At 65.6% G+C, this 115,343-nt stretch carries 107 protein-coding genes, 1 tRNA gene and 2 pseudogenes (1 of these 110 running past the window's edge); 67 read left to right on the top strand and 43 right to left on the bottom strand.

Annotated elements, in window-relative coordinates:
* The 7 genes from ATM97_RS30415 to ATM97_RS30445 all read left to right on the top strand — a co-directional run.
* Positions 1-1,187 (top strand): S1C family serine protease (locus tag ATM97_RS30415; protein WP_218721716.1); only part of this gene is annotated, 1,187 nt, incomplete at its 5' end.
* On the top strand, positions 1,187-1,729 hold the full coding sequence (locus ATM97_RS30420) for a molybdenum cofactor biosynthesis protein B (protein WP_218721718.1): 543 nt from the start codon (positions 1,187-1,189) through the stop codon (positions 1,727-1,729). The genes ATM97_RS30415 and ATM97_RS30420, both read left to right, overlap by 1 nt.
* 7 nt (positions 1,730-1,736) lie before the next feature.
* On the top strand, positions 1,737-1,919 hold the full coding sequence (locus ATM97_RS30425; RefSeq protein ID WP_218721720.1) for a hypothetical protein: 183 nt from the start codon (positions 1,737-1,739) through the stop codon (positions 1,917-1,919).
* Between the two features lie 520 nt (positions 1,920-2,439).
* Entirely contained in the window at positions 2,440-3,120 is a 681-nt protein-coding gene (locus tag ATM97_RS30430; RefSeq protein ID WP_218721722.1) for an MspA family porin, read from the top strand.
* A 65-nt stretch (positions 3,121-3,185) separates the two neighbouring features.
* Entirely contained in the window at positions 3,186-3,845 is a 660-nt protein-coding gene (locus ATM97_RS30435) for an MspA family porin (protein ID WP_218721724.1), read from the top strand.
* A gap of 305 nt (positions 3,846-4,150) precedes the next feature.
* Positions 4,151-4,819 (top strand): MspA family porin, encoded by a 669-nt coding sequence (locus tag ATM97_RS30440; RefSeq protein WP_218721725.1) that lies wholly within the window; start codon positions 4,151-4,153, stop codon positions 4,817-4,819.
* A gap of 80 nt (positions 4,820-4,899) precedes the next feature.
* Positions 4,900-5,541 carry an MspA family porin gene (locus ATM97_RS30445; protein ID WP_218721792.1) on the top strand — a complete coding sequence of 214 codons (642 nt, stop codon included), beginning with the start codon at positions 4,900-4,902 and terminating at the stop codon, positions 5,539-5,541.
* A 76-nt stretch (positions 5,542-5,617) separates the two neighbouring features.
* On the opposite strand, the gene mscL is transcribed toward ATM97_RS30445, so the two are convergent.
* From mscL to ATM97_RS30465, 4 genes are all read right to left on the bottom strand, one after another.
* Complete coding sequence (mscL, locus tag ATM97_RS30450) at positions 5,618-6,061, bottom strand: large conductance mechanosensitive channel protein MscL (RefSeq protein WP_218721727.1); 444 nt, start codon at positions 6,059-6,061, stop codon at positions 5,618-5,620.
* A 159-nt stretch (positions 6,062-6,220) separates the two neighbouring features.
* Positions 6,221-6,892 (bottom strand): SAF domain-containing protein, encoded by a 672-nt coding sequence (locus ATM97_RS30455; protein WP_218721728.1) that lies wholly within the window; start codon positions 6,890-6,892, stop codon positions 6,221-6,223.
* 89 nt (positions 6,893-6,981) lie between these two features.
* Positions 6,982-7,263 (bottom strand): FmdB family zinc ribbon protein, encoded by a 282-nt coding sequence (locus ATM97_RS30460; RefSeq protein WP_218721730.1) that lies wholly within the window; start codon positions 7,261-7,263, stop codon positions 6,982-6,984.
* A gap of 69 nt (positions 7,264-7,332) precedes the next feature.
* Entirely contained in the window at positions 7,333-7,932 is a 600-nt protein-coding gene (locus tag ATM97_RS30465) for a 5-formyltetrahydrofolate cyclo-ligase (RefSeq protein ID WP_218721794.1), read from the bottom strand.
* 87 nt (positions 7,933-8,019) lie between these two features.
* Between ATM97_RS30465 and ATM97_RS30470 the strand changes: the two genes are divergently transcribed.
* The 5 genes from ATM97_RS30470 (at position 8,020) to ATM97_RS30490 (ending at position 12,257) form a co-directional block, all read left to right on the top strand.
* On the top strand, positions 8,020-8,946 hold the full coding sequence (locus ATM97_RS30470) for a UTP--glucose-1-phosphate uridylyltransferase (RefSeq protein ID WP_218721732.1): 927 nt from the start codon (positions 8,020-8,022) through the stop codon (positions 8,944-8,946).
* A 37-nt stretch (positions 8,947-8,983) separates the two neighbouring features.
* Positions 8,984-10,243: a gephyrin-like molybdotransferase Glp gene (glp, locus tag ATM97_RS30475; RefSeq protein ID WP_218721734.1), complete on the top strand. Its 1,260-nt coding sequence runs from the start codon at positions 8,984-8,986 to the stop codon at positions 10,241-10,243.
* 12 nt (positions 10,244-10,255) lie between these two features.
* The gene (locus ATM97_RS30480; protein ID WP_218721735.1) at positions 10,256-10,906 is read left to right on the top strand and encodes a GNAT family N-acetyltransferase; all 651 of its coding nucleotides are present in this window, start codon (positions 10,256-10,258) and stop codon (positions 10,904-10,906) included.
* 137 nt (positions 10,907-11,043) lie between these two features.
* Positions 11,044-12,087: a gephyrin-like molybdotransferase receptor GlpR gene (glpR, locus tag ATM97_RS30485; protein ID WP_218721737.1), complete on the top strand. Its 1,044-nt coding sequence runs from the start codon at positions 11,044-11,046 to the stop codon at positions 12,085-12,087.
* A gap of 97 nt (positions 12,088-12,184) precedes the next feature.
* Positions 12,185-12,257 (top strand) — tRNA-Ala (locus ATM97_RS30490).
* A gap of 308 nt (positions 12,258-12,565) precedes the next feature.
* Here the strand turns inward: ATM97_RS30490 and ATM97_RS30495 are convergent.
* Positions 12,566-14,071, bottom strand: a complete 1,506-nt coding sequence (locus tag ATM97_RS30495) for a peptide deformylase (RefSeq protein WP_062986969.1) — start codon at positions 14,069-14,071, stop codon at positions 12,566-12,568.
* A gap of 276 nt (positions 14,072-14,347) precedes the next feature.
* On the opposite strand from ATM97_RS30495, the gene ATM97_RS30500 reads away from it, so the two are divergent.
* The 7 genes from ATM97_RS30500 to ATM97_RS30530 are packed head-to-tail and all read left to right on the top strand — an operon-like array spanning position 14,348 to position 20,728.
* Positions 14,348-15,475 (top strand): radical SAM/SPASM domain-containing protein, encoded by a 1,128-nt coding sequence (locus ATM97_RS30500; RefSeq protein ID WP_218721739.1) that lies wholly within the window; start codon positions 14,348-14,350, stop codon positions 15,473-15,475.
* Between the two features lie 11 nt (positions 15,476-15,486).
* Complete coding sequence (locus ATM97_RS30505; protein ID WP_084504819.1) at positions 15,487-16,461, top strand: hypothetical protein; 975 nt, start codon at positions 15,487-15,489, stop codon at positions 16,459-16,461.
* Positions 16,462-16,508: 47 nt separating this feature from the next.
* Complete coding sequence (locus ATM97_RS30510) at positions 16,509-17,276, top strand: creatininase family protein (RefSeq protein WP_101465714.1); 768 nt, start codon at positions 16,509-16,511, stop codon at positions 17,274-17,276.
* 5 nt (positions 17,277-17,281) lie between these two features.
* Entirely contained in the window at positions 17,282-18,481 is a 1,200-nt protein-coding gene (locus tag ATM97_RS30515) for an arylsulfotransferase family protein (protein WP_101468438.1), read from the top strand.
* Positions 18,478-19,407, top strand: a complete 930-nt coding sequence (locus ATM97_RS30520) for a glycosyltransferase family 2 protein (protein ID WP_062992658.1) — start codon at positions 18,478-18,480, stop codon at positions 19,405-19,407. Before ATM97_RS30515 ends, ATM97_RS30520 begins: the two co-directional genes overlap by 4 nt.
* Before the next feature lie 3 nt (positions 19,408-19,410).
* Complete coding sequence (locus ATM97_RS30525; RefSeq protein ID WP_101465715.1) at positions 19,411-20,136, top strand: class I SAM-dependent methyltransferase; 726 nt, start codon at positions 19,411-19,413, stop codon at positions 20,134-20,136.
* Positions 20,129-20,728: an ATP-binding protein gene (locus ATM97_RS30530; protein WP_245914555.1), complete on the top strand. Its 600-nt coding sequence runs from the start codon at positions 20,129-20,131 to the stop codon at positions 20,726-20,728. The genes ATM97_RS30525 and ATM97_RS30530 overlap by 8 nt, the downstream gene beginning before the upstream one ends.
* A gap of 2,016 nt (positions 20,729-22,744) precedes the next feature.
* On the opposite strand, the gene ATM97_RS30535 is transcribed toward ATM97_RS30530, so the two are convergent.
* Together ATM97_RS30535 and ATM97_RS30540 are read right to left on the bottom strand one after the other, a co-directional pair.
* Complete coding sequence (locus tag ATM97_RS30535) at positions 22,745-23,986, bottom strand: tyrosine-type recombinase/integrase (protein ID WP_308248682.1); 1,242 nt, start codon at positions 23,984-23,986, stop codon at positions 22,745-22,747.
* An 822-nt stretch (positions 23,987-24,808) separates the two neighbouring features.
* Positions 24,809-25,561 (bottom strand): helix-turn-helix domain-containing protein, encoded by a 753-nt coding sequence (locus tag ATM97_RS30540; RefSeq protein ID WP_062990433.1) that lies wholly within the window; start codon positions 25,559-25,561, stop codon positions 24,809-24,811.
* Between the two features lie 1,013 nt (positions 25,562-26,574).
* On the opposite strand from ATM97_RS30540, the gene ATM97_RS30545 reads away from it, so the two are divergent.
* The 30 genes from ATM97_RS30545 (at position 26,575) to ATM97_RS30690 (ending at position 58,965) form a co-directional block, all read left to right on the top strand.
* Positions 26,575-27,174: a hypothetical protein gene (locus tag ATM97_RS30545; RefSeq protein ID WP_157125497.1), complete on the top strand. Its 600-nt coding sequence runs from the start codon at positions 26,575-26,577 to the stop codon at positions 27,172-27,174.
* Positions 27,171-28,403: a cutinase family protein gene (locus tag ATM97_RS30550; protein ID WP_245914560.1), complete on the top strand. Its 1,233-nt coding sequence runs from the start codon at positions 27,171-27,173 to the stop codon at positions 28,401-28,403. Before ATM97_RS30545 ends, ATM97_RS30550 begins: the two co-directional genes overlap by 4 nt.
* Positions 28,400-29,521, top strand: coding sequence for a lipase family protein (locus ATM97_RS30555; RefSeq protein ID WP_062990429.1), 1,122 nt, complete (start codon positions 28,400-28,402; stop codon positions 29,519-29,521). The genes ATM97_RS30550 and ATM97_RS30555 overlap by 4 nt, the downstream gene beginning before the upstream one ends.
* 77 nt (positions 29,522-29,598) lie before the next feature.
* The gene (locus ATM97_RS30560) at positions 29,599-31,152 is read left to right on the top strand and encodes a cutinase family protein (protein ID WP_062990427.1); all 1,554 of its coding nucleotides are present in this window, start codon (positions 29,599-29,601) and stop codon (positions 31,150-31,152) included.
* Positions 31,153-31,268: 116 nt separating this feature from the next.
* The gene (locus ATM97_RS30565; RefSeq protein WP_157125496.1) at positions 31,269-31,949 is read left to right on the top strand and encodes a hypothetical protein; all 681 of its coding nucleotides are present in this window, start codon (positions 31,269-31,271) and stop codon (positions 31,947-31,949) included.
* 236 nt (positions 31,950-32,185) lie between these two features.
* Positions 32,186-32,599, top strand: coding sequence for a hypothetical protein (locus ATM97_RS30570; protein WP_157125495.1), 414 nt, complete (start codon positions 32,186-32,188; stop codon positions 32,597-32,599).
* Between the two features lie 2 nt (positions 32,600-32,601).
* A complete protein-coding gene (locus tag ATM97_RS30575; RefSeq protein WP_062990422.1) occupies positions 32,602-32,898 on the top strand; it encodes a hypothetical protein in 297 nt (98 codons plus the stop codon).
* Position 32,899: 1 nt separating this feature from the next.
* Positions 32,900-33,766 carry an alpha/beta fold hydrolase gene (locus tag ATM97_RS30580; protein WP_062990420.1) on the top strand — a complete coding sequence of 289 codons (867 nt, stop codon included), beginning with the start codon at positions 32,900-32,902 and terminating at the stop codon, positions 33,764-33,766.
* Positions 33,763-33,993 (top strand): hypothetical protein, encoded by a 231-nt coding sequence (locus tag ATM97_RS30585; protein WP_062990417.1) that lies wholly within the window; start codon positions 33,763-33,765, stop codon positions 33,991-33,993. Before ATM97_RS30580 ends, ATM97_RS30585 begins: the two co-directional genes overlap by 4 nt.
* A 16-nt stretch (positions 33,994-34,009) precedes the next feature.
* The gene (locus ATM97_RS30590; protein WP_062990415.1) at positions 34,010-34,654 is read left to right on the top strand and encodes a hypothetical protein; all 645 of its coding nucleotides are present in this window, start codon (positions 34,010-34,012) and stop codon (positions 34,652-34,654) included.
* 12 nt (positions 34,655-34,666) lie between these two features.
* Positions 34,667-35,464, top strand: coding sequence for a hypothetical protein (locus ATM97_RS30595; protein ID WP_062990413.1), 798 nt, complete (start codon positions 34,667-34,669; stop codon positions 35,462-35,464).
* A complete protein-coding gene (locus ATM97_RS30600) occupies positions 35,461-36,891 on the top strand; it encodes a hypothetical protein (protein ID WP_062990411.1) in 1,431 nt (476 codons plus the stop codon). The genes ATM97_RS30595 and ATM97_RS30600 overlap by 4 nt, the downstream gene beginning before the upstream one ends.
* On the top strand, positions 36,888-38,360 hold the full coding sequence (locus ATM97_RS30605; protein ID WP_063816326.1) for an SCO6880 family protein: 1,473 nt from the start codon (positions 36,888-36,890) through the stop codon (positions 38,358-38,360). The genes ATM97_RS30600 and ATM97_RS30605 overlap by 4 nt, the downstream gene beginning before the upstream one ends.
* Positions 38,357-40,081: a hypothetical protein gene (locus ATM97_RS30610; protein ID WP_218721741.1), complete on the top strand. Its 1,725-nt coding sequence runs from the start codon at positions 38,357-38,359 to the stop codon at positions 40,079-40,081. The genes ATM97_RS30605 and ATM97_RS30610 overlap by 4 nt, the downstream gene beginning before the upstream one ends.
* A gap of 115 nt (positions 40,082-40,196) precedes the next feature.
* The gene (locus ATM97_RS30615; protein ID WP_062990405.1) at positions 40,197-41,816 is read left to right on the top strand and encodes a M23 family metallopeptidase; all 1,620 of its coding nucleotides are present in this window, start codon (positions 40,197-40,199) and stop codon (positions 41,814-41,816) included.
* A gap of 10 nt (positions 41,817-41,826) precedes the next feature.
* Positions 41,827-42,387 (top strand): hypothetical protein, encoded by a 561-nt coding sequence (locus ATM97_RS30620; RefSeq protein WP_143876009.1) that lies wholly within the window; start codon positions 41,827-41,829, stop codon positions 42,385-42,387.
* 4 nt (positions 42,388-42,391) lie between these two features.
* Positions 42,392-43,267, top strand: a complete 876-nt coding sequence (locus tag ATM97_RS30625; RefSeq protein WP_218721743.1) for a hypothetical protein — start codon at positions 42,392-42,394, stop codon at positions 43,265-43,267.
* Positions 43,268-43,293: 26 nt separating this feature from the next.
* Positions 43,294-43,950, top strand: a complete 657-nt coding sequence (locus ATM97_RS30630) for a hypothetical protein (RefSeq protein WP_062990399.1) — start codon at positions 43,294-43,296, stop codon at positions 43,948-43,950.
* Between the two features lie 80 nt (positions 43,951-44,030).
* Entirely contained in the window at positions 44,031-44,480 is a 450-nt protein-coding gene (locus ATM97_RS30635) for a hypothetical protein (protein WP_218721744.1), read from the top strand.
* Positions 44,480-45,502, top strand: a complete 1,023-nt coding sequence (locus ATM97_RS30640; RefSeq protein ID WP_062990394.1) for a hypothetical protein — start codon at positions 44,480-44,482, stop codon at positions 45,500-45,502. The genes ATM97_RS30635 and ATM97_RS30640 overlap by 1 nt, the downstream gene beginning before the upstream one ends.
* Before the next feature lies 1 nt (position 45,503).
* Positions 45,504-46,373 (top strand): hypothetical protein, encoded by an 870-nt coding sequence (locus ATM97_RS30645; protein WP_143876010.1) that lies wholly within the window; start codon positions 45,504-45,506, stop codon positions 46,371-46,373.
* A gap of 1,054 nt (positions 46,374-47,427) precedes the next feature.
* Positions 47,428-48,198 (top strand): hypothetical protein, encoded by a 771-nt coding sequence (locus ATM97_RS30650; protein ID WP_143876012.1) that lies wholly within the window; start codon positions 47,428-47,430, stop codon positions 48,196-48,198.
* Complete coding sequence (locus tag ATM97_RS30655) at positions 48,198-49,154, top strand: hypothetical protein (RefSeq protein WP_062990385.1); 957 nt, start codon at positions 48,198-48,200, stop codon at positions 49,152-49,154. Before ATM97_RS30650 ends, ATM97_RS30655 begins: the two co-directional genes overlap by 1 nt.
* A gap of 215 nt (positions 49,155-49,369) precedes the next feature.
* Positions 49,370-50,626, top strand: a complete 1,257-nt coding sequence (locus ATM97_RS30660) for a hypothetical protein (RefSeq protein ID WP_062990383.1) — start codon at positions 49,370-49,372, stop codon at positions 50,624-50,626.
* 16 nt (positions 50,627-50,642) lie between these two features.
* The gene (locus tag ATM97_RS30665) at positions 50,643-52,538 is read left to right on the top strand and encodes a type IV secretory system conjugative DNA transfer family protein (RefSeq protein WP_062990381.1); all 1,896 of its coding nucleotides are present in this window, start codon (positions 50,643-50,645) and stop codon (positions 52,536-52,538) included.
* A gap of 41 nt (positions 52,539-52,579) precedes the next feature.
* Positions 52,580-53,386, top strand: coding sequence for a DUF4913 domain-containing protein (locus tag ATM97_RS30670; RefSeq protein ID WP_062990379.1), 807 nt, complete (start codon positions 52,580-52,582; stop codon positions 53,384-53,386).
* A 2-nt stretch (positions 53,387-53,388) separates the two neighbouring features.
* Complete coding sequence (locus ATM97_RS30675) at positions 53,389-54,243, top strand: hypothetical protein (protein WP_062990377.1); 855 nt, start codon at positions 53,389-53,391, stop codon at positions 54,241-54,243.
* On the top strand, positions 54,240-55,151 hold the full coding sequence (locus ATM97_RS30680) for a hypothetical protein (RefSeq protein ID WP_062990375.1): 912 nt from the start codon (positions 54,240-54,242) through the stop codon (positions 55,149-55,151). Before ATM97_RS30675 ends, ATM97_RS30680 begins: the two co-directional genes overlap by 4 nt.
* A gap of 470 nt (positions 55,152-55,621) precedes the next feature.
* Positions 55,622-57,466, top strand: coding sequence for an acyl-CoA dehydrogenase family protein (locus tag ATM97_RS30685; protein ID WP_169812858.1), 1,845 nt, complete (start codon positions 55,622-55,624; stop codon positions 57,464-57,466).
* A 29-nt stretch (positions 57,467-57,495) separates the two neighbouring features.
* Positions 57,496-58,965, top strand: coding sequence for an NAD(P)/FAD-dependent oxidoreductase (locus tag ATM97_RS30690; protein WP_308248683.1), 1,470 nt, complete (start codon positions 57,496-57,498; stop codon positions 58,963-58,965).
* An 853-nt stretch (positions 58,966-59,818) separates the two neighbouring features.
* Here the strand turns inward: ATM97_RS30690 and ATM97_RS30695 are convergent.
* From ATM97_RS30695 to ATM97_RS30720, 6 genes are all read right to left on the bottom strand, one after another.
* Entirely contained in the window at positions 59,819-61,219 is a 1,401-nt protein-coding gene (locus ATM97_RS30695) for a cytochrome P450 (protein WP_084504682.1), read from the bottom strand.
* A gap of 9 nt (positions 61,220-61,228) precedes the next feature.
* Positions 61,229-62,449: an MAB_1171c family putative transporter gene (locus ATM97_RS30700; protein WP_062990371.1), complete on the bottom strand. Its 1,221-nt coding sequence runs from the start codon at positions 62,447-62,449 to the stop codon at positions 61,229-61,231.
* A complete protein-coding gene (locus ATM97_RS30705; protein WP_062990369.1) occupies positions 62,446-62,952 on the bottom strand; it encodes a hypothetical protein in 507 nt (168 codons plus the stop codon). Before ATM97_RS30705 ends, ATM97_RS30700 begins: the two co-directional genes overlap by 4 nt.
* A gap of 35 nt (positions 62,953-62,987) precedes the next feature.
* Entirely contained in the window at positions 62,988-63,362 is a 375-nt protein-coding gene (locus ATM97_RS30710) for a helix-turn-helix domain-containing protein (protein WP_245915102.1), read from the bottom strand.
* Between the two features lie 944 nt (positions 63,363-64,306).
* On the bottom strand, positions 64,307-64,843 hold the full coding sequence (locus tag ATM97_RS30715; protein ID WP_062990365.1) for an NUDIX hydrolase: 537 nt from the start codon (positions 64,841-64,843) through the stop codon (positions 64,307-64,309).
* Complete coding sequence (locus ATM97_RS30720; protein WP_062990363.1) at positions 64,840-66,189, bottom strand: helix-turn-helix transcriptional regulator; 1,350 nt, start codon at positions 66,187-66,189, stop codon at positions 64,840-64,842. The genes ATM97_RS30715 and ATM97_RS30720 overlap by 4 nt, the downstream gene beginning before the upstream one ends.
* A 75-nt stretch (positions 66,190-66,264) precedes the next feature.
* Between ATM97_RS30720 and ATM97_RS30725 the strand changes: the two genes are divergently transcribed.
* Genes ATM97_RS30725 through ATM97_RS30750 form a run of 6 tightly spaced genes read left to right on the top strand, consistent with a single transcriptional unit; the run spans position 66,265 to position 71,519 of the window.
* Positions 66,265-67,158: a PIG-L deacetylase family protein gene (locus ATM97_RS30725; RefSeq protein ID WP_084504681.1), complete on the top strand. Its 894-nt coding sequence runs from the start codon at positions 66,265-66,267 to the stop codon at positions 67,156-67,158.
* A gap of 1 nt (position 67,159) precedes the next feature.
* A complete protein-coding gene (locus ATM97_RS30730; protein WP_062990359.1) occupies positions 67,160-68,419 on the top strand; it encodes a nucleotide sugar dehydrogenase in 1,260 nt (419 codons plus the stop codon).
* A 49-nt stretch (positions 68,420-68,468) separates the two neighbouring features.
* Positions 68,469-69,422: an NAD-dependent epimerase/dehydratase family protein gene (locus ATM97_RS30735; RefSeq protein WP_218019991.1), complete on the top strand. Its 954-nt coding sequence runs from the start codon at positions 68,469-68,471 to the stop codon at positions 69,420-69,422.
* Positions 69,419-69,688, top strand: coding sequence for a MoaD/ThiS family protein (locus tag ATM97_RS30740; RefSeq protein ID WP_157125492.1), 270 nt, complete (start codon positions 69,419-69,421; stop codon positions 69,686-69,688). The genes ATM97_RS30735 and ATM97_RS30740 overlap by 4 nt, the downstream gene beginning before the upstream one ends.
* On the top strand, positions 69,685-70,590 hold the full coding sequence (locus ATM97_RS30745; protein ID WP_062990355.1) for an SUMF1/EgtB/PvdO family nonheme iron enzyme: 906 nt from the start codon (positions 69,685-69,687) through the stop codon (positions 70,588-70,590). The genes ATM97_RS30740 and ATM97_RS30745 overlap by 4 nt, the downstream gene beginning before the upstream one ends.
* Before the next feature lie 11 nt (positions 70,591-70,601).
* Positions 70,602-71,519, top strand: a complete 918-nt coding sequence (locus ATM97_RS30750; protein WP_062990353.1) for an NAD-dependent epimerase/dehydratase family protein — start codon at positions 70,602-70,604, stop codon at positions 71,517-71,519.
* A gap of 152 nt (positions 71,520-71,671) precedes the next feature.
* Here ATM97_RS30750 and ATM97_RS35110 read toward each other — a convergent pair whose 3' ends face one another.
* Positions 71,672-71,956, bottom strand: coding sequence for a hypothetical protein (locus ATM97_RS35110; RefSeq protein ID WP_101465726.1), 285 nt, complete (start codon positions 71,954-71,956; stop codon positions 71,672-71,674).
* Between the two features lie 923 nt (positions 71,957-72,879).
* On the opposite strand from ATM97_RS35110, the gene ATM97_RS30760 reads away from it, so the two are divergent.
* Positions 72,880-73,911 carry a hypothetical protein gene (locus ATM97_RS30760; RefSeq protein ID WP_062990351.1) on the top strand — a complete coding sequence of 344 codons (1,032 nt, stop codon included), beginning with the start codon at positions 72,880-72,882 and terminating at the stop codon, positions 73,909-73,911.
* An 80-nt stretch (positions 73,912-73,991) separates the two neighbouring features.
* Here ATM97_RS30760 and ATM97_RS30765 read toward each other — a convergent pair whose 3' ends face one another.
* From ATM97_RS30765 to ATM97_RS34685, 15 genes and pseudogenes are all read right to left on the bottom strand, one after another.
* Positions 73,992-74,456 carry a hypothetical protein gene (locus tag ATM97_RS30765; RefSeq protein ID WP_143876015.1) on the bottom strand — a complete coding sequence of 155 codons (465 nt, stop codon included), beginning with the start codon at positions 74,454-74,456 and terminating at the stop codon, positions 73,992-73,994.
* Between the two features lie 46 nt (positions 74,457-74,502).
* Entirely contained in the window at positions 74,503-74,889 is a 387-nt protein-coding gene (locus ATM97_RS30770) for a hypothetical protein (RefSeq protein ID WP_143876016.1), read from the bottom strand.
* Positions 74,890-75,007: 118 nt separating this feature from the next.
* Positions 75,008-75,444, bottom strand: a pseudogene (locus ATM97_RS30775) (ribonucleotide-diphosphate reductase subunit beta); the annotation flags it as partial.
* Positions 75,445-75,606: 162 nt separating this feature from the next.
* Positions 75,607-76,482 (bottom strand): SAM-dependent methyltransferase, encoded by an 876-nt coding sequence (locus tag ATM97_RS30780; RefSeq protein WP_062990347.1) that lies wholly within the window; start codon positions 76,480-76,482, stop codon positions 75,607-75,609.
* A gap of 84 nt (positions 76,483-76,566) precedes the next feature.
* Complete coding sequence (locus ATM97_RS30785) at positions 76,567-77,364, bottom strand: hypothetical protein (RefSeq protein WP_062990345.1); 798 nt, start codon at positions 77,362-77,364, stop codon at positions 76,567-76,569.
* Positions 77,361-78,551, bottom strand: coding sequence for a hypothetical protein (locus tag ATM97_RS30790; protein WP_218721746.1), 1,191 nt, complete (start codon positions 78,549-78,551; stop codon positions 77,361-77,363). The genes ATM97_RS30785 and ATM97_RS30790 overlap by 4 nt, the downstream gene beginning before the upstream one ends.
* A gap of 101 nt (positions 78,552-78,652) precedes the next feature.
* Entirely contained in the window at positions 78,653-78,958 is a 306-nt protein-coding gene (locus ATM97_RS30795; RefSeq protein WP_062990341.1) for a hypothetical protein, read from the bottom strand.
* Positions 78,959-79,020: 62 nt separating this feature from the next.
* Entirely contained in the window at positions 79,021-79,569 is a 549-nt protein-coding gene (locus tag ATM97_RS30800; RefSeq protein ID WP_218721748.1) for a hypothetical protein, read from the bottom strand.
* A gap of 149 nt (positions 79,570-79,718) precedes the next feature.
* On the bottom strand, positions 79,719-80,213 hold the full coding sequence (locus ATM97_RS30805; protein ID WP_218721750.1) for a hypothetical protein: 495 nt from the start codon (positions 80,211-80,213) through the stop codon (positions 79,719-79,721).
* Positions 80,214-80,334: 121 nt separating this feature from the next.
* Positions 80,335-82,077 (bottom strand): cutinase family protein, encoded by a 1,743-nt coding sequence (locus ATM97_RS30810; RefSeq protein ID WP_218721752.1) that lies wholly within the window; start codon positions 82,075-82,077, stop codon positions 80,335-80,337.
* The gene (locus tag ATM97_RS30815; RefSeq protein WP_143876018.1) at positions 82,074-82,544 is read right to left on the bottom strand and encodes a DUF4254 domain-containing protein; all 471 of its coding nucleotides are present in this window, start codon (positions 82,542-82,544) and stop codon (positions 82,074-82,076) included. The genes ATM97_RS30810 and ATM97_RS30815 overlap by 4 nt, the downstream gene beginning before the upstream one ends.
* Before the next feature lie 136 nt (positions 82,545-82,680).
* Positions 82,681-83,280 (bottom strand): DUF5753 domain-containing protein, encoded by a 600-nt coding sequence (locus ATM97_RS30820; RefSeq protein WP_062990330.1) that lies wholly within the window; start codon positions 83,278-83,280, stop codon positions 82,681-82,683.
* Positions 83,281-83,365: 85 nt separating this feature from the next.
* On the bottom strand, positions 83,366-83,818 hold the full coding sequence (locus tag ATM97_RS30825) for a hypothetical protein (RefSeq protein WP_062990328.1): 453 nt from the start codon (positions 83,816-83,818) through the stop codon (positions 83,366-83,368).
* A 223-nt stretch (positions 83,819-84,041) separates the two neighbouring features.
* Positions 84,042-84,422 carry a hypothetical protein gene (locus ATM97_RS30830; RefSeq protein ID WP_062990323.1) on the bottom strand — a complete coding sequence of 127 codons (381 nt, stop codon included), beginning with the start codon at positions 84,420-84,422 and terminating at the stop codon, positions 84,042-84,044.
* 1,053 nt (positions 84,423-85,475) lie between these two features.
* Positions 85,476-85,667 (bottom strand): annotated as a pseudogene (locus ATM97_RS34685) (cold shock domain-containing protein); the annotation flags it as partial.
* Positions 85,668-85,988: 321 nt separating this feature from the next.
* Here ATM97_RS34685 and ATM97_RS30840 point away from each other — a divergent pair.
* From ATM97_RS30840 to ATM97_RS34945, 9 genes are all read left to right on the top strand, one after another.
* Entirely contained in the window at positions 85,989-87,284 is a 1,296-nt protein-coding gene (locus ATM97_RS30840) for a helix-turn-helix domain-containing protein (RefSeq protein ID WP_062990321.1), read from the top strand.
* Complete coding sequence (locus tag ATM97_RS30845) at positions 87,275-87,982, top strand: creatininase family protein (RefSeq protein WP_062990319.1); 708 nt, start codon at positions 87,275-87,277, stop codon at positions 87,980-87,982. Before ATM97_RS30840 ends, ATM97_RS30845 begins: the two co-directional genes overlap by 10 nt.
* A 178-nt stretch (positions 87,983-88,160) precedes the next feature.
* Complete coding sequence (locus tag ATM97_RS30850; RefSeq protein WP_062990317.1) at positions 88,161-89,435, top strand: helix-turn-helix domain-containing protein; 1,275 nt, start codon at positions 88,161-88,163, stop codon at positions 89,433-89,435.
* A gap of 10 nt (positions 89,436-89,445) precedes the next feature.
* On the top strand, positions 89,446-89,916 hold the full coding sequence (locus ATM97_RS30855; protein WP_062990315.1) for an SAM-dependent methyltransferase: 471 nt from the start codon (positions 89,446-89,448) through the stop codon (positions 89,914-89,916).
* Between the two features lie 79 nt (positions 89,917-89,995).
* Complete coding sequence (locus ATM97_RS30860) at positions 89,996-90,283, top strand: hypothetical protein (protein ID WP_062990313.1); 288 nt, start codon at positions 89,996-89,998, stop codon at positions 90,281-90,283.
* Positions 90,284-90,521: 238 nt separating this feature from the next.
* Positions 90,522-91,055: an NUDIX domain-containing protein gene (locus ATM97_RS30865; protein WP_218721754.1), complete on the top strand. Its 534-nt coding sequence runs from the start codon at positions 90,522-90,524 to the stop codon at positions 91,053-91,055.
* A gap of 92 nt (positions 91,056-91,147) precedes the next feature.
* On the top strand, positions 91,148-91,561 hold the full coding sequence (locus ATM97_RS30870) for a hypothetical protein (protein WP_218721756.1): 414 nt from the start codon (positions 91,148-91,150) through the stop codon (positions 91,559-91,561).
* 476 nt (positions 91,562-92,037) lie between these two features.
* Positions 92,038-93,408 (top strand): hypothetical protein, encoded by a 1,371-nt coding sequence (locus tag ATM97_RS30875; RefSeq protein WP_143876020.1) that lies wholly within the window; start codon positions 92,038-92,040, stop codon positions 93,406-93,408.
* A 301-nt stretch (positions 93,409-93,709) separates the two neighbouring features.
* Positions 93,710-94,435 carry a DUF4145 domain-containing protein gene (locus tag ATM97_RS34945; RefSeq protein ID WP_084504680.1) on the top strand — a complete coding sequence of 242 codons (726 nt, stop codon included), beginning with the start codon at positions 93,710-93,712 and terminating at the stop codon, positions 94,433-94,435.
* Between the two features lie 170 nt (positions 94,436-94,605).
* Here ATM97_RS34945 and ATM97_RS34950 read toward each other — a convergent pair whose 3' ends face one another.
* Positions 94,606-96,072: a HEPN domain-containing protein gene (locus tag ATM97_RS34950; protein ID WP_062990300.1), complete on the bottom strand. Its 1,467-nt coding sequence runs from the start codon at positions 96,070-96,072 to the stop codon at positions 94,606-94,608.
* Between the two features lie 323 nt (positions 96,073-96,395).
* Here ATM97_RS34950 and ATM97_RS30890 point away from each other — a divergent pair, with 323 nt between their 5' ends.
* Positions 96,396-96,620 (top strand): hypothetical protein, encoded by a 225-nt coding sequence (locus tag ATM97_RS30890; protein WP_143876021.1) that lies wholly within the window; start codon positions 96,396-96,398, stop codon positions 96,618-96,620.
* Positions 96,621-96,899: 279 nt separating this feature from the next.
* Here the strand turns inward: ATM97_RS30890 and mobF are convergent, their stop codons facing one another.
* From mobF to ATM97_RS30950, 12 genes are all read right to left on the bottom strand, one after another.
* The gene (gene mobF, locus ATM97_RS30895; protein ID WP_157125490.1) at positions 96,900-102,803 is read right to left on the bottom strand and encodes a MobF family relaxase; all 5,904 of its coding nucleotides are present in this window, start codon (positions 102,801-102,803) and stop codon (positions 96,900-96,902) included.
* 169 nt (positions 102,804-102,972) lie between these two features.
* Positions 102,973-104,133: a hypothetical protein gene (locus tag ATM97_RS30900; RefSeq protein WP_218721758.1), complete on the bottom strand. Its 1,161-nt coding sequence runs from the start codon at positions 104,131-104,133 to the stop codon at positions 102,973-102,975.
* Between the two features lie 296 nt (positions 104,134-104,429).
* The gene (locus ATM97_RS30905; RefSeq protein WP_218721759.1) at positions 104,430-104,774 is read right to left on the bottom strand and encodes a helix-turn-helix transcriptional regulator; all 345 of its coding nucleotides are present in this window, start codon (positions 104,772-104,774) and stop codon (positions 104,430-104,432) included.
* A 2-nt stretch (positions 104,775-104,776) separates the two neighbouring features.
* Positions 104,777-105,859: a tyrosine-type recombinase/integrase gene (locus tag ATM97_RS30910; RefSeq protein ID WP_308248685.1), complete on the bottom strand. Its 1,083-nt coding sequence runs from the start codon at positions 105,857-105,859 to the stop codon at positions 104,777-104,779.
* 402 nt (positions 105,860-106,261) lie between these two features.
* Positions 106,262-106,690 (bottom strand): hypothetical protein, encoded by a 429-nt coding sequence (locus tag ATM97_RS30915; protein WP_062990297.1) that lies wholly within the window; start codon positions 106,688-106,690, stop codon positions 106,262-106,264.
* A gap of 80 nt (positions 106,691-106,770) precedes the next feature.
* Positions 106,771-107,262, bottom strand: coding sequence for a hypothetical protein (locus tag ATM97_RS30920; RefSeq protein ID WP_062990295.1), 492 nt, complete (start codon positions 107,260-107,262; stop codon positions 106,771-106,773).
* A gap of 50 nt (positions 107,263-107,312) precedes the next feature.
* Entirely contained in the window at positions 107,313-107,729 is a 417-nt protein-coding gene (locus ATM97_RS30925) for a hypothetical protein (RefSeq protein WP_157125489.1), read from the bottom strand.
* Positions 107,730-107,817: 88 nt separating this feature from the next.
* The gene (locus ATM97_RS30930) at positions 107,818-109,434 is read right to left on the bottom strand and encodes a hypothetical protein (protein WP_062990291.1); all 1,617 of its coding nucleotides are present in this window, start codon (positions 109,432-109,434) and stop codon (positions 107,818-107,820) included.
* 386 nt (positions 109,435-109,820) lie between these two features.
* The gene (locus ATM97_RS30935; protein WP_062990289.1) at positions 109,821-110,381 is read right to left on the bottom strand and encodes a single-stranded DNA-binding protein; all 561 of its coding nucleotides are present in this window, start codon (positions 110,379-110,381) and stop codon (positions 109,821-109,823) included.
* 119 nt (positions 110,382-110,500) lie between these two features.
* Positions 110,501-110,935, bottom strand: a complete 435-nt coding sequence (locus tag ATM97_RS30940; protein WP_062990287.1) for a hypothetical protein — start codon at positions 110,933-110,935, stop codon at positions 110,501-110,503.
* Positions 110,919-111,635: a hypothetical protein gene (locus ATM97_RS30945; protein WP_218721761.1), complete on the bottom strand. Its 717-nt coding sequence runs from the start codon at positions 111,633-111,635 to the stop codon at positions 110,919-110,921. The genes ATM97_RS30940 and ATM97_RS30945 overlap by 17 nt, the downstream gene beginning before the upstream one ends.
* An 89-nt stretch (positions 111,636-111,724) precedes the next feature.
* Positions 111,725-112,837: a DUF4192 domain-containing protein gene (locus ATM97_RS30950; RefSeq protein WP_062990280.1), complete on the bottom strand. Its 1,113-nt coding sequence runs from the start codon at positions 112,835-112,837 to the stop codon at positions 111,725-111,727.
* Between the two features lie 249 nt (positions 112,838-113,086).
* Here ATM97_RS30950 and ATM97_RS30955 point away from each other — a divergent pair, with 249 nt between their 5' ends.
* Positions 113,087-113,608: a hypothetical protein gene (locus ATM97_RS30955; RefSeq protein ID WP_062990278.1), complete on the top strand. Its 522-nt coding sequence runs from the start codon at positions 113,087-113,089 to the stop codon at positions 113,606-113,608.
* A 373-nt stretch (positions 113,609-113,981) separates the two neighbouring features.
* Here ATM97_RS30955 and ATM97_RS30960 read toward each other — a convergent pair whose 3' ends face one another.
* Positions 113,982-115,343, bottom strand: the 3' portion of a protein-coding gene (locus ATM97_RS30960; RefSeq protein WP_062990274.1) for a ParB N-terminal domain-containing protein. 372 nt of this gene lie beyond the right edge of the window; only the last 1,362 of its 1,734 coding nucleotides appear in the window; its start codon lies off the right edge, out of view; the stop codon is at positions 113,982-113,984.

Raw genomic sequence — 115,343 nt, forward strand, 5'->3', positions numbered from 1 at the left:
AAGGCCACCAGGCGCCGGGGCAGCCGCCGTTCGGCACGCCGTCCGGCCCGTTCGCCGCCGCGCCTGCGCAGGCGCCGCAGCGCAAGCCGCTGCGGCTCGGACTCGTCGCGGGGGCGACGGCGTTGGCGCTGGTCAGCGGCGGTGTCGGCGGTGTGGTCGGCGTGCTGGCCACCGGCTCGGACCGAGCGCCGGTGACCAACGCGCTCGACGCTCCCAAACCCGCGGTCAACAACGTCGCCAACGCCCCCGCGGGCTCCACCCAGGCGGTAGCTCAGCGAGTGCTGCCCAGCGTCGTGATGATCAAAGTCGCCGGGGCGCGCGCCTCCGGGGAGGGCTCGGGCGTCGTGTTGTCCACCGACGGCCTGATCCTCACCAACAACCACGTCGCCGCCGGCGCGGGCGCCTCGGCGAAGATGGAGGTGGTGTTCAGCGACGGCAGCACCGCGCCCGCCACCATGATCGGCGCCGATCCGGTCTCGGATCTGGCCGTCATCAAGGTCAGCGGCAAGAGCGGGCTGACCCCGATCGAACTGGGCACTTCCGACGGCCTCGCGGTCGGTCAGCCGGTGATCGCGATCGGCTCGCCGCTGGGTCTGGCGGGCACCGTCACCACCGGCATCGTCTCCGCGCTCAACCGCCCGGTCTCGACCAGCGGTGAGGGCACCCCCAGCCAGGTCAACCCGGTGATCGACGCGATCCAGACCGACGCGGCGATCAACCCGGGCAACTCCGGCGGCGCGCTGGTCGACGGTCAGGGCAAGCTGATCGGCATCAACACCGCCATCGCCAGCCTCGGCGGCGAGGCCGCGGGCGGCGCGCAGAGCGGATCGATCGGCCTCGGCTTCGCGATCCCGGTGGATCAGGCCCGCCGGGTCGCCGACGAACTGATCAAGACCGGCCACGCCACCTACGCCCAGATCGGCATCAAGCTGCGGCCGCAGGACACCGCGGCCCGGGTACTCGAGGTCACCCCGGACGGCCCGGCCGCCAAGGCGGGCGTGCCCGCGGGCGCGGTCGTCACCCGGCTCGACGATCGGCCGATCGACTCCGGCGACGCGCTGATCGCGGCGGTGCGCTCGCATCAGCCGGGCGACAAGGTCGAGCTCACCTACACCGACGAGCAGGGTGGCAACGCCAAGACGGTCGAGGTCACCCTCACCGGCGCGGCGGCGGAGGGTGGCCGATGATGCGTTCGAACGCGGCGCTGTCGTGCGTAGGCGCTACGGTGATGAGCATGGACATCGATGCTCCCGTGGCAGGGCGTGCACTGGTTGTTGTCGTCGACGATCGGACGGCGCATGGCGGCGTGGATTCGTTCGGCCCGCTCGTCACCGAACTGCTCAGCGAGGCCGGCTTCCTCGTCGACGCCTCGGTGACGGTGCAGGCGGAAGAGGTCGAGATCCGCAACGCGCTCAATACCGCGGTGATCGGCGGCGTCGACCTGGTGATCTCGGTCGGTGGCACCGGTATGTCGCCGCGCGATGTCACCCCCGAGGCCACCGCGCAGGTGCTCGACCGGGAACTGCCCGGCATCACCGAGGCACTGCGGGCCTCGGGCCGGGTGGCGGGTTCGCTGGACGCTGGGCTGTCGCGCGGTGTCGCGGGCATCTCCGGCAGCACCCTGGTCGTGAACCTGCCGGGTACCCGCTCCGCCATCCGCGACGGCATGGCGACGCTGGGTCCGCTCGCGAGCCGGGTGATCGACGAGCTCTCCGGTTTGGACGAGTGAGGACACGATGACGTCGTCGGACAGCACGTCGCCGCAGGACCAGGAGGCCCTCCGCCGCAAGGCCGCCGAGGCCGCGCGTTTGGCCCGCATCTTCGGTGACGTGCTGCCCGAAACCACCGGCGACGAGCGCGGCGGGCGTTCGGATAACGACGAATGGTTACGTTCGCAGGTGCCACCGCACCACGGGTGACCGTACCGTTATCTACGTAGCCGCTACGTAATAGGCGCTCACCGAAATGTCGTTTTCGGTGTGATTGCGAACAGGTGACAATTCCCCGGGACCACGCGAAAGCGTGGTCCTTTGTCGTATGAGTGTTCGAAACTCGCCAGTAACCACTTCTGGTCCACCCCCGTTGACGCGCGGGATCTCGGATGCATTTATGCACTTCAAAGCATGTGACCATGTGTGGAACTGTGCTGGGTGTCACAATGAAATTTACGAACTCTTTCGTTGCCGGAACGACGGCGCAGCGTTTAATGTTCGCCATCGAGCCATCAACTATTGGTCCCCGCAGTACCCCACTTCTGTGCGTTGAACCACCCGGTGGAACCCTGGCTCGGGTTCGCCACACCGGCCCCGGCCGTATCGTCGAAATAACAGTTGGTTACGTAACGGCAACAAAGGGGCGACACACTGAGCTGGGCCTGTGAGGTCCACCCGTCCGGTCTCGAAAGTCGAGATCGGCTGTTAGACACTGATGAGGGGAAGTATGAGCGAGAACCGCACCACCGGTGTGCGCCGCGGCGCCCGTGCCGCGGGCGTCGGCGCTGCCGCGGCCGCCGTGGCTTTCGGCCTGCTGTCGACCGGTGCCGCCAACGCCGACACCTTCGTGCCGTTGCCGGACGGCCAGAAGGTGAGCCCTGCCGGCGTGACCATCACCCGCACGGGTGAGCACGCTTTGATCTCGCCGTCGCTGGCCGCCAACGGCGCGGGACGCGTCGTCTGGGTCTCCGGCACCGCGCTGGCCGAGGTCGCCGACACCCCCGAGGGCGAGGTCGGCCCCTGGAACGGCCCGTCGGGCCGCCCCGGTTCCAACAACTCCTCCACCCACGGCACCTCCCAGCTGAACACCGGCTACATCGTCGGTTGCCAGGTGAGCATCGCCGACGACGCGATCGGCGCCGGCGTCTCCGGCGGTCTGAGCACCGGTGGCGTGAGCGCCGGCGGCTCGATCGGCGTCAACCTGGGCCCGGGCGAGGTCAAGTTCGTGCAGATCAGCTCGAAGGACATCCAGAAGGCCGGCACCTACGCGATCGATTACCAGGACGCGGAGATCGAGATCCAGGGCTGCGCCGGCTACGCGCAGGCCCGGGCGTACACCGTGGTCGAGATCATCGGTGACAACTACTCGAAGACCACCCTGTACGGCATGCCGTTCAGCATCGGCTGACGTCTTTCGAACCGGCACGAATCTTCTTCTCGCTGCGGCGAACTCAATCCTCGAGGGACATTCCTATGATCAACCGTAAGTTCATGGCGCGGATGGCGGGCGTCAGCGCCGCGGCCACCGTGGCCGTCGGCCTGTTCTCCACGGGCGCGGCCAACGCCGACACCTTCGTTCCCCTGCCGGGCGGCCACATCACCAAGACCCTGTCCGACGGCACCGTCGTCGAGATCAGCCTGGTGGGCGAGTCGGCCAACATCAGCCCGTCGATGGGCTCCACCCCGGTGCACCGCAACGCGTGGGTCTCCGGTAGCGCGCAAGTCACCGTCTCCGACGGCGGCTCGGGCAAGATCTTCCCGGGCTACACCGTGGGTTGCCAGGTGAACATCGCCGGCGGCGGTGTCTCCGGCGACGCGACGGTCGAAAGCGACTGGGAGGGCAACGCTTCCGGTGGCGTCGGCACCGGCGGCGAGCTCTCGCTCGGCCCCGGCCAGTCGAAGTCGTTCTACATTCTCGACATCGAGAAGGCCGACGACTACGGCAGCGAGTCGCACGGCAAGTCGAACAAGTTCAAGGACGGCGCCGGCTCGGTGACCTGGTCGGATTCGACCATCGGCCTGACCGGCTGCGGCGGCTACGCGCAGGCTCGTGCCTTCGTGAGCGTCGAGGTCGAGACCGACAACGTCATCAGCTGGGTGACCCTGTGGGGTCAGCCGTTCAGCCTGGGCTGATCTGTTCGATCACGAACACCACGGGCCGGTCGCGATTGCGACCGGCCCGTTTTGTTGTGCCGTCGATGGCATAGCGCTGGACATTGCGGGGTCCCCTCATTATGTTTGTGGCGAAATGACTGCTGTTGTGGTCGTTATCACCACGAATTTCGTGCTTTTCAGCTTCTCGATACACCTCCCGGCTGGGCGAATCTGCCCTGTTGCCAGCGACGCGGTCCGCGGACCCGTCTGGGCTGGGTCCGGGCGCAGCACAGATATCGACCTCGACGGTCGAGGTCGATTTTGCGTACACCTCGAGGGGAAGTATGAGCGAGAACCGCACCAACCGCGTGCGCCGCGGCGCCGTCGGCGCCGGCGCCGCAGTGGCCGTGACGATCGGCCTGCTGTCGGCCGGTGCAGCCGATGCGGATACCTTCGTTCCGTTGCCGGACGGCGAGAAGCACGGCCCCGGCGTTCATCTCAGCCGGACCGGCGAGCACGCCCTGGTCTCCCCGTCGCTGGCCGCCAACGGCGCGGGCCGCGTCGTCTGGGTGTCGGGCAACGCGCGGGCCGATGTGCAGGAAACGCCGGAGGGCGAGGTCGGCCCGTGGAACGGTCCGTCGAATCGTCCCGGCTCCAACAATTCCTCGACGCACGGTGCATCGAATCTGAACCACGGCTACATCGTCGGTTGCCAGATCAGCATCGGTGACGACGCGGTCGGCGCCGGCCTGTCCGGCGGCCTGTCCACGAGCGGCCCGAGCGCCGGTGGCTCGATCGGTCTCAATCTCGGCCCCGGCGAGGTCGCCTTCGTGCAGATCGATGCCAAGGACATCCTCAAGCCCGGTGTCTACTCGGTGGAATACCAGGACGCGGAGATCCAGATTCAGGGCTGCGCCGGCTACGCCCAGGCACGGTCGTACACCGTGGTCGAGATCATCGGCGACCACTACTCCAAGACCACGCTGTACGGTGCGCCGTTCAGCATCGGCTGATCGCGGCCGAACCCGAAAATCTGGCTACCGCACACGAATTCACCCTCGAGGGGTCAACAGTGACGATCAACCGTAAGAGCATGACGCGCGCCGCCGGGATCACGGCCGCGGCGACTGTGGCGCTGGGCTTGTTCTCCACCGGTGCGGCCGATGCCGACACCTTCGTTCCGCTGCCGGGCGGGCATATCACCAAGACTCTGTCCGATGGCACCGTCGTCGACATCAGCCTGGTCAACGAATCGGCCAATATCAATCCGTCGCTGGGCTCCACACCGGCCCATCGCAATGCCTGGGTCTCCGGCAGCGCGCAGGTGACCGTCTCCGGCGACGGGGGCGGCAAGATCTTCCCCGGCTACACCGTCGGCTGCCAGGTGAACATCGCCGGTGGCGCGGCCGCCGGCGGCGCCGAGGGCGAAAGCGATTGGGAAGGCACTGTCGCCGGCGGCGTGACCTCCGGCGGCGAACTGACCGTCGGCCCCGGTCAGTCCAAGTCCTTCTACGTTCTCGATCTGGAACAGCCCGACGACTACGGCAACGAGTCCCACAAGACCCGCAATGCCTTCAAGGGCGGCAGCGGCTCGGTGACCTGGGCCGACGAGACCATCGGTCTGTCGGGCTGTGGTGGGTACGCCCAGGCGCGCTCGTTCGTGAGCGTCGAGGTGGAGACCGACAACGTGATCAGCTGGGTCACCCTGTGGGGTCAGCCGTTCAGCCTCGGCTGACGCAGGCCACCAGCGCACCCGACGAGGTCGGGGCCGAGTTCCCGGAACCGGCCCCGACCTTCGTCGTCGAGGCAGCTCAGCGGGTGTGTTCGCCGTTGCTGGTCGCCGACTCGGTGGCGATGCCGTGCTTGCCGTTCGAGGTGTTGCCCTGCTCGGCCAGCAGATCCCGGATCTGGATGAGCAGCTCGTTCTCGGAGAGCTTCTCGTCGGCCTTGGAGAAGCGCTTCTTCGCCATGGTCGCGGGCAGCACCAGCACGAAGTACAGGATCACGGCGATCATCAGGAAGTTGATGCCCGCGGTGATGATGGGCCCGATCTCGACGAAGGTGGCCGGTTTGTCGGCCACCAGCTGGATACCCAGCCCCATCTCGTTGGACCCGCCGAAGACCGCGAGCAGCGGATTGACGATCCCGTTGGTGAACGCGGTGACGATGGCCACGAACGCGGTACCCATCACGACGGCGACGGCCAGGTCGATCACATTGCCGCGGAGCAGGAAATCCTTGAAACCTTTGAGCATTGCCGATGTCTCCTTCGTCGAGGAGCCGGCCGGGGGCGCTGTGCTCCTGGTTCGAATGCGCTGAACGGTCGAGCAGGTTCGTGTGTGATGCTAATCAGCATTGCGGCAAATTTCTCGCGAACAGTGCCCAGGTGGCGTCCACGGTGCGGGCCGGCGGGGTCAATGGAAGACGACCGTGAGCGCCGTTCGTAACGAGGCACCGGCCACCGCCGTGGCGTATTCGGCGTCCAGCGCGACCAGGACCACCCGTTCCGCGCCCGAACGTCGCTCGCCCGTCGCGGTGACGAGGACCACGGCGGCGTCGGTGGCCAGCGTGCGGGCGGGCTTGCTCGCACCCGGTCCGCCCGAGTCTTCGACGCCGACGACATCGATCCGGTCGCCCGCGCGCAACACCTCGGCCACCGCGGAATCCGCCAGGCGGATGGGCACGATCCGGGCGTCGGGGGAGCCCGCCGCGGCCGCGGCCAACCGCGGGCCGATGACGCGCAGGTCGGTGAAGGTTTCGCCGGCGTGCATCGCGCCGGTGAGTGTCGCGCCGACCAGGACGGCGGTATCGGTGACCGAACCCGAAGGCAGCGAACGGGATTCGAGCCGGTCGACGCGCAGATCGTCGGCGGTGAGCAGTCGGCCCGGAGCCAGCTCACGGGCGGCGACGACGACGTCGTGCCGGGTGGTGCCGGGATCGCCCCGGACGAACAGCGCGAGGGCGAGCAGCGCGAGCACGGCGGCCCCGATGCGCCGCGCGAGCAGCGCATCGGCCCAGGCCGGGCGGTTACCGAGGGCGAAACGCCAGGAACCGCCACGTCCCAGATCGGCGAGACTGCGAGTCATGCCCGAAGCCTAGGGGCGTGGCAGTGCGGATCAGCCGCCGAAAGTGCTGGTTGTGGACAACTTCGGGGCTGTGGACAAACCGGCGGAGATCAGCTCGCGGCGGCGGGCGTCGAGCTGGTGCTGGTGGAGCTGCTGCCGTTGGTGCTGCCGCTGTCCGCGGAGGACTTCGCGGGCTCGCTCGCGGTGGACGCGCCACCCCGGCTGTCGGTGCGGTAGAAACCGCTGCCCTTGAACACGATGCCGACCGAGTTGAACAGCTTCCGCAGCTTCCCGGAACACTGCGGGCACTCCGTCAGCGTGTCGTCGGAGAAGGACTGAACGATGTCGAAGCGGTTGTCACATTCGGTGCACGCGTATGAATAAGTTGGCACAGGATCCTCCGCAAGTCTCGTCGATCTAGCACTCTACCGCCGACACTGCCAACGTCGGAAATCGCCGTTTCATTCCGGCGGAACGGGCCGGTCACCGCCCAGTTCACGCAGCCCACCGCCGGGCGTCAGCGCCCACCCCATCCGCCGGTCGTGCGGTTCCTCCGGCAGCCGGTCGACGAGTTCATTATCCCGGACGACGGCGATCAGGCGAGTGCTGTTTCCGACGGCGCCCAGCGTGCGGTCGTAGTACCCCGCTCCGCGGCCCAGTCGGACGCCCCGCCGGTCCACCGCGAGCGCGGGCACCAGGATGGTCGCGGCGGTGGTCACGGTGGCGGGCGGCAGCGTCGCCGTGGTCGGTTCGAGCAGACCGAAGCGGGCCCTGCGCAGCGAATCGGGACCCTCGTAGCGGGCCCAGCTCAGCGGTCCCGGCTCGCCGGTCACCGGCAGCAACACCGTGGCGTTGCGCACACGCAGCGCGTCGAGCATGCGCAGATCGCCGGGCTCACCACGGATCGGGACATAGGCGCAGACCACGTCGTCGGCCCCGGCCAGCGGGCCGATCGCGGCGGCCAGCGCCGCGGCCTCGCGTGCGTGATCGGCGGGCCCGACCAGCGCTCGTTCGGCGAGGATGTGGCTGCGCCATGCATATTTGGTGCGCTCACCGGGCATCTCCACAGCGACCACCCTAAGCTCTTGCCGACGCCGGATCGTCGCGACGGGCGATCGGACGGCACGCTGAATGGATAGGGTATGCGCATGACAGACAAGACTTCCGGTTTCCGCACTGCGGTGGTACCCGCGGCCGGACTCGGGACGCGGTTTCTGCCTGCCACCAAGACGGTGCCCAAGGAATTGCTGCCGGTGGTCGACACCCCCGGCATCGAGCTCGTCGCCGCCGAGGCCGCCGATTCCGGCGCCGAGCGGCTGGTGATCGTGACCTCGCCCGGCAAGGACGGCGTCGTCGCCCATTTCGTCGAAGACCTGGTGCTGGAGAGCACCCTGGCCGAGCGCGGCAAGTTCGCCCTGCTGGAAAAGGTCCGCAAGGCCCCCGGTCTGCTCGATGTGACCTCGGTCGTGCAGGAGGAGCCGCTGGGGCTGGGCCACGCGGTCGCCCAGGCCGAGGCGGTGCTCGACGACGACGAGGACGCCATCGCGGTGCTGCTGCCCGACGACCTGGTGCTGCCGTGCGGCGTGCTCGAGACCATGAGCCGGGTGCGCCGGGAGCGCGGCGGCTCGGTGCTGTGCGCGATCGACGTGCCGAAGTCGCAGGTCAGCGCGTACGGCGTCTTCGATGTCGAGGAGCTGACCGAGGGCGCCGAGACCGACGTGCTGCGAGTCAAGGGCATGGTCGAGAAGCCCGAGCTGGCCGACGCGCCGTCGACGCTGGCCGCCGCGGGTCGCTACCTGCTCGACCGCGTGATCTTCGACGCGCTGCGCCGGATCACGCCGGGCGCGGGCGGGGAATTGCAGATCACCGACGCGATCGCCCTGCTGATCGCGGAGGGACACCCGGTCCATGTGGTCGTCCACCGTGGGTCGCGCCACGATTTGGGTAACCCGGGCGGCTATCTTCGAGCTGCCGTCGATTTCGCCCTCGAGCGGGAGGAATACGGCCCGCAATTGCGCGAGTGGCTGAAGTTCCGGCTCAGCCCGGAGTGGGACCCCAACTCCCCGAACGCGTAAGCGCGACAAGCGATGGACACATAGACACAGGAGCTCGATGCGCTCGGTTGAGGATCAGCTGATCAAGGTCACCGCGGCCGCGGTCGCACCCAGGCCGGTCCGGGTCGCGATATCCGAGGCCCAGGGTCTGCTGTGCGCGGAGGACGTCGTCACCGAACGGCCGCTGCCCGGCTTCGATCAGGCCGCCATCGACGGCTACGCGGTGCGCAGCGTCGACGTCTCCGCCGCGGGCACCGACGTGCGCGACGAGGCGGGCGAGCTGATCGACCTCACCCTGCCGGTGGTCGGCGAGGTGGTCGCCGGTTCGCGCCAGCCCATCCGGTTGCAGCCGCGCCAGACCGTGCGCGTCGACACCGGCGCCCCGCTGCCGACCCTGGCCGACGCGGTGCTGCCGCTGGACTTCACCGACGGCGGCCGGGCCAGGATCAAGGTCTTCGAGCCGGTCCGCTCGGGCGACTACGTCCGCCGCATCGGCGACGACGTGCAGCCCGGCGATGTCGCCGTCCGCGCGGGCACCATCATCGGCGCCGCCCAGGTGGGGCTGCTGGCCGCGGTCGGGCAGGACAAGGTGCTGGTGCATCCGCGGCCGCGGCTGTCGGTGATCTCCATCGGCGGCGAGCTAATCGATATCGATCGCACGCCCGGCCCCGGTCAGGTCTACGACGTGAACTCCTACGCGCTGGCCGCGGCCGCGCGGGACGCGGGCGCCGATGTCAACCGGGTCGGCATCGTCAGCGCGGATCCGCGCAGGCTGCGCGATGTGGTCGAGGGTCAGCTGGTGCGCTCGGAGGTCGTGGTGATCGCCGGCGCGGTCGGCGGCTGGGCCTCGGACCAGGTGCGCGAGGCGCTCGACGGGCTCGGCGAGCTCGAGGTGGACCGGGTGGCCATGCACCCGGGCTCGGTGCAGGGCTTCGGCCGGCTCGGCCGCGACGAGGTCCCGACCTTCCTGCTGCCGTCGAATCCGGTGAGCGCGCTGGTGGTGTTCGAGGTGATGGTGCGTCCGTTGATCCGGATCGCGCTGGGCCGTCGGCAGCCGATGCGCCGGATCGTCAACGCCCGCACCATCACTCCGATCACCTCGATGCCCGGTCGCAAGGGCTACCTGCGCGCGCAGCTGCTGCGCGACGAGGCCACCGGTGACTACCTGGTGCAGCCGCTGGGCAACGGCAACGGTGGGTCCTCCCATCTGCTGGCGACGTTGGCCGAGGCGAACAGCCTGATCGTGGTGGAGCCCGACGACACCGATTTCCGCACCGGTGACGAGGTGCGGGTCGCGTTCCTGGCGCAGCGCGGCTGAACAGTGGACTCGATGAACGTATTCCGGGCAGGTCAGCATCCCGGATGGCCGGCCCGGCTCGGTCCGGTGATCGTCGCGGGCGGACAGGTCACGCTGCGCCCGGTGCGCTTCCGTGACGCCGCCGCGTGGAGCCGGATCCGGCTGCGCGATCGCGACCATCTGGAGCGCTGGGAGCCGACCGGACGCGGGAGCTGGGAGGCGCGCAATCACGCGTCGAACTGGCCGTCGCTGTGGACGAGCCTGAAAGCCGAGGCCAGGCGGGGTGCGATGATCCCGTTGGTGATCGAGGTGAACGGCCAGTTCAGCGGACAGCTGACCATCGGCAATATCGTGCGCGGCGCGCTGCGCTCGGCCTGGATCGGTTACTGGGTGGCCAAGGATCTCGGTGGTCAGGGCGTGGCCACCGCCGCGCTCGCGCTGGGACTCGATCACTGCTTCGGGCCGGTCGGGCTGCACCGGGTGGAAGCCACAGTGCGGCCGGAGAACCTGGCCAGCCAGGCGGTGCTGCGCAATGTCGGATTCCGCGAAGAGGGTTTGCTGCGCCGCTATCTCGATGTGGACGGCGAATGGCGCGATCATCTGCTGGTGGGCTTGACGGTCGAAGAAGTCATGGGCACCGTCGTGGATCGCCTGGTCAGAGAGGGTCGAGCGGCACTGCCGTGAAATTTCTGTTACTCATGTGGCAGGTGTGCACGGCGCGCCTGCCGCGAGGGCAGGCGCGCCCGAATTAACCTACGGACGTCGGTAGTGCGTCCAACTATGGATAAACGCGCAGGCGGGGACGGGAGGTGATGACCGCGATGCCGAATTCGATCCTGTGGATCGGACTTGTGGTGCTGTGGGTCTTCGTCCTGTTCCCGATCCTGGCGGACCGGCATCCCCGGATCCGCCGCACCACCGATGCCGCACTCGCCACGCGCGTGCTGCACCGTGGCGGGGCCGAACGACGGATTCGCATCGGGGCGGCAGGCGGTCACGAGAGTGACCCCGACTACCGCCCCCGCGTGCTGACCAAGCGCCCCCACCGTACTGATTCGGAGGATCGGATGACGACATCGGCCGACGAGCCCGTCACCGAAGCTGACGACGAGTTGCTCACTCCCACACCGGAACTGGAAGCCGCGTCGACGGAAGAGGCAGACCTCGACGACGCCGCGGCCGAAGACCGCGCCGCGGCCGCGGATGCCGCGGACGCGCCGATCGATGACGCTGCGGCGGAGCCGGACGCCGACGACGAGTCGGCCGCGGCCGACGACGCGACCGACCCGCCCGTCGCCGCGCGTATCCCACCGGCCCCGCCCGCCCGCCTCGAGGACGTCGCCGAGGAGACCACCGACGCGGCGGCCGACGACGACGAGGACTTCGTGCCGAACCGGCGCGGGCGCGGTGGCTACGACCCCGAGGCCGACGCCATCGCGCGCGCCGCCCGCTACAGCTTCCGGCAGCGGGCGGTGCTCGGCCTCATCATCGCCACCATCCTGTTCGCGGCGTTCGGCCTGCTGCTGAATTCGATGTTCTGGTGGGCGTGCGGGCTGTCCACGGCCGTGCTGGTGGGCTATCTGGCCTACCTGCGCAAGCAGGTCCACGTGGAGGAGGAGATCCGCCGCAGGCGCGCGGCCCGCCTCACCCGGGGCAAGCGCCGCGAGGCCACCGCCACCCCCGAGGCGGCCACGACTCGGCGCACGATGGACCGTGACACCGCGCGCGCCCTGCGCCGCCGTTCCACCCTGCTCGACACCGACGACGAGGACCCGATGTTCGAGCACCTGGAAACCTTCGATCCGGCCACCGCACGCGCGCTCCGCACCCGGGTCGAAGACCTCGGCCGCGCAGTCGGCGAATAACTGGTCGAACCACGCAGAACAGCAGGTCAGAGTACCGATTCGGTATCTGGGCGCAACGCCTGATACAGTGTCACAGCGCGGTTCGCCAGAGCCGCACGGGGCTATAGCGCAGTTGGTAGCGCGTCTCGTTCGCATCGAGAAGGTCAGGGGTTCGATTCCCCTTAGCTCCACAGTATGTGCAGGTCAGGCCGGGTTCCGAGAATTACTTCGGGCTCGGCCTGACCTATTTCTCGTAGTAAGTCCCCACTAATACTCGCGACCGCATCCCCACTTTGCGAACTCTAAAGTCCGGCGTACCGCACCGCACCTGACCAGCACGGCGGTGTCGGTCGGTCGGTCGGTCGTGGCAGCATGCTCGGTGAGGTCGGTGCCGATCCCTCCAGGCATCGGATGGCAAGAACTCAGGTTCCCGGACACTGTCCGGGCACCTGATCCTCAACGACGATGCGTTCCAGTGCCGATTCCTTCGCGCGGCTGGTCAGTAGGCCCAGTTCGCGCCGGTGCCCCGGTACTGCTCAACAGAGATCGGCTCCACACCAGGCTTCAGATGGTCGAGGTAGAGAGTTGCGTGCAGGTGGTCGACTTCGTGTGCGACCAGGCGTGCGACTCCGCGGTCGAACACTGCAATTCGGGTGTTGCCGTCGATGTCGGTGTGCTCGACGTGGATTGTCAACGGGCGCGGCACCCGTCCGCGCAAGTCGAAGAAACTTAGGCATCCCTCGTACTGTTCGTCTTCGCCGCCGCCGGTTTCCACGATGCGTGGATTGAACAGGGTGATGGTGTCCCCGTTGGGAGTTCGGACGATCGCCGCGGCCCTGCTGATGCCGATCTGCGGGGCGGCTATGCCCATCCCCTTGCCGAATACGTGAGCTTGGGCGACACGTTGAGCTGCCGAATTCAATTCAGCGATGACACGGCGTGCGTCTTCGGCCTCGGCGGGCAGATCGAACGGGCGTGCGACCTCACGCAGGATCTCGTCACCTTCCTGCGCGATGCCCAGACCGGCCATCACCCTGCTCGGCGGAGTGCGCTCGTCGTCGCTACGTCCCCGGAAGTCCCACTCGAGGCGGTAGCGGGCATGCAGTGGCGGATGGTCGGTGGACCAGGAGTACATGGCTCGTCCCGGTTCGGCCTGGTGGGTGATGGGTGTGCGGAACGGCTGCCCTTCGGCAGTCATCGAGGTCTCGAGTCCCCAGACCGACGGTTCGAGCTCGGCCGGGAAATCCAGCCGGACCGAGAGGCGATTGGTGGGCAGACGGACCGCGCGCTGGAACCAGTTGCCCCAGTGGGCCGCCGAGACGGTGTATTCGTAGTCGATCCAGCAGGCTTGGCCAGGGTAGAGCGGGAAGTGGCGTCCACTGTCGGGTTCGCTGAACATCAGCCAGACTTCTTTGAACGCGTCGCGGTCGTGGTGGGCAGTCCACGTCATCGGCTCGGTTCTGTTTTCGCCGTACCAGGCGTGCAGGTCGATCTCTTCCCAGGTCAGCGGGTTTTCCTGATAGAGGTGGTTGGACCGTTCAGGGTCGCCCGGGTAACGGTCTACTGAGATCCGGATCAGGTAACGGGTGATGGGTTCGGACCCATCATTGATCAGCCGCCGCCGCTGGCGCAGTCGGTAGTTGAGGCCGTCGAACGACAAACTCGCATCATCGTGATCAACGACGAGCGACCCCGCCGAGTCGCGCGATTCGACAGCTACGGGCGACCGGACAGTGCCGGGTCGAGCGGCGATGAACTCGGCGAACGCAGCCCGCAGCGCACCACCGGCTTGGAGGATCGATTCGGCGCGCGCGGCGAACGCCTCCGAGGGCTTCTCGGTGCCGGACTCGATCTTGGACACATAGGGACGGCTGTAGCCCAATTTGGCCGCCAGCGCACGCAGCGACAGCCCTCGGACATCACGCCACCGGCGCAACTCGAGCGCGAAGACGTTGACCTGCGTGTTCGCGGGTTCATTGGCGGGTGAAGTTCCGGCCGGGGTCACTGTCAGGCGCTCCTGTTCGCGGGGGTGTGCGTGTGCGTGCGTACCCCGTGAGTATGAGCCCACTCTGTCGAAACACCCTGCACCCGTGGCGGAATTGGACGCACTCCGACACTGCGATCACATCCCGCTTCGACGGTCACAGCGGGAGACCGCTGATGCCGGAACGGCCAGCCTCGCGTGGCACGACCAGACAGGTGCGCTCACATGACTCCACTTCCCATCTCGGTACAGACCTCGCCATATCTGACGCGCGTCGATCCCGGTACACCGTCACCGGTGAGGTACTTCTCCGACACGTTCGGCCCTACCACCCCCGTCAACGAGACTCCAACCGAGGGCGCGGTGTTCGGGATCGTCGGCCTGGACCGCCACATCGACTGGCACACCGATCCCCGCATGCTCGAACTGCTGGTCGCCTGCGCGCGCGAACCCCGCGACGCCGCGGAGCTCGTGCAGCGGTTCGGTGCGACCCTGGTGGCCGAAGCCGCAGCGCGCCAATGGCTTCAACCACCAGAGGAGCTGTGCCAGGACTACCGGCTCGTCTCAGGGGAGATCGAAGTCACCGCCCACTGCAACTGGGGGTGCCGCAGCTGCCCGGTAGCGGTCGATCCCAAGCCACGCCGAACGATGCCGATGAAGATGTTCATCGATATCGTGGACAAGCTGGTCGACCACGGCTCGATCGACTACGTGACCTTCCAGTTCTTCAACGAACCCACCCTCGACCGCTACTTCGCTGACCGCATCGACGTGTTGGCCCGACACGGGATGCCGTTGGCGCTCTACACCAATGCCTCCGCGCTAACCCCAGACAAGATCGAGACCCTGCGCCGTTCCGGAGTGCTGCGCACGATGGTGGTCAACCTGCCCAGCGACGATCCGGCCGAGTTCGCCGACCTGACCGGCTCGGCCAGCTACACCCACAGCACACGAAACGTCGAAGCCGCACTGGCGGCCGATCTTCCAGTGCAGATCGGCGTCAACGGCGTCGGCGAGCGGGGCACCCGCAATTTCGACGAGGTGCGCCGCCGCTTCGGGCCGCTCGGCGCGGAGGTGACCGCGAACCTGATGTGCGACCGGGCCGGTGACGTCGGCGGGGAGTTCGCGCAGAACCTGCGCATCGAGGGCCCACTGACCGGCTGCGGCTACCCGATTCATCACGCCAGCTTCAGCGTCGGCGGCGACCTGTTCCTGTGCTGCAACGACTACTACCAGCGCGAACGGTTCGCCAACATCCGCGAGGGTTCGATCCACGAGTTGATGACTAGCGAGGCTGCGGTCACCGCGCGCCGCAAGGTGTTCGGCGTCGCCGTCGCTGAGGACGACTTCGTGTGCAGGCGCTGCCACAACCAGACCCTGGACTTCGCCTGCCGTGACTTCCGACCGATCGCGACATTCGGATGATGGGGCACGCGATGAATTCCCAACGACCGGTGCGGATCTGGTACGTCGCCGCACAACGACTGTGCAACTTCGGCTGCACCTATTGCGTGTCGACCGGCGACTGGGCCAAGAGCAGCCGTGAGGACTGGCGGGCTCCACAAGACCGCAACAACTTCGCCGCCGTCGTCGACTGGATCGGTACCCGCCCCTTTCCGGTCGATGTCCGCCTCGGCACCCTCGGCGAACCCTTCGCCTCCCCGGCATTCCTCGACCGCGCCGCCTGGCTCACCCACCAACCCGGCGTGCGGTTCGTCGAACTGCTGTCCAACGCCTCACTGATCGAACGCCGTCTGCCGAAACTGGAACCCCACGCCAACCTCGGCAAGCTCTCACTCTGGTTGACCTGGCACAGCGGGCAAATGCCGTTGGAGAAGTTCATCGCCGCCGCCGCGTTTGCCCAAGACACCTACGGCTGCTTCGTCGTCGTGAACGCCCTGCTATTCGCCAACCACGACACCACCACCATCGGCCGCGTCAAAGCCGCCGCCGAAGCGGCCGGGCTCCGGTTCAACCTCGACCTCGGCTACGACCCGTCGGTGCCCTCGAACAACTCCACCAGCGCCGATGCCACAGCCGCGGTGCCGGTGCTGCGCGACGGCAGCAACGTCCTTGACGTGGTCGCTGCCTGTGGCGGCGACACCGAACTCACCCGTGTCGCCCTGACCGGGCTGACCTCGCCCCAGCACCGGGCGTGCCGGGCGGGCTCGGACTACGTGTTCCTCGACATCCACGGCGATGTCTACCGGTGCTCGCGCTACGCCACCCTAGGCAAGCACCGCTACGGCAACGTCCTCGACCCCGACTTCGAGCTACACCTGCGCGAGAACACCTGGGCCCCATGCGAAGCCGCCACCGGGTGCGCTAACAAAGAGGACTTCCTCAACCTGCGCCTGGCCGAGCACCTCCGTCCGTCGGTCGTGCCCAGCCTCGGCTGGACCGACGCCTAGCACCCACCGATCACCCGTTATTCGCTCTTACACAAGGAGATTCACCGATGCTGCTCGCCGAGATGACCTGGCCCGACTTCGATGACCGCGCACATCAGGGTCGCGCGATCCTGCCGATCGGGGCAGTCGAACCCCACGGTCCGCACCTGCCGCTGGGCGCGGACACGATGATCAGCGACTACTTCGCCCGCCGCTTGGCCGCCGACATCGACGCACTGATCGTCCCGTCGATCGGCTACGGCGTCGCCACCCCGTCTCAACGCCTCGGCGGAACCTTCCCCGGTGTCATCGCCGTCAGCGGCTCGACGTTCACCTTGCTCGTCACCGAGATCGCGTCCGCGCTGGCCGAACACGGTGTGCGACAACTCGTCATCGTCAACTCCGCCATCGACAACCTCAGCTTCCTGTGCGAAACGGCCCGCATCGTGACCGCCGCACACCCCGGCACCCAGGTCATGATCGTGCAATGGTGGGACGTCGTCGGTGAAGGATTCCGCAACGCCCTCGCCACGGAAACAGGGGTCGCCCGCGGCGATGACCACCACGCGGGAATGGTCGAATCCAGCCTGGTCATGCACGTCGCACCCGACACGACCCGCCCCGAACTCATCGATACCGACTCGACGGGGCTAGGAGCGCGTCGGTTCAGCTACGACGTGTTCCCGCTGCCCGCCGACGCCGCGACACCGTCGGGCATCGTCTACACCGCCCACACTGCCAGCGCCGAGATCGGCGTCCGGGTCGCCGACCAGGTCGCGCTCGAGATGGCGGCCGCGGTGCGGCTCGAATTCGGCATCGATACGGCGGGAGCGTGATCACGATGCTCGCACCCGACACACACTTCCTGTTCTCCCCGTCGGCGACCTATCCGAACCCGGTGGCGTGCCTGATCAACCGCGACGCCGAGATCGTCCACGCGTGGAGCAGCGATCTCGACCAACCCGACCCCTCGACCGCGCCACCGGGGTACCTGCGTGGATGGAACCACGTCGAACTCGGCGCCGACGGCGCCTTATATGCCACGGTGCCGTTGCACTCGCTGTTGAAGCTGGCGCCGGATTCCTCGCTGATCTGGCGGGCCGAGCTACCCGTCCACCACGACCTCGACATCACCCACACCGGTCAGGTCTTTGTCCTCACCGAGCAACCCCGTCTCCTCGGCGGGCCCGGCGATCCGTTCGTCCTGCTCGACAACTCGATCACCGTCCTCGACGACGTCACCGGCGCGACCACCGCGACCCACTCGCTGTTCGACCTGCTGATGAGCGACGCCAATCTGTCGGTGGTGATCGCCAGCCATATCGACCGCCGTCGCCGATCCCCGCACCACCACGCGGCCCGAGCGATCTATCACGACCTCGCCTGCGCCGGTTCGGTCCAACCGGGGCGTGACGCATCCCGGCTGCTGCGTGACGTACCGGGTTCTCCGGCAGATCTTCTGCACGCCAACACCATCGAGGTATTGCGGGCGCATCCGGCCGGGTTGTGGAGCGTGGGCGATGTGCTGGTCTCGATGCGCGAGCTCGACACCATCGTGGTCGTGGACCTGTCCGGCAACCGGGTGCGGTGGTGGTGGGGTCCCGGCGAGCTGTCGGGCCAACACCAGCCGACGATGCTGGCAGACGGGCACCTACTGGTGTTCGACAACGGCCAACGCCGCGGGTTCTCCCGCGTCGTCGAGGTTGATCCAATACGGCATGCGATCAGCTGGCAGCACCTCGCCGACCCGGCACGGAACCTGTTCTGTGCCGTGGCCGGCGGCGCCGAACCGCTCGCGGGCGGCAGCATCCTGATCAGCGACGCCCAAGCAGGTCAGGCGCTCGAAGTGGCCCGCGACGGTTACACCGCGTGGGCAGTGCGGACTCTGACCGCCGCCGGTGAACGCGCCCAGTTCTACCGAATGGCGGCCGTCGCGCCCACGACCGCCGCGTCGGTGCTCGGCCCGACCGATGGCCCTGCCACCCGATCGGCCCGCGATCTGGTGCGCTGCGAACTGCTCGACCTCGCGAGGACACCATGATCAGCGTCATCATCCCCACCCTCAACCGGCCCGGTCCCTTGAACCGTGCTCTGCGCAGCCTCGCACGCCAGGAATTGACCGACTTCGAAGTCATCGTCGTCGACGACGGAGGCACGTCACCCGTGCGCCCGGTCACCGACAGCTGGCGCACGGCGCTGCCGATCCGCTTGATCGAGACAGACCACTGCGGCGTCTCGGCCGCCCGCAACACCGCGATGGCCGCAGCGAACGGCGAATACGTCGCCTTCCTTGACGATGACGACATCGTGTTCCCCCGACACCTGCGCGCCGCCCACACGGTGCTCGACCGCGGCACCGCTGACGTGGTCTATGGCGGCGCGCTCGTCAGCTCCCGATGGATCGAATCCATTCCCCGCAACGTCCGCTGGCTGCCACGCAAGGACTACGAGTTCGACAGCCGATTCCTGCTGTGCGCCAATTTCATTCACACAGGCTCGCTCGTGTGCCGCAACTTCACCGACACCGCCGCCCAGTTCACCGAGTCGATGACCCACTGCGAGGACTGGGACCTGTGGCTGGCCTTGCACACCAGCCTCGGCTACCGGTTCGCCTACCTCGGCGAAACCACCAGCGTCTATCACCAGGTGCCCCAGTGCGGCGGTGCGGTCTCGGCGGCCTACCTGTCGAGCCCGACGCCGTTCACCCTCGCCCGCCGCAACATGTTTCGCACGTGGCCGAGCACCGACCCGCAGATTGTCGACTACCGTGCCTGGTTCACCGAGTTCGACGCACGCCTGGACCGACTCATCGAAGACGGCCGACCGGCCCCGGCCCATATTTACGAGTCAGCGGTGCGCACGCTGCACCACCGCTTCGTCACCGGTCATCGTGCCGATCACGCCGTGCTGGATTCGCTTCTGCCCGAACACCACTCAGCCCACCGTCAACCAGCAAGGGTCAGGTAGCCGATGCGCACCGATGACACTGTCACCACGTCCTATGACCAGCACGCCGCCGCGTTCGCCCAGGAGGCAGCCCACAGCCCCTACAACGCGCACTACGACCGCCCCGCGGTCTTGGACCTGTTGGGCGAGCTCACCGACCGCGTCGTCCTCGACGCCGGGTGCGGCCCCGGCCTCTACGTCACCGACCTGCTCGCTCGCGGCGCCCACGTCATCGCCGTCGATGCCTCCGCGAACATGATCGACCTCGCCCGCCGACACGTCGCCGGGCAGATCACCCTGCGCCAGCACGACCTCACCGATCCCCTGTATTGGCTGTCCAACAACACTGTCGACATCGTCCTACTCGCCCTGGTCATCCACTACATCGACGACCGGATCGCGCTGCTGCGCGAGCTGCACCGCGTCTTGCGTCCCGGCGGGTACCTGATCGTGTCCACCAGCCACCCGACCGCGGACTGGCTCACCGCCGAGGGCAGCTACTTCGACACCGGATGGGTGCAACAACGGTGGTCGTGCGGCATCACGCACCGCTTCTGGCATCAACCGTTGCAGGCATGGTGCGCGGAGTTCACCGCGGCCGGTTTCACCATCGACGCGATCACCGAGCACCAGCCCGCCGCCGAGATGGCTCGAACCCACCCCGCCGAGTTCGAAACCCTCACCCGCCAGCCTGGTTTCATCGCCTACCGGCTCGCCAAACCGACCAGCGGAACCGACGGCGATGCCTGACGTGCCAAAATTCGTCATGGCCAATTCCCCGCATTCTCCAGTGCTCGTCGTCGTCAGCGGGCCCCCGGGATCGGGCAAATCCACCCTCGCTCACGCCCTCGCCGCCGAAATCGGTGTCCCCGCGATCGTCCGCGATGAGATCAAACAGGGCATGGTCCAGGCCGCCACAGACCGAGTCACCGACTACGACGACCTGAATATCCCCGTACTGCACGCCTTCTTCGGCGTCTTGACCCTGCTGGCGCGCGCCGGGGTCAGCGTAGTGGCCGAGGCTGCGTTCCAGGACAAGTTGTGGCGTCCGGGCCTGACCGCGCTGGCTGAATTCGCCGAGATCCGCGTCATTCACTGCACCGCGCCGCAATCGGTCCTGCACGAACGTATCGCCCACCGCGTGGGGAGTGATCCTCACCGGCAAGCGCACAACGACCAGGGTCTCCTCGCGGCGATCGCCGCTGGTGGCCAACCCGTCGGCGCGTTCGTGCCGGTGAATATGGACGTCGCGGAACTGGCGGTCGACACCACCGACGGGTACCAGCCCGGTCTCAAAGCGATCACCCAATTCGCCACCCAACCGGCCCAGGGCAAGGCCTGATCGCGGCGCTGCTCCGGCACCAGAGATCTGGCCACGCGCCGAATTGTCAGTAGTGACGCGTCGCTACTGACATCTCCACGGGGTTCCCGAAGGATTCCGCGCACGCGCGCACGCGCGCAGAACCGGTCCTTGACCTGCGGTTTACTAACGTTCCGTGACGAACGCTACTGACACGAGTGACGAACCCCCAGGTCGCCAACTGACATCCAAATGACGAATCTCACCGCGCGGGATGCCGAAGACGCGTCGTTGACTCAATATGTGATTCGATTCATATATTCAGGCGCTAAATCCTGTCTGAACTGCGACTATCTCAAGGTTCGAAGGGAACGAGGCTTGCGGCTTGTACCGGATCAGTCCATCGTGAAACCTGCGAGGTATGACCCTGATGGACTTCGCTCACAGTGCTTTCGCGGCCATCGTCGTGCTGAAAGCTCCTTGGGCACTTGCAGTGGCAGTCGCTACACTTCACCCCGATCCTGCTAGGCGCGACGCGGCCCGACAGACCTTGCGGATCATCAGGGGAGGACGGTGATGGCCGACAGCTTGGTTAGCTATCTTCGTCGCCAGCCCCATGCGCGGAAGATGCTCGAGATCCTCGGAACGGTAGGTTCCATGTGGGACTACGAGTTACGCGAACGGACGTATGCGGGCGGCAGTTGTCCGTTCGGCATCGCCTTCGGAGGGTTGCTGAATAGAGACATGGTGTGGGTACAGGGGCATCATCTCTACCGACGTCGCGTGGGTATCACTATGCGCGGACGGCGTGAGCTTGTTCGCTGGCGGACGTCGGAGCGGGCGGCGCATTCAAGGTGTTTGCCCGCCGCCGATGCTAAATCCGCGTCTGGAGGCCCGCCTGTGCGATTCGACCAGTTCGAGACCCACCAGTACCAGCGAACACGGCGACCGAAGACGAATTAGTGGCCCGCGAGATCGGCTATTGCGAAGAACGGCCACCGAGCTGAGACACAATGGCCCGTCAGTGCGAAGGGTCGGGATGCGCCGGACTGCGTCCGCGATGGATTAATGGGATCGACGCGATCACCGAGCACCAGCCCGCCGCCGAGATGGCCCGAACCCACCCCGCCGAATATGAAACCCTCACCCGCCAGCCTGGTTTCATCGCCTACCGACTAGCCAAACCGGCCACCAGCGATGGTGGGATCGACGACGATGCCTGACGTGCTAAATCCGTCGTGGCGAACTCCCCGCATTTTCCAGTGCTCGTCGTCAGCGGGCCCCGGGATCGGGCAAGTCCACCCTCGCTCACACCCTGGCCACGGAAATGGGTGTACTGGCGATCATCCGAGATGAGCTCAAACAGGGCATGGTCCAGGCCACCACAGACCGAGTCACCGACTACGACGTCTGTCCGTTGTACATCCCTTCGGAAGTGCTTGGGCGCCCGCTAACGATCCGTGCGTGTCGGGTCACTTCGGTGCAGACGAGCGCTTGCCGCGTTGCGCGTCGCGTCGATTTGGCGATCGTTGGCGCACGCGCGGTACCACAAATCGTGCGCCACCAGATAGGTCGGATCGGCGGTGACCGGGTTCTCGGAAGCCGCACCTGTCGTGCTACCGCACCGAGTGCATGGGAACGCAGACGACGAATCCAGGAATCGAGCCAGTTTCTCCTGGAAATTCGCCGGATGACCCATGCTGTCTACTCCGACATCGAGTGCGTGCCCGCAGGCGAACCGCATGGGTACCCAGAACAGCTCCGTGGGGTCGGTCGTTGGTAGTTGTGCGTCGGACCGAAGTCCTTGCTGCTGACCCCATCGCGCGCGCTGCCGTGCCTGCTCGTCCGGTACTGATCCCGTCACCACTACCTCCCGATATGTCGTATTCGGTCCACCCGCATCATCGACCCATACAGATACGCAGCTGCGACGATAGGCGTTGCGTCTCCCTACAGCGCGCACGAATCCGTTTGCAGCCGAGGGTACGCACTGCCAACTAGCCGCCTACGGTGCGGTGAAGTTGGCCACCGATATGCGATCCCGATACCGGAAGGGCATCAGTCCGGCTGGCCGGTCAGCGCGTTATCGACGATATCGGCGGCCACCTTGTGCGGACGACCTCGCTCCAAGTAGTACTTCTGGGCCGTGGACACATCGGCCTGGCGCAGGACGTCGGCGGTGATGCGGGCCGACAAGCCGGCGTCATCGAGGATGGTGGCCATGGCGTGACGGAAGCTGTGCGCGGTGATGTCCTCGGCAATGCCGAGTGCCTCGCGAACGCGCTGCCATGCGTGTCCAACGTTCTGTGGGTCGCGCAAGGTCCACACCGCGGACGGGAACACCAGATCCAGGTCGTCGGTTCCTGGTCGTGGAGGTGATGTGAGGCGTCGTTCCGCCAGGGCGGCCTTGCGCAGCCTGAGTACTTCCACGGCGAACTCGGGCAGTGCCGTGGTGCCGGGGCGGTTTTTCGGGTCTTCCTCTCTCGTATCGCGGACAAGCCCTTTGCCCGGAACTCGGACGACCTTGCCTGTGAGGCACAGCGTTTGCGCCTCCAGATCGATATCGGACCACAGCATCCCCAACATCTGGGATCGACGTAGTCCGGTGGCGGCGTAGACGGTGATGATGTCGACGAGGTCAGCGCCTTCGCAGTATTCGGCGACAGTGGGCGGGGTGTATGCCTTGACCGGTGTGCCACGCTGACGCTCGGCTTTCGAGAGTTTGCGTGGGCACGGGACCTGAGAGGTTCGCACGGCGCTGAGGATGAAGCGGAGTTGGTCGATGGTCAGGCCACCCGCGCCGCCGGTGCGGCCTTTGGGCGCGATGTTTCGGGCCAACTTGGTCTCGCGGACCGGGTTGGTCTGCATCGGTGTCCGGCGGACGGCGAACCCGAACATTCCGGAGAGCACGATGCGGCCCATCCTCATGGTCGAGGGCCCTTTGGCGTGGCCGACCTTGGTGAGGAAGGCCTCCACGACCGAGGTGGAGACTTCGAACAGTCGCCGCCCACCGAACGCGGTGTCGAACATGTCGGCGACCTCCTTGTAGCGAAGGAGCGTGCCCTCGGTTCTGCCCAGCGAGATGAGGTGTTCGCGATAGTGCTCCCACAGCTCTCGGACGGTCATCGAATCGGACAGTGCCTCGTCGAGTTCAGCACGGATGTCGACCGCGGCGCGCAGTACGGCTTCGAGTGCGCGTTGTCCGGTGCGGTCCGGGACCGCGCGGCCCTGAGCGCTGAGTTTGAGGGGAGACACGCGGGTGACCTCGCGTCGTCTGCCTGAAGTGTCGCGGACGTACACCCGTGCACTCCAGCGACCGGGAGAAATCTCGGTGAGCATGGGCTTGCCGGGGACGCCAAGAGGCCGTGGCGGTCTACCGCGCCTCATCGTTGTCCTCCTGTGGTCGGTCGTTCAGGTCCGCCAGGGCGGTTTCGAGTGCGTCGATGTCCCAACGGAATTCCTTTCCGACTCGGATGGGTTTGGGTAGCCAGGTGTGCTTGCCTGGTTGGCGGGACCACCGGCGCAGCACTTCGGGATGGATGCCGATGTGGGCGGCTGCGGATCGGGTGTTGACCCACCGGCGAAGCGGCGGAGGATGTGGGGTTGGGGGTTCATCGCTCACCGGCGTGCCTCCGGTCGTGGTCGGCACGGATTTCCGTATGCGCTCTGTCGGGCGCCGCGCACTAGAGGCGGGCGGAAATCGCCAAGAAGCGGTCCTGCCTTCGCGCGAGGTCGGCGACGAAGGTGGCGTGAGAAATGGTGTGAATATGGCCCGGCCGAGGTCGAGTCATAGCAAGGGTCAGACTGACTTCGGGCATTGCGAGGCCACCGGCGATCGGCGATGGTGGCGTGCGATGACGCCGCCGGAGAATGGTCGCGCCCACAGGGCGGGACGGGTGTCGAGTGAAATTTCATCGGGCATCATTTCTGCCCGATCAATGGCTCTTCCAACTACAAGGAAACACGACTTTCGCGGAGTTCGCCACCAAGTTCTTGCCGACACCTCGAAATTGCTGAACATTAGCCGTTGATTGTTGGGCGAGGCCGACCTGTGAAGGCTCACAAAGACCCGACCGGCGCGACAGGTCTGTCATCGCTGCGCCGGCCGGGAGTTGTTGGTGATCAGTCGAGTTCGGGTCCGGAGTAGGACTCTGGCGTGGCGGTGATCAGCCGGATGTGCTTGGCGACGATGCTGTCGGTGAGCGACAACTGGTAGGAGATTCCGCTGTGGTTGGTGCCGTGTGCGTGCAACAGGCACCGGGAGTCGCGGCCGCGGGAGACGTTCACGCTCGCTGCCCACAGTCGTTGAGCTTCACTGCTCGGGGCCAGCGCGGCTACGAGTTCTTTTGCCTGCACCGAAGTCCGGTGCCTGCCGAGCGCGGATTTCATCATCGCGACCGCCCAGGACCGTTCGCCGTCGGGATCGACGAGGACGGTCTCGGCGTGCTCGCTGAACATCCACACCGGTGCCGATCCAACGTCATCGATGCCGGTCAGTGCATCGGCGAACAAGTCGTTGCGCGACAACACATTCCACATCGGGTCGATATAGGCGGCCAAGACTCCTCGGGCCTGGAAGCGTTCGAGGTTGACTGCCAACGCGGTCTCGGCTTGGACGTAGGTGCGAAGGTAGTGGGTCGGGGCCAGCGGGATATCGGGGAGGGCGAGATCATGCAGGTGCGCGGCCATCGCCTGGTCAGATCGGTAGCCGAGAATGACCCCTTCGAGGGTACTCAGCGACGGCTCGCGCTCGCCGCGTTCGATGCGCCCGAGGTGGACCGCGCTGAACCCGACCACATCTGCCGCCTCGTCACGAGTAAGGCCCAGATCTTCGCGGATCCACCGGCACGTCGTGCCGAGGTCTGGAATGGACACATCGGGTCGGGTCGGATCGCGTCGACGCCGTCGCCGCGTCCGATCCGAACGCCGAGAAATATCGTCCTTTTTCATAATCTCCCCCCCCGGGAGCTAGTGGTGTAAGTCACAGGCTGAGATGTTTGAGGTGCGGTTTGCCTGTTGGTGATGGGTCCCTGTCTACCAGAAGGGTTTTCATGCGGCAAGTTTGCCGACTGCTTCGTGATTGCGGACGGCGGCGTTCGCCAAATATGCGGCGTCAGTAGAAGTTTCAATGTCGCCGGGACGCTTTCGGGCAGGCAAGTAAACACGGTGTTAATGAACCCGTTTCGGTCCTGTAGATGCGCCGCCAGCGTTGGTTCCTCTTAACTGATCATTTTAGATATATCCAAACTGGATCAGTTAACGACCTAGCGGCCCAGTCGGTTTCATGGCTTGAATGGAAAGCGAAAGAAATTCCCTCCAAGAAAGGAAATCCTGTGGATCCGATCGTGATCGCGAGCTACATCAACGCCGGGCTGTCGCTGCTGGCCAACGGGGCTGCCCTGGCCAACCAGGTCCTCTACCTGGCGCTGACCTTCCTCTGACGTTCTCGCTGTACGACACCGCCGCGCCAGGTCGAACACCGGCCGGCGGTGCCAGGCAGACACCGATTTGAATTCACGCCGCGCGCCATCAAATCCCGCTGCGGCACAAACCCTCTGCTTCACCCTTCGACTAGAAAGGGTCGACCGGTCATGCCCAAAAACACTCCGACCGCACGCACAACAGTCGCTCGCGGGCGAGATCGAATCCCCGGTATTCGTCGAGCCAGCACCCTGCTGTTGGTGGCCGCGGTTCCGGTAGCTGTAGCGGTAGGGAACGCCGCCGCGGCCAGCGCCAACGGACCACTATCCACTGTCGCAGACCAGGGTGGCGTCACCAGCCCAACCCAACCCGGTACCGAAACGCCCACGCCGCCACCAGCTCCCGAACCTGAACCTGAACCTGAGCCCGAACCGGCGCCGGTGGTGTACTACGAACAACCCCAGCAAGTGCGCACCGCACCGACCCGCCCTGCCCCCGAGGTGGACGAGCCGGTGGAGCCGGTGCGGATCGAAGAACTCCACCTGCCCGTTCCGGTGGAGCCGGTCGCGCCGATTACCCCGCCGGAGAACACGATCCGGATAGGGGAGTGGCAGACACCGAGCCCCGACTGGGTTCCGGTGGAAGTGCGCGACACCATCAACAACACCGCAGCAGGCGCCGAAGCGCAGATTGCAACCGCCCTTGACTCCGTCGGTATCCCGGCGGGGCGCTCCGATCGCGTCAGCGGCGCGGTGCTGGGAGGCGCGGGACTGGGCGGTGCGGCTGGTGCGACCGTGCTCGGCGCACCCGCGGCGGCGGTCGGCGCGACGGTGGGCGGGCTGATCGGCGGCACCGTCGGCGGGATCGCCGGTGCCGCACTAGGAATCGTGATCCCTGTCCCCATCATCGGACAAGCCACCAGCGGAGTCGCGGGTACCGCCCTCGGTGCTGCGGCCGGAGCCGCGGCAGGTGCGGCGATCCTCGGCGTACCCGCCGGTGCTGTCGGCGCGGCGGTCGGCGGGACGATCGGTGCCGGGTTCGGCGCGGGCGTCGGAGTCGGTCAATGACCACGAGCGCCGCAGGTCATGTCGCCGCTGTCGTCGCCGCGATGGTGGGGGCGGCGGTACTCACCGCCTCCTCACCTGCGGCCCCTGCGGTCGCGGTGCCGATCAATGGGTGCCCGGCCTTGTTCATCCTCGGTGTCCAGGGCACCGGCCAGTCGTCGCCGACCGCGGATCCGCTCGCTGACACCGGTGTCGTCGGATCGCTGATCGGGCCCGTCGCCAATGCGGTGCCAGCCCTCGTACAGCGGGCCTATATCGGCTACGACGCCGGATTCGGCGGCATCGTCCCCGGTGGCGGCTCTGACCCGTATGTGTCCTCGGTGTCGGGCGCGCGGGCCAATCTCGACTCCGCTGCACGCCACGTCGCGCAGGTGTGCCCGGACACGATGCTCGCCGGGATCGGCTACAGCCAGGGCGCCCAAGCGATGGCGAGCTTCGCACGTGATGTCGGCGCCGGAAACGGGCCCGTTGCGGCGGAGCGCGTCGCGGGGATCGCGTTGTATGCCAACCCCGATCGCGGCGAGCTCGAACCGGTCTTTCCTGGGAGGCCGGGCCAGATCGTGCCCGACCCCGCACCCGGCACGTCGGGAGCTGCGGTTTCGACCGTGCAGGTCCTCGCGGCCCCCGCGGGGGGTGCGGGCATCGCCACCACCGACCAGGGATACGGAGCACTGGTCGGGCGGGTCGCCGATATTTGTAGCGACGGCGACCTCGCCTGCTCCGCTCCAGGTCAGGCCGCGGTCCTGCGGTTGGGGGCGCAGGTCTTCGCCCAAGCGGACCTGACCAACCCCCTCGCAGCTTTGTCCACTCTGGGTGCGTCGCTCTCGGAGGCGCTCGGTGAGGCATGGAACACCGTGATTCTTAACGACTTTCAGGTGGGCGCGGGAGGGGTCGACTATGCGCCGCAAGTTGATCTGGGGCAGCGGCTGGTCGATGCCGGTGACCCCCGCACATCCGTCACGGATCCGGGTGCGGCAGCTGCGCGATGGAATGAGATCAGCGCGACGGTCATGGCGAATCCGCTGGTGCTGTTGCCGAGGTTGCTCGCCCAGCTCGGTGGCGCGTGGGGCCAGCTCGCGGCCGAGAACGCCGAGCTGGTCAACCCCGCGACGTGGTTGCGGTTCGCCGACACGGTCGGGCGCCACAACGGCTATGCCTTGACCGGCCAGTTGAACTCGGGCATCGCCTGGATGATCGCCCTCGCCCACGACATCGCGGGATCGCGCTCATGACCAGCACCGGGGCGGACGAGTTCCGCGCGAACACCACGATCGGGCCCGGCACCCCAGGCAAGATCCTGCGCACCCGCGAGGTCATCGTGCCGCACATCGCCGGTCTGCGGCGGGCATGGCAGGTGATCTACACAACCAAAACCAGTTCTGGCATCCCGGTCCCCGCCTCAGGCATCGTGCTCGAGCCGGCACCGCCGACCGGTGGTGCGGTGATCAAACCCCCCTTGGTGGTGTACTGCCCAACCTTTCACGGCCTCGGTGGTCGGTGCGCTCCCTCTCAGCTGCTGGTCGAGGGCAACGAACCCGACACGAGCAGCATCGCCGCCGCGCTCGTGCAGGGATGGACGGTCGCGGTGCCCGACGGGATCGGCCTGGGCATCCACGGCGCCGGACCCCACCATTTCCTGGCAAAGCAGGCGGGCGCACATGCGGTGCTGGACCTGGCTCGCGCTGTCGGGTCCCAGCCTGCCGACGGCACTATCGAGGGTCCGGTAGCGGTCTGGGGCTACGCCGACGGAGGCCGGGTTGCCGCCGCAGCCGCAGAGTTTCAGCCCGCCTACGCTCCCGAGCTCGATCTTCGCGCAGTCGCGGCCGGTGCGGTAATCCGCGATCCCGGTGCGCTGATAAACAGCCTCGACGGCGGACCATGGTCGGGCCTGGCATTCGCCGGCATGGTCGGACTGGGCCGGGCTTACGCGCACCTTCCGGTCGATCACCTACTCACCGACCTCGGCGTGCGCGCGGTCCGCGCGGCTTCCGAGCTCGACCTGGCGACGTTGCTGGTGGAGTTTCTGCATCCCCTCGCTACATGGTGTGAGCGCCCCGACCCCTGGAACGACCCGGTCTGGAACTACGTCCTCACCCACGAAACCCTGGGCACCTTTACACCCTTGGTGCCGATCCACCTGTACCACGGGCTGCTCGACGGGCTGGTGCCGATCGAGTCCGGACGCGAACTGTTCGCCGAGTACAGCTCCCGCGACGTCGCGGTGTCCTGGTCGGAATTCGACGTCACCCACCTCGGCGCAGCTGACCTCGGAGTCCCTGACGTCCTGACCACCTTCCGGGCGGGATTCGCCAGACCACCACGCCATCAAGGCCCCAACCCGACCAACTGACGCGCCTGCCCGCGCCACCCCCTCCGGCGCGGGCAGGCCGAGCCCACTCGCTCGACACCGAAAGGAAGCCGAATCCGATGAACCACAACACCACTCAGCGCAGAGCCTGCGCGATCGCGGCCGCATGGCTGACAGTGACGGTCATCGGCGCGGCACCAGCCCTGGCCGAGCCCACCACCAGCCCACCTCGCCCGTCGACGACATCGGGCGAACCTGCAACCTCGGCCTGTCCTGCCTTGTACGTGCTGGGCGTGCAGAACGGTGAGGAAGGCGCCGCCACCACCGTCGACACCGGCGATACCGGGGTGCTGGGCCAGGCCTTCGGGCGGATGGCCACCACAGTCGGCGCGGCGATCGCGCGGTCCTACATCGTCTTCGGCGCCGAGGTGAACACGGCGAACTACCCCGCAGCGGTGACCGCAGCGGCCGATCAGATCGAACAACGCGCCAGTGAGGTGATCGACCGGTGCCCATCGACACAGATCGCGGTCGCCGGCTATGCCCAAGGCGCTGCTGCGGCAGCAGTTTTCGCCGAAAAATCCGGGGCGGGTCGATCACGAGTGCCCGCAGAGAAGATCGCAGGGATCGCGTTGCTGGCCAACCCTTCACGACGAGCAGCGACCGGCGCCCTGCCGGGCACCGACAACAGGGAAGCCCCTTCCGCTGCATCCGGCACGGACGGAACCGCGGTGTCGAAGATCAAGCTGACCAACATCGGATTGTCCGGGGCAGGGATCGCCGCCAGCGCTACACCGACCAGCTACGGCTCGCTGGTCGGCCGGGTAGCCGATCTGTGCGTGGCCGGTGATGCCACCTGCGATGTCCAGTCCGCGAGCCCGTTGCTGACCGCGGTCAGCAACATCGCCGGACAAACAGAGGGCAAGGACCCGGTCGCCGCGATCGCCACCGTCGCCCAAGCCCTGGCCTCCACCGCCTTCACCACCGCGGTCGGCGTCGTCAACGACGACATCACCGGCACCAGCTTGGACCAGCTCTCCTACACACCGAACCAAACTCTGGGCCAGCGCGTCGCGGCGGCGTCCTCACCGGCTGCCACCGCAACCACCGAGTCCGATGCTCTGTCAGCGCTGTTCAAGGTCGGCACGATCGGCTTCAACGCCGTGGTGTCGGTGGCGCAGAAGGTTTTCACCGCCACGACCATCGCTGAACTCGCCGCTGTCGGTCTGTCCAACCCCGCCGCCGCCGTCGCGGTGCTCGGCACGAAGGTCGCTGAGGCGGTGGTGGATCTGGTGCCGCCCCAGTCGATCAGTACATGGGTCAACGACGCGTTCGAGGCGATCACGTCCACGATCACCGACCCCCAAGACCTGTACACGACCTCGGCGACTGCCCAATACAGCAACGCCACCGGGCGACGCAGCAGCTACAGCACCGTCTCGGTGACTGCCAGCGGCGATACCCCGCTGGCCGCGACCACTTCGTGGTTCACCGCGATCGCCCACGACCTGGCCGCCCAGGCGACGTCATCGACGAAGCAACCGACGCCCTCGAGCGGCGTGACGTCTTCGACTCATCCACACCCGGCACCCTCGCCCACCGCAGCGAAAACCTCTGCCAAACAGACCAATTCGGAATCGGTCGCCACCAGCCCGCCGGTGGCGCACCCCTAGACCCCTTCGGAGCACGACCAGAGTTACTGGGCTTTCCCCCGCCGGATCAGTGGCTCTTCCAGCGGCGTGCTCCGAAGGGCCCGACCACAACCCAGCTGATCGAGGAGGTGAACAACATGCCCACCGACGACCTGAGCCGCAACCATGGTGCCGCCTGGCTACACAGCCCCGACAGCCCAGAACCACATTCAGACGAACCCCAGCGGGTCGACCAGCACATCGACAGCCAAGCGGGACAGCACGGGCAGTACCGGGGGCGGGCGCACCGCTTCCGGATTGTCGGGATCAGTGCCGCCTTCTTGAGCGTTGTCGCCGGATCGGCTGCGGCCCTCGCGGTGAGCATGTCGGGCGGGAGCGAGGACCGTGCCGACGCCTCCTCGACAACCTCGGCCCCGCAGACGGGCACCACCTCCGTCGTGGTTGCCACAGAGCGGGCCTGTGCAGGGGTGACCGCTCAGATCGTGACGGCCGGTGCCGGTGACACCGCGACTGTCGCGGGCGTGATCGCGGCGTTCGAACACGCCTACTACGTGACCCGCAGTGCTGAACAAGTCCTGCGGTTGACGAGTCCGCAGGCCGGGCTCGCACACGAACCGCTGGCCGCCGCTATCACCGCGCTGCCGATCGGCACCACCCACTGTGTCGGCGTCACCTCGATCGCGGAGAACACCGCCGAGGTCCATCTGGTGGAGCTGCATCCGGATGGCCGCCGCTTCGACTACCTGCAGGTGATCAACGTATCCGCCGTCGGCCCCGCCGGGTTGGTCATCACCAACATTCAGAAGCGAGGCAGCTGATGCATGCCTTGACCTTGCGCGCGCACCCCCTCGCTGGGATCGGCAGCCGCCGTCTGGACCCGGCCACTGTGAGCCCTCCAGATCGCGTCGCCAGTATCCGCACCGAGCCCCTGCCGACGACCCGAGCGCATCCACCGGTGGTCGCGATCGTCGGCGCTCACGGCGGAGCCGGCACCTCGACGCTCGCTCGGTGGTGGGCGCCAGCGGCGGACTGTGGGCAGTCCTGGCCTGGGTCGGTGCAGACGACGCAGCGGGTCGTCGTGGCGGCGCGGCTGTGTCTGCCGGGGTTGGTCGCGTGTGCAGATCGACTACGCGAATGGCATGTCGGTACCGCTCCTGGCGGTGTCGAGGTCGTCGGTGTCGTGCTCAGTGCTGCCCGGCCTGGGCGAGTACCGGCGCCGGTACGCCGTTATCGCGCCGTGGTCGAGGACCTGGCCGAACAGGTGTGGGACATCGGCTGGCATGACGAGCTCATCGAACGCGAACTGGCCGAGCTCGCCGAGTTCAGCCCGTTCGACCCAGTCCCGCAACGGCGCGCCCGCCTGACTCAAGCGGTGCCCCTCGATGTTCATCACGTCGGCAGCGAGCTCATCGACGCTCTCGCGCGCGCCACGAAAAAGCTTATCGAACAACAGGATTCGGAGAGATAACCATGTCCGTTCTATCCGTGGTGGGTGACAGCGTGTCTGTGCTGGCCCAAGAGATCAAGGTCAACCCGACCATCCCGCCGGGCGGAGACAAACTGACCAACCTCGTGGGGTACTTGTCGTGGCTGGTCATCTTGGCCGGGGTCGCAGCCCTGATCTATGCCGGTGGCAAGTTCGGGTGGGAGCGCTGGCACGGCGGCGCGGTCGAATCACCCAAGATCGTGTTCGCGGCCATGGTCGGCGGGATCATCGCCACCTCTGCTGGCGCCATCATGAACGCCGCCGTCACCGGAGGTTCCTGACATGCAGGCACCTCAGTTCAGCCACGAATCCCCCAGCAGCGCACCAGATCCGCGCACCGTGACTATCACCGCGGCCGACGGCACAGCGCTGCCGGCGACCCGCTTCGGGAAACCGGACGCCACCCTGACTGTCGTCTATCTGCCCGGACCGCTGGCCAGCGCAGCGCATTTCTCGCCCATGATCACTGTGGTCGACAGACATTTCAGCGCAGACACCGCGCAATTGGTCTACGACCAGCGCGGTCACGGCAACGACCTTCCGCTGGCGTCGGGCCGGGCGGGGATGGCTCAACTGGTCGAGGACCTGAACACGGTGATTTCCCACGCGGGAGGTCGCGTCGTGTTGGTGGTGCATTCGCTGGCAGCGATCGTGGCGCAGGAATGGCTTTACCATCATCGACGCGACCAGACCCGCCGCGTCGCTGCGATCGTCGCGATCGGACCGGTCACCGAACTACCCGATCACGATGGGGTACTGACCGCGCACCCGACCGGGGTGGCCCGCCAAGCAGGTGCCCGTCTCATCCACGACCTTTCCACGGCATTGGGTGAGCGGGGCCTTCACACCGAGGCCGAGATCGAGTCCGCCCGCCGAACACTGCGTGCGTATAGGCGATGCGGTGCCGATCTGGCAGTGGTCGAGGATCTGTTGCGCGCAACACCGACCTGGATCGTGGCTGGACGAGCGGACCCGGTGGCGGACTACGAGCGCGTCAAGGAACTCGCCGAGACGGTGTGGGCCGAAATGAGCAGCTTGCGCGCCGGAGGCCATGACCTTGCCCGCACCTTTCCCTGGCTGCCCGCCGCCGCGGTGTCCTCCGCGATCCGCGCGGCTCACGACGCCGACAGGTTCGGGGGTGGCTGGTGATTGCCGAACCGCTGCCCGCGCAGGTGCTGGCGCCGCTGACACAGCTGGTGAACTGGCTGGCTTGGTTCGTGCTGCTGCTGTGTGTGGCTCGCGCGACCTTCGTCGGCGGCCAACTCGCCCTCCGGATCTACCGCGAAGAAGCGATCGAAGGCTTCATCGGATCCCTCGCTGCCGCCGCACTTCTCGGCTCGGCCAGTGCCCTGGCCATCGCCATCCTCCCTACCTGAAACGCAGGACACCCCTATGCCACAGAAACTTTCGGTACGCGGTCATCGGACGATCGCCGTCTGGATCGTGCTTGCCGTGGCGGTAATCGCCGCCACCAGTTGTGCGGACATCGACGCGGGCGGAGACCTGCGCACGCCAGCCACCACGGACGTTACGCAGCTGATTCCCCGTGAGTTGAGTTGGCGGGCCTACCGAGGCATCGACCTGCCGGTCGCAGTGCAAGGCCCCCGCGTAGTCGATGGTGCGATCGCCTCGGACTTCGACCGGTCTCCGGTCGGTGCCGCACTGGCAGCGATCCACGCGACCGTGCGCGTGTCGGTCGCAGCGGACGGTCAGTGGGCCTCGGTCGGGCAACGCATGATCGCCCCCGGGCGAGGACGCGACACATGGGCGACAGCTCGCGCCCAGATCTCGATCACTACCCCCGCCACTGACATGGTGCCTCGCATCCTCGGCTACCTCGTCACGGCCTACGCCGACACCGAAGCGCAGGTTCAGACCTACTCCACGTATCCGGACCGCTCGATCACCCGCAACACCGCCACCGTCATCTGGGCCACCGACGGGTGGCGACTGCGACTGCCCGACACGGTGACCGAAAGCCCTGTCGCCGCAGTGGATTCCGTGCCCAACGACATGGTCGCCCTGCCGAAACCGTGAGGACTAGTTCTGATGCGTTCGAATCGAACCCTGCTCATTTTGCTCAGCATCATCGCCGCCGTGGTGATCGCCGTGTTCGTCCTGACCGTCACTGGCGGCGACCAGCCTGACACCGCCCGACCCCCTGCGCAGGGCGGACAGCCCACGACGACCGCCACGCCGCCGCCGACACCTTCATCAGCGCGTCCGCCAACAGTCGACATGTTCGGCAACCGTCTCGAAGTCCCGGTTGAGGAAGCCGGTGCGGTGTTGCCGCAAATTGCCGAGGATCGGATCGAACCGACGCGATCTGATTTCCTGACCGCGGCACCTGCTCGACTGCAGTGGCAGCGGATCTGGAACGGCGCGGCCGTGCCGGTCTCAGGCAGCGACGGCCCTGCCCGCATCGACGCCGGTGTGGCGGCGGGATTCGCCCACACACCACAAGGTGCGGCGCTGGCGGCGATGGACGCGATCGGGAGGGTCTACGGCGCACCGGAACCGATCTGGCGAAACGTAGTGCGCGACCGTTTTTACGGTGGCGGCGACACGTTGATCGACCAGTTCGACCGTTCCCGGGCCAGCGCCCCGGATATGGCCCGCTACGTCACTGTCCCCGAAGGAGTGCGGGTCCAACCCGACTACCGCGAAGACTTAGCCGTGGTTCAGCTCGCGGTCCGTTCTACGACTGGGTACGCGATCGCGACCTGGCCGATGGTCTGGGTCGACGGGGATTGGCGAATCCGCACGCCCGACGACATCGAAACGCTTTGGCGCCCAGCCACACCCACTGCCTCAACGGCTGGATTCGGTCGCTGGAGGCAGTCGTGACCAGCATCCTCGCCGCACCGGTCGCACCGGGAGATGGTGTCCACGCCCAACTGCCCGATATCGCCTGTGTCGCGGTGCCCGGGATAAAGGAGGCGTGCCAACTCGCAGATGCGGCTGGGGGCGTGGCTGAGGCGGCGAGCGACTCGGTGATCGGTGGCATCGCAGACGATCTCATAGAGAGCCTCGTGACGGCGCTGCGGTTGGTGATGGCATGGTGGACGACCTTTCCGTCGCCGGAACTCACGACCTCCCAGGGCCAGCCCGCCCCGGTACTCGCCCAGATCCGCGAATACACCAGCGGTCTACAGGTGGTGCTGTTGACGGCCGGGATCATATTCGCGGCCGCGCGACTGGCATTGGCCAAGCGTGGTGCCGCAGCGGGGGAAGCTCAGGAGAGCTTTCTGATGTTGGCGCGAGCAACGTTCGGCGCGATGACCTTCGGTGTGTTGATCACTGTCGCGACTACGGCTGGCGACGAATTCGCAGACTGGGTCGTCTTCGACGCCGCTCGCGGTGACCTCGATACCGCCGTCGGTCGCATCGCCGATCCGCGGATCACGGGCAACCTCGGCCACGGGATCCTGCTCGTTCTCAGCGTGCTCGGGTTGATCAGTATGTTGGTTCAGCTCGTCATGCTGGTCGTTCGACAGGCCCTGCTGGTTGTGGTTGTCGCGGTGATTCCGATGGCGGCAGCGGCGTCGGGGACCGGGCCGGGTTCGCAAGCCTACAAGCGGTTGGTGGCGTGGTCGCTGGCGTTCGTGCTGTGGAAGCCGGTCGGAGCGTTGGTCTATGCGATCGCGTTCACCGTCACCGGCAGTGGCGACGAGCCAGATCCCCAGATGATCTTGCTGGGAGTGATCTTGATGGTGATGAGCGTGATCGTGCTACCAGCGCTGATCCGCTTGATCGCACCAGCAGTGGCCACGCTCGGCGGCGGAGGCGGAGCGGCATCAGCGTTGGCCGGCGCTGGCGCGGGTATCGCGATGTCGGCGGTCGGCAGCGGCGGATCGCAGGCCAGAAAGATGTCCGAGGCTCAAAACTCTGGTCCATCGGCCGGATCAACGAGCCGGACAGGCTCACCGCCTTCTGGGCCGAATGGTGCTGGCGGGGCGCGGCCGATGGCAGCGAGTTCGGGAACGCCGTCTAGCGGGACAGGCTCCGCGCCGGGTGGCGGCGGGTCTATGTCAGCAGGTCCGGTTGGGGGTGGTTCGCGTGCTGGCGGGGCTTCTGCAGCGGGTGCCGGTGGTTCGGGCAATGCGGCCGCTGCCGGTGCGATGGGCGCGGGTCCTGCGGGTGGGGCGATGTTAGGCGCCCAACTCGCAGGCGGCGCGCTGCGAGGCACTGCTTCGGCCGCTCAAAGCTCTATTCCGGAGTCGTCGCCACAGATGGATCCCGATGCCCTCGGTCCCGGGGAGGTTCGGCGATGAGCACACGGATGTATGGGCGCTGGGAGCAGCCGCGTTCGGCCGGGTTCTTCGGTCTGACTTGGGGGGTTTCGCTTCTCGGGCTCGGCTTGATCATCACGGTGATGGTGTCGTTCATGATCACCCGCTCGCTGGAATTCGCAGGCGCTGTCCTGCTCGGTGCGGCGGTGGTGTTCGTCCCGCTGGCGGTGACGCGCAATGGGCGTACCGGTTGGGAACTGTTGCTGCTGAGGGTTCAGTTCGCCCGCGCTCGTTCTCGCGGCGAGCTGACCTACCGGTCCGGGCGGTTCTCCCGGCTTCCGGGTTTGGCGAAACTTCCTGGGTTGATGGCTGATTCGCGCCTGACCGAGTACGAGACCCCAGGTGGGAAGCGGTTCGCGATGCTGCATATCCGGCGCAGCGATCACTACACGGTGATCGTGCGGGTGATCCCGCGCGGCAAGGAACTCGTCGACCAAGCCCAAATCGATTCCTGGGTCGATGGATTCGGCCAATTCCTGGCCGCGCAAAGCCGTGGCGGAGAAGTCGTCGCGGTGACCGCGGTGCTGGACAACACCGTCGAAACCCGATTGAAGCAAACCCAGGAAGTCACCCGCCTGATCCGCCCGAACGCCCCTGACTTCGCCAAGGCTGTGATGAAGGAAGCCGCCGCTGACAGCGGCGGGGTCGGGGTGCGGATCGAAGCTCGTATCGCGATCACCTACCGGGCGATCGGCAAAGGCCGTATTCGCCGTGACCAGGCCGAGCAGGCCCGCGAGATCGGGCAACGACTGCAATCGGTGCTGTCGCAGCTCGCCCGTGCCGGCCTGCCCGCCACACCCCTGCACGCGTGGGAAGTGCTCGGCTTGGTGCGCAGTCGATTCGACCTCGCTTCGCAGCGCGATGTCGAGGCGGCCGGGGCGCAGATCGTGGAGTCGCAGTCGTGGGATTCGGTCGGCCCGCTCGCCCATCATGATCGGTGGGATCACTACATCCACGACGGCGCCCGCTCGATCACCTGGGAGATGGACGGTGCACCCCGCGGGGCGGTGATGGAAACCGTCCTCGAAGAGCTCCTGCGCCCGCGCCCGGACATGCCTCGCAAACGGGTCGCGATCGTCTACCGCCTGCATTCGGCGGCTGAAGCGACGTCGTTGGTGGACTCGGACTTCCGCGACGCGGTCGCCGCCGAGCAAACCGAACGGGGGATCTCGTCGGCGGCGGCGCGGATTCGGGTCGGTAACACCTCGGCCGCGCGGGAGGAGCAAGCGCGCGGGGCGGGGTTGACCCGGTTCGGGGTGTTGGTGACGGTGACCGATCACCTCGACGCCGACCTGCCCGGAATCGAGGCCTCGGTCAAAGGAATGGCGGCGGCGTCGCGGTTAACGGTGCGCCGCTGCTACGGCTACCAGGCCGCGGGGTTCGCCGCCTCGCTCGGGATCGGGTTGATCTTGCCCGAACACGCTTCTATCTCCAAGCGGGTGTCGGGATGAACGCGCGCGCAGGGAGTTCCCGAACCAGGTCCGCGAAAACCGAGCTGGTCGAGGGTATCAGGATCCTAAGCCGTGCCCGCCGTGGTGAAGTCGAGATGACGGCCTTGACCAGCGGGGGACTGCGGGGCTGGCGGGCACGAATGCTGCTTTCGAGCGATGACCATCGCCGAGCGACTGCCGCGCGCCGCCGCGACGGCACCGCCGGGGACGGGTTCGACCTGAACGCCCCGGCGTTCACTGACCGTGGTTACACCGGTGCAGGCGGTGGCCGCGCGTCGGTGGTGCCGCGCACACCGGAGTGGCGTGCGACGACCGTCCAGGTCGCTGGGTTGTGGCCGTTCTGCGTTGGCGCGAGCGCACCCACTGCGGGGGTGCCGGTCGGCAGCCACTACATCACCGGCGCCCCGGTGCATTTCGACCCGATGTCGTGGTTCCTGCGGGGGTTCATCACCGCACCGATCGCGTTCGTGTTGGCGCTCAACGGATTCGGCAAGTCCTCACTGATCCGACGCATCGTCACGGGTGCGGTCGCGGCGGGGGAGACCGTGCTGTGCATGGGCGACACCAAAGGCGAATACCGCGACCTGGTCGAACGCCTCGGCGGTCAGGTCGTCGACATCGGCTACGGCCACGGAACCATCAACCCCCTCGATGTCGGCGCCCTGGGCGCCACCATCGACCAGCTCCCCGATGCCGACCAACGCCGCCAGGTCGTGGCGCGGGTCGAAGCGGGCCAGATCAACATCGTCGCCGGGCTGATCGAACTCGTGCGCGGCGCCCGGGTCGAAGACTACGAGGAAGTCCTACTCGCGGCCGGTCTGCGCGAACTCTACAGCCCGGCAGGTGGTTTCACCCACCAGAACCCGCCACTGCTGGAGAACCTGCTCGCGGTGATCTCCGCCGGAGGTGAGCGGCTGCGCGCGTTCGCCGAAGAAGACGACGCCATCTCCTACCGCGCCGCGACGAAAACTTTGCGTCGGTCGATGCGTGCCCTGGTCGAAGGACCGTTCGGGGCGATCTTCAACGGGGCGACCACTACCCGGATCGACCTTGCCAGCCCGGCGATCTGCGTTGATATCTCCCATATCCCCGAGGGCGACACCAAACTGCTGGCGGCTGTGCTGATGACGTGCTGGTCCGATGGCTTCGGCGCGGTCGCAGCCGCCCACGCTCTCGCTGACGCCGGCCTTGCTCCGGCGCGGACGTTCGAAGTCGTGATGGACGAGATCTGGCGCGTGCTGGGTGTCGGTGAATTCATGGTCGACCGCGTCGACGCGCTGACCCGACTCAACCGGCCCTTGGCCACCGGGCTGATCATGTGTTCCCACACCATCAAAGACCTCGCCGCGTTCGATTCCCCTGCCGCACAAGCGAAAGCGCTCGGATTCTTCGAACGCTCGAGGGCCAAGATCATTGGCCCCGTCGGTCCAGAAGAAGCCAACCGCATCGCCGCGGTCGCCGGGATGACCGACACCGAGAAATTGTTGGTCACCTCCTGGGCGGCGCCGCGCCCACCCAGCGACGACGACCTCGATACCTCGCGGCGCGAGATCCCGCCGGGCACAGGGTGTTACCTGCTCAAGACCGGTGAAGCCGAAGAGCCCGGCATTCCGTTCCGGATGGTGTTCACCCCCACCGAACGCGACTCCGATATCCACAACACCAACCGCCGCTTCGACAACCTCGGCCAAACCTCCGGTGGGTCGGTGAATCCGCGATGAGCACCGTCGAACCCAGTCGTCAGCGAAACCACAACCCGAGCTCTCACACCCGCGAGACCCGCCCGCACCCGGTGGTGCCGCGATGAGTGCTGCCGCTCGGGTAACGGTCGCGGTCGTGGGCGCGACCCTGATGCTGCTTGGACTGCTGCTCTTCGCGGGCGTTGCCGACAAGGGGGGCTGCGCGCCGTCGGCGGTGCCGAGCGGGGCGGCCTCGGCGACCGGTGACGCGAGGACGATGCCGATGGCCGAGGGCAGCTACACCCTGACCTCGGGTTTCGGGATGCGTTGGGGCACACAGCATCAGGGCCAGGATTTCGCCGCCGCGTCCAAGACTCCCATCTACGCGGTCGCCGACGGACTCGTCGTGCGGGTGGGAGCTGCCAGCGGGTTCGGGATCTGGGTGGTCATCGACCACAACATCGACGGCGAAACCGTGTCCTCGGTCTACGGGCACATGTTCGCCGACGACGTCCGTGTCGAACAAGGCCAGAACGTGCGTATCGGTCAACTGATCGCCGGCGTCGGCTACAACGGTCAAACCGTCCCTGCAGGCCCCGACGGGGCGCACCTGCATCTCGAGATCTGGACCGAAGGAGGGCGATTCGGCGGCGGCACGGCCATCGACCCGATGCCGTGGCTGCTCCAAGGAAATGCGGACCAGTCCACCAGTGTCGCGACATCGAGCGCGGTGTCGCCGCCGACGACATCAGTCAGCGATGCTCCCGTAGCTGGCGCTGGTACGGCGGCAGGCTCCGAGCTGCCCGAAATGCCTGCGTCGATCGGCTTGGAGCGTGGGTTGCAGGTCGACTCGATCCGTCTGGCACGCACGATCGTTCAACGGTTCCCTCAGGTGCAGAAGATCTATGGGCAGCGTGAGGATGATCTGCCCGATCACCCCAGTGGCCGGGCGATCGACATCATGATCCCTGACCCGACATCCGGGGACGGCAAAGCCCTCGGTGACCAGATCGCCGGCTTCGTTCTCACCAACTCCGTTGCACTGCGGATCGACTATTTGATCTGGCGCCAGACCTACCGTGCGGCCAGCGGCGAGTCCAACCTGATGGAAGACCGGGGCGGGGCCACCGCCAATCACATGGACCATGTCCACGTGACCACCCTGGGCGGGGGATACCCAGACGGCTCACCGATCGGCTCCGTCGCGACCAACCCACCCGGCACCAGCACAGCATCGACGTGCGGATCCAGTGGCGGAGAGGCCGATCTCGCGCCAAACACTGTCCCCGCCGACTTGGAACCGTGGTATCGGCTGGGTGGCACCGTATGCCCGCAAATCAGCGCGTCGCTGCTCGCTGCCCAGGGCAAACAAGAATCCGGGTACCGGCGCGGGCTGACATCGTCGGCTGGTGCGCAAGGTCTGGCGCAGTTTCTGCCCGGCACCGCGACCGCTCTCGCCTCCGACGGGCAGCCGTATGTGATCGACGCCGACAGCAGCGGCGTCGCCAGCGTGTGGGACGACGGCGACGCGATCATCGGCCAAGCCCGCTACCTGTGCGACATCGCCGACCACGTCGATGCCTGGATCGAGCAGGGCAAAGTCGTCGCCCCCAACGGTGCCGTCGAGCTCTACCTCGCCGGCTACAACGCGGGCGAATACGCCGTGCTGCGCTCGGGTGGATTCCCCACGGGTTCACCGGATTACGAAGTTCAGACCCGCCCGTATGTGGCCAGCATTCTCGCGATGGCCACCCAGATGTCGACGACGATGAGCTGAGGACACCATGGTGAACCGTCTACCTCTGTGGGCTGTGACCCTCGGTGTCGCGGCCGTCCTGATTGTGCTCGCCACGGTGCTGGTGGTCGGCGCGCAGAACAGTGAGCCCGTGCCCGGTACGCGCACACCGGGTACCGCCCACGTGGAGGGGCCGGATCCCGTGGCTGCCGACGCCCGGACCGTCACCCACATGGGTTTGGCGGCCATGTTCTCCTGGCAACCACGCACCGACCCCGGCCCCGGCACCGGGTTGACCCGCGCCGCACCGTGGCTGACCGGCGAACTGGCTGCCGCAGCGAACAGTGGTCCGGGCAACGGATTGGCACCGTTGCCGGAATGGGCGCGATGGCGCGACAGCAACGACATCGTCACCGCCCTGGTCGACGCCGAGCAGACGAAAACCGACATCGCCGGGGCGACGGTCGCGGCGTCGGTGACCCAGCAGGTACTCCACCGGGACGGCTCCACCACCCTCTACCGGCGGATGCACGTCACCGCCACGGTGACAGAAACGTCGCAGGGGTGGCGGATGTCGAGCTACCGCATCAACTCGGTGACCGGCCATGGCTGACCGGATGCTGGCCGCCTCGCCAGACAACAACCTCCTCGGTACACCTCCGATGCTCGTGCATCGACGGATGGCGGCGGCGATCCAGAACGTCACCGTCGATCTGATGCTGCTGGCGCGGGAACCACACAGCCGCATCCAGACTTTCCGGGATCTCTCGATCGCTGGGCGGGTCCTCCACGAACAGGCTGCGGCGATCGGGGTGCCCGCCAACTGGATCGACTATGCACGCCAAGCTGGTCAGGAAGGTCGAAAAGCGACCGGGACCTCCTCGTTGCCTCCTCGCCGTCCGGTCTCGCGGTCGTTGTTGATCGCTCAGCTACACCACCAGGCCGACACCCTGTGGACCATGGCCGCAGTGGGCCCGGTCCGCCGCGACCGCGGCCAGGTGACCGCACCGGCAGCGCAGAAGCTGGGTGAGCATCTGCGGTTGCAGTGGTTGCGGGTGGCGATGGTCGCCACCGCCATCAATCTCACCGAAGCCGAAACCCGTGGCTGGTGGGCCACCGATCCGACCCACTGGCACTCACGCCAGGCCCAGATTCAGCAACAGTCGGTACCCGATCAGGGGCGTCAATGGCGTGAGCTCACCCATTTTGCGAGCGTGCGTGAAGCACGGGTCCGGGTCGCGGCGATGCGCATGGTCGGCATCGACCTCACAGCCAGTGCCCCACATCAACTACCGCCTGCCCCGCACCTGCTCGCGGTAACCGCCGAGAACGCTTGGCACACAGCATCTCTGGAATCCGAAGGCGGGGCACGCATCGACGCCGCGATCGCCGCGACCGGTATCGACGACGCCCACGGCATCGCCGATAGCGACACCCACGACCTGCCACCCCCGACCGGGTCAGCGCAACTGCACGCCGAACCAGATTTCTGACCCCCAAGTATCTCGAGGAGAATCCCATGACAACCCACCCCGCCACCTCGAAAGACCCGTCGCCCCCGACCACACCCGAAGACTTGGTCCGCGACCGGTTGACCGACTTGTGGACCTTTGCGACTACGGAGGAGTTCGACAGCCTCGCCACCGAATACGGCTTCACGACCGAAGAAATGTCGCTGCGCTACGTCGCGGCGTTGTTGGATGTCGCAGGTATCGACTACCAGGGTCTGCGACAGACCGAAATCCTGTGGGCAAACTCAGGTGCCAACCTCGTGCGCAAGGCCGCGACGGGCCCGGCACTGACAGTGTGGTCGGCGGCGACGCTGCAGGCGTTCACCGTCTGCGCCGCCTCCGGTCGCATGATCTGGCACGAACCTTTCGGTGCCGCCATGGTCGATGGTGTCGACGCGGCGACTGTGTCGGCAGAGAAGGCGATCGAGCTGTCCGCTCACGCTTTGCGTGAGTGGGGCGCCGAAGCCGGTGTCTTGCGGTTGAACCTGGCCCGCAGTCGCGGCCTGGATTTCGAACGGCTGCGCCGCATCGCCGCCACCGAGGGCCTGGTCCTCGATATTGCGACCGTCGCGGTCCGCAACCCGGCCGCCGAACAATGCATCGCGCCCGAACGGGTCGTCTGGCGGACGGTCGACCTGCAAGAGCTCTGGCAGAGCGCGTCATGAAACCCGCTCTGTTGGCGACTATCGCCGCAGTGGTCTTGGCGGCCACGGCAGCGAGTGGGTGCTCGACCGCGGATGCGCCGGTGGTCGAACCGGTCTGCAGCGCGCAGGCTTTCCCGCCACCACACACCGAGGTCTGGCCCTGCTCGGCATCGGATGTTCTGCGGGCCGCAGTGACCACCTTGTATGAACTGGACCCGGTGGTCGGGCTGGATGCGCGGTCGATGTTCGAGGCCGCGCGACCGCTGATGCGGGCCGCGTACTCGACCGACACTCGCGTGGGGGCATCACTCTGGTCGCCGATCACCGTCGACTTGTGGCAGGACTGGGTCGAGTACCAGGTGCCGTTGCGGACCGAGGTTCGTCTTACCGGTGACGAGCATCCGCCTGATACCGCGACCTCGTCGAGCCGGGTCCTGTCGGTCACCCTGACCCCGGCCGAACGGACACCGATTGTCTTTGCGGTGTACGCGAGATCGACGCGCCAAGGCTCGGAACGGGCGTGGCTTCTCGCCGAAATGCAGGTGCTGTGATGAGCGGGGATCCGGTCGAAGAAGGTGGCCAAGCGGTCCGCCAAGGATTCCTGCAGGCGCTGCAGACCGCCCACACCACCAACGCACTGTTCCGCAGCAGGGGCGGGGAATCGCGCTCACGCGCCGAATCCGAGCAGCGATCCGCGATCGAAGCGGCCAAGAATCAACGGTCGTGGATCGAGCACCAGACCAGGCTCGGCAACCTGGGGACAGAGCAAGCGCTGAGCATGGCCAAGATCGACGAGGTCCGCGCACGCATCGCCAACGCAGCACAGATCACCGAGGTCGACCTCCGCCACAAAGAAGGCCAAATCACCCGCGCCGAAACAGATCTCGCACGACGCGAACACGATGGTGCGCTCTCCCGAAGGCAGAGCAAGGAGCTCCATACCGAACGCATCGCCGGCTACACCAACCGCGAAGCCCGCGACGTCGAGCTGCACAAACTCGATGTCGAGCTCAAAGAACTGATGATCGAGATTCGCCGCCGTGCCGCGGGATTCACCGACACCTTGCACCACTCCGATGCACGGACCGGCGCGGGCCAGGCGGCGGCAGCTCAGTTCGCCGCCGCAGATGCCACCCGCGACCTCTCCGCGGACGCCGACGCCGCGGCCCGAGCCTACGAAGAACGGTTCGTCGACGACACCGGGATCGAACCGGACGACTTCTTCTCCGAGAACGGGGCCGATCTATCCGATAGCGGGTCTCGAGGTTTCGGTGACATGGACGGGCTAGCCGCGGATCTCACAATCAACGCGCACCTGAACGACGAATTCAACCACCTTGCTGACCATCTCGATGACAACGCTGACCCGACCGCGCAAACCATTCTCGACGCGGAGGTCGTCGAGGCCGGTGAATGGATCGAGGCCGCCGTATCGGCCGCAGCGGTCCACAACATCGACCCCACCGCCCCCGACCCTGACCTGACCAGCGGGGGAGCTGAACCCTCGCCTACTCGCGCGACAGGCAAGGAAATCGAAGTATGGGGCGATCCCGGTGTGGGACGGGGCCGGTGAGATGTTCGACCCGAACCCGATCCAGGCCAAGCTGCTCAAGGCCGTGCAGAACCTGGCCAGCGACAACGCGCGCCTGATCGACCAATCCCGCACCGGGGACAACCAGCAACTGTCGCCGATGGCGCTGGCTCATCTCGATATCGGGCGCCGTACCCGGGAGAACCTGGAAGCGATCGCGACCGCGGTCGGGGTACCGAAATCGGTGATCGACTACACCCGCGCCTCCGGTGAACGCGGACACCGCTGGCAACCCGGCCAGCCCCTGCTGAGCACCGAATCCATCGACCGCGACACCCTGCTTCGCGGACACCTGCGAGCTGTCGCGCAACTACAGACGATGGCCGGGGTTGGGGCGGCGTTCTCCCAGCAGGGAACCCTGCCGCGCGACGGATTCGCCGCGTTCCGGCGTGTGATGGGTGTGACCTGGCAACGCGTCGGAGCCGTCGGCCACGCCCTGGGCCTGACCACAGTCGAACAACAACACGCGTGGCAACCCACCGACAGCCCGTGGACCGACCACGTCGCCCGAACGATGGCAACGCTGGACCGGACAGCGCTGATGACGCGGTGGCGGGCCGTCGTGGAGACCAACTTCGCCACGGTGTCGATGCCGGTGATGGTGCTCCAAGCCGCCGGAATCACCCCCGACGACATCAACCGCCAACTCCCCGTCCTGCCCGACCGGATGGTCGAGCTCGCCGCAGCCGCCCTCGAACCCGACCCCGTCATGCGTGAGAAGGGTGGCGCTGGCATCGACGCCGCGATCGAGGCCACCGGCGCCGATTCCCAGACCGAATTCGAGCCCACCGATCACCGGCCTGCGTCGCACCCGGATCGATACCGCGGGCCCGACATGGGCCCAGGGCCGTGACAGATCGGATGCCACTGCTATCGCCCCCCCCCGCAACCCGCCATCACAGAAAGTCCAGTGATTCAACAGGATTNCCGCTCTCAGGTGCCGAGGATCTGCCGTCGTGGCAGCTTCGGCTGCTCGAACGAATCCAGAACTCGAGCTATGAGCACTACCGCACGCTGTTTCACGGTTACCCGCAATACTCGACCGCCGCCAGTGGCCCGAGCATCCAACTCGAAAACTGGCGGACCAACCTGCGAGCACTCGAAGCCGAGCGCTCCGAGATCGAACTCCACGCCCACGGACTCGACATCCCCCAACGGATGATCGACTACGCCACCGAGACCGGAGCTAGGGGAGCACGCTGGGGTGATACCCGCGAAACTGCGCTCCTGCCGATGTCCCCGCCTGGGGCGAACCCAACGCGGGTGCACCTGCTCGACCAGATCGCCGATGATGTGTGGCGCCTGGAACACTCGGCCCTGGTCCGCGCGGAGTATCTGCATCGCGTCCACACCGGTGGGTTGGCCGACAACGAACCCGGAGAACGCCAACTCCACGACAACATGGCCGCGCTGTGGCGCCGTGCCGCCGGCACCGCGGCGCTGATCGACCTCGAGCCGGGCGAAGCCCACCAGCTGTGGGGCCGTGGACCCGACTCCTGGCAGCAGTTGGCGGAGCTGACCGCAGCCTCCTACACCGACACCGAGCTGCAGCAACGGTTCGCGGAAATGTCGTGGAAAGGTGTCGAAGCCGAGGTCTCGCGCGGCTTCGACAACCTGGCGACCAGTGCCTCTACCAATCTCGGACCGCCGACCCCGTGGGAGGTCGCCGAGCGCGCCGAACAGGCGCTCGCCGCAGCCAGTTTCGCTGACGAGTTGGCCCCACGCCTGGGTCATGGCATCGGCACGGCGGTAGAAGCTACCAGCACCGGGCTCGGCACCGACTGGGAGCCCGACCCCGATCCACAACACCCGCCCGGACGCGGACCTGGTGTGGGCGTCGATCAAGGGGTGGGGTCATGACCAGCGGGCGCGATCTACACCAAACGCCTCTGCGGTGGAGCTCCTGGATGCACAGGATCCAGAACCTCGCCGCTGATGTGAGCCGATTTCACGGATCGCCAACATTGGTGATCGCCGAGACCGATGTCATTGATCCCCCACGACAGAGGTGGCAGGAGCAGGCCGATCGGCTCCACGGCGCCCTCACCGCGGCCGAGGAACAGGCACGGGCTGCAGGAGTGGATCCGACGTGGATCGACGACGCGCGCACGGTGGGCTCGCACCAAGGCACGAACCCGCAAACAGGCGCGGTGCGGCAGCTTCCCCAGCGCAAGTCGGGTATCGAGCAGTTCTTCCTGGATCTACTCGACGTGGATCTGTGGCAGCTCGAGCGGATGGCAGCCCTCGACATGGCGCTCCCGGTCCGAGCTGCGGCAGGCCACGGAGTTATCACGGGCGACTCGGCGCGCGACTTAGCCTTGTTCGAGCGCATGCACGTGCGTTGTTCGCGGGCCTCGTCCCTCGTGGCCGCCGTGCAGCTCACCCCGGAGGAAGGCGATCGGATGTGGGGCGCGGGCGCTGAACCGATGCGCCGAATGCACGCCGCAGCGATCGACCAGATGAGCGACGTGCAACTGCTCGGGCAGTGGCACGAGTATGCCGACGCCGACGCGAGACTGCGGATGCCCCCCAATTGCAGCCAGGACCCCGACACCGGAAAGGTGTCCTTGGCAGACAGCCTCACCGACCCACCGTCGCCACGGCAGATGATCGCGCGCGCCGCCCTGACGCTCTTTTCCCGTGATCCCGAGGGCGCCGACAACCCCGGGGTGTCGTGATGACCAGCGCACACGAACCCTCCATGAGTCAGCGCCACGGCGAGCTCCTGCGTCGGGTCCAGAACATGGCTGCCCAGCTCCGCGAGGTGACCGACGCCGGACCAGCCATGTTCGACGACGGCGTCTCCGCAGACAGCCAACTGGTGTGGACCGAGCGACTCGAAACTCTCCGCATCGAAAGCGAGCATGCCGAGTTCGAGGCGATGCTGGAAGGTGTCGATCCGGGCTGGGTCCTCGATGCCCGCGAACTCGGCAAGCGCGGCGCGAGCTCACCCTCGCCTCACGTGGTGCGCTCCCACCCCGCGCGTGCCAACGAAGCGCAGGAGTTCTACCTCGACATGCTCGAGGTCGACCTGTGGAATCTGGAACGGATGGCTGGCCTGGAGGCCGCGCGGGTGGACCGGGTCGTGACTGGGCGATGGGGTTTCGACCACGACCCGATCGCGGTGGCCCAGTTCTCCGACAACATGGCTGCCCTGCACAACCGGGTGGCGGTGCTCGCGGCCGCGGCGCAACTGACACCGGCCGAAGGCGACAGTCTGTGGGGTTCGAGCGTGGAAGGGATCCGCCGCGTGCACGCGGTCACCTTCGCCGCCTACGACGAGCAAGCCCTGGCACAGGAGTGGAACGGCTATGCCCGCGCGGATCCGGCGTTGGCGGTGCCACCGTATGTTCCGCGAGATCCCGAGACCGGCACGCCCACCGAGACCGCCACGGTGGGCCCGCCGACGCCGCGCCAGATGCTCGCCGACGCGACGAGTGCGTTGCGGGTCCAGTTCGTCGACACCGCCATCCGTAACTCCGAATCAACCGATCTCGCCGCCGAGAGCACCGCGATCACCGCCGTGGTCGACGCGGCCCTGGGCGAGGACCGGGAGTGGACCTGGGAGCCCGACCACGACCCGGCCGCCGGGCGCGGTCGAGAGATCAGCACCGACCGCGGACCAGAACTGTAGGGCCGCAACCGCAAATCTGTGCCTTGTCGGCGCATCGGCTAGGGGGAACTGGACCGAGGCGACCGAACCTGAACCGCTGGGACCTCACACACCCGACAAGGGTGTGACGTTTTCTCGATCCGAGGAAGCACGATGCCCATCCATACCCGTGAAAGACCACCTTCTGCCTCGAACCCCGCACCGCTGCACCGCGATCGCTCCTCCGGGAGCATGCGATGAGCTGGGAGACCCGAGGAACGAGCTTCACCAGCCCTGACTACTACCGCGAAGCCGCTGACCGCGTCGAAGCTGAATTGCGCGCTGACTTTGCCACCTACCACCAAACACGCGAGATCGCCGCTTACGGCGAAACCCCGGCCCAGGTCGTCGAACTGAATGCTCGCGCGCACGCCATAGCACGCCAGTGGCAACAGGGTGGCACACCCGAGCATCAGCAGTTGTGGCAGCAATTGACCACCGCGGTCGAGTCCTGGACTGCCAACCCCGAAACCGCACGGGTTGAGTTCGGTCGCCTCCAGCAGGCGTTCATCGAGGGCGGTTCCGGTATCGACCCGAGCACCGTCCGTACCCAGCGACAAGCCGCGGAACTGACCGGGCACCTCGAGCCGGTCAACGATCACTCAGCTCAAGACGGTGCCCGGTGGCGGCCTCGCCACCTGAGCGTGGTCCCCGACCCCGGCGCCGAGGCGACGCGTTCAGGTAATGCCGCTGATCGTGCGCTGGGCGGGCGATCCGGTGAACAGCTAAGTCTGGCCGAGATCGACGCGATCATCAACAGCTCCGACGAGCTGCTCTCCGCCGAGGAAGCTTTCGGTGATCTGGACACCGGCGCGGAGGAAATCACCGCGTTGTTGCCCGCCGAGCAACGCATCGCGCCTCTCGACCGCGCCGTCACTGCCACTTTCGACCAGCTCCCGGCACAGATCGCTGCTGTGCGCCGACTGCAAGACCTGACCGCTCAACACATCCGGCTGGCCTCCGAGTTCGACGGAACACCCGAGGGTGGGCAAGTCCTGATCGGGCAGATGGAGCGGTTGATGGATGGTGCGCGCGAGGCCAACCGCGCTGCTCTATCCGCAGGCGCTGATCCCGACGAGATCACCGGTGCCTACCAAGCGGGGCTGTCGGGGCAGTTCTGGTCACAACAGCCCGGGGCGCCTCGGCTGGCTCAGCTCGACCACGTTCTGTCCGAACGCGACAGCGCGCTGGCCGAACTCGATGGGTTGCGTGCCCAGCTCGGCCTTGCACCCGACCAGCCTCCGGCGCTCGCGCTGGCCGTAGGTGCAGAGACCACTTACCGCCTGAGCTCGACGGCCAGCTCCGCCGCGCTGGAGCCAGGTGGGGCGGTGATCTCCGGCGCGGTCGAGGCTGCCCTGCCCCATGCCGACTTCGCCGCCGAGTGGACGACCCCCGAACTCACCGGCGTCATCGACGCGCCCCCGCGCGAACACGTCGTCGACCCCCAATTCTGAAAGGTCTAGGTGAATCATGTTCTCTCCCCGTGAAACCCGCCGGCGCGCCAAATCCGGGATGGGTGAGGAAGCCGGCATGCTCCTCATTCTGTTGGCACTGCTCGCTGTCGTGTTCGTGCTGTGGGCGGCGTTGAAACTCGGCAGCTGGTCGGCCGGGCAGCCGATGTCATGGAACCCGTTCATCGCCTTGCTGTCGGTCCTCGCCGCAGACAAACGATGGCCCTGGCAAGCGACGCCGATCGCCGTGGTGCTGCTGTGCGCGATCGGCGCGCTGGCGGTGCGCGGGGTTCAGATGTTCAACACCGGCCGCGAGGTCGATGTGGCCGCGCGAACGATGCAACGGCCAGGCAAGATCCGCATCGCTCGCGTCGCCGACAACCTCGCCGACAACCAACGATTGCTCGCCGACGCGCCACCCGAAGTGCGAGCGAATCCGGGACCGCTGTTGGGGCGCACGGTCATCGGCGACATCGCCCTGCACGTACCCGCCGAACTCGGTGTCACAGTGACGGCCGGTCAGCGCACCGGCAAGACCGTCGCATGGGCGATCCCGGCGGTGCTCTCGGCATGGGGGCCGTGCCTTGCCACGTCGAACAAACCGGACCTGTACCGGCACACCGTGTATGGGCGCGAGCAAGTCGGCCGGGTATGGGTGTGTGACCTGCAAGCGGTGACCGGGCACGTTGTCTGCGGGTTCTGGGTGAATCTGTTCAACCAAGTCACCGGGTTACCCGCGGCGCGAAAGCTGGCGGGTTTCTTCGTGTCCGGGTCGGCCGGTTCGGCCAATGAGATCGCCAATGCGAAGACCGATGCCTACTTCGACGGCGGCGCGCAAGAGCTGTTCGCGCTGTGTGTCTTCGCCGCCGCGTGCGCGGGCGGGGACCTGCACCATGTCGCGGAATGGCTCGGCCGCGACCAAGATCCGACCCCGGCATTGGTTTTGCGCCACTACGGCCACGACCGACCCGCGGCCAGGATCGTCGAATGCCAAGGCCTCTACGCCAGGCAACGCGATGGCCTCTACGACATGGCGCGAAGGTTCCTCAACGTGCTCTCCGATTCCGGGTACGCGCAAATGGTCACGCCCCCGGTTCGGAAACTGTTCCAGGTCAGCGAAACCGCTGCCAAGCCGACGACCGCGGCACCGAGTCGGGGCGGGAAAGTGTCCTCGATTCGCAACGGCGTGGTGATCGAGTCCACCGAACAGGCGCGGACCCACCTGTTGCCGGAATTCGATCCCGTCGCGTTCGTCACCTCCAACGACACCCTGTATCCGCTGTCGATGACCGGGCCTGATGGTGCCACGCCCTTGACCGCCGCGCTGGTCGGCCAAGTCCTCGAAGCCGCCTTAACCCAAGCGCGAGCCCGCCCGGATGGGCGGCTGGCGACACCGTTGTTGTGTGTGCTCGACGAGGCCGCCAACTGCGCCCGAATCAGTGAACTGCCGTCCTACTACACGTATTCGGCGGGTTGCGGGATCATCTTGATGACGATCCTCCAGGTCCTCGAGCAAGGTGAAAACCTGTGGGGTGCCAATGGTTTGAAGACCATGATGGCCCAGTCGATCGAGGTCTACGGCGGCTCCATTGCCTCCCGGGACTACTTGGAGCATTGGTCAGCGATGGCCGGGCAACACGACGTCTCCGACCGCTCCCGCACCCACACACCCGGCGGTATCCAACGCAGCCTGTCCTGGCGCGCAGAACCCATCCTCGATGTCGCGATGCTCGCCGCCCTGCCGAAAGACCGCGCCCTGGTCCGACTTCCCGGCCACGGGCCAGTCGTGGTCCGCAAAATTCCCTGGTTCGACAGCGAGTACGCGCCGCTGGTGCGCAAGTCGATGCAACGGTTCGAAGGTGGGCGGGTCTCACTGGTCAAGTCGAGCCCATCGGTAGCAGGCGGCCAGTCGTGACGAGCCCGAACGCTGCATCGACAGCCACTGCGCAGACACCGATGCCGCCGCAGTTCGGTCATTTCACCGATTTCGCGCAGGCGTGGATGTTGCCCACGATCAGCGTCCGGTTGGCGCAAGCGAACCGGGAGAACACCTTCACCTGGTGCTCGCGGTGGTGGTCTCATCGCCCGGTCGCGGTGCGGGTCGCCCATTTGCATACCGCGTTCGAGGCGATGCGCCGCTCCAAGGCAGGATCGAGCCTGAGCACCTTCCTGCTGAGTCACTTCGACCCGCACGTCAACCTCATCCTCGACGCGGCGAACGGCCCCCTGCACCGATGCACCCGCACCCATCACCAGACCACCCCGTCGTTGCCGTTCGACCCCGTCCCACCTGGTTGGTTCGGCACCAAGCCCCCCGTCGACGACGGTAAACCGCCGAAGAAGTTCGACCACTACAGCGAATTCGCCGAACAGTGGTTGCTGCCGGTGACGTCAGTAAAGATCGCCGCCAACAATCGTGAGGGCCAGTACACGTGGTGTCGGCAGTGGTGGCGCCACCAAAGCGTCGCCATCCGCTTCGCCGGGCTGCACGCCTGCTTCGAGGCCGCGGTCAATGCCGAGGACAAGATGGCGATGTCAGCCTTGTTCGTCCGTCACGTCGACCCGCAGCTCCGCTACGTCCTCGACGCCGCCAACGGGCCCCTGCACAGGTGCACACCCGACCAGCACGTCGATAGCCCTGGGCTCACGAGCGAGCGGGTTCCGGCGAATTGGTTCGGCGCCCCCGGATCGGCGATCCCGATCGAAGCCCTCGGCTTCGCTCCGGACTTCCGGGCCTTGGCGCAGGGCGGTGAGCCGCAGTGAGTATGGCGAACGCGACCGCAGTCCAGAAACGGGTCCTCAAAGCACTGCAGAATCAAGCCGCTGACTCACAGAAGCTGCTGACCATCCAGCGCGCCAGCGGTATTGAGCCGACCCAAGACGGGACGCGGAATTTCCACGCGCGGGCGACGGTGCACACCGAACTCGCCGCAGCGGCCCTCGCGGGTGGGGTGCCGGCCGAGTGGGTCGATCAGGCACGCGAACGCGGCACCAAAGCAATCCGCTGGAACACCAACCTGTTCCTGCGCCGTGCAGCCCCGATCGACCGCGACGCGTTGGTCGATAACCTCCGCGCCGATATCGACCGACTAGCCCGGTTCACCGGCATCCACGCGGCCTACACCCACGGCACCGGGCGACACGACGACACCACCGCGACCGTGGACCAGACCCTCACCACGCTCTGGCGCCGATCCGCTCAGATCGGTGTCCTGCTCGGTATCGACACCGACCAAGCCCGACAGCACTGGCCCCACCAGCAATGGATGAAGCAAGCCTCGGCATCGGCGGCCGGGCAGACCCAAGCCCAACTCACCCAACACTGGCACGCGATCGCGAACACCGACATGACCAGCTACACCGCACAATCCATCGCCTTGGCCGCAGCAGGGATCACACCGAACCCGACGATCGCCCCACCCGAGCCGATCGCCGTACTCCACGCTCTCAGCGAACGCGATGTCGGTGTGGGTGGCCTGTTCTCCGACGCGCCAGGCGCACACATCGGTGCCGCTGTCGAGGCCACACGATCGCAGTCGGCCCACACCGACTATGACGCCGACATCACCGCACCGGTGTTCAGCGACCCGGAAATCAACTATCCCGGGATCGATCCATGAGCAGCCCCTCGGCTGGCCCGCGTCTGGTCTCCGACCTGCCCGCCCCACAGGCTGAGTCGCTCACGCTGATCCATGACCTGGCTCGCCGCGCCGGTGTCGTCCGTGGACGCCAGCAGCATGCCCCCGAACTCGTTCGGCTCGACCTTGACCGCAGTATCGCTGAGATCACCGCCGCGAGCAGGGGAGTGCCTGCGGTGTGGATCAACCAGGCTCGCGAATACGGCACCGCGAACCGGGTGTGGCGACCGACGACGGTGTTGCGCGATCCACCCAAAAATAACGTGATCCGTCGTGGGTTCGGCCGAGTCGTCGCCGACACGAACCGGTTCGTCGACATGGCCACGGTCTCGGTGATGCGCCACCAACATCTGCAACGAGCCGGGATCGAGTCAGAACCAGAACCTGCGGTGGCGCACCAGCTTCGGCGGAATATGGACGCGATCCGCACGCGCATCATTCACACCGCCGCCGCGATCGGGATGAGTCCCGCCCAACGCGTCCGCGCGGTGACAGTGACCGATGCCCACCTCGCTGATCGTCTCGCCGCCCACAGACCGCTCGCCGTCGATGATCTGACCGCGCTCTGGCGTGACCTCGCCACTCCGGCGGTCGCGGCGAGTGTTCGTTCGTCGCTGGCTAGCCTGCGCCGCAGCACCAGACCACCAGCCGGTGACGAGGCGGGCCTGCTGATGCCGCCGACGACACAAGAACTGCTCACCCGCGCTCACCAGCAACTCATCGACGCCACCACAGCAGATGGTCCCTCGACCATCGGGCACCGGATCGAAAACGCCGTCCACCTCGCGCTACCGACCACGGCAACAGAACCCGACAACGAAGCAGCCGAGCACCACCGACCGACCAGCCAACCAACAGATCGCTCCCTCATGCCGGGCACTGAACTATGACGACACCCCGGCTCGGTCCCCGCACCCGAATTCAGCCATCACTCATCGCCACGTGGTCGGCAAGGACATACCGCGTGCGCACCGATCTGAGTCACCTCCCGACTGCGGTGGCAGGTGATCACCGTTCGGCTGCTTCCGAAAGCCACGAACGAGACCACCGCACGAACTGGCCCAATCCACCGTGGCTGCCCTCGATACCGCGACCGCCGACACCGCGCCCCACGCCTGGCCGCCGGACCCCGTCGACGGCACCGCGTGGACCGCCGGCCAGGGGACACAGAGCAATGCGGTCGATGAGGACCACTCTGCTCCCGAACAACAGCTGGGTCGCGCCCTTTTCCACAGGGCGCACTTCCCCGGATACCGGATCGGGTGTCTCCGCACGAGCACAGGGAGCCACACAAACCAGACCTCAGTGCCGCGGTCGCCACCGCCCACAGAGCAGATACAGACATTTGGAGAACCTTGCGATGACCACTGTAGATGGACTGCCAATTCTCGCCCACCCCCACGGGAGCCGCCTGCCGATGCCCTCCGACCCGACCGTCGACTCGTTGCGCACCGCGATTCTCGGTACCGAAACCTTCCTGCATCACCGAGTGCGTGCCGTGATCGCCGGACTCGGTGACCGACCCAGCACAGGTCTGACCTACCCGACCGAAGCGAGCATGGCACCAGACCTGCTCCGCGCAACGATCGCAGCACTAGGTGGGTCGGCCGTCGCGATCGCCAACGATCCCCGGCTGCACGGGATCGTGTGTGAATGGGCGGCGGTCTTCGCCCCACATTTGCTGCCGGTCCTGACCGGCCACCTCGACTTGTCGATAGGGGCGGTCACCGCGTTAGGCAACAGCTCTGCCTACCAGCGTGAACTGCTCACCGAACTCGATACCGGCGCCGCGGTCGGAGTGCTGCTGTTGACCGAACTCGGTGGCACCAACGGTGCCGACCAGCAGACCATCGCCACCTGGGACAGCACCCGAGGTGGGTTCTGGCTCGACTCGCCCGACCCGGCGAGCTGGAAGTTCATGCCCAACATCGCCGACACCACCACCCCCAAAATCGGAGTGATCACCGCCCGCGTCATCGTCGACGGTCGAGACGAAGGTGTCCTGCCGCTCCTGACCAGGGTGCGCACACAGCAAGGCCTCCAACCTGGGCTGAGTGTGCTTGCACTGCCTGACAAAGGTTGGGCGCCAATGGATCACGCGCTCATCCTGTTTGACCAGCTGTTCGTACCCGCTGATGGGTTGCTCGGTGGGACATGGGCTCAGATAGGCGCTGACGGGTTCGAGTCGACGGTGCCGGTGCGCGCACGGTTCCACCGGGCGATCGCGACATTAGGGCAGGGGCGACTGGATCTGGCAGGCGCGGCCGCAGCCGGTGCGCGAGCAGGGTTGGCCGTGACGGTCAACTACGCACTGCAACGCCGCCCTGGTGGACGGACATTGATGGCTGATCGGGGCATGGTCCGCCGCGACCTGGTCTCCGCGCTCGCGGCGACCTACGCCACCAGCGTGCTCGGGCGCCGCGTGCAGGACATCGCAGCGACCGCACCGACCGGAGATCCGGTCGTGGGCGTGTGGTCGATGCTGGTCAAACCGCTGCTGGCCTACACCGCGCACGAGGTGCTACTGACCTGTCGGCAACGCAGCGGCGCGCAGGGATCACTGCGTACCAACTGGATTCAGGACTGGATCGGCAACACCGAAGGAACTATCACCGCCGAGGGTGAGTCGCAGCTGCTGTGGAAACAAGCCGGACAACTCACCTTCCGTGATTTTGCTGCCTTGGCGCTGCCGCGCACGCCCCGGATTTTGCCTTGGTACGTGCGGATGCTGGGCGATCGGGAAAAGGGCATAGCAGCCGGGTGGCGCCGCGATGACATCGCCGTCGCGGGGATCACGATCGATCGCGACACCGCCGCCATCGAACTCGCCGCGGCGACCAGTGAACGACTCGCGGCGACCGCGTTGTGGCAGGCATCGACGACGGCCGAAGACGATATAGCCCGTGGCCTGCTCGAATCCGCTACCGCTGTTTACGCGCTGGAACGAATCCTGTGCCGTGGTACCTGGTTCGCCGCGAATGGTCGGATGCCACCCCGAGTAGCACAACGCGTTCACCGCGATCTGCACCACCATCGTGAGCACCTGGGAGCACACCTGGGGGAGTTGGCCGCCGGGTTCGACATCGCCCTGGACGTTTTCGACGCGCCGATGGCCGCCCCGGACTACTTGCGGTGGTGGCAAGAATGGGCAGGTTGGCCGAGCACCCCAACCATCACCTCGGCCAGCGACGAGGCGAAGCCATGACCGAACCCATGATCAAGCACAGTGTGGTCGTGGTCGGCGCGGGATTCGGTGGGCTCACCATGGCCGCAGAACTGAAACAAGCTGGCGTGGAGAATTTTCTGGTCCTCGAGGAAGGACCAGAGGTCGGCGGGGTATGGCGGGAGAACACCTACCCGGGCTGTTCCTGCGATGTGCCCGCCCACCTGTACAGTTTCGCGTTCGACCCCTACCGAGACGCCCATGTGCGTTACCCGGGCCAGCAGGCGATCTTGACCTACATGCGAGAGGTCGCCGACCGCAACGGGTTGCGCTCGCACCTACGGTGCAACGTCTCCGTGGTGAGCGCGGATTACTCCGACACTGACCGCACTTGGGCGTTGAGCACCGCCACCGGCGAGATCATTTACACGGACGCGGTCGTGTGGGCGCTCGGCCAACTGCATCGACCCGCGATTCCTCGGGTGCGTGGAACGCAGACCTTCGGCGGCCCTGCGTTCCACTCCGCACGGTGGGATCACACCGCCGACCTGAGCGGGCAGATCGCCGTCGTCGGGACCGGTTCCTCGTCGGCACAGATGATTCCCGAGCTGGCCCGCGTTGCGGCCGGTGTCACCGTGTATCAGCGTTCCCCGTCCTGGGTACTGCCCAAGCCTGGCGCGTCGTTCGGACCGCTGTCACGAAGAGCACTCACACATGTGCCCGGTCTGCACGACCTTTACCGGGCGGGGCTCTACCACGCCGCTGATCTGGTTCTCGCGCCGATCATGCGCGCGGGGTGGTCGGCGGGACCTGCCGAACTCGTTGCGCGGGCCCACCTTCGGTGGCAGGTGCGAGATCGTGAGCTGCGCGCGAAGCTCACACCGAACTACCGGATCGGGGAGAAACGGATCCTGCTCGACAGCGGATATTATCCGGCGCTGTCCCAGCCACACGTCGAGCTGGTGACCGACCGCATCGACCGGCTCGGCCCGGACGGGATCCGCACTGTCGACGGCACCGAGCGCCGCGCGGATGTCATCGTGTGGGCCACCGGGTTCCGCGCGCCGGAATTTCTTGCCGGGATGCGGATCCGTGGCCGCGGCGGGGTGGACCTGCACGACCGGTGGCGGCGAGATGGGCGACCGACCGCCTTCTACGGACTTGCGGTGCCCAGCTTTCCGAATCTCTACATGATCGCTGGGCCGCACTCGTTCACTCCGTCGAACAGCAATCCCTCGGTCAAGCAACACCAGGCCCGGTACATCATGCGCTGTCTGGCCCTCAGTGCAGACTGGGGTGCGCCGGTGGAGGTGATCGAGCGGGCGATGGCGAGCTACATCGATCGGTTGGATCGTGCTCTCGCCCGAACTGTCTGGTGCGATGGTGCGGCGAGGACGTGGTGGAAGCGCGCTGACGGCACGATCACCAATGCCTGGCCTGGAACCGTCAGCGAGTTCGAACAAGCGATCGCAGACAGCGATCCAGCCGAATCGTTCGTGCGGGTGGCCGCGAATGCTAGAGCTCTGGTGGAGCGCCGATGAACGTGTCACGCATGTCTGCCGGCCGAGCTCGTGGCGAGATCGGAGAATCGCCTAAGTGGTCATATGCAGGGGTCAGCTTGACATAGTTCCGATGAGCAACCGGTTGCGACGCAATAGCTATAGGTACCGGGAGAGCACGATTGTTAGCGTCTTCTCAAGATTCTCTCGCGGGTGCTGAGTGGGCACAGGCTTGCTGAACATTCCTTCCGGCTGAGCTGTCAGCTGATAGAGCAATCCGTCAGTGCCGACCACAACGCCGCACCCTCGCCCGTACGATGACAGCGCGGGACTACGGTCACCAGTACACCCTTGGCAGCTCGACAGGCTCCACCCGGTGATACGTTTCCGTTTGACCACTATCGAACTAGTGCCGCCGTAGTCGGGGTAGTGCGTATCTCTGTGACTGGCTGGAGCAATTCTCAATCGTGTCATTTCAGCGACGAACTCTTGCAGAAGAGCATGTTCGGCCGCCATGAGTGAAGCCCGCTCTTCCCCGGACTTCTTGGCAGCGGAAGCTTCCTGTTGTTGTTTTGCGTCTCGGTCAGCCTTTGCGCGCTGCGCGCCGTCGAACAGACCCACGATGCTCCTCTTATAGGTTGGTCGACGAGGTGATGTACCCCGGGTTCTGCGGGTATGCGCTGCCGACAGACATCGGGCCAGGGTTGGTTGACTGTTGCAGTATCTCGCACTCGGTTGGGTCCGGCCCGGGAATCCTGAAGCTGTGGCCCGTCGATCCTTGACGGAGTAGTCGTGCCCGGATCATCTCGCTGTGGGTCCGTCGATTGTTGTCAAGACAATGCGGGACTTGGATGAGCGGTCGCGTCTAGGCGGGCCGCTGCTGCTCAGGCGATGCCTAGCGGCGGCTATGTGCGCGCAGCCGGAGCCCTGCAGGCTTGAGGGTGAGAGTTTCGCGGACATCGAGGTCATAGCCGGGGTCGGATTCCAGGTCGAACTGGTGCAGAAGCACCGCGAGGGTGACCGCTATTTCGTGGTACGCGAACTGGCGCCCGATGCAGGCACGGGGGCCAGTACCGAAAGGCTTGTAGACGCGGGGCGGTAGGCCGCGAAGGTTGTCCGGCAGGAACCGGTCGGGATTGAACTGATCGGCATCGGGGCCCCAGGCGGGGTCTCGATGGGCGGCGAGGAGTAGCACCAGTACCCAGTCCTTCTTAGCGAATCGATAGCGGCCGCCTAGCGTGGTGTCTTGCTTGGCCCGGCGGAAGTATCCGGGCCCGGTTGGCCACAGCCGCAGAGTTTCGTCGATGACGCGGCGCAGACTACGCAGCTTGGCCACGTCGTCGTAGCGGATGTCCGGGAATTCCGCTGTGGGCCAACGCTCATCGAGTTCGACGCGGACGGTCGCGGCGATGTCGGGGCGGGTCGAGAGGTAGTGCAGAGCGAAAGCGATGGTGTTGGCGGAGGTCTCACTGCCCGCGATGAGGAAGGTGAGGATCTGGTTTCGGATGTTGACCGTGTCGAGACGTTCCCCGGTTTCTGGGTCGACGCTGTCGAGCATGAGATCGAGGATGTCGCGATACTCACGATGGGGATGGCCTTTGCGGGCCTCGATGATGTCGTCGACGACAGCGTGCGCATGCGTCAGGTCGGCCAGGTGTCGCTCGCGGTCGTCGCGTCGGAAGACTTTGTCGAACAAGGGAAGGACGTCGGTGCGACGGTTGGCGTAGGCGAGCTCACGCACCATCGCTTCGACGAAGGAACCGCTGTTCGAATCGGCCAGCGAACCGAAGGAATGCGAGAACCCTGCGCGCGCAATGATTTCGAACGTCAGCTTGTTCGTCGTCGCCGGCACGTCGATCCACTGCGGTGTCGCGGACCAGACATCGGTCAACTCCCGAACGGTCTCGATGATCGAGCCGTGGTAGTTGGCCATCGCCGACTTGGTGAAGGCTGGGGCGAGAATGGTGTGTGCCTTGGCCCAATTCGGCTCGGAGTTGTAGGCGGTGAACAATCCGTCGCCCGCCAGTGGTCGCAGTTTGATCAGCGCGTGCCCGACGTGCTTTTCCCACCGCGACTCGTCGTTGACTTCCTCGACGGCCTCGACTCCGGTGACGATGATCGCGGGGTAACCGAACAGCTTCTGTTCGAAGACCGGCCCCAACTCCCGCGCTTGCTCGGCCAGCCGTTGGCACGGCTTTGCGAAATCGGTGGTCAGGATGTCGCCGAGCAGCGGTAGCCGAAATCGGGGATGCGGCAGCTTCGCCGATAGCCCCGTAGCGGTGGTCGTCTCGATCATGTTGTGTCCCTACGTCTTCTGGGTTGGTGATTCGGCTGGTCGGTGCGAAGCGGACCGGTCGGCGGCGACGAACCGATGGGCAGGCGACCACCACTTGGCCAGTCGCAACAACTCTGATACCTCGTCTGCGAGGTTCGCTGAGGTCGAGGTAGGTAGCGGCGTTGCGGTCTCGGCACGCGGTGCGATCCCCTCGAGGCGATCGTGGGCGGCCCTCGCCAACTGCAGTGCGAGGGTGGCTGTGTCCCATTCGGATCTGGGAATGTGCTCTCGCGCAGTGAAAGTCGCGAACATGTCGGGTTCTACGTCGTGAGCGAAGGAACGCAGCCCGAGCATGGCGTCTCGTATTTCGACTGTCGCACGGTGTAGCTGCAAGGTAGTGATCCGTCGCTGCGACGGGCGCGGGCCAAGTGGAAGTCGACTGTCGGGGAACAGTGACACCATCGCTTGCCATAGTGATCGTAGCTGGCGCCACTGCCTGCTTGTCGTGTCGTAGCCGAGCCATCGCGTCGCTGACCGTAGTGGCGGAGCGGCTGACACGGCCACTATGGCGGCGGCGATCCAGAAGAAGTTCCGCGGATGGGTTTGCATCCGGTACTCGACGGAATCGAGAAGGTGTAGTTCCTGAAGGACCGCGAGCACCAGCGCGATAGCGGTGGTGACTCCGATGGTTGCTCCGGCTGCCGCGATGCCCGCGAGAACAAGTTTCTCGCTGCGGATCACGCCGGGCTGCCGGTATTCGGTGTGGCACCGGCTGACCATCACATAGGCCAGGTAGGTCGGCAGCACCGAGAAACCCACCCACACCAGTACCCCGTCCCAACCGCCGGTTATTTCGATGGGCATGTGGGCGCGTCGTGCTCGTGTACCGGCGATGAGCATGAGGGCCGACAACGCGACAGCGACGAACGCATACCGAAGACATTGTTGTCGTGCATGTTTGGTATTCCAGCCCGACAACATGCCGACCACGCAGAGGAACGGTGCGATGGAGCAGACGATTGTGCACAGCGTCAGTTGCTGAATCGCGGTCACACTCAGCGGCGTGTGCTCGGCGATCGCGTGCTGTACTGCGCGTTCACGCAGCAGTTGGGTCGCGAGAATGATGGTGAGGGTCGTGTTCAGGTACCGTTCGGCCGTGCTGCTGGCGAACCAGTTCCAACGCGCACCCACCACCAGCGTCATCGCGACGATGATCGGCCATGCGATCGTTGCCGATACTGCCGAGGTCATTGCTGCCTGAAAAGAACATTGCGTAGACCCTGGCTGGGGTGGTCGGCTGTTGCCGCGACCATGACCAGGGTGGCGAAGGTCTCCGCTTCGCGCTCGAGGCGGTCACCGTAGTCCGAGCGCCCCAGTACCGCTCGCACCGTCGCCGGGTCGAGGTCTGGAAAAGCTGAGCGGAGCAACGGATCAGGGGCTCGGGCGTTCTCGGCAGTGCCTGCTGCGCGGTCGTGATCGAGCAGCATGTGACCGAGCTCGTGGCAGACGATCTGATCGATGTGATATTCCGAGGTCGCGGCCTCGTAGATGATCACGTCCTCGCTGTCGCGCATCAGCCAGATGCCGCACGCGCTGTCGGGCGTCACCGGCAGTTCGAGGTCGGCAGTCGAGATCAGGGTGATGGGCCGCCCGCGCAGCGTGGCGACGTTGTCGACGAACGTCGTTCGGTTCCACGGCCGGGGAATCGGGAGCTGGGTAACCAGCTTGTCGATCCGCTTCGTCGAATTCTTCATGACCCCGTAGTCCCCACCGATACGTCCACCCCAGATCAGCGATCCTGCGACTCGATCGGAGGCAGATTCTCGATCTCGCGCGCACGATCAACGATAGCGGCGATGCTGTCCAACGTGCGAGGCGTGAGACCCGATGCCCGCAACGCCAGGCCGCGTACACCGGAATCTTTCATCGCTTGCAGCAAATTCAGCTGAGCCTCGGTCGACTCGTCGGACTCGGCATCGAGCAGATACGACGCGGACACTCCGAAGAACTGCGCGATCGCGCGCAGATGCTGCACCGTCGGATTGGACTTCATCCCCGACCGAAGTTGCCACAGATACGCGGGGCTGATCGACACCCCGGTCGCCTCCGTGATCGCAGCCGCGGCAGCGGCATTGGACAGCGGCGGCACCGAGGGCTTGCGCATCACCTCGAACAACCGATTGATCTTCGCGGCCAAATCGGTTGGGCTCTCGGGGTTTTCGTGCTGTCGCCCGTCCACTGTTCCCCCTCCTGCGAAATACGGCCGTTTACACCACAGTACAATAGACGGCCATTGACATGTACCAGCGTGCATGACACAGTCGCTTCGTGTACATCAGTACACGCCACTCGGTCCGTATGTGTACTGGCGTGGAGGGGGGTCAGTACATGCTGGACTAGGTCGGCGAACGCCGACGGCAGCACTCCGGTCGATGAAGCCCGGAGTGTTGCGGTCTAGCAGGCTCGGCCGCGGCTAGGCGGGCGTCGCATGTCGGCGCCGATGCGATGATCGCAGTCGGCGGGCGCGAGGGCATTGACAGCACCCGCAGTCGAGCTCGTCGCCTTCTGCGGATCGGCTTCGGAGGGGAGTGCACCCATCGGCGATGCCATCGGACGCCGAAGTGACCGATGCCGCCGGGCGAAGGGGGGAGTGAGCCCGACGGCATCGATATCAACGGCGCCGACCGACCCGCGAGGGCGCGGCATGCCGCTGATTCGGGTGACAATCCTTGGGGGGGAATAAGGTTGCCGACCCGCACTTCATCCTAACCAGCAAGTTCTCGCACTGCCCATCTTGGTGATTCCGCGATGCTGTTGAAAATGCCGCTAAAAGACAGTGCAGCGCAACGGGCCTGTCCGCGATGGCGAACCGGCATAGACCGCCCGTGAGTGTGAGACCCCAGTGCTCGTGTGGAATCGCTGATGGGCCGCACTGTGGAGGGGCTGGCCGTACACCGGATTGGCTAGTCCCCGCGCCGTGCAGACAGCGGCGTGGCGCGCAGATCAGGGATGGCTGAGCCCGTAGTTTCCAGGTCGCGAGCGCACAACTGTATCGCGCGGACCCGGCAGCGCGGTCACCCCGGCCACAAGCCTTCTACGGTGCCCTGTTCACCGACCAGATGTGGAATTGCCGTCGTGAAGGTAGGCGGTGTGTCCGGTGGTGCGGGCGTGCAGTGCAGCCTGGAGCCGCTGCCAAATGTAGGGGCGAAGACGTTGGCGGGCTTGGTCTGGTGTGAAGAAGCCGAAGTCCTCGAGTTCGCCGTCGGCGATGTGAAGCGTCGAAATTGTTGCGGGACTGAGAGTTCCAGCGTCGAAGATGAGCATGAGGGAGTCGTCCCATGGGCCGTGGGGTGCTACCCAGTCGATGCAAAGCAACGACAGTGGTGTGGCGGAACGATCCAGGCCGAGTTCTTCGGCGAGCTCGCGCCGCACGGTGGCATCGGGTGGTTCGTTGGCGTCCGACATCCCGCCAGGAAGGTCCCAGTCCGGCTTGTAGTTGGGGTTGACCAGCAGGATTCGACCGTCGGAGTCGTGGATGAGGGCATCGGCACCGACTCGCTTGCGTGGTTGTTTGGCATTGCCTTCGGCGAGGTGAGCGCGCCAGGCATCGGGATCGCGCTGGTAGAGCGGGTCGGCGCGGTTCATGTGATCGCCGCCGTTCGATGCATCGAGGCCCTTTCGTGGATCACCGCGGTGAGTCGGTCTACGAATTGTCCCACCATGCGGTTGGTGAGGTAGGGCCGCAGTTGGTGGTCAAGGCCGTGGAGTTGGAGTGTGAGCTGGTGGGAGTTCATGGTGGAGATGCTGTCGAGGACTTTCGTCGCGACGACGCACGCGTGATCAGGGTGGCCTTGAGCGGTGAGGATCGCTGCAAGACTCAGCTGCGCGAAGGCGTGTGAGCGGGTACCAACAGGGCGTAGGCCGATGATGCGGTGGGCATTTCGGGCCGCGGCGGGCAGGTCGCCGACGGTGCGCAGACATCGGGCGGCGTCGCTGGCCAGTGAAGCTTGGTCGAAGTGACTTGCCCACGGTGAGGCGACCGGTTCGGCGGGGGCCTCGAGAGTGCGAGCGGCCTGATCGAGTAGACGGTGGGCGTGTCCGGGTTGGTGTTGAGCGGCGTGTGCACGGGCTTGCAGGGCATAGATGCGGGCGGTGAGTTCGGGATTGCGGCCAGCCCGCGACAGTGCCATCTCGGCGTCGTGGGCATAGCCCAGGGCTGCGTCGGGTTTGCGTCGATGCAGGGACAGGTGGCTGAGGCTGGCCAGGACGTGGACGTGGAGATGGTGGTCTCGGCCGACGACTGCGAGGTCCAGGGCGCGGCGGAAGTGCTGGTCGGCTTGGCGGTCGTGTCCGGCATCATGAGCCATCCACCCGGCCATTTCGGTGAGGCCGGCGGCGGCGGTGAACAACGAGCGGGCGTCGCCTCGCTGGTCTCCCCCGAACAGTCGGGGCGCGATATCGGTGTGCAGGTAGTCGATGACCGCGGTGTAGAGGTGTCCACCGCCCAATGACTGGTCGGCGGAGCGGAACGCGCGCACGGCGGCGAGGTCGGGATCCTCGTCACCGGACGCGTCGGTGATACGTACCAGCCGGAACGGCCCTGCCGCAGGTGCCGTCGCCGGGATAGCCGCTGGTACTGCGCGAGGGGCCTGACCAGGCAACTGGAACCAGAGCAGATCCGCCGGGATTGTGAGCAGGGTTGCCCACTGGACAAGCCTGTCCAGATACTTGATCGGTGGGCCGTTCTCGATGCGGCTGAGCTGACCTTGGGTGATCCCGACCCAACGTCCCATCTGAGCCTGCGATATCGGGCGAGGGTGGGCCGGATGAGCGCGATAGGCGGCGATCACCTTCCCCATGTGCCGGTTGCTCAGCGCGGCCCGGATGGGTACGGCATCCCAGAATCCAGGTGCCACCAAGGGGCACTGGTCAGAATCCGGAGCGCCACGTCCCGCACCGATACGGTGCTGCCCGGTCGACGCGGTGTCCATGCGGTCCTACCTGATGGTTGTCGATGAGCCCGATCAGGGGAAGTTTATCGGCGCTCGCCCACTGGCGCTGGCGGTATGCGGACGATGCATACCGTATGCGCGATCGGTCATTCCCACGGGTTCCGCGCGCAGTCACGGTTGAGGAAGTCGCCACGTTCACACGGCGACCAGCCATCGATCCCAGGAGCCGATTATGACCTCGCTGTGTGTGGTGCCGATGAAGCCGTCCTCGCGGTGAACGCTGTGCGGATCGATTGGGGAGCCCAGCGAGCATTGGTGATCGCACCCCATCCCGACGACGAGGTCATCGGCTGCGGTGGGCTGATCAGCCGGATCAAACGTGAGGGCGGACAGGTTCATGTGCTGTATGCGGTGGTCGACGATCTGATCGAATACTCGAAAGCGGGACATTCGAGTACCGCGCAACGGTTGGCCGAGATCACGCGGGTCGCGGAGTTCTTCCCCCTCGACGCCTGGCAACCAGGTCTGGTCGGCCAAGGCGCGACGCTGCGACTGGACACCATGGCACAAACGGAGATAGTCGACCTGCTCGAAGGGCGACCCACCCACCAAATGGCGTTGTCGGTGCTGCGCCCAACAGTGGTCCTCTCACCCGAGATCACCAGCTACAACCAGGATCACGCCGCGATCGCGCGGGCGACGCTGACCGCGCTACGCCCAGGCCCGGACGCGAGTCGCTGGCAGCCACCGCTGGTGCTGGCCTACGAAGAGCCCGCCGATGGTTGGAGCGGCGCCACGGTGGCTGCGGCCTCGCGCAACTTCTTCGTCGAACTGACCGCCGATGATCTCGATCGCAAGATCGCCGCGTTGAAGTTGCACGGCAGCCAGTGGCGTGAGCATCCCCATACCCGCTCCGAAGACGCGTTGCGGGGGCTGGCCGCCGTGCGAGGTGCGCAGAGCGGGTTCTCCTATGCCGAGGCGTTTGCCTGCTTGCGGTGGAGGTCGTGACATGAAACCACTCGTACCAAGGCGGGTCGCTGTGCTGGGCTGCGGGTATGTCGGTGTGCCGGTGGCACTACTCGCCGTCGCCGCCGGACATGACGTCGTTGCCATCGACACCGACCCGGACCGCATCATGCAACTCCAGGCCGGGAAGTCCTACATCGTCGATGTCACCGACTCTGACCTGGCCGACGCGCTCGGGTCGGGTCGGCTGCTTCCCACCGCGGACCCGAACGCGTTGGCCGGATTCGACATCGTGCTGATCACCGTGCCGACCCCCCTCGATCGCGATGGCGACCCGGACTTGACGCTGGTCGAGGCGGCAGCCAAACATGTTGCGGCCCATCTTGAACCGGGATGCACGGTGGTGCTCGAGTCATCCACCTACCCAGGCACCACACAAGACATCGTGCAGCCGATCCTGGAGTGCTCAGGGCTGCGAGCAGGGGTCGATTTCCACCTGGGGTACTCACCCGAGCGGATCGACCCCGGCATGGGCTTGGCAGGACTGCGCGCCGTCCCGAAGATCGTCGCCGGCATCGACGACGCCTCCACAACCGTGATCGCCGAGTTCTGGCGCGCACTGGTTGCCGAAGTCGTTGTAGCACCAGATATCCGGACTGCGGAGCTGGCCAAGCTCTTCGAGAACGTCTTCCGGTTGGTCAACGTGTCGCTGGTCAACGAGCTCGCCCAGCATGCGCGGGCGTTGGGTGCCGATGTACGCCAGGCATTGGCCTTGGCCGAGACCAAACCCTTTGGGTTCATGCGCTTTCATCCCGGTGTCGGCGCCGGTGGGCACTGCCTGCCGGTGGACACCCGATATCTGAGCTGGCAGATCCGCACCCTTTCCGGGACTCCAGCGGTGCTGATCGAAACTGCCTCCCGGATCAACGACTCGATGCCGACCTACGTCGCGGATCGCATCGTGAGTGGCCTGGATCGCCGTGGTGTCGCGATCGAGTCCGCCCGGATCGTCGCCGTCGGGGTCACCTACAAGCGTGATGTCGCGGATCTGCGCGAATCGTGCGCCCTCGAAGTGATCCGGGCGCTGCGCCGCTACGGCGCCGAGGTCGTGATCGTGGACCCGACCATCCCCGAGGGACTCCAGGTGCTGCCCCGTGTCACCGCCGACATCGTGAACACCGCGTCCGGGGTCGCGGTCCTGGTCGGGCATACCGGCCTGGACCTGAAGCTGATCAGTACCGCCAACTACGTGTTCGACGCGTGCGGGGCGCTCCCGACCGCACCGAACATCGAACACCTCTGAACCACACCGATTCCGACATCCGCAGTTCCACCCGATTCAGGAGGATTCATTGTCCACCAACGCATCTCACGTCATCGTCACCGGCGGCGCCGGGTTCATCGGTTCTCATCTGTGCCGCGCCCTGCTCGACCGTGGTGACCAGGTCACCGCGATCGACAACCTTTCGACCGGCCGCAGGGACAACGTCACCGACCTGCTGGAAAACCCCCGATTCAGCCTGCGCGTCAGTGATGTCAACGCACCGGTCAGCTTCGCCGCGATCACCGGGGCAACCCACCTCGTCCATCTTGCCTGCCCGGCCTCGCCCAAGGCGAACACCGCGATGCCACTGGCAACCCTGCGCACCGCCACCGTCGGGACGATGAACGTCCTCGAATGCGCGCACCGCGCCGGGATCCGAGCCATCGTGGCCTCGTCCTCGGAGATCTACGGTGACCCGTTGGTCCATCCGCAGACCGAGGACTACCGGGGCAACGCAGACCCGATCGGAGCACACTCGGCCTACACCGAAGGCAAACGCGCCACCGAAGCCGCCGCCGCGGCCTACCACCGGATGGGCGCTGATGTCGGGATCGTGCGCCCGTTCAATGTCTACGGACCATTCATGTGGCCCGACGACGGCCGGGTGGTCGCTGCGTTCTGCGCCGCGGCCCTGGCCGGTGAGACGCTCCAACTCCAGGGAGGCGGCACCCAAACCCGATCCCTGGTCTGGGTCGGTGATTTCGTGACCGGGCTGCTCGCGATGCTCGACAGCACCGAATTCGGGCCGATCAACCTCGGCTCCGAACACGAGATCACGATCCGCGATCTCGCCCAGCTGATCATCGACCAGGCCGGCTCAGGCTCCCTCGATATCGTCGCGGGTCGCAGCGACGTGGTCACGGTGCGCCGACCAGACACCACCCGTGCCCGCAAACTTCTGGACTGGCAACCCGAAACCCCGTTGGACGTCGGCGTCGCCGCGACGCTGGCGTGGATGCGCACCGTGGCGGTGCCGTCATGACCGTCCGATTCGTCTTGCCACCGAGCTGGCCCACACTGGTCGGAGCAGACCTGTCCGAACTGAGCACCCAGGCCACCACCATCGGGCAAGCCCTGACCTGGCTGGTGGGTCAGCACCCGATATTCGGTGAACGCATCTTCGACGGTGAGCGACTCGCACCGTGGACAATCGTGTGCCTCAACAACACTCACATCCTGGACCTCGACACCCCGATTCCTGCCGGAGATCACGAGCTCCAGATCATCCCGGCGTTGGTGGGCGGGTGAACGTGCCCGAGATGATCGCGATCCCGGCCGCCCAGGTGGCGGTCGGGTCACCCGAATCGCACCTGGACACCGTCGCCGCCTCCCAGCACTACCCTCGGACCTGGTTCGAGGACGAAACACCGCAGCACACCATCACACTGCCCGCGTTCGAGATCGACCGGACACCGGTCACCAACAGCATGTTCGCGGAATTCGTGACGATGACCGGGCATGTGAGCGCCGCCGAGCGACGCGGCTACGCCCTGGTCTACGGGCCCGACTACTGGACCACCATGGACGGCATCTCCTGGCGCCACCCCCGCCCCGACCTCGACGCGGTCACCGACCGACCACACCACCCGGTGGTGCACCTGGACCACACCGACGCCACTACTTACGCCATCTGGGCAGGCAAACGACTGCCCAGCGAAGCCGAATGGGAGTACGCCGCCCACGGCCCCCAGTGGCGGCCGTGGCCGTGGGGCCCGAGCTGGGACAGCGCCCGCGCCAATACCGCCGAACACTGGGCAGGCCAACCGATCCACGATCTGGCCACTTGGAAAGCGTGGTGGCGAACTCACTACGCCGAGCACGGGCCCGCCCCCGCTACCACCGAAGTCGGAGCATTCACCGACGGAAGTTCCCCTTTCGGGCTGGTGGACATGGCGGGCAACGTCTCCGAATGGACCGCGTCGTCGTATCTGCTCTACGACCGCCACCGCCGCTACGACCCCAGCTATCACGCCGTCGCCGACCACGGTCACATCACGGTGCGCGGCGGCGGTTGGAAGTCGTTCCGATGGCAAACCCGCACCAGCGAACGTATCGCGTGCAGCCCCGACTACTCCGGACCAGACCTCGGATTCCGTTGCGCCCGTGACCTACCCGAAACCACCACCAACGTGCTCTCACTCATCAGATAGGGTCTCCAGCCATGCGCGCACTCATCACCGGCGGTGCCGGATTCATCGGATCCCACCTGCTCGATCGGCTGGTCGCGGACGGGCACACCGTCACCGTCATCGACGACCTCTCCAGCGGCGACCGAACACGCATCCCAGACCAGGTCACGCTGCACACGGTCGACGTCGTCGATACCGCCGCGGTCACCGCGATCATCGAACAAGCGCGCCCCGAGGTGATCTACCACCTCGCAGCGCAGATCAGCGTCCGGTACTCGGTCGCCGACCCCCACCGCGACGCGCTCGTCAACATCAACGGCACCCTCAACGTCGTGGCCGCGGCCACCGCCGTCGGCGCCCGCGTCATCATGGCTTCCACCGGCGGCGCGATGTACGGCGACGGCGTGCAGATGCCGACGCCGGAAACGGTGCTTCCGCAAACCCAAGCACCGTATGGGATTTCGAAGTACTGCGCTGAGCAGTACTTGACTCTGCACAACCGGCTGTACGGCGGCCGCCACATCGCCCTGCGTCTGGGCAATGTGTTCGGACCGCGCCAGGACCCGCACGGTGAGGCAGGTGTAGTCGCGATCTTCTGCGGTCTCGCCGCCGCTGGTAAGGCACCCACGGTTTTCGGTGACGGCAAACAGACTCGCGACTATTTGTACATCGCTGACATTGTCGACGCGTTCGTGGCCGCAGGCAGCTACACCGGCACCACAGCAGTGTTCAATATCGGCTCTGGTACAGGCACTTCCGTGCTCGAACTGCTCGACGCGGTCAACGCAGCCGCCGGTACTGATCTCTCCCCTGAATTCGCTCCGGCCCGCGAGGGTGAGTGGTTGCACGGCGCACTCGACTCGACTGTGGCCGCAAGCGAACTCGGTTGGCGTGCCACCATTTCCATCCCCGACGGTATCGGGCGCACGTACACCGAACTGACCATGTAGGAAGCCACGGCCACGCTTGCCCGGGGCGCAGACCAAGCACAGTGCGAGGCTGCGTGTCGGCGGCGCGGCACAAACCGGCCGTCACTGATTACGTCACCGCAGCACCGACGTCGCCGGGCACAGACGTGAACTGCGGGCAGTCGGCCCAGGCGCTACGCGGGCCCGGCCACCCTCCAAATCCGCGCAGTGCGGTCATTGCTGCCGGTCGCCAGCTGGCTGCCATCAGGGCTGAACGCCACCGAATTCACGCTGCCTGTGTGTTCGCGGTAGGGCCCTCCGACCTGCCAATGGGTACTGAGATCCCAAATCCGCACCGTGCTGTCTTTGCTGCCAGTGGCGAGCTGGCCCCCGTCGGGGCTGAACGCCACCGAAACCACCCAGTCAGTGTGGCCGGTGAGGGGTCGCCCGACCTGATGATGGGTGCGCGCATCCCAGATCCGTGCTGTGCTGTCCCTTTCTCACAACGCCCAACTTGGCGATAGTGACAACGCTGTTAAGCGGAGGAACCTCGGCCAGCGCTCCCCTCGGTCACCATGGATAACGACGGTCATAGATCGTCGGAGGGCGAGGACGGTAGTAGTTCTCGGGGTGACCAGTTCTGATCTCGTGCGGGACCGGAAGGCCCGCACGCGGATTCACCTTACCTCGGCTTTCGTCGCGGCTCGCCCTGCCCACCTCGCTGCGTCGAACAACTCGTGGATACCGGTACGCGCTCCAGAAGGCGATGGAGAGGGGCACCGCCAACAGCAGGAGGTCAAAGCTCATCGGTCAAGTATCCGCATCGCCACCTCGGTGGCGAGCTGAATTCCAGGGGCCTGTACATGTTTGGGCGCTTGGGCCATGTCTCCCAAGACGGCGCGAGGGCTGTCTGCGGTGCGGAACCGGGCGGGCCGACCCAAGTCATTCACTGCTGCCAAAAGTAATGCGGCGATTGTTTCGACCCAGTTGTCAGTGCTGATGGAACCAAGGTTGCATTTCAATACTCGGATCACGGCGTGAAGGCGATATATGTCGTTAGTCGTTAATTCGAACGATGAATCTGTGTTCACAAGGCTCGATGTGAAGGGGTTGACCTCGGAACGATTGCGTTGTTGTATTGGATGTGATCCGGGATGCGGTTGAATCCAGGCAAGGAGCGGGTCGAGCCGGGGCGCCAAGCATTGGAGTCGTGGGGGACGATCTTGAACACGCTTGTGACCACGACTTGGCTGTCACGGTCGCCACGGCGCCGATTCTCGCACTCGCACTCAAGCTCTTCGCGGAATTTAGAGTGCTTTGTCACGGTGACGGCAACCAACCATGGTCATGCCGCCTGAAAATCAGATGAGGTATGGGATAGACGATCATGTACTGTCCATCCATGTCCAAGGCCCAAGACCGCGCGTTCCGCACGATAGCCGCCGCGGCTTGGCGCACGGTGCAGCAGAACGGTTCGCTCGCGGCTATTCTCAAGGCGCACGACGAGCGTATGCGGATGTTCACGCCACCACCACTATTCGACCAGTTGCGCCTTCCTCCGATGACTACCGCGATGAGCACGTACACCAGCGTGCTCCCCACTATTGACCTCGGTCGGCAGTTTTTTGAGCTGAACCACCTGCGCACCGCTGACTTCGACACCTACACATCGACCTTGTCGAAGCTGCGTATGGACCTTGCCCCGGTCATGAACACCTCACGCCTGTTTGTGGATTACTTTCCAAGCATCGGGTTGCCCGAGTCCATCGTCACGCCGGCCGTCAGCGATCTCCTACGCAGCCTGGCCAAGCGGTATCCGAGCAACTGGCCCGAGGACGACGCACTAGATTTCGAGCTTGCCCGCGAGATCGTCGAGGACGATGGAATCCCGATCGCGTACATCCCTCGAGCAGAGATAGTTGCTGATCTGGCTGAGGCGGATGATCGCGTCGGCCGCGTCGAAATACTGGTCGCCCGCACCGCGGACATCGTGGACGATTGCCGTGAAGCCCTCGATCGTCGAGTGCATCCCAAGGTAGCCGCCCAGAAGGTGCTGCTCGAACGGGCCATCGAAACCCTCGAGCAGGGACACCTCGAGTCGGCGCAAGCGCTCGCCGTCAATATCTGCGACACATTGATCACTGAACACATCAACGAATCGCACGGAAAGGCCAAGAATCAGTGCGTCGTCAAGAATCTGGCCGAGGCCTTCGCAACGAACACGCTGCGGTACACGTTGGGGGTTGCGCCGGTGGTGAACCTGCTGACTGAGTGGAGCCCAAAGAGCGGTAAGCCACGCCCGGCGCCGCTGTCCCGTCACGTCAGCGTCCACCGTGCGCATCCCGAGCACTACACGCCAGAGAACGCAGTTCTCGCGGTGATGGTCGCAACCAGCCTGGCCCTCGCTCTCAATGAGCGAAATTCCTGGGACTGAAGCCTAGATTCCGCGCCCCCGCGGTCTCGACAGCCTTCTCGATGACGTAACCCGCGCCGACGACCCCCGAGAAGGACCCGCTAGCCCCTCCCAAATGCCGCCACGCGAAATTCAATCCACCCGTAGGTCTGGCTGTTGCCTCCGATTACTCCGTCGGCATTCCCCCGCACGCCCGGCAGTAGTTTATCTCCGCGCACTACCCGGTCTTCTACTTTTATTAGCGGATGCTCATAAACAGCGAGATGCGCGCTTCCCGGAACATACGAAAGGGTGGTAGGTTTTGTCGAAAGGATTTTGCATCCATTCCATACTGTGATGGCATTGTCTGCGGAGAGTGTGACATTCAATACGGGATTGAAGACTGGCTTGGATTCGACCAGCAAGTCCATCCGAGCACCCCTTATGGCCTGGTCAGGGAGCGAACTGGAATTGTCAATCAATACCATAACTGAAATTTCAACATCGCCACTGATCGCGACCTCATCCGCGTACATGTTCTTGCTATCCGCCACACGGCAGTGCACATAATTTCGTTCGTCGCCCATCTGCTTATTGTCAGCAAGGCTATTGAAGACTGCGGTAGGGGAGGGTTCATTTTTGGTGTACATCTCCCGCATCGGCCCCCATCCATAGTTGTTGTTGCCAACGCCAATACCAGGTGCCGGATTCGCGGTGGATGCGATCGACGTGGTTGGCGAATTTGTCGCAGATCCGATCTTGAAGTCGACTGTGTCGCGAAAGAGCGCGAGTACGGCAGCAACGGCCCCGACCAGTCCCGCTACCCCGAGAACAACACTGTTCTTCCACCACGGGGTTGGTGGCGTGGCCGGCGAGGGTGTTGGCGACGACGCTGCGGGTGGAGGTGTCGACGAAGGCGGAGGTGTCGACGAAGAGGGGGGCGGAGTCGTCGGGTTCGACATACGGCCATTCTTGACGATTTTTCCGACGCGCATAACCCACTTGAGCGACATCGGCCATCGTTGGCGCCCTTCGCCAGGCCGACACGCTCGGCCTCCCTTCGCGAAGGAAAGATCCGCAGGGCGTCACCGAATAGCCTGGGCTACAAGCTCACCGGGAACCGGTAGATCGGTGACGGTCAAAATTCCCAGTCGTCATCCTCCGCCTCGACACCCTTCCTGATGTCGTAGCTCGACCCGGACCCAGAGAAGAAGTCGTGGTTCTCGTCGGCGTTGGGCCAGAGGGCGGACAGGATCGCGGGGTTGACCTCGCGGTCGTCGCGTGGGAACAGGCGTTCGTAGCCGAGGTTCATCAGGGCCTTGTTCGCGTTGTACCGCAGGAACTTCTCGACATCGCTGGTGACCCGATCGGGCCGTAGAGGTCGCGCGCGTACTCGACTTCGTTCTCGTAGAGCTCGTACACCAGTTCTTGCGCATCGGCTTGCTCGTCGTCGAGCTGGCCGACGCCGAGCTGGCCGACGCCGAGCTGGCCGACGCCGAGCTGGAACTTGTATCCGAAGTAGTAGCCGTGGACTGCTTCGTCGCGGACGATGAGGCGGATCATGTCGGCGGTGTTTGGTGATCGTCCCCAGTCGTGGCTATTCAGAGTGGGGAACGAGGTAGTCGTCCAAGAGGACTGTCCTTCCGATGAACTCACGATGGGTGTGCTCCGCTGAACCATGCCGATGCTATCCATCACACCGGCAGAAGGTCCGTCCCCGGTTGCACAAGCCGCCGGTCACCGAGGACCCCTCAGGTGGAGCTGGCCGATGGCAGCGTAGGCGCTCAGGTCCCACGCCCCGCGATGGCGTGGTGCGGCGGGCGACAGCCTCCGTACTCTGTCGCGGTCGTCGCCCTCGCCGTCCTCGTTCCCATTCCGGTTGTCGTCGTCGCGGCTGAGGGCTGGTACCCACCGGTGCGGGGCGATCAGACCGGGCGCGAGGAGTTGGTACTCGGCGAGCATGGCCGTGATCTCGTCTCGTCCGCGTGGGTGGTACGGGATGCCCGCGCGGCGCAGGGTTTCGGCGGCGGCCTGGACGTGCTGGGGGTAGAACTCGTCGGTGACGTGGGTGAACACGAGCCATGTCCCGACCGGGAACCGGGCGGTCAACGCCGCGAGCACGGCAGGGGCGTCACTAATCCATTCTGCGGTGCCCGACACGCACACCGCCAACGGTGCCGTCATGTCCATCACGGCGGCGACATCGCCCACGATCGTGTCAGCGTCGGTGATGTCGGTATCGGTGAAGAACCGGGTAGGTGGTTCGTGCAGCAGCGCACGCCCATGCGCGGCCACGACGGTGTCGGAGTCGACATACAACGTCTTTGCGCTGCTGTTCGCTCGTTCGGCGATGTCGTGGATATTCGGGAAGTGGGGAATGCCGCACCCGAGTTCGACGAACTGAGACACCTCGTGATGGTCGGACAGGTACTCGACCGCGCGTCGGGTGAATCGACGGGATTCGGCGACCGCGGGCCGGATCGTGCTGCTCGCCAAGGCGTCGGCTAGCACCTTGTCAGGGTCGTAGTGGTCCTTCCCGCCGAGGAACGCGCTGTGCAGGCGTGCGGGGGTCGGCTGGTCGGGGTCGATCAGGTTTGGTGGACGGGTGGTCACGGTGGGGGCTCCTGCCGCGTTCGGTGCTCGTTCATCTCGGTGTCTGTTGGTGTCGGAGGTGTGGGGTGGTGGTTGTTGGGCGGGTCATGGTGCCGCGCTGATCGCGGTGATCGTGGCTGTGCCGTCGGGCTCGGTCGCGGTGGTGATGATCAAGGCCGCCAACAGCTCTGGGGTTTTGTTCGGCCATTGCTCACGGATCTGGACCTGCCACCGGCCCGGTGCGGTCGGCACGACGGTGGCGCAGTAGCGGGTTCCGACGGGCACGGAATCTATGCCGCCCTGAATGTGCTGCGTGGATGGGACTTTCGCGTCGGCGGTGACGTATTCGCGTGCTTTAGTGGCGGATCGTTGGACGTAGTAGGCGTATTGGAAGGCGAAGATCACGCTGACCGCGCTGGTGGTGTCGCCGGGGTCGGCGCCCGAAGACAGAGCGGTGCTGCGTTTGTGGGGGCAGTCGGCGATCGCGTGTGGCGCGGTGGTCGTTGTCGGGACCGCGTGGACCATCCCGGTCAACGGTGCGGGCAAAGGCGTGCTCGCAGCTGTGTTGGATTGTTCGTCGGTGTCGGGCAGCGACTCGAGCACGACCAACACAACGATGATCACGACCGCGAAGACCGCGCCGAGGGTGGCGATGACTCGTCCGGTGCCGGGCTGGTCGGGGCGTGCGGGTGCGTAGTTACGTCCGACCTGCCGAAACCCGGGCGGCGCCTTCGGTTCGTCGGGGTCGGCGTCGGTGGGGTCCATCCAGGCCGACCAGTCGCTGGAGCGGTCGTAGTCGTCGTAGTCGTCGTCCTCGTCGAACCCGTGGTCGGCGTCGCTACTGAGATCGTCAGGTCCGGTCGGAGGGTCGGGTCGGCGCAGATCGAGTGGGTTGTCGGTCATGTCCCCACAGCTCCGATGACGGGAACCACCACCGCGACAACGTCACCGGCGATTGCTGATGGTGAGGTCGTGCCGGCTTGTGCACGCGGTTTGTGCTCGCCGTCAGTCCCGGCGGCTTGACCCGCAGCAGGCGGCACCACAGCGCCGGTGCTCGAATTCTGGCCAGGCGACACAGCGGGGCCAGGCGCGGGGGAGGGCTGGGGTTTCTGGTCGCCGTCACTGGTGGGCGCGTCTGGTTTCGGCGTGATCGGCGCGGCACCGGTATTCGATCCTGTACCGGTACTGGCACCGTTCGCGCCAGTGGCAGGTTTGTCGGAACCACCGAAGTTGAACAGCGGTGCCCCGCTACCGGTGCCGCCGTTACTGGGCACGTTCGAACCGGTCCCGGTTCCGTTCGCCGTGGGCGCGGTGCCTGTGCTGTCACCGGTATTGCCGGTGAGTGCGGCGGTGATCGTTTCACCGGCTTCGTCGCCGAGGACGTCGATGGCGTGGGTCGCGACCCCGGCGGCTTCGGTGATCAGGGTGGTCAGCACTTCGGCCCCGGAGGTGATCAATTGGGTGCCGAGGGTGGTCGCGGCGTCGATGCCGGCGGTGGCGAGGGTTTGCTGCATCGCGATGACCGGATCGGTCGATGTCGAGCTACTGCCGGTGTCGTCGATGCCTGTGTCGGTGTCGTCGTCGCTGGTCAGGGATGGGTCGCCGGTGGAAGGGCCGCCGCCGGTTCCGAGGCTGGATTTCGGTGTCGTGTAGTCGGTTTCGCGCAGCTTGCTGGTGTAGGTGTCGTAGTCGGCTTGCGCGTTGTCGACTGCGGAGAGGGAGTTGCTGTACATCTGTCGGGCCAGCTCGATGACGGTGGTGACGCCTTGCTCGTTCGGTGAAGCTTTCAGAATCCGGCGGGCTCGGGTTTCGAAGTCGTCGAGTTCGGCATCGATCGCCGCGGCGGCGGTGGTGTTGGTGCCGACTGCGGCGTCGATCAGCGTGGCGAACTCTCCAGTTTGGTCGCTGCCCTCGACCAGGCTGGTGCGGGAGGCGCGGATCGCGGGGATCGCGGAGTTAGCAGCTGTGGAGCTCCAGCTCGATTCGAGATCGGTTGCCTGCAGGCGGTAGGGCGCCTCGGTCGAGTCGAGTTGGCTGATCGCGTTGTTGAGCAGGCCCAGTGCCTCGGCTGGGTCGCCGGTGCCGTCCACGCTGGTGCGCAGCTCGCGGATCGGTGCCGACAGGTAGGCGATGATCGCATCGGGATCTGGCGCCACCTGGCTGCTGGTCGAGGTTTTCACACGCCCGGCCATCACAACTGCCCGATGTTGTCGAGGCCGTCGCCGATGCGCTGATCGAGCCCGCTGATCTGGGCGCGGTAGGTCGCGACGTGGTCGGCTTGATCGGTCACCGTGTGCGCGCAGCCGCCGAGATGGTTGGCGTGGTTGGTCATCGCGGTGATCAGCAAAGCCCGAAAGTCTTCGCCGATCAGCCCCAACCCGGGCACCGCGTCGACCGCTGCGGTGGTGGTGTTCGTGGCGTGGGATACCTCGGCGGCGATGTATGTGCCGGTGGTGGCGAATTGGTGTGCGGTGGCGGGATCGAAGTCCAGTGTCATGTGGTGGCCCCCTGGCAGTGGTACGGGTGTAGGTAGGTAGGACGGGTGACGGTGTGTGAAGGTCAGCGTGCGGTCAGCTCGACACGGCGCGGCCGAGCCTGATGAAGCGGCGGAGCCTGATGAGAGATGAGGGCTGTCGAAGACCGTGCGGGCGGTTCGATCTGGTCGAGCAGGGCCACGATGTCGAGGTCGGTCGAATCGAGGAGTTTCAGGTGGCGTGCACCCTGGGCGGCGGCGGCGAACGCTTCGACGAGGACCGTGCGTTCGGCCAGCTGTTCGGGTGGGGTGCCGGGTGCGAACCCGTGTGCGATCACCGCGTTCAACAGCTCTGCGCCGGCCTCGGGGATGTCGTAGGCGAGATCGATCATCGTCATGATTTCCGATTCGAACCCCGTCCGGAACTTCCAGAGCCCGGCCAGATCGGAGAGCACTTGCGATCCGTAATAGCAGCGCAGATCCGGCACCGGATTGTGCGCTGCCAGCGCGCGGGCGTGGCGCCAGCATTGATCGATGCGGGCAGAGAGAAGTCGGCGTGCTTGCTGGTGGAGTCCGTGGTGGATGACGATGTCGCATCCGACTTCCACCCCGACCGAGCGCGAACCCCTGGTCACGGTGCGGACGCGGGGATGCACGGTGAGGTAGACCAGGGCGAGGCAGGTGGGGTTGAACGCGAGCCCGACAACGGTGTCGGGGCCGTGTCGGACCATCGCTGCGGTGGGGGCGCTGATGTTGCTGTAGTGCAACATCGGGCGAGTAGTCGTCATGGTTGGCTGCTTCGGGGCACGGCGCCCAGCTCGATGCGCTGCGGTCGGGGGACCGGCGGCAAACCGTCGCAACGGCGACGAGGCTGGCGACGACCTTTGGCCAGGCCCCGCATCAGCTTGTCGAACTGTCGGCCGGATTCGAGGAACGCCGGACCGAGCGGGCACTGGCCCAGGTGCGGCGGCCATTTGTCGAAGAGCACGGTGAACATAGCGATGCGACCGACCAGTTCCCCGGCGGTGACGAGCTCGGGGGAGTCGTCGTCGATCAGGACCGCTGTGTCGTGTCGGTTCCCGATATGCCAGCTGATCTCGTCATCGATCACCCGGGCGATGGTGCGACTGAGATCGGTCGCGGCTTTGGGGATCTCGTAGTGCTGCCATTCACTGATGGTCGCCGGGTCCACGTCTGTGAGGTAGATCGTCCACATCGTGACGAAGACGTGCGTGGCGTGCTCGAGCGAGGTCGTCGACTTTTGCGCGCCGTTCCACACCGTGAGCAACCGGTTGGTGTCGGGCAACGGTGCGATTCTTCTGTTCATCGGTCTCCGATCGATCGGTGAGGACTGCTGGTTACGGGCAGTGCGCTGCCAGACAGCGGAGGGGTTGGGGGAGTTAGCGAGTGGGGTCGGTGATGCCGGGCTGGCGGGCAACGGTCGAGCTAGTCGGGGGGTGGGTCGCGTCGGCGCTGACGCCGGGCTGGCTTGGGCCGACCACGGTCACCGGAACGGTGGCCGGTAGTTGTGGCAGCTCGGTGGGTGGTGCCGCGATGTGTTGGGGGGCTCCCACCACCTCGACCGGCAAGGGGCTCGGTCCTCGTGAGGTGGTGGGAGCTGGAAGGTCCACGCTGAACGGCGCGGACGAGGTCGAGACGAGCACCGAGCGCGTGAGGGTAGCGGTCGGCGACGGAGGTGAAACTTCACCAGTGCGCGCCGGTAACAAGGGTGCGGCGGCGGCGTCGTGGGCGACGGCGGCAAGCCACGCTCCCGCCCACGCGGCAGGGGAGGGCCCGTCACCGACGGCATGGGAGTAGGCGTCGTGCCGCATTCCGGTTTCCCAGATCCGCACCCACGTGGTGAGGTCGAGCAGGTCGCGGTTGTCGGCAACCTCGCGCCGCACGACATCGAATGCCGTCGAGATCAGTCGATCTCCGGTCGTCGGCGCCACCAGGTCGGCGACCGCACTGGTGAACTTCTCGCCCAGCATGACGACAGCGGCGGCCGGATTGGACAGTGCGACAGCCGCCAGCTGGGTGAGGGCGGCGGGGTTGAGCACCGACGCGACAACAGCGTTGACCGCGTCGAACCCGATAGTTCCGACACGTGTCACGGCGGCGAGGGCGGCGTTGACATCCAACCCGGCCCGCGGGTCCGAGGCATCCGCGAGGCGCTGCGACATCGACTTCTGCGGTGAAATGCTCAGCGTGCCATATGAGTCAACAACAGCGATGTCGTCGAGGACGGTGGCTGCTGCGTTGAGCGAGGTGTAGGCGAGGGCTTGCCCGATCGAGATCAGCGAGCCGATCGGGTCCCCGGTCGAAATCAGCGACTGCGAAGCCACCCCCGCGGCGGCACGCAAGATCGCCGACCCCTCGGGGGTGTCGCAGGCCAGATCACCGGAGACGCAGACACTGGCCACTCGGCCGGTCAGTGCGCCGAAATCTTCGGCGATGTCACGCTGCGGGCCGATCCCACCACCCGCAACCCCTGATCGGACCGGCGCTGCGGGCAGTGCTGCCAGATGTTTTCCACTGGTTCCTGGCGCCGGGGCCGGTGCGGAGGCTTCGGTGCCAGGGAACAATCCCGTGCCGGGGCTTCGGGTCGGGTCGGCCATCAAGATCACCGCCGCGATCACACTGGGATCGACGACCCCGTGGCCCGCACCGATCTGCTGGGCCACGATCGAGGCGACATGCGAGCCCTGCGAATAGCTCACCAACCCCACCCTGGTTCGCGGACACACCGAATGAAGCTGCGCCATCATCGATTCCGTGCGCACCACGCCGGTAGCGACCGATTCGGCGTACGGAACGAGCGAGGCACCGACCGCGCCACCGAAGCCCGCCGGATAAGGCACATAGGCGCGATCGACCAGACCCGGATCGGAAGCGGCGGCCATCATCGGCCGCATCACCAGCGACAACATCCCGGTGTCAGTGCTCGGCGCGGCATCCGGTGAGGACTCACCGGTGCCCTGAACAGCGAACACATACAGCGCTGGACATTTCGTGAGCGACAGCGACGTCGAAGGGGCCGGTGTCGTCGTCGGTGACGCCGAGGCCACGCACACCTCAGGTGCGCCCGAGACGAAGACCGCGACGCAAGCGACGATCGCCGCGGTCCTTCGGGTGAGTGTCATCGCTTCTCCTGCAAGGGAATCAAGTCGGAGCGGGTGCTCCACCAGATGCTCAACGGGACCCGCCGACGTCCGGCGAGCAGATCGTCGGTGAGCGCGTCGAGCCCGCGCACCAGCTCATCGAGCGGGCCCCACACCGCAGACAACCGGTCGAGGTCGACGGGGCGGCCCGGCGACGCGGCGTGGTCGGCCATCCTGACCAGCACCATCGAGACCGTTTCGGTGTGCAGCACCGCTGACTCGACCGGGATCGGCAGGACCTGATCGACGTAGGTGTCGATGCGCCGCATCTGCCCGATCCGCGCCCTGCTGACTTCGTCGTCGGCGGCGCGGGTGGCCAGACGGACCAGCTCGGCCGCGGCGGCGAGGAGAGGATGGGTCAGCTGGTGGCTGCTGGCCCGTCCGAACATCGCTTGCAGCACGACCCGCCCTGATGGAAGCGACGGTGACGGCTCGTTTGCGCTGGTCATCGACGAAGCTCCTTGCGAACAGCGCACACTCGCGACCTTGCGGCGTCGGTGTGGTGGTGAATCAGATCGGGGGCAGAACAACTCGCGACCACGCCGCCGTCGAGCCGGTTGGCTCGGCGGTGGACGACGGTGACGGCTAGTCGGTGTGGGTAGCTAGTGCTCGGGTGAGCAGGACCCGCGCGTCGTCGCCGTAGACGGCTTGGTTCTGGAGCAGGGCGAAGGTGCGCTCAGCGAGTGCGATGTCGTCGGGGCGGGTGGCGATGACTTCACCGGTGACGGTTTCGATCTCGACCGCAGAGCTGTCGTGGATAACGAAAGCCAAGGTGGCGGCTACGAATTCGGCGCTGAGCGCGACGATCCCGATGCGAAGGTTCGGGCGGGAGTCCAGGTCATCGATCAACGCCTTGATCTGAGCGCGCATCACCGCGGCGCTACCGACCGTGCGATGCAAGGCCCACTCGCCGATGAGGAACTCGAACGTGTGGGGTTCGCGGTCGAGGATCAGTTGGCGTTGCATCCGGGCCGCGACGACCTCGTCGAGATCGTTCGGAACGCCCAGGACTCCGATGCAGGCGGTCAGGACCGCCCGTGCGTAGTCCTCGGTCTGGGCCAGTCCGATGACCAATTCCGGGTTCCATGCGCGCTGGCGGGTGACACCACTCTCGATGTCGATCAGGCTGCGCTGCAGCGCAGCCAGGCCGGACTCGGTCCGGGCGTACCAACTCGCATAGGTCATGTCAGTTCCGTATCTGTGTGGTGGTGGGGACGCCGGTCGGCGCCCGGCGAATCGGGGATGTTGGTTCAGTTGGCGTGGTGGTCGGTCACGCGGCGTGCAGCGCGGCGCGCGCGGCGTCGAGGGTGAAGCTGATCAGCAACTCGAAATCGGCGAGACTGTCCGGGCGGGGTTCATCGAGCCAGACACGGGTCTCGTCTCCCGGGGTGGGCAGTGGGATCGGGGAACCGGGGGCGGTACGGATGGCCTGCACCGTCGAGGTAGGCGGAAACAAGCTGATCGCCCGGGTATCGCCGACCTTGGGCGCGGTGGTCAAGAAGGTGCGGGTCCGGGTGGCGACGTTGTCCACGACCGGCGTGATCACCCTGCTGTGGCGCAGCGTGTCCAGGACCAGGTCCGCCAATCCCGAACACACTTGGATCCCGTGAACAGTCTTGGCGGGCAGGATGATCTGGTCGTATCCGTCGAGCTCGACGCGCCAACCAAGGCTCCGGTAGGCGATGCAGCGATCGGCAGGGGTTTGGGTCAGGGGTGTAGCCACAGTTCCTCGCAGGGCATTCGGTTTATCGGGAGAAATCCGTCCCGAATCTCGGTAGCGGTGATGGATGGATGGGGATGGGAAAGCCAGTCACGCAGAAAGTTCCGCACCGCGGTGCGGCAGCCGCGGAAGTCGACCACCAGCCCGGCGCTGATCACCCGTAGGTGGGTGTCGGGTTCGTCGGGGCGAGGTGATCGCGGCAGCGGCATAGCGAACCTCCGGTGCCCTACCGGCACGCCAAGATCGCGGTGACGACGACCTCGGCGGTAGGCCGATACGGATCCAGTGGTTCGAACGGCAGCCAGCGTCGCGCGGGATCACGTGGTGAGGGCAGTAGCACCTCGTCACCGTCGGGCATCAGCACGGCCTCGACGGCCGATAGTGCCGCATAGGTACTCGAGCTACGCAGGTATGACGGTGGCGGCCTGGTCATCATTGTCGCCACAGGACGGCGGGAGCTGGTGTCGAGGATGACTGGTCCCGGCCACGCCATCTCCGCAACGACTCGCTGACACAGCGCAGACGGCAACACGATCGCGCCGATGGTGCCGGTCCGCACGACGATCTGGCCGGTGGATTCCCGGGCGAACGCATCGAATCCACACACCTGCCGGTAAACGGTCGCCTGACGAATAACCTTGTCGGTCGCTAGAACTCGTCCGCGAGTCATCGTGATTCGCCCCGTTCTACACAGGCACGCACCGCACGCAGAACCGTTGTGGTCCCCGGGCGCTGCGGGCTATGTGGTGGCAGCTCCCAAAGACGGACAGGGTCGTCGTTTCTCGCGGTCGGCGTCGGAAGTCCGATCTGCACGCCGGAAGCCATGACCACCACGTTGTGGTCCCACAACGAGGCGGCCTCGGCGGCGGGGATATCGAGTCGGAATTCGGATCTGGTGAGGAAGGTCCACGACCCTGACTGGGGATGGGACACGATCGGTCCACATTCTTCAGCTCGTCTGTCCAACTCCGCGCGCATTCGTCGACCGAGAGGGGCAGGGACCATGACCGCCTGTACACGACCCGCGATGACGACGATCTGGTCGGTAAGGGGGTCGAGGACGGCTGGAAGCTGGCAGACCTCTCGGTAGTAGGTGCAACGCGATGCCGCGGTGACGCCCACGAAATCCAACACAGTGTCGCCGGAAGTCGTTGTGCACGGGGGGTGGTCCATGGGAGCTGTGGATGGTGTCCGCGCCGGAAACGCGTTCATTCGTTGCCTCCACGGACGTAGCCGGTTCTCACTGTCGAGCGCGCAATGATGGCCAGGAGTCGATGTCGGGTGGCCGGTCCGGTGGTGATGGCTGTCAAAGCCTTGTCTACTGCTGCGGATCGGCGGGTCCTCGCTCGCCACCGAAGCCGACCTGTGGGTTCGGATTTGAGTTCGGTGACGCAGGCTTCCAGCTCGTCCGGACGATGGCGGGCCGCCCATCGCAGGATGGCTTGTAGCTCATGGCTTCTTCTGTTCCACACCGCCTCGACCCCCAACTGGTATGCGCGTGTTTGGTTTCGTTCAGACAACCAGCGGCAGGTGGTGCCGACTAGAGATTTGGTGTCCACAGCGCATCCACATCCGCGGCTGGTGTTGTGGTGGCCGTCGGGAATTCAGTGCCCGTTGCTGGATCCGGTTGCTGATCGGAGGGGCCGGTGTCGATCAGCCGCACGTCGGCTGCCTGGGGACCACGGCTGCCTTTGGTGATCTCGAACTGCACGGGCGCACCGTCGGCGAGGCTTCGGTAGCCTTGGCCGATGATGCCGGAGTAGTGGACGAAGACATCAGGGCCGTCTGCGCGGGAAATGAACCCGAACCCCTTTTCGGCGCTGAACCACTTCACAATTCCGTTGGTGGACATCTGATACGGCCTCCTTGATCCTGTTCGGTCTCCCCGTCGCCGGTCTTCCGATGTGAGGAGCTACGCAAATTCCGGGTTGCTGGCGGCGAATTGACCTGCCGTCAGGCTTTAGCGCTGGTAGTCATCGTGGGCGTTGGTCGGCTCCGGCTGTAGTGCTCGGGTGAATAGGTTTGATTCACTGCGAGATCGGTCGAGGATTAGGGTGGACAGATGGCGTCATCGCCTGGGTTCCGAGGCTGCGTTCGGTGCCGACGGCCCGCCGTCGGCACCGACGCGCGTTCGCTGTGCGTCGACTGCGCGCACGCGTCATACGCCTCACGGTTGCCCGCCGCGCAGTGGTGGACCGGTGAGTTGCGAGATGCTCTGCGCAGCAGGGATATCGGGTCGATCCTCGCGGCGTACCGGCATCACCCCGCGCACGGGCACCGCCCGCTGCCGCAATCGGAGTTGGCGCGCTGGCTGGGCATCTCGCAGCCGCGACTGTGCCGGCTCGAAAACCACCGTGCCCAACTCGATGACACGGTCTTGGCGACGATCGCCCACATCCTCGGAATCCCAGAAGAGCTTCTCTGGTTCGACCTCCAGTCGAAAACGCCTCCGGCACAGGGCATCGCGCCGGTGCGGCTCCCTAGCGGCCAAACGGTCCCAGCATCGAACGCAGCGACGGAGGACCCGCTCGCCGAAACGCACCTCGCGACGCTGACCCACTACGCGAATCTCGACATGCTCGCAGGTCCGCACGATCTGCTCGATGTCGTCGAAAGCCAGTTCGCAACAATAGATTCCGCGATGCGAACCAGTCGGGGGCGGCGTCACGAGAAGCTGCTCTACACTTCCGCCCGGTTCGCCGAATTCCTGGGCTGGCTGCACCAAGACGCCGGAAACCTCAACACCGCGATGAGATGGTCGAACGAAGCCCAGAATCGTGCGGAGCAGAGCGGCGACGTCCAACTGCGGGCTTACGTCCTGATGCGCAAATCCAACATCGCAGCCGACTCCGACAACACCACCTTGGCAGTCGATCTGGTCGACGAAGCACTCACCAGAACAGTCGGACTGACCGTGCGGCAACGCTCGGTCCTGTTGCGGCAAAAAGGTCACGCCTACGCACAACGAACCGCGATCACCGGCGACCGAAGAGACCGCCGAACATGTGTCGATGCACTGGCGGAGGCCGCGACGCTCGCTTCCGACGACAACACGGATCCCAACGACTTGGCGCAATACTGTTCATCGGGCTATATCGCGATGGAAGCCGCACACTGCTGGGTCCAACTCGGCCGCCCCGAGAAGGCCCTGGCGACCCTCGAATCAGGCCTCGCGGATTGGACACCCGGCAACCACCGCGACCTCGGGATGGGCTTTGCCCGGCTCGCGACCGCCTACGCTGGCGTCAGCCAACCCGACCAAGCCCTCGACGTCGCCAGGCATGCGCTGACAATCCACTCCGACACCGGCTCACACCGGACGATCCAGCAGTTGAAGCAAGTAGGCGTCGCGCTCGCGGCCCGAGGACACCGCAGCCACATCCTCGACTTCGCCGCTATGCTGCGCGCACACATGGCGACAGCCCAGGTCGCCTCAGTAACCCACGATGAGGAGTTCGAGTGGAGCTGATCACGACTGCCACCTCGACCGACGTCGCACGTCTCGACAGTACGGTCGCGGTCCTGCCCGTCGGCAGCTTCGAACAACACGGCGATCACCTCCCGTTGATCACCGACACAGCCATCGCCTGCCTGATCGCCGAACGAATCGCCACCACATATCAACTCGTGCTGCTGCCGCCGATCACCTTTTCCTGCAGCCACGAACACGAGACCTTCCCCGGCACTGTCAGCATCAGCGCATCCACCCTGACGGTGATGATCGACGACATCAGAACTTCCCTAAAGAGAAGCGCAATCACCACCCTGGTCATCGTCAACGGCCACGGCGGAAACTATGTCCTGTCCAACATCGCCGCCGAAGCCAACGTCAGCGGCCGTAACGTCGCGCTCTACCCCGGTCGCGTGGACTGGGAAGCTGCTCGAACGCAAGCGGCGATGGTGAGCGACATGCACGACGACATGCACGGCGGCGAGCTCGAAACATCAATCCTGTTGTATGCCCGCCCGGAACTGGTGCGTGACTCCTATCGCGACGCCGATCACCTCGCAACAGAACGACGGCACTTCCTCCTGACTGGAATGGCCGAATACACCCCCACAGGCATCATTGGTCTCCCCTCGGCCGCCACCGCCGCCAAAGGCGAAGCCGCGCTCGCGAGCCTCACCGATTCGTTTGCGAGCTACCTTGAAGCAACCAAACGATAGCTACTTGATCTTGTGAAGCTGCCGGGTTCTCGCCGAAAACTGAGCTGCGGACATCTTGAAAAACTGTGCTGTACAACTGATTCCTAGCGGTCGAGAGCACCAGTGTGTCGCTAGGACGCAGGTTCACTGCACGGAGCGTTATCCACAACGTGTCCACAGAATGGCATGATTCGACAGCATGGACAGTCACGCCGCTATCGTCGGTGCGCAGCTCCGAGCCGCCCGCGAGGCCGCAGGCGTTTCGTTGGCTGCGTTGGCGGCCGAAATTCACCGGGGGAAGTCCGCGCTGGCCTACTACGAGACCGGTGAGCGCACACCGCCGCCGGATGTCATAGCGTGTTACGAGAAGCGATTCGGTGGCCTTCAAGATCCAGTCGCTACCCTCGCCGACCTTGGAAAGGCTGACGTGGAAAGACGCGCGTTCCTGCGTGGCGGGTACTCGACAGCGCTGGGCGCCTCGGTATTGCGGCCTGGATGGCTGGACACCTCCGCACCAGTATCAAGAGCGCAGAGCGCGATCCGGCACGTCGGATCTTCCGATGTCACCGACGTCCGCAACGTCATGACGCTGTTCTCCCAGATCGAACAGCGCATGGGGGGTGGCCACGGGCGACGCGCTGTTGTCCAGTACCTCAGCAGTGAGGTCGTCGACTACCTCAACGGCACCTACACCGACGAAGTCGTGCGCCGAGATATGTTCTCGGCAGCGGCCGAGATGGCGTACTTGGCAGGTTGGATGGCCTTCGACAACGACGAGCATTCCGCGGCTCAGCGCTATTTCGCGACGGCGACCAAACTCGCCGCCGAGGCGGAGGATGCGCCGTTGACCGGCCACATCTTGCGTGCGATGGCGCACCAGGCGATCGACCTCGGACACGCCGCAGAGGGGCTCGAATTGGCCGCGGCTTCCGTCGCTGGCTCCCGGTACAGCACTGCTACCCCCCGCGAGCGAGCATTGCTCAAGATTGTCCACGCGAAAGCCCTCAGCGTTGCCGGCCGACGTTCGGAGGCTGCGAAGGCTGTGATTGTCGCCGAACAGGACCTCGCCTCGGCATCGAGCTCAATCGCTGAACCCTCGCGGGTGTTCTTCTTCACCGAGGCCAGCCTGGCCCACGAAACTGCGTGTGTTCTCCGTGACTCCGGTGACCTGCACGGCGCTGCTGAACAGTTCGACCGCAGTGTGCGCAAACGGAAAGCACAGGCATTTGCACGAACTCATGCGGTCACCCTCGGCTACCTAGGGGCGGTGCAAGCGAGACAGGGCGACCTCGAAGTAGCTTGCGCAACATGGAAGTCCGCGCTGGTGTCGATGGGTCAGGTTCAATCTGGTCGCACACGCGCCGTGGCACACGGTATCCGGGCGGCCGTCGCGCCGCATCGTGGTTCGGCGGTGGAGGGGCTGGCCGAAATCGATAACCGAGCCTCTGAATACCTGCAAGCACAAGGGAAATAGGAACGCAGCAATGACTGATGAGAAGTTCGAAGTGGTACCGATCGCGCACGTGGTCGGTGGGCGCCGTGAACCCACGGACGATCAGTGGGGTGACACAGAGACGATCATCAGGATCGATGACCCTCGGTTCAGTGAAGATTCCGTCAAGGGGCTCGACCAATTTTCCCATGTTGAGGTCGTGTTCCGGTTCCATCTGACCGATCAATCCGATCTCCACTTAGGTGCCCGCAGCGCGCGCGACAACCCTGAGTGGCCCGAGGTCGGGATCTTCGGGCACCGCAACATGCGTCGCGTCAACTGGCTCGGAGTCTCCCGCGCCCGACTGCTTCGCATCGACGGTCTCGACCTCCACGTCGCTGAACTAGACGCCGTCGACGGCACTCCCGTGTTCGATATCAAGCCGTGGTTCGCCGAGTTCGGGCCTCGCGGCGACGTCGAGCAGGCGCCCTGGTCGACCGAGATGCTCAAGAACTACTTCTAACCGTGCGATCTGCTCCCGGCGCGGCCAGCAACGCTGAGGAGCCTCTGCTCGAAGACAAATGCCGGAAAGGCGCAGCCGCATGGGCGATCAGGACGGCATCGACTTCAATGGTGCAAGCACCGGGGACGACTATTGCGTTCTCCCTGATGGTCGGGTGCCGTTCTGGGTGATGCTGACCGTGGGCGATGACGCTCACTGCGTGACGCCATGGCACACGCACCAGGCCCCGTTGATCCTGTCAGCCGCGGTGATCGGCCGCGACTGCACCATCCCGGCCGGCGAAGCCATCGGCCGGGAGTTCACCGCCGCTGGCGGCCGGGGCGAACCATTGCACGACTTCCGGCTTGTGCACGATCCACGACTGTAGGGCTCCGAACTCGCAGGACCTCGCACCTGGCGACGTGGCTGGACCTTGCCGGAGGGCTGTTGGTCGACAGAGGATGCACTGTTGCTCGGTCACCTCAACACTCAGAACGAGGGAAACTGGCTCGAACCGAGTAGGTCGCGTCAGGTGCTGACGGACCCCGGATTGGTGTCGGAGGCCGCGGCTATCCTCGCGCGCCATGGACCCCTCTACCGCTGCCGTCGCCGAGCTGATCGCCGCGATGGCCCCGTTCGACGATCTCGAACAGCAACACATCGAACAGACCCTGGACTGGCTCGCCGCAACGACCGATGTTTACCGTCGCATTTCGCCTGCGACGCCATCGCCGCACCTGGTGGCCTATGTGGTCTTGGTCGACCCCACCGAGCGTGGCCTTTACCTCGGTCAGCACCGCAAGTCCGGCCTTCACCTCCCGATGGGCGGGCATCTAGATCCCTTCGAGCATCCGTTCGCCGCAGCGCGCCGAGAAGCCCGTGAGGAACTGGGCATCGACGCGAGCTTCGATGTCGTCGGCCAACGGCCACTGCTTCTGACCGTGACTTCGACCATCGGCCCCACCACCGGACACGTGGACGTTTCGCTGTGGTTCGTCGCCCGTGGCGATCGGACCAGCCGCCCAGATCTCGACCCGGGCGAGTTCGACGGTGGTCAGTGGTGGGATCTCGACCCCCACGGCCTACCCGATACGGACCCACACCTCGGCCGGTTCATCCGCAAGCTCGACACCGTCCTGCAACCCACGACCGTCCGATGAAACCACTGGTAGTGATCCGTGGAAACTCGGCCTCGGGCAAATCGACCACCGCGATCGCAGTCCAGCGCCGATTCGAACATGGGCAATGCGCGGTGATCTCCCAGGATCTGGTGCGGCGGAACATGCTCCGGGAACCGGACGAGGCGGGCGCGTTCAACATCGACCTGATCGAGGAGATCGCCCGTTCGTGTTCGGGGCGGGGGATGGTGGTGATCATCGAGGGAATCCTCCATGCCCACCGGTACGGGAGCATGCTCGGCCGGCTCACACATTGGGTGGAAAGGTCGTTGTTCTACAGTTTCGATCTCACCTTCGCCCAGACCCTGGACCGTCACGCGGGGCGCCCACAGGCGGCGACGATTCCACCGGAGCAGATGGCCTCGTGGTATCACGGCTGGCAGCCGCTGCCGTTCGTCGAAGAAGTCCGCATCGATGCGAGCTGGACTCTCGATGCCGCGACAGACCGGATCTATCGCGACATCGAACACAGCCGTGGCCCAGCGTGATGAGCGGAGTCGCAGGCTGTTGGGCAGTGCGGGGCAACCAGTCGAGGATCTCGATGCGATCCAGCGACCGCTCGCCGGTGAAGACCTTACCTACTTCGAGTCCCTGTCGTCGGTGTGCTGGCGCGGATCGGCCTGTCACAGTGGTGGCCGTGGCGTATGTCGTTGTCGGCAAAGAGGACTGGCTGGTGTGGGGCTCTCGTGTGGTTGCCGACGAACCCGGGTTCTGTGAGGTGCGAGGTTCGGGAATCGTGGCGCCGCGCGCGGGTTGATGCGGTCGTGGCGGTTGCTCGCGACCTGGGCTGCTTGCGCTACTGGCGCAAGGTCGAAGTCGACGGTCTGGATGGAATTTGGGCATTGTGTAGACGCGGCCGGTGCGCTTTGACATCGAGTAGTTGGTCGCGCGATGATCATGCAGCGTTCATTGACGAGCGCGTGTTACGGCATTTTCTTCATGGGGGTTAATAATAAGTACCAGCGTGCCCGAGAGTGCGGCGAATAGCGGATCCAGTGAATTGGCTGACCATCGAGATGTCGCACCTTTTGTAGACAATCACTTGAGTAGCTCGACATCGCGAACGGCTGTCTTTTTGATCAGCGCGTCTGTGATTTACGGCGTGCTCACTATCGGTCTCCTCATATTATCGCGGACGAGCCCGGACCGCGCCCGTGAGCTCAGCCTCAAACTCACCATCGACACCTCGACGGGCATTGACCTGCTCGCAGTCATCGCGACGGTTGTCGTCGCGCTCAACATCGCCGCGTGGTGGACTCGAACCTCAAGCCCGTCGCAGGCAACCGCAACCGCATCCGAAAGCACGGAGAGGCTGAAGGGGCGGGCAGCTGAATTCGCGCGACATCTGCACTTCTCCGATGCTGCGTTGGCGTTGGGATTGACCGCTGCGGTCGTCGGCCTTGCATCGCTCGCCGATGCTGTCCATGACGACAACCTGCTAACCGGAGTCGTGATCGTTGTTATTGCTACGGCGATCTCGATTATCAGCATCGACTCACAGTCAGGGCTCCGTGACAGTCTGGCGCTCAGTAGGGCGTTGACCAGGCATCGTCAGAGGTCCGACCTAGCTAGGCTCAACAACATCGTCCGTGAGCCGACAACAGGAGATGATGAGTCTCCTCCGAGATGGTCAGATCTTGCAACGTCGGCCCGCTGGGCAGGCCACGCATGGAGCCGACGGCTCTGGTGGGCATACGAAGTCATCGTCGTTGTCTCGATAACGGTTGCTGGTCCAGCGGTGGTTGTCGGCACCGATCGGCTGATCCGCTCGGATACCGAAGGCTATTGGCAAGGGTTGGTGTGGCTTATCGTCGCAACCCTCGGGTATTGGGCAATTGTGTCAGTTCTCATCCTCATGCCACTTTGGTTGATTGTGTGTCGCCCCGTTTTCACTGCGAGGGCGATAGCAGCTATCTGCGCTGGTTTGCTTGCCCTCTTCATCGCTTTGCCGTTCGTCTACATCGGTACTGCCGATGACTCGATCGTGGTCCGTTTGACACAGGGTGCTGCCAGCTCATGGTGGATTCTTGCACCCATTATTATCATGATTCGCTCCCTGGTGACACGCGATGACCATGTGCGATGGTTCCCCGCGAGGTTTGCTAGACGCGCGCTCAGACGCTTGATCTGCCTACAGATCGCCAGTCTCAAGAAGCAGCTCGGAATTGGGACGCAGGAATCAGGATCGTCGGGCGCGGCTATCCCGAATTGGCTTCAGTTCTGGACGATCCCGATGTTGTTGGTCTCAGCGTCGCGAAGATGGTACCGGTCGGCATCCGGAATGGAGATACCGCAACCGCAACCGCAACGGCCTACCGACCTCGCATCATCATGACCGTGTGGGACCGCGGCGCGTAGCGCTACGAACCGATGGTGGCCGACTAGTCCCCACCATACTGGGCGGCTACAGAGCTGAATACGAACGTGCTGCAGTACCAAACGATCTCGCGGTGCACAGGCGGCCGCTAAGCGGTGGTGGGCATCGGGGGCCTCCAACAACGAGTGTGCTCCGTCTCGGGCCGACAGTAGGGTACCGAGTCCTGCAGACTGGGACATCGACGAATCGCAGCTCGTAGGCTAGGACGTCGCTGTCAGTCTGTCGCGACTGGATGATGGATCACTGAGATAGGGATGCCGTGGACGATCAGGTTCGCCTTCTGACTGGCTGGTTTCGTACCGGGAATTGGCCGGTACTGCCATGTCCCGCGTGCTCGAAAGGCAAGCTGACGGCCGACGATGAACATCTGAAGCACCTTCAGAGCCCAAGCACGTATGGCTGGGAGAGCGGTGGTGATCCCACCGATATCCGCGGGATCTTCCATGGCTTCCTCTTCTGCAACGCTCAGGCATGCCGGGAGCGGGTCGCCGTTGTCGGCGACTACGCAGTCCAGTACGACATCGACGACAATCTCGATCACTACTTCCGCGTGCGGGTGCTCCATCCCCCAGTTCCAGTTGTTGAAATTCCTGATTCGGTCCCAGGTTCTATCCGACAAACCCTCCTGCGTGCTGCTGGGGTGGCGTGGAGCGATCCATCGGCGGGGATAGCGCTGCTGCGCCAGAGCATCGAGCGTCTGATGGACGAGCAAGGGATTGCCGCCACAACGACAAATGACAAATTTCGGCCGCTACACCAGCGCCTCACCGACTTTCGGGCGATCGAATCCGAAGTGGCAGACCTGTTGGAGGCCGTCAAATGGGTTGGGAACGAAGGTACTCATCCTGGAGGACTGGACGCAGTTGACTTCGTCGAAGCTGCTGAACTCGTCGAGCTAGCGCTGAAATTGCTCTTCAAGTCTGACACGTCTGCCCTACACGAACGAGCGCGCCGTGTGGTCCAAGCGAAGCGGTGGGTGCCGTAACTCAGCTCGGCTGCGCCGTCAGTGTCGTGTCGGTGCTGGCGGCGATGACCGGCGAACCACACCACCTCGCCGGTCAGTACGCCGACGGCCACGGACTCACACAATTGTCCTGCCAACGTAGTCGCGTTCTAGCTGGTCCAGACGGAGGAGGCCTGGCAGCCATCATCGAGCTAGCGCTCAGATCGACTCAGCGCGTATTCGACCGCAGTTGCCCGGTTTGCTGCCTCTCCGACTCCGATCTCGGCAAGGTGAGTTCGCCAGTACGATCGCCAAACCTCACGTGAGCTGTCGTCGCTGAGAATGGCATCAACCGCAGTCGGCTTGTCGCCGAGTGGCCAGTGCGGGATCGGATCGGGCCCCGTGGCGAGACAGAGCCGAGCGAGGATGGCTCGCCTCACGATGTCACGCAGCCGATCAATCGCGTATCCGAGGTTCACTGTGAGTTTCACATCGTCGCTGGTATCCGATGTCGTCGAGACCGATGCGAGGGTCTTCCGGAGCGCCTTCTCGGTGAGTTCGCCTCCATGCACGATTGTCGAGCGCAGACCGTACAGCGCTTTCACATCCCCGAAGATGCCGCGTGCAGAGTCGTCGTCGGCAGCAAGCAACGCGGATACACGCGTGCACAATCGAAGCGTAAGTCCCTCCCCCTCGTTGGTGCCCACCATGACGCCCTCCAGCGCGGTGGCCAGATCAACCAACTGCTCGAACGCGTCAGTCGTGTGATCGAATCCGCCGAACTTCTTGAGCGCCAGGCCGAAGGAGGTGTGAATCTTGCCTTCGTGTCCAGGATCTGCCGATCGAACGAGTGCTGAAAGCGCATCGAGAGCTGGGCCGTGCGCGTCATTCAACCGGATCACTCGACGAGCCACTGTGATCGACCCATCGTTCATCAACTCCCGGAGCCTGGCCGGAACCTGAGTCACCGCCGTGGACATCCCCGTAACCTCATAGACAGGTTGAGCGGTTCCATTGGTGAGAAGCGAGGCGATCAAGATGAAGTGGTCAAGCTTTCGACTGAGTTCTCTGCCGGTGTGAAAACCGGGCGTATCGAGTGTCTGGCGAAGGACTAGCAGACTCCGCGGCGTGAGTCCCTTGACGGACGGCCGACGCTGCAAGACGTGTGCCGAGTCCGGAATCTGTCTGCGGATCACGATATTTGACGCTGACCCGACCTGATCGGGTATGACCTTGATGCCTTCGAGCTCGATCGACGCACCCGACTCCGTTGTCAGGTGGGAAACCAATCGTGCTACGACAAAGTCTCCCGGTGCCCCAGTGAGGACCCGTTCGAGTTCATCCATGACCTCCTTCACCGGCGCTCCGGTCGGCGAAAAATCATCCGCATAACCACACTGGTAGAGAACTTCCTCAAGGAAGGTATCGATATACTGCTGAACAGTAAACGACTTGAAGAAGTCATCAAGGTCGTCGAACAGGGCGGGAAAGGACTGGAGGAGCTCGTCCTTGAGCGCGGTGTACTCTGACCGACTTCGGATTCGATCGGCATCGAAGTCGATATCCGCCTGGAGTCTCGGAGCATCAGACCACATCGGAATCACTCGATCAGACGTCAGCTCCTCGAAGGCTGCGGCAACGAGGGCGCTACACAGCTCCCGAATACGTGTCTCACTCACCAGTCACTATCTACCACAGAAGATTCAGCGTCGATGCCTTCATCGGTAGCTCAGCGGCTATCGCTCGCACTGGGTCTTGCGTACAGACCGGCGGTTGGCCGCGGTTTCCGCTGAGACCGAGCGAGATATCCGGTCGCCTAGTGAGGTGTCGTCGATGATGTCGGCGGCTACTCTTGCGGGGCATCCGCCTACCCATCACGACAGCGGCGGTACGAAATCCGACGCCGACGCGGGCGGAGGGTGCGACGACGTCGCGCCGACCTGTGTTGTGTCGCAGTATAGTTCAAACCAGTGGGTACCGTTTCTCTCTGTAATCTTGTGTTATGGCGGACAATGCGGATAGTGACTGGACGTGGACCTGTAACCTGTGCCAGGTCAATACCACCACTGAATGGGATGACGAACTTGAGCAGGACATTGGCCTACCTGCCTTCGCTGCGCCGTTCTCTGATCGCGTGATCAATATTTGTGATGCGTGTGCAGGAATTCGAGGACCGCACGAGCTGACCGAGTTGGCGCGCACCCTCGCCGAGAACTCTGAACGGTGAAAGAGGCTGCGGCGCAACCTTGGTAGCCAGCGAGCTGAAGGCGGGTCGATCGGGAGTGCCGTCGCGTTGTCCCTCTGCTGCACCGACTTCCCGAAACCGAGGTCTGGCGGGGTCGAGTTGGTACTGCGATCGCGCCGGTTGGTTGTGCGGCGGCAGGATGGCCGCAGCGCGAGCGCGTGATTGCTGTGGAGGCGGATCCGAAACACCTTTGGATCGGCGGCGGGATCCTAAGTGGCGAGGAAGAACACCCAGCTCTAGCCCCGGCTCCTGGTTTGGCGCCTAGAGACCCATGCCCGATCGGTAGTCAGGCCCGGTGCCCTCTACTGCAGAGCGTTCCTCGACCGTGAACTCATCGGCGGTGGCCGCATGTTGTTGGCGCGCGCGTTCCTCCAGCTGCCGTTGAGGATTGGTCAGATTCTGTCGCCTGTTGTGTTCTGTGCGATGAGCAGCGAGCTCGGATTCGAGCCCTTGGTGGAGCGCCTCAACGGTGGCATCGCGTGCGACAGTGTTTTCGGCTGCGGCTCGAGCTTGTTCACCGCTTCGGCGCGTCTCGTCGTCGGCAGCGGAGCGCTCGGCCTGGGCGATCAGTTCGTTGGCGTGTCGGTTCGCCGCACGGGCGATGTCGCGGGCCTGTTGATGTTCCCCGCGGCGCTCGCGATGTTCTCGAGACAAGTCGTTGATACGGCTCTGAATGGTCTGGCGTGCCGCACGTCGGATCAGCGGCAGCGCGTCGAGCGCTTCGCGGGCAGTATCGAGCGCGTCGCTGGTAATGCGGAGTCGCCGGATGGCGCTGTCGAGTTCGTCGGCACGCATTCGTGCGGTGTCGCGGGCAGTGTCGGCAGCATCCTGGTGTGCGACCACGATCGGGTCGGGCCCGGGGTCGAAGCCGTCGTGTCGGATGGGTGCGAAGAATTCAGCCTCGGTTGCGGAGTTGCCGAGCCGTTGGGCAAGTCCGTCGATCGCGTCGGCGAGGTCACGTTCGGTCAAACGCTGCAGCGGCTCGAGGACCGGGAGTGGCTGTTCGGTGAGGGGATTGTCGGTCAGCCATTGCTGGATGACAGCGCGCCCGGCTTGGTCGAGTGTGCGCCAGTCACGGCGGAGCATCGCTAGCGCCGCAGGCGCAGGATGTGTTTCGGCGATGTGCGCGCATCGCGCGACGAGGTGATCGGCAGGGTTGTGGTCGGGGATACCTGGCCGTTCGTTGTCGCGGCAGTCGAGGCACAGACCGTCGTCGGAGTGTCGTGGAGGTACGGGGGAGCTGGCGTTGCGGGGACGTTCGGTGCTGCAGTCGACGCACGGGAGGCCAACGATGGCGGGCATCGCGGCCAAGTCGTAGTCGATCGGGTAACCAGCGCCTGCTGGTCTTTGCCGCTCTCCCGTTAGTGCCATATAGCGGCTGTCGAAACGTTCGGCGTCGTCGAGGTAGGTGTCAAAGGCGTCGTTGCCGGCGGCCTGAATCGGGTCGAACAGTGCCGGTGTGATCGTGGGGTCGACGTGTTCGCGGTGGTCGTAGACAGGGTGGGGTCGGCCACGCTCGGGTTCGGTATCGCGGTGGAAGGTTTGCGGATCGGTCGAGGGTGTGCACGCGTGGATCAGCGCGCGGTGTTGCGGGAATTGTTGCTCGGCCCAGCGCAGTCGAGCCAGAGCGACGGGGAAGCTGTACTGGTAGAGGGTTTCTGAGACTGCGGTGAGGACCGCTTGTTCGTCGTCGGACAGCTCGGTTCTGAAGCCCCGGTATGCGGCGACAGCGTCAGCGACTCGCCCTGTCGCGAACAATCGGGCGATGCCTTCGATACCGGTGACGAGGTCTTCCTCGAGTGGGTCGCTGATAACGGTGACGACAGGAGCGGCGTCGTGTTCATTTGTGGCCGACGCGGCGGTAGCAGAACTGGCCGAGGGCTCCCTCTCGGCGTCTGGGGCGGTCGGTTCACGCGCGAATGGTTCATGGCCTTGGGTGGGTTGTTGCTCTGTCGGGGTGTGGTGGTGCAGTGCGTCGATGCGCCAGGCCAGTGCGGCGGCGAGTTGGTCGGCGCGCAGCGGTGCGGCGTCGTCGGGTTGCGCGCCTTGGAGAAGTTCGTAGGCAGTGACGAGTAGATCGCGGGGTGACCAGGTGCTGGTGGCGCGTTCGACGGCGGCGACGACGCGAGGCCAGGCCGGTTCGGTAGTGACTTGTTCGGTCATGTCGGTGCCCAGAACGGCTTCGAGGTCGGGTAGCCAGTCGGGTCGGAGTAGGTCAGTGCTGGTGGTATCGAGGGCGGAAGGTTCCAGTTCCAGGCGCGCCCACAATGCTGCGGCGGGCATCTCGTCGGGCAATGGCCGCTGTGCGGCCGCGTCGGTCAGCAGGACGGTGATGTCGAGTCCGGAACGTGCGGCGAGGTCGATCTTGTCAGCCACGACCGACCACAACGCATCGGTGCTGATACGAGAATCGAGGTCATCGACGACGTCGGCCCACCGATTGCGGGGGAGTGCCGGGTCACCGTAGGCGTCGATGACGCGTTGTTGCAGGCGTTTCTGGTGTAGGCGTTCGAGGTCGGTGTAGCGGGCAGGGCCGGTGGGTCGGGTGTCGGTGTCGGGGACGTGGAGTCCGGCCCGCCACACCGAGAGCTCGCCCAGCAATGAGGGATCGGTGCCCAGCAGTGGGCGCGCCCACGCGGGTGCGGTGGCCGGTGTCCACCCTGCCGCGGCATCACGGATCTGTTCGGCAAGGGCAGACACGATCCGTTCGCGTGCCCGAACAGGTTCAGCGAGAGCCTGATCGGCGACACCGGTGGGGAGCCCTGGCGTCCAGGACAGAGGCCCGCTACCGGTGGAATGTGCTCCAGAGGGATCCAGACGCCAGTCCAGCACCGCGGCAGGATCGTCGGCGGTGTCGAGCTCGCGGGCAGTAGCCGCAGCGCGAAGTGCGGCTACTGGATCGGCGCCGGTGAGTGCGATCAGGGCCAGGTGTTGACGGAGCACCGGGTAAGCGGGACTCTCGGTCAGGTCGGGATGGATGGTGTCGGCGGCACGGTCGAGTTCTGCGAGACGGTCGGTGTCGAGGGCGTGTTCGGCGGCCAGGCCGAGGGTGTCGAGGTAGATATCGACTGCCCGCCCGATCCGCAAAGCCGGGTCGAGGGCGTCACGAAGCTCGGTGTGCGCTGACTTCTGGGCCCCGTCGCGAGCCAACACTCGCTGCAGAACTTCGACTGCGGTGCGCGGGTAGACGGCAGGTTCGGTGTAGATCGAGCCTTCGGCGCCGTCGAGGGCGGTGGCGATGTAGGCGTGGTTGGCGTGGATTCCGCGGGTCATCGCGACGTAGAACTGTTGGCGGGATTCGAGCCCGGATAGCGCGACATGGCAGGCGTCGGCGGTGATTCCTTGCGCGGAATCGATCGTCGCGGCGTATCCGAGGTGCACGTGGACGCGCACATACTCGACCGGAAGTCGTACGGTTTTGTCGCTGTCGGTGCCGCCGCGTCGATGCGAAACGGTCAGTGAACCGTCCTCATGGACGGCGGTGATGGTCCACGAGTAGCCGTTGCGAACCCAGTCCGTCTGGCCGAAACGCAGCTTCGGGTTGTTGCGTCGGGTGCGCACGGTGTCACCGACGGAGCCGGAAAGACCGTCCACGAGGGCCACTTCAGTATCGGGTTTCGTGCCGGTTCGGGTGAGTCTGTCGGCGCGGGCGCGTGCGTTGAGCGCGCTCACGACCTTGTGTGTGGGCGCCAACATGACCGCGTCGCGACCGGCAACGTTGTCAGCGGCCCATGCTGTGTAGGTGTCGTCGTAGACCGATCCGGTGTGCCCGGCGTGGATGCGGTCGTTGTCCAGATACCAGGCCAGCGCGGCCGGGTCGCCCTCGCGTAGCCCGATCGACGCCGTTGCTTCGCCGGTGGATGCGAACCGGACGACGTGCGACAGCGTCAAGGTCTGTTCGGGGGAGGCGGCGTTCATGTCGGCGTCGGCGCCACCGGCGTCGATCGCGGGCAGTTGTCGGTCGTCGCCGATGCAGCGCACCGTCGCGCCGCGCTGGGAGAGGAACTGCAGCAGTTGGAGACGTTTGGTGTTGCCGAGTTTGACGTGCTCGTCGACGATCACCAGCGTTCGGTCGTCGATGTCGAGGACCCATTGCGGCAACGACGGCGGATGATCCCGCACGATCGTGGGCGAATCCGGGCGGCGGGAGTGGCGGTCGATGACGTCGAGAAGCTTGTCGACGGTCTCGGCACGGGTGCCGATCGACTCCCCGAGAACAGCGGCCGCGGCAGCGGTGGGCGCCATGCCGAGGACGGTGCCGCCGCTGGAATGCCATGCGCTGGTGAGGACTTGCATGGCAGTGGTCTTGCCGGTTCCGGCAGGGGCGTTGGCGGTATGCACGCGCAACCCGGAGGTGGCGAAGGAAGAGATGACACCAACCTGGCCGGCATTGAGCGGCCGATCAGGATGCGCGGTGTTGTAGTCAGCGACCGCGCTGGTCAGCAGTGCGGAGTCCAGGGTGCGGGCGCCGGGCTCGATCGACAGCTCGATGAGTGCGGCTTCGACGTCGAGAGTGGCTTCGGTGGTGTAGATCTGGGAGTTCGGTCGAACGTGAACGGGGCTGCCGTCGCGGTGGCGCAACCAGGCGGGCACCGCCCGCAGCCCGGGCTCTTCGGTGAGGTCGGGATCACCGCGCGCAACCGCCGACCGTGGCGAGAGCGCGGCGACGACGACTTTGTCGGGAACCCAGTCCCAGTCGGCCGGGCTGATCTGGCCGCGCAGTTGGCGTTCGATCTCGGCCCGCAGATTGAACGGCCGCCATGTCGAGCGTCGCTGCGACGCTGCGGCCAGCGCGCGCTCGGCGGTCGCGGCGATGAATACGGCGTCCGGGTCCGGGCGAGGTATCCGCGGCACCGCCACCACGCGTATCGCTACCGCTTCAACCGGCTCACGGCCACCGAGCAACGTGGTGGCCTGGGCCAACCAGGTCTCACTTTGCTGGGTGTGCGATTCCGGAAGGTGTTTGGCCGGACGGGTATCCAACGTCGCCCGGTCGGCGAGACCGTAGACCTCCTCCGGGGTCGGTTCGCGGCCGAAGGTTGTCTGGAAATCGGCGGTGAGTTGGTCCAGGCGCGCGTTGATCGCGGTGCCTCGCTGCGACCAGGCGTGGATCAGTTCCAGCGGGACGCCGATGACCTCACGGACGGGGACTTGGTGGATGTTGCGGTCGGGGCGGGTTTCGAACTGCAGGTTGAGAGCGAGTTCGAGATGGTGCTCGAGGCGGGAGTCGTAGATCTCCGAGACCGTGACAGCGGCTTCGTGGAACAGCCGGGAGTCGATCGTGCGCCATTTCCCGTCCAGGGTGCGGACCTTGTTGGCGATCAGGACGTGGGTGTGTAGGTCGGGATCGCCTGCGCGGCTGTCGCGATGGGTGAAACAGGCCGCGACGATCCCCTCGACTTCGACGTGGCGGACCCCGTTACGGCCGAGCCGGGTTAACAAGCCGTTGCGCTCCAACCACGTCAACGCATCACCGATCGCACGCTGGTGGGCGGCCTCGATCCGGGCTGCCATGTCCGGTGGGGCCAACGCCCACAGCACCGACACACTCTTCACCGGGGAGAAGGCGATCTCGAGACCTGCCAGCGCGGCCTGGTTCGCGCGCGAGTTTTTGGCGACCCATCCCGACAACTCTCGTGCGTTCAGAGGTGGGCGGCCGTACTCGTCAGTGAACATTCCGGTCGCGAGTCGTGTACGAATGCGCGCACGTTCATCATCGGGAATTGCGGCAGTGGGCTCGAGATTTCGTTCTGAATTGTGCGCACGGTAGGCCTCGGAACAGCGCTTCCGATACTCCGAACGGACCTTGTAGATGGCGAATTTGTTGCCTAATTTGGTTGCCTTCTCAGCCGTGCGGGTGGCGTCGCGGTCGTTGGCGCCGAGCGCAATCTGGCGTTGGAAGACCTCGGTCTTGATCTGCTCGGCGTTCGGGTGAAGGCCCTGCCCGAACAGCGACTTCATCTGTTCCTCGGTCACTTCCGTACCAGCGGCGATGCCGAGCGAGGTTAGTCCGGTGCCATGCCAACGTCCGGGTGCTTCGCCGTGGTCGGAGTAGTACTGCGACAGCGATGACCGCCCGCGAGCTGTCCTATCGTTGGCGGCGGTTTTGCGCAGATAATATTGGTAGCCGTTTCCTGCGGCGACTCGATGAATGGTCGCGACCATGCCTCCATGAAGCATCGCGAATTCCCTTGCCGCAAGGGGCAATTTATTCGCTTGGTCTACGCTGGACAACGATGGACAACTATCGACACGGGCGTTATCGGATCGTGCTGGTGCACGTACCGTATTCGACTTCTACGTATTCGGTGATGGTGATGGTCGGTGTGGATCGTTAGGTGGGTTCGCGGCGCAGGGCGGCGTAGTAGGCCCAGTCTCGGGAGGCGAGCGTGGCCCAGCGGATCGCGGTGATGTTGTTGAGGCCCAGGACCTCGGCGAGGACCGCGGTGGGCATCTCACTGGCGAGTTGGAACATCGCCGCTTGGCGAGCGTGGTTGGGCGGTATCCCCAGGCTGACTAGTTCGCCGCGGACGTTTTCGGTGACCAGCGGTTTTCCGGGATTTCTGCCGGGGAAGAGCCAGTTCGAAGTGGCGTATGAGGCTGGGGCGCCGAAGTCGAGGTGGTCGATGACGAGTTTGTTGAGCGGGTCGGGCAATTCGATAGCGATGCTGTCGAAGGTGACAGTGACCTCGCCGCCGCCGTGCACCTCGATTTGGTCGCGCCGCATCCGCAATGTGCGGACGAGGGGCTGCGCGAACAGCAGCATGAACAGTCCTGCGACACGTGTATATCCGCGAATTGTGTTGTTGTGCAACAGTGTTTGGACATGGTCCCAGCGGAGGTCATGAGCCATCGCCACATTCGGGGTGGGTCGAGGCGGTACCGGAACTGCGACTGCATGGGTGATTCTGGAGCTCGTGGTCCAGCGTAGGAAACCGCTCCCGAGGGTGCTGGCTCGGGTGGGGAACTCGGTGAGGTAGTCATCGAGTTGGTGCTGGTTGAGGCTGGCCAGTGTCAACCCTCGGGCGTTCAGCCAGGTGAGGAAGCGAACGGCGCTGGACAGGGCAGCGCGTGCGGTGTCGAGCGAACCGGCTGTGAGGTTGCCGGCTGCGTCGAGCTGTCGGAGGCGGCGTAGCAGGCGCCACCGCGCGTATTGACGCACGAGGTCAGCCTGGGCTTTGGGCAGGTCGCTGACGTTGTCGGTGAGCCAGCGGGTGATTGCGTCGACGGCGATGGAGTGCGGTGTGAGCACTCCGGTGGCGACGAGTAGATCGTGAACGTAGGAGACGTTGCGGGTGGTCGGGAGCTCGTCGAAGGCGGTGTGGGCGATGGCGAGTGCACCGTTGGCCATGTCGGCGAGGATGTCGGGTCGGCTGGTGGGGCGTGTGAGCCAGTACAAGGTGGCGCGCGGATCTCGCGCGTCCATCAGCGCGCGGAACACGGGTACGAGCTGATGGTGAACTTCGCTGGTGGCGGGGTCGTTGAGCAGTGTCATCAGCCGGTCTTCGAGGGTGCATTCGGCGCAGTAGGCGCCGAAGTGTTTGTCCTCGCTGTTGCAGCAGGGGCAGGCGTAGATGGGTTCGTTCCCGGTGCATGCCGCGCAGCTTGGTCGACGTTGTTTGTCGTAGAAGGCAAGGATTTTCGGTTCGTCGCAGTGTGGACACTGCCTGGGCTTTCGTCGAAAGCGCAGCTCACAGTTGGGGCAGACTGGCTGATCCAGGATGTGGCGCCGACCTGGTCGGTGCTGTCCGCAGTGCGCGCACACTGTCGCGCGCGCCCCGCGATCGCCGGTCACTCGCCCGTTTTGGGGCGTCGAATGGTCGAGCGGATCGGCCGCAGGTCGCCGATGCCCTGGGTTTCGTGGTGGCCGGTGGTACCGGTCTTGGCGTTTTCGACGGGTTCAGTGACGAGTTCGAGCAGGTCGTTGGGGGTGCAGTTGAGGATGTCGCAGAGCGCGGCAAGGACTTCGACGTTGATGCGTTGGGGTGTGTTAGTGACGAGTCGATAGACAAATGTTCTGGTCAGCGTGATGCCCCGGTCGGCGAGTAGCGGCATCAGCTCGCTTGTCTGAAACATGCCGTGGGCGGCCATCAGCTGGCGCAGGTTCCAGCGCACCGTGACTCGTCGATCTGACATGATCAGCCTTTCCCGTCCGGTGAATAGACCCTGCTCAGAGCAGTGCGCAGGACTCGTCTTTTGAAGTCGTTGCTGACCGAGGTGTAGATCGCGGTCGTTGACGCATAAGCGTGGCCGACCTGTTCCTGAACAAATCGCTCGGGGTAGCCGAACTCGATGAGGTGGGTGACGTAGGCGTGGCGCAGGCAGTGCAACGTCAACTCCGGCGGCAGACCAGCACCGTCACGAAGTTCAGCGAAGCGAATATCCAACCGCACCGCGGTGACCCGAGTCAGGCGTTCGGTCACCCACAACGCAGGATGGTCGGCGACGTCGTAGCGATCACGGGCGTGTTCGACCCATTGGCGTAGGCCCGCGACGACCCAGTCGAATTCGGGCACTACCAGGACAGTTCGGCGGCGGGGCGTTCCGCCGCGGCCCTTGCCGAAGCGGACGTGGACCGAGCCGTAGGTGCCCCATTCGCGAACATGAGGATTTGGTCGCAGGTCGGCGATATCGAGGTGGCACACCTCGTTTCGCCGCAACCCGAACGCGTAGACGGTTTTGACCATCTGTGCATCTCGCAGCGCCGCGAGCGCGCCTTTGCGTCCTGACCGGGCTATGCGGTCGACGCGGTCATCGACGAAGCCGAAAAGGTCCTCGACTTCGTCGTAGGTGAACGGGCGTCTGGCGGGCCGTCCTTCGTAGTCGCTCAGGTGCGCTGCGGTGTTCCACTCGTGGCAGATCTGGCTGGGAACTTGCCCGAATCGGTCGTGGCACTGCCGGGCCCATTCGTAGCGGGCGTCGGTGAGGTAGTCGCAGAACATTCGCAGGATCAGGTGGTAGCCGCGGATCGTGGAGGGCGCGAGGTTGCCGGTCGAGGTGAGCGAGACGGTGAAGTCCTCGACATCTCCGGGCAGCCACGTCCACGGGTATGTCCCGGTGAATTCGACGAAACGGCGGATGAAGGTCAACCGCGGTGCGACGGTCGAGTCGGCCAGCAACCGAGATTTCTGCTGGTTGGACCACCCTTTGAGCATCGCTTCGAATACGGCGGTCGGTTCGTCGAGATGGGCAATGCCGGGGACCAGGATCAGTCGGGCCAAGCCAGGAACCTCAGCCAATCAATCCTCCGGTGTGTACTTAGATGCAACAATGTTGCTTCACAGTACACGTGCGTGGAGTGGGGTCAAGGGCCAGCGGCAACGCGGTTGATGGCATACGGAGCGAGCCGAATACGTGACCAGCGTGACGCTGAGAATGTTGCATCTGGCGCAATAGGCAACAGAAGTATCCGAGATGCCAGATGTCTGCATGTTAAAAGGGGCGGAGAGAAGCGAGGAGAGGTGTGTGGGAGCGTGAAAGAGGGTGCGGGAGTAGTGGCGAGAGGTGCGGCGTAGGGCAGGCATGGGCTGGAGGCAGCGGTGGTGAGTATGGCGGGCTACTGCGGGGTGCTTCGGGTGGGGATCAACGGGTGGAACGCGGTTGATCCCCACCCGTCGGCGGGCTCAGTCCGGCGCTGCGATCGGTTCCCAGCCGATCGGCGCGCAGGCGTAGTGGCGTCCGCTGAGCGCGACGACGTCGCCGACCGAGAGCGAGCGGCGTCCGCCGCTGTACCAGCGGGTGGTGAGGTGTTCGTCGCCGGGTTCGGGGTGGTCGTTGAGTGCATCGAAGATCCGGCCGAGCACGACGTCGTCGGGACCGCCGGTGTCGCGGGCGAAGACTCGCTCGAGCAAGGCGGTGTCGGCGAGGCGGGGTGTGAGGTCGAGATCGAACCGGTCGGCGAGGGTGAGTGCGGTGCCGGGGGTGTAGCCGGTGATGAGCGCGAGTGGGTCGTTGGCGAGATAGACGGTGACGAGGACCGATCGGTGTCGGCGCAGGGCGCGGGCAGCGACGACGCCCAGTCGTGTGAGGTAGCGGCGGGCTCGGTGGAACACGAATACCTCCGGTGAGAGTGGAATGGGTTGGGACACCAACTCGCGGTCCGGTGACGGTGCGGCCGGGTGGCGGCGCTGGGTCAGACGAACCAGGCGCGGAACTGGATTTCGGTGTATCCGGTGGGCGCGGTGTCAGCGACGCTGATGCGTTGGCGCGCCCAGGATCCGATCAGGCCGTGTTCGTCTTCGAGGTAGCCCTCACCGCCTTCGACGGTGAGCGCGGCCAAGGGATGGGCCTCGTCCTCGGTCGTGGAGTCGTCGAGGAGGTACACGCGGCGGTCGTGGTTGATCAGGTACGGGCCGCTCGCGCGATCGGGGACCGGCGTCTGAGGGAGCGCGTGGGAGAGCTGACGGAGGTTAGCCGGTGGCTGGGTGCCAGGTTCTGGGTCGGCGGACGCGCCGACCCAGACGATGCGCGTCGGTGTCGTGAGGATTCGTGCGACGTCGGAGACGAACCAGTCGTCTTGTCGGGTGGCGTGCTCGGCGAGTTTGTAGAAGATCTCTGGATCGAGGTGGCCGATGACTGTGTCGGAGTCCTCGGCGAGGAAGACAGGTTTGAAGGGTTGGCCCATCGCGGTTCACCTTTCGGATCGGGTGTAGGTGCAGTGGTGAGAGCTGGGGGTCAGCCGGGTGGCGGGACGTGCAGCCACCCGAGCGCGGTACAGGCGTAGTGACGTGAGCCCAGCGCGATGACGTCTCCGACCATCAGGCGTCGGCGCGCGGGGCTGTAGCCACGGCGAGTGCTGTGGTCGTAGGTGTCGGGGCGTCCATCGCGGACAGCGTTGGCGTGCTCGGTCACCGCCCGGTCGTCGAAGCTGGCGAACATGTCGTGGAGGATCTCGACGTCGGTGTTGCGCGCTGAGACGTTGACGAGGAAACGGTCGGTGAGGACCAAGGTCATGCCGGGCGGGTACCCGCGGAGCATGGTGTGCGGTTCGGTGGCCAGATACGCGGTCACGCAGAGCTGCCGCAGCGCGGTACCGCTGGGTTGTGGTCGGAATCGGCGGCGGGCGCGGGGGTGATGGGCACGGCCGAACACGGGAACCTCCATCGGGTGAGCGGTTGGGGCACCCAGTCGCGCGGTGCCCCAACCGACTACGGAGAAAACGGGTCGGGCGAGGACGAGATCAGGCGGCGGTGTTGTCCCGCGCCGCCGGCACGTACAGGCCGAGGTAGACCCGGCACTGAGTGCAGAATCCGTCGTCGTGGACGGGCAGGTACTGGGTGCAGCCCTCGCACCGCCCCGCACGCTGGCCGGGGGGAAGTGCCCGCGCTTGCCTGCGCGGCGCGGGCCGCACCGGCGCGGACTCGTCTTCGAGGTCGGCGAGGGTGGGCGCGCCGGGCAGATCCGGATGCGTGGCGAGGAATCCGTCGACGACACGGATCAACCACTCGGGTGCCCGTCGACGTACCTCGGCGAGGAGCGCGCACGCCGCGTCGCGGTAGTGCTCGGCGAAGTAGGTGCAGTACGCGGTGGCGAGTTCGGACAGTTCGAACCCGGACTCGAGTTCGGGCAGACCGGTGCGGTTGTCGCTGCGGCAGTAGTCACACAGCCCGTCATCAGAGCGCAGCACTCCGTCACGGGTGTGGATGGGGCGTTGGTCGGTGGCGGCGCGTTCGACAAAGCACGACACGCACCGCCATCCCGCGACGGGGTTCATGGCGGTGCGGAAGTCATCGAGCCCGTTGCCTTGGAACATATAGGAGTCACGACGATCCGAGCGAGAGCCCAGTCCGGTGCGCCGCTCTGCCCACAGCAAGGAGTGTTCGTGCGATTTCACGGGGGCACCGGCCTCGGCGCGGTCGAGGTCGTGTTGGTCGGCGACGAACGCACAGTACTGGTGATCCCAGATCGCTTCGGAGACCTCGGTGGGCAGCGGTGCACGCTCGCCAGGGCGGCGCGGTGTCCAGCCCGGCTGGGTTCCGGTGAATCGGACACCGCGCGCGATCAGTTCGGCCATGCGTTGGCGCAACCTGGCTTGGGTGTCGACTTCGGTGTCGACGAACAACGACTCGGCGACGTAGTCGGCGACTTCGAACGGCTCCGCCTCGGCGGGCCGTCGTTTGCCCCGCGCGCCGACACGGGCACGGATCTGCTCGGGCCGCAACCTGGAGGCATCGACGGCCCGGGAAGCGGGCAACGTCAGTCGGGGCAACGGGTTGCGCCACAGGCGGATCGATTGGCGTGGCATTTCGGCGGCGAGGAGTTGGACGTGGAGCTTGGCGAACTCGTCGGCCGCGGTGGTCTCGGGATCAGGGTTGGCTTTGGCCCGGGCTTCCAGGATTTGGGCGAGGTCGTGGTCGGCGTGGGAGTGCAGGACCGGGTCGGTGTCGGGGACCAACCGCACCAACCGTGCCCGCTCGAGGTCGTCACCGGCAGCCCACCGCGCGCGCAAGCGCCGCAACGCTGCCTCACGCGGGTAGAGGGTGAAGACTTCGACCATGTAGTCGAGCACGTCCCAGTCGGCGTCGGTCGCCAGGTCAAGCGCGCCGCGGAACGCACGCTTGGCGGCGCGACGGTCACGCTCGAAGGTGAGCCCGATCGCGGAGATCGCATCGAGGAACGCCGCGGTGCCCGGCTCCGGCACCGGCTCGACAGCGGGATCGGGAGTGACGGTGGCGAACTCGGCCGGTGTGACGAGTGTCGGACCGATGAAGGTGCTCGGGTCGAACTCGGGCTCGACGACTTGAGTGGCAACGGCACCTGTGGGCACAGGGGTGTGAGGGGCTACGAGGGTGGACACAGCAGATCTCCTGACTAGGACGAGAGATTCGACGGCACCCGGGCGCGCTGGAACTGCCACGCTTTTCGCACAAAAGAGGGTGCCGGGCTGGGGTGGGCCCAGCCGAGGGCTACCGACCAGGACCGTGGGCGACACGACGGCGGGAACGCGCCTGGGCGTGCGGAAACGAATTCCCCGCGCTGACAGCAAGACCAGTGGGTGGGGCTGGTGGTGGCGCGGGGAATTCGTTTGTGCCGGGCGCGGGCCCGATGGCGTGGCGCACGCGGTCCTGGTAGCCCTCGATCGGCTGGGCCCACCCCAGACCGTCACCCGGACACACCACCTCCCGACAACCTCACGACCGTCGGCCGCCGACCTATCCGGATGCGGTCAGGAGACCGGCGCGCTCAGAACGGTGGTTCGCCGAAACCTGCACCGGCACCAGCGAGTACAGGCGTTTCCCACGACTCACGCCGATCATCACGATCGGTGGCGTCACCGGCCCATGGAGCCGCGGGCCCGCTCGCCGTGGGGGTCTCGCTGCTCGTATGGGTGGTGGGTACCGTGGCGTCGCGCTGGCCGAACCCACCGCCGCTAGTCCGGCCGGTGGTGCGGGTAACTTGGGCGCGGGCGAAACGCAAGCTGGGCCCGAGCTCGTCGACCTCGATCTCGTAGATGGTGCGCTTGTCGCCCTCGCGGGTTTCGTAGCTGCGCTGCTTGAGCCGTCCCATCACCAGAACTCGCGCGCCCCTGGACAACGACTCCGCGGCATTCTCGGCGGCCTCGCGCCAGATGTTGCAACGCAGGAACAACGGGTCACCGTCACGCCATTGGCCGGTGTTGCGGTCGAAGACCCGTGGCGTGGAAGCGACGGTGAAGTGGGCCACCGCCACACCCGCAGGTGTGAAAGTGAGCTCTATCTCGGAGGCCAAGTTGCCTACCAAGGGCAGTGTCGGCTCGCTGGGCATAGTCGGACCTTTCTGATCGTGAGGACACATCGAGGACGTCAGGCAGTTGGCCAGGCGTCGGAGCCCGACCGGTGATGGGTGAGGGCGGACCCACAGGTGGATACCGGCACAGGGCGTTGCTATTTGACGAGGTCGTTGTAGAGGTTGTTGATGGTGTCGGGGGCATGGGGCAGGTGCGCGCGGACACCGGCGGGTATCGGGGCCGTACCTTTGTTGCTCCCGGCGAAGTAGTGGGGTGCGAGCACGAGCTGGCTGCTCGGTCGGTGGAACCAGACCGGGACGAGGCTGCCGGTGAACCTGCTGCTCGAGGCATCAGGTGGCCGCCGCATTTCCTCAGGGCTGGCCAACACCACCGACTGATCCCAATACGACAAGACCAACGCGACAGGCTCGTGGGAGGTGCGGGTCCACTGGTGGAAATCGATTTCGGGGAACGGGGTGACCACCGCGCCTTGCGGTGCGTCGCAGTCGTGAGTGAGCACGTGACCGACGATCACCAGGTCACGTTGAGTCCCGGTGATGCGGGTCGTGAAGTCCTCAGGGTTGTTCGGCATCGGGCTCCTGTGGGTGTACGGGCGCGATGGTCGGGCCGTGGTGGTCGGTCAGGTCGTAGGCGTCGGGCAGGTGTCGCAGGAGTTCACCGAGGGTGAGTGAGATCAGGTGGGGCTCGTGGCACACACGGTGACCAGCGACCGAGGTGGCACCGTCGAGTTCGATCGTTTGCGCTGCGAGCCAGTCGATGTCGCCGGTCTCGGTACGCGGCACCGTGACCGGCAACCACGCCTCGACGTGGCTGGCGATGGACTGCCATGCGCTGTGGGTGAGGATCCGTATGTACTTCGCGGAGGCGAAGGTGCCGCGGGGGCCTGCGACGTGCAGGCAGTAGTCGTACACGGCCAGGTTGGAGGGGCCGTCGATCCAACGAATCGACACCGACCTGTCGCCGATCGGCATGACAGTGAACGCGGCGTCGGGCCAGCGGCGGCGCAGTGCCGCGGCGAGCAGTTGGGTGTTGGCGTCGGCGTCATCGGGTTGGACCGGCAGGATCCGGTACCAGGTATAGAAACTCGGCCCCTGGACTCGGGCCCGCTCCCAGAATCGGCATATCCCCACGGTCGGATCGGTGTCGCTGTGATCGGTGAGGATCTGCTCCAGCGTCGCGTGGACCTCCTCGACCGACAAGCCGTCGGCGACGATGGTGCGCGCGGACTCGTCCAGGACGCGGAATCGGTCATTGATGTGTAGTCGTGGCATCAGCTGGTCCTGTTCGATACCGCCGGTGTCCGGCATTGGCTCGGATGTGGCGAAGGTTGTGCCGAACGCGCGGATCTGAGAGCCGCCAATCAGGTGATGTCGAGGCAGAGGTCGGCCGCGACCACCACTCCGGCCTCGGCCAGGCTCCGGATCTCTTCGGGGGGCAGGTGCTCGTCGAGCGCGATCGCCAGCAGTTCCGCCATGGCGTGGGTCGGCTCAGCGTCGAGTGCGGTCGCGATCGCGATCCCAGCGAGCACGGTGTTCGCGCGGTGGTAGGCGCTGTAGGCGAACATGGTGGCGGCCTCGGCGCGGTCGAGACCGTCGGTCGCCGACGCGATCTGGCGCCATAGCGCCTCTGCCGCGCTGTGGTACTGGCTGCGGGCGAGGCCGTACATGATGTCGCGGATGGTCCGGTCGCGCAGCAGCGCGACAACCATGGCGAGATCCTGTGCGCTGGGCCGCTCTTCTTCCGCTGTGCTGATCTGAGACAGGACCCACAGAATGCGGTCACGTCGGAGCTCGCGCACGCGATCGGGGGTGCGCGCGGCGGCGAGGTCGTCGCGGTAGCGGGCAACAGCGCCACCGCGATAGGGCAAAACCTGCTGGGCGAGGACCGGGTCTGAGTCGAGCAGGTCGGCGAGTTCGTGACGTGCGGCGTAGATCTGGTGGCCGCAGACGACCCGAGCGAACGCGACGGTGGAGGCGCGAGGATCACCCACGCTGCCATCGCGGCCGTGTCTCAACAGGTCCCGGTACTCGACACCCGTCGCGATCTGCGCGACCCACCAAGCGTGACTGGGCTCGATCCCTGCTCGAGCGAGGTGGCCCAGCAGATATTCTGCGTTGGTCGACCAGGTCGGGCGGTCGTCGATGACGACGACCATCGTGGAACTGGAGTTCTGGCACTGACGTACCGATTCCAACATGCGCGCCAGACCACGGGCTTCGGCAGGGCCTGCGGCGGAGTCGATGTCGAACCGGGTCACGGCACCGATCACCTGGACGCCTTCGTTCTCAGGGTGGGAACCGAGCAACGCCACCACCAGTGACCGGGTGGGACAGAATCCGAGCATCGCCGGAATCGCGGAGATCAACTCCCCGGGATCGGCGACCCGGCCCAAAGCGATGTTGCCCTCCGCCGGATCGGGATCGCGGACGGGCTCATCGAACTCGGGGGCGCGGACTTCATCCTTGGCTTCCATGACAGGTCCCTTTCGGACTCGCGCACGATATTGCGGACGAATCCGCGTGAAGTTCTCGCCGGCCTACGTGGTCGGCGCCGACAGGACTGACCTTGCTGTGAACGGGCGTGTCTGCGCCGGGCTACGAGGCCGCGCAGAGTTATTGGTCTGGACCGGCTAGAGCCGCGCCGACAGGGTGATCGCTCATCGGATCTACACATCCACCGCGCGATCGGCCCGAGGTACCACCACAGTGGCGACAATGGCAGCATGCTGCCCGATGACGACTACGCGAGCTTGGTACCGAATCCGCCGACCATTTTCGGGTTGACCGAGCTACGCGATGCCTATATCGATGCGGTCGCCGACGAAGAGAATCCGCGCCCGATGGCCGAGGAGCGTCGTGCCTACTTCGACGGTCTGTGTGGACTGTTCGACTTCGATCTGCCGACCTCGCGCAAGGCCGTCGGTTGGAATCGGGCCCGGTATGTGCACGGCCTGGTCCTCAATGCCGCGAAGTCGTTGCTACGCACCGGCAGCCCGTGGGACGGCTACCTCGAAGCCGGGGCACTGCTCGAGGCGCTCGATGATCTCGGTATCGGTCAAGCACACCGGTCGATGGTGGTGGACCTGCGCACGACGGTGGAAGCGTCGCGGTCCAAGCATCGGGCGCTGTTGGACCTGTTGCTGACCGGGTTGCTGGGCGAGCGCGCGCAGCTGGTGTTCACGCTGGCAGATCTCGACGCCGCCGGTATCGAGCGTGCGGTGCCGATCCGCTATCTGCCTGACTGACCACGATCGGATCGGATCGGGCATACCGGGTTTCAGAACGCCTCGGCCACCGATTGCCGGGTCGACGTGGCACGAAGCGGCTCCGCTTCGCTGTGGCCACGTCGACCGGCCATCACTCGATCGCTGCGCAGCCAACGACCGAGCAGCAGTGATTCGCAGTCGGTGTCACGTTGGATCGGCGCGGTCGGACACTCGTCGTCAGTGGTGCCTGCGGAATGAAAGTTGCTAAGCCTCAACATCTTCCGCTACCAGCTGACAAAGAAATTGGCGGCAGGCGCGGGCACAACAATGTCGCTACGGTCAATGATGCCCCGGTCCAATCCCCTCCGGACCGGGGCGCAACACGCCCACCGTCTGCTGCAAGCCACCCAAATCAGGCGGCGAGGGCTTCGACCATTTCGTCCCCGACCGGCGCGGCGGCCGGGTTGTCGAGATCGATGTCGTTGTAGTCGATCTCGCCGGTGATAGCGCGTTCGACATCGACAAGCGCGAAGCCTTTCCTCGCGCCGAGGTCGGCGAGAAAGTTCAGATACCGGCCTGCCCCGGACGGGGGCCTGCGCCAGGAGTCCTTTTCGATCTGCGACTCGAGGGCACCGAGGACCAGTGCGAGCACGATTACCCACGCGCGCCCAGTCGCCGCTGCGGCGATCTTCTCGGTGAGTTCGCCGGTGCTGGTGACGCCCAAGAGTTTGTGTGTCGTGGTGGATGCGCCCCAGCTCGCGAGCAACCCTGGTTCCCGGTTCAGCGACGTGGCGACGAACATCGCGGTCCCGGGTGGGGCTGTCCGCGCGGTGAGCAGTTCGGTCAGGAACTCGATGCGGCGGATCTTGGCGGCCGAGCCCTGCTTGTTCAACTCGATCACCCGCCGCCGCGCCGCCCGCGCTGCCTCCCGGTCAGCCTGCTCGGTGTCGGTCGCGTCGACGGGATCGTCGGCACGGTCGACAACGGGCTCGGGGACAGGGACCTGGAGTCCGCTGGCAGGCAGGTGTTCGGCGAGCAGGTAGTAGGCGGGAACCCATCGCTGTCGGGTCACCAGCCCGTGAGCGCTGCGCAACCCCTCGCCCGGTTCTATACCGGGTTCGGTGGCGTCCCAGTCGACGGTGTCGGGATCGACGAGCTCCCCGGTGTCCTCGGCAATGAGATCAGCGTCGCTGTCGTCGACAACAACATAGACCGCCCACCGATAGGCATCGGCGTAGATCTCGGTCTCGGTCACCGTCTCACCCTCACCGGTGACAAGGTCGGTGGCAGGGATCAGGTTGGTGGGTTCGGTGGCGAGGTCGGGGTCCTCGGTCAGGACGCCGAACCCGATCTCGGCGTAGGGAAGTGCCGCGGCCAGCCGGGCACGGGTCATGGCTCGATCTTGCTCGATCAAGGTGGCGCGATATCTGAAGTTGATGCGGGGGAAACTGAGCTGGGCCACGGCGTCGGTGTCGCCGAGCGCCTCGTAGTGCGCGATCGTCTCGAGCTGAGGCAGCGAGTACTGGGAATCGTCGAGCAGCCCGCGTGCGGTGGCGGATCGACCGATCACCCCTGCGGTGCGGATCTTGGCGTGCTCGGTCTGCAATCCCTCGGCGATGCGGGTCACGCTGGCACCGAGGTCGAGCATCAACGCGACGCCGCCGGCGCGGTCGGCATCGGTGATCGGGATGCGCCGGTCGTTGAGATTGAGCTGACGCAGCGCCCGGGTGATCCGGCGTTCATTGATCTCGATGCTGGTGTCGACGTCGGTGAT

This window comes from Nocardia sp. MH4, assembly GCF_019266065.1.
Taxonomy (GTDB): Bacteria; Actinomycetota; Actinomycetes; order Mycobacteriales; family Mycobacteriaceae; genus Nocardia; species Nocardia canadensis.

What these genes read in the sequence shown, in the direction of transcription:
- ATM97_RS30420 (WP_218721718.1), top strand. Translation starts at nt 1,187, where the DNA reads ATGCGTTCGAACGCGGCGCTGTCGTGCGTAGGCGCTACGGTGATGAGC.
- ATM97_RS30425 (WP_218721720.1), top strand. Translation starts at nt 1,737, where the DNA reads ATGACGTCGTCGGACAGCACGTCGCCGCAGGACCAGGAGGCCCTCCGC.
- ATM97_RS30430 (WP_218721722.1), top strand. Translation starts at nt 2,440, where the DNA reads ATGAGCGAGAACCGCACCACCGGTGTGCGCCGCGGCGCCCGTGCCGCG.
- ATM97_RS30435 (WP_218721724.1), top strand. Translation starts at nt 3,186, where the DNA reads ATGATCAACCGTAAGTTCATGGCGCGGATGGCGGGCGTCAGCGCCGCG.
- ATM97_RS30440 (WP_218721725.1), top strand. Translation starts at nt 4,151, where the DNA reads ATGAGCGAGAACCGCACCAACCGCGTGCGCCGCGGCGCCGTCGGCGCC.
- ATM97_RS30445 (WP_218721792.1), top strand. Translation starts at nt 4,900, where the DNA reads ATGACGCGCGCCGCCGGGATCACGGCCGCGGCGACTGTGGCGCTGGGC.
- mscL (WP_218721727.1), bottom strand. Translation starts at nt 6,061, where the DNA reads ATGCTCAAAGGTTTCAAGGATTTCCTGCTCCGCGGCAATGTGATCGAC.
- ATM97_RS30455 (WP_218721728.1), bottom strand. Translation starts at nt 6,892, where the DNA reads ATGACTCGCAGTCTCGCCGATCTGGGACGTGGCGGTTCCTGGCGTTTC.
- ATM97_RS30465 (WP_218721794.1), bottom strand. Translation starts at nt 7,932, where the DNA reads ATGCCCGGTGAGCGCACCAAATATGCATGGCGCAGCCACATCCTCGCC.
- ATM97_RS30470 (WP_218721732.1), top strand. Translation starts at nt 8,020, where the DNA reads ATGACAGACAAGACTTCCGGTTTCCGCACTGCGGTGGTACCCGCGGCC.
- glp (WP_218721734.1), top strand. Translation starts at nt 8,984, where the DNA reads ATGCGCTCGGTTGAGGATCAGCTGATCAAGGTCACCGCGGCCGCGGTC.
- ATM97_RS30480 (WP_218721735.1), top strand. Translation starts at nt 10,256, where the DNA reads ATGAACGTATTCCGGGCAGGTCAGCATCCCGGATGGCCGGCCCGGCTC.
- glpR (WP_218721737.1), top strand. Translation starts at nt 11,044, where the DNA reads ATGCCGAATTCGATCCTGTGGATCGGACTTGTGGTGCTGTGGGTCTTC.
- ATM97_RS30505 (WP_084504819.1), top strand. Translation starts at nt 15,487, where the DNA reads ATGAATTCCCAACGACCGGTGCGGATCTGGTACGTCGCCGCACAACGA.
- ATM97_RS30510 (WP_101465714.1), top strand. Translation starts at nt 16,509, where the DNA reads ATGCTGCTCGCCGAGATGACCTGGCCCGACTTCGATGACCGCGCACAT.
- ATM97_RS30515 (WP_101468438.1), top strand. Translation starts at nt 17,282, where the DNA reads ATGCTCGCACCCGACACACACTTCCTGTTCTCCCCGTCGGCGACCTAT.
- ATM97_RS30520 (WP_062992658.1), top strand. Translation starts at nt 18,478, where the DNA reads ATGATCAGCGTCATCATCCCCACCCTCAACCGGCCCGGTCCCTTGAAC.
- ATM97_RS30525 (WP_101465715.1), top strand. Translation starts at nt 19,411, where the DNA reads ATGCGCACCGATGACACTGTCACCACGTCCTATGACCAGCACGCCGCC.
- ATM97_RS30530 (WP_245914555.1), top strand. Translation starts at nt 20,129, where the DNA reads ATGCCTGACGTGCCAAAATTCGTCATGGCCAATTCCCCGCATTCTCCA.
- ATM97_RS30550 (WP_245914560.1), top strand. Translation starts at nt 27,171, where the DNA reads ATGACCACGAGCGCCGCAGGTCATGTCGCCGCTGTCGTCGCCGCGATG.
- ATM97_RS30555 (WP_062990429.1), top strand. Translation starts at nt 28,400, where the DNA reads ATGACCAGCACCGGGGCGGACGAGTTCCGCGCGAACACCACGATCGGG.
- ATM97_RS30560 (WP_062990427.1), top strand. Translation starts at nt 29,599, where the DNA reads ATGAACCACAACACCACTCAGCGCAGAGCCTGCGCGATCGCGGCCGCA.
- ATM97_RS30565 (WP_157125496.1), top strand. Translation starts at nt 31,269, where the DNA reads ATGCCCACCGACGACCTGAGCCGCAACCATGGTGCCGCCTGGCTACAC.
- ATM97_RS30575 (WP_062990422.1), top strand. Translation starts at nt 32,602, where the DNA reads ATGTCCGTTCTATCCGTGGTGGGTGACAGCGTGTCTGTGCTGGCCCAA.
- ATM97_RS30580 (WP_062990420.1), top strand. Translation starts at nt 32,900, where the DNA reads ATGCAGGCACCTCAGTTCAGCCACGAATCCCCCAGCAGCGCACCAGAT.
- ATM97_RS30590 (WP_062990415.1), top strand. Translation starts at nt 34,010, where the DNA reads ATGCCACAGAAACTTTCGGTACGCGGTCATCGGACGATCGCCGTCTGG.
- ATM97_RS30595 (WP_062990413.1), top strand. Translation starts at nt 34,667, where the DNA reads ATGCGTTCGAATCGAACCCTGCTCATTTTGCTCAGCATCATCGCCGCC.
- ATM97_RS30605 (WP_063816326.1), top strand. Translation starts at nt 36,888, where the DNA reads ATGAGCACACGGATGTATGGGCGCTGGGAGCAGCCGCGTTCGGCCGGG.
- ATM97_RS30610 (WP_218721741.1), top strand. Translation starts at nt 38,357, where the DNA reads ATGAACGCGCGCGCAGGGAGTTCCCGAACCAGGTCCGCGAAAACCGAG.
- ATM97_RS30625 (WP_218721743.1), top strand. Translation starts at nt 42,392, where the DNA reads ATGCTGGCCGCCTCGCCAGACAACAACCTCCTCGGTACACCTCCGATG.
- ATM97_RS30630 (WP_062990399.1), top strand. Translation starts at nt 43,294, where the DNA reads ATGACAACCCACCCCGCCACCTCGAAAGACCCGTCGCCCCCGACCACA.
- ATM97_RS30640 (WP_062990394.1), top strand. Translation starts at nt 44,480, where the DNA reads ATGAGCGGGGATCCGGTCGAAGAAGGTGGCCAAGCGGTCCGCCAAGGA.
- ATM97_RS30645 (WP_143876010.1), top strand. Translation starts at nt 45,504, where the DNA reads ATGTTCGACCCGAACCCGATCCAGGCCAAGCTGCTCAAGGCCGTGCAG.
- ATM97_RS30650 (WP_143876012.1), top strand. Translation starts at nt 47,428, where the DNA reads ATGCACAGGATCCAGAACCTCGCCGCTGATGTGAGCCGATTTCACGGA.
- ATM97_RS30655 (WP_062990385.1), top strand. Translation starts at nt 48,198, where the DNA reads ATGACCAGCGCACACGAACCCTCCATGAGTCAGCGCCACGGCGAGCTC.
- ATM97_RS30660 (WP_062990383.1), top strand. Translation starts at nt 49,370, where the DNA reads ATGAGCTGGGAGACCCGAGGAACGAGCTTCACCAGCCCTGACTACTAC.
- ATM97_RS30665 (WP_062990381.1), top strand. Translation starts at nt 50,643, where the DNA reads ATGTTCTCTCCCCGTGAAACCCGCCGGCGCGCCAAATCCGGGATGGGT.
- ATM97_RS30670 (WP_062990379.1), top strand. Translation starts at nt 52,580, where the DNA reads ATGCCGCCGCAGTTCGGTCATTTCACCGATTTCGCGCAGGCGTGGATG.
- ATM97_RS30675 (WP_062990377.1), top strand. Translation starts at nt 53,389, where the DNA reads ATGGCGAACGCGACCGCAGTCCAGAAACGGGTCCTCAAAGCACTGCAG.
- ATM97_RS30680 (WP_062990375.1), top strand. Translation starts at nt 54,240, where the DNA reads ATGAGCAGCCCCTCGGCTGGCCCGCGTCTGGTCTCCGACCTGCCCGCC.
- ATM97_RS30685 (WP_169812858.1), top strand. Translation starts at nt 55,622, where the DNA reads ATGACCACTGTAGATGGACTGCCAATTCTCGCCCACCCCCACGGGAGC.
- ATM97_RS30695 (WP_084504682.1), bottom strand. Translation starts at nt 61,219, where the DNA reads ATGATCGAGACGACCACCGCTACGGGGCTATCGGCGAAGCTGCCGCAT.
- ATM97_RS30700 (WP_062990371.1), bottom strand. Translation starts at nt 62,449, where the DNA reads ATGACCTCGGCAGTATCGGCAACGATCGCATGGCCGATCATCGTCGCG.
- ATM97_RS30705 (WP_062990369.1), bottom strand. Translation starts at nt 62,952, where the DNA reads ATGAAGAATTCGACGAAGCGGATCGACAAGCTGGTTACCCAGCTCCCG.
- ATM97_RS30710 (WP_245915102.1), bottom strand. Translation starts at nt 63,362, where the DNA reads ATGCGCAAGCCCTCGGTGCCGCCGCTGTCCAATGCCGCTGCCGCGGCT.
- ATM97_RS30715 (WP_062990365.1), bottom strand. Translation starts at nt 64,843, where the DNA reads ATGAACCGCGCCGACCCGCTCTACCAGCGCGATCCCGATGCCTGGCGC.
- ATM97_RS30720 (WP_062990363.1), bottom strand. Translation starts at nt 66,189, where the DNA reads ATGGACACCGCGTCGACCGGGCAGCACCGTATCGGTGCGGGACGTGGC.
- ATM97_RS30725 (WP_084504681.1), top strand. Translation starts at nt 66,265, where the DNA reads ATGCGGACGATGCATACCGTATGCGCGATCGGTCATTCCCACGGGTTC.
- ATM97_RS30730 (WP_062990359.1), top strand. Translation starts at nt 67,160, where the DNA reads ATGAAACCACTCGTACCAAGGCGGGTCGCTGTGCTGGGCTGCGGGTAT.
- ATM97_RS30740 (WP_157125492.1), top strand. Translation starts at nt 69,419, where the DNA reads ATGACCGTCCGATTCGTCTTGCCACCGAGCTGGCCCACACTGGTCGGA.
- ATM97_RS30750 (WP_062990353.1), top strand. Translation starts at nt 70,602, where the DNA reads ATGCGCGCACTCATCACCGGCGGTGCCGGATTCATCGGATCCCACCTG.
- ATM97_RS30760 (WP_062990351.1), top strand. Translation starts at nt 72,880, where the DNA reads ATGTCCAAGGCCCAAGACCGCGCGTTCCGCACGATAGCCGCCGCGGCT.
- ATM97_RS30765 (WP_143876015.1), bottom strand. Translation starts at nt 74,456, where the DNA reads ATGGGCGACGAACGAAATTATGTGCACTGCCGTGTGGCGGATAGCAAG.
- ATM97_RS30770 (WP_143876016.1), bottom strand. Translation starts at nt 74,889, where the DNA reads ATGGCCGATGTCGCTCAAGTGGGTTATGCGCGTCGGAAAAATCGTCAA.
- ATM97_RS30785 (WP_062990345.1), bottom strand. Translation starts at nt 77,364, where the DNA reads ATGACCGACAACCCACTCGATCTGCGCCGACCCGACCCTCCGACCGGA.
- ATM97_RS30795 (WP_062990341.1), bottom strand. Translation starts at nt 78,958, where the DNA reads ATGACACTGGACTTCGATCCCGCCACCGCACACCAATTCGCCACCACC.
- ATM97_RS30810 (WP_218721752.1), bottom strand. Translation starts at nt 82,077, where the DNA reads ATGACACTCACCCGAAGGACCGCGGCGATCGTCGCTTGCGTCGCGGTC.
- ATM97_RS30815 (WP_143876018.1), bottom strand. Translation starts at nt 82,544, where the DNA reads ATGACCAGCGCAAACGAGCCGTCACCGTCGCTTCCATCAGGGCGGGTC.
- ATM97_RS30820 (WP_062990330.1), bottom strand. Translation starts at nt 83,280, where the DNA reads ATGACCTATGCGAGTTGGTACGCCCGGACCGAGTCCGGCCTGGCTGCG.
- ATM97_RS30850 (WP_062990317.1), top strand. Translation starts at nt 88,161, where the DNA reads ATGGACAGTCACGCCGCTATCGTCGGTGCGCAGCTCCGAGCCGCCCGC.
- ATM97_RS30855 (WP_062990315.1), top strand. Translation starts at nt 89,446, where the DNA reads ATGACTGATGAGAAGTTCGAAGTGGTACCGATCGCGCACGTGGTCGGT.
- ATM97_RS30860 (WP_062990313.1), top strand. Translation starts at nt 89,996, where the DNA reads ATGGGCGATCAGGACGGCATCGACTTCAATGGTGCAAGCACCGGGGAC.
- ATM97_RS30865 (WP_218721754.1), top strand. Translation starts at nt 90,522, where the DNA reads ATGGCCCCGTTCGACGATCTCGAACAGCAACACATCGAACAGACCCTG.
- ATM97_RS30890 (WP_143876021.1), top strand. Translation starts at nt 96,396, where the DNA reads ATGGCGGACAATGCGGATAGTGACTGGACGTGGACCTGTAACCTGTGC.
- mobF (WP_157125490.1), bottom strand. Translation starts at nt 102,803, where the DNA reads ATGGTCGCGACCATTCATCGAGTCGCCGCAGGAAACGGCTACCAATAT.
- ATM97_RS30900 (WP_218721758.1), bottom strand. Translation starts at nt 104,133, where the DNA reads ATGACACTGCTCAACGACCCCGCCACCAGCGAAGTTCACCATCAGCTC.
- ATM97_RS30905 (WP_218721759.1), bottom strand. Translation starts at nt 104,774, where the DNA reads ATGTCAGATCGACGAGTCACGGTGCGCTGGAACCTGCGCCAGCTGATG.
- ATM97_RS30920 (WP_062990295.1), bottom strand. Translation starts at nt 107,262, where the DNA reads ATGGGCCAACCCTTCAAACCTGTCTTCCTCGCCGAGGACTCCGACACA.
- ATM97_RS30935 (WP_062990289.1), bottom strand. Translation starts at nt 110,381, where the DNA reads ATGCCCAGCGAGCCGACACTGCCCTTGGTAGGCAACTTGGCCTCCGAG.
- ATM97_RS30940 (WP_062990287.1), bottom strand. Translation starts at nt 110,935, where the DNA reads ATGCCGAACAACCCTGAGGACTTCACGACCCGCATCACCGGGACTCAA.
- ATM97_RS30945 (WP_218721761.1), bottom strand. Translation starts at nt 111,635, where the DNA reads ATGCCACGACTACACATCAATGACCGATTCCGCGTCCTGGACGAGTCC.
- ATM97_RS30950 (WP_062990280.1), bottom strand. Translation starts at nt 112,837, where the DNA reads ATGGAAGCCAAGGATGAAGTCCGCGCCCCCGAGTTCGATGAGCCCGTC.
- ATM97_RS30955 (WP_062990278.1), top strand. Translation starts at nt 113,087, where the DNA reads ATGCTGCCCGATGACGACTACGCGAGCTTGGTACCGAATCCGCCGACC.